Source organism: Frigoribacterium sp. UYMn621 (assembly GCF_040549525.1).
Classification (GTDB): domain Bacteria; phylum Actinomycetota; class Actinomycetes; order Actinomycetales; family Microbacteriaceae; genus Lacisediminihabitans.
Genome location: NZ_JBEPTM010000001.1, coordinates 221,770 through 330,092 on the forward strand (window position 1 = coordinate 221,770; position 108,323 = coordinate 330,092).

At 66.7% G+C, this 108,323-nt stretch carries 121 protein-coding genes and 3 tRNA genes (1 of these 124 running past the window's edge); 73 read left to right on the forward strand and 51 right to left on the reverse strand.

Features of this window, described 5'->3' with window-relative positions; translation table 11 throughout:
* The first annotated feature begins 19 nt into the window (after positions 1-19).
* The 7 genes from ABIB54_RS01145 (at position 20) to ABIB54_RS17870 (ending at position 5,619) form a co-directional block, all read left to right on the forward strand.
* Positions 20-241: a hypothetical protein gene (locus tag ABIB54_RS01145; RefSeq protein WP_354573690.1), complete on the forward strand. Its 222-nt coding sequence runs from the start codon at positions 20-22 to the stop codon at positions 239-241.
* Positions 234-863: a hypothetical protein gene (locus tag ABIB54_RS01150; protein WP_354573691.1), complete on the forward strand. Its 630-nt coding sequence runs from the start codon at positions 234-236 to the stop codon at positions 861-863. The genes ABIB54_RS01145 and ABIB54_RS01150 overlap by 8 nt, the downstream gene beginning before the upstream one ends.
* A gap of 88 nt (positions 864-951) precedes the next feature.
* Entirely contained in the window at positions 952-1,380 is a 429-nt protein-coding gene (locus ABIB54_RS01155; protein WP_354573692.1) for an excisionase family DNA-binding protein, read from the forward strand.
* Entirely contained in the window at positions 1,377-1,646 is a 270-nt protein-coding gene (locus ABIB54_RS01160) for a hypothetical protein (RefSeq protein ID WP_354573693.1), read from the forward strand. Before ABIB54_RS01155 ends, ABIB54_RS01160 begins: the two co-directional genes overlap by 4 nt.
* Positions 1,647-1,649: 3 nt before the next feature.
* Complete coding sequence (locus ABIB54_RS01165; RefSeq protein ID WP_354573694.1) at positions 1,650-2,261, forward strand: hypothetical protein; 612 nt, start codon at positions 1,650-1,652, stop codon at positions 2,259-2,261.
* Between the two features lie 60 nt (positions 2,262-2,321).
* Positions 2,322-4,976, forward strand: a complete 2,655-nt coding sequence (locus ABIB54_RS01170) for a hypothetical protein (RefSeq protein ID WP_354573695.1) — start codon at positions 2,322-2,324, stop codon at positions 4,974-4,976.
* A 247-nt stretch (positions 4,977-5,223) separates the two neighbouring features.
* Positions 5,224-5,619: a DUF7882 family protein gene (locus tag ABIB54_RS17870; RefSeq protein ID WP_502917030.1), complete on the forward strand. Its 396-nt coding sequence runs from the start codon at positions 5,224-5,226 to the stop codon at positions 5,617-5,619.
* A 510-nt stretch (positions 5,620-6,129) separates the two neighbouring features.
* On the opposite strand, the gene ABIB54_RS01175 is transcribed toward ABIB54_RS17870, so the two are convergent.
* The 7 genes from ABIB54_RS01175 to ABIB54_RS01205 form a co-directional block, all read right to left on the reverse strand.
* Positions 6,130-6,633, reverse strand: a complete 504-nt coding sequence (locus ABIB54_RS01175; RefSeq protein WP_354573696.1) for a hypothetical protein — start codon at positions 6,631-6,633, stop codon at positions 6,130-6,132.
* Positions 6,634-6,664: 31 nt separating this feature from the next.
* Positions 6,665-6,737: transfer RNA gene (locus tag ABIB54_RS01180), tRNA-Arg, on the reverse strand.
* A 62-nt stretch (positions 6,738-6,799) separates the two neighbouring features.
* A complete protein-coding gene (locus ABIB54_RS01185; protein ID WP_354573697.1) occupies positions 6,800-7,069 on the reverse strand; it encodes a hypothetical protein in 270 nt (89 codons plus the stop codon).
* A gap of 143 nt (positions 7,070-7,212) precedes the next feature.
* Positions 7,213-8,187 (reverse strand): tyrosine-type recombinase/integrase, encoded by a 975-nt coding sequence (locus ABIB54_RS01190; RefSeq protein ID WP_354573698.1) that lies wholly within the window; start codon positions 8,185-8,187, stop codon positions 7,213-7,215.
* A gap of 35 nt (positions 8,188-8,222) precedes the next feature.
* The gene (locus ABIB54_RS01195; RefSeq protein WP_354573699.1) at positions 8,223-8,657 is read right to left on the reverse strand and encodes a hypothetical protein; all 435 of its coding nucleotides are present in this window, start codon (positions 8,655-8,657) and stop codon (positions 8,223-8,225) included.
* 85 nt (positions 8,658-8,742) lie between these two features.
* Positions 8,743-9,063 carry a hypothetical protein gene (locus ABIB54_RS01200; RefSeq protein ID WP_354573700.1) on the reverse strand — a complete coding sequence of 107 codons (321 nt, stop codon included), beginning with the start codon at positions 9,061-9,063 and terminating at the stop codon, positions 8,743-8,745.
* A gap of 290 nt (positions 9,064-9,353) precedes the next feature.
* The gene (locus ABIB54_RS01205) at positions 9,354-9,890 is read right to left on the reverse strand and encodes a MarR family winged helix-turn-helix transcriptional regulator (protein WP_354573701.1); all 537 of its coding nucleotides are present in this window, start codon (positions 9,888-9,890) and stop codon (positions 9,354-9,356) included.
* Positions 9,891-10,036: 146 nt separating this feature from the next.
* Here ABIB54_RS01205 and ABIB54_RS01210 point away from each other — a divergent pair, with 146 nt between their 5' ends.
* Genes ABIB54_RS01210 through ABIB54_RS01220 form a run of 3 tightly spaced genes read left to right on the forward strand, consistent with a single transcriptional unit; the run spans position 10,037 to position 12,728 of the window.
* Complete coding sequence (locus ABIB54_RS01210; protein ID WP_354573702.1) at positions 10,037-10,807, forward strand: electron transfer flavoprotein subunit beta/FixA family protein; 771 nt, start codon at positions 10,037-10,039, stop codon at positions 10,805-10,807.
* 14 nt (positions 10,808-10,821) lie between these two features.
* Positions 10,822-11,796: an electron transfer flavoprotein subunit alpha/FixB family protein gene (locus tag ABIB54_RS01215; RefSeq protein WP_354573703.1), complete on the forward strand. Its 975-nt coding sequence runs from the start codon at positions 10,822-10,824 to the stop codon at positions 11,794-11,796.
* A complete protein-coding gene (locus ABIB54_RS01220) occupies positions 11,796-12,728 on the forward strand; it encodes a cytochrome b/b6 domain-containing protein (protein WP_354573704.1) in 933 nt (310 codons plus the stop codon). Before ABIB54_RS01215 ends, ABIB54_RS01220 begins: the two co-directional genes overlap by 1 nt.
* 13 nt (positions 12,729-12,741) lie before the next feature.
* Here ABIB54_RS01220 and ABIB54_RS01225 read toward each other — a convergent pair whose 3' ends face one another.
* Genes ABIB54_RS01225 through ABIB54_RS01235 form a run of 3 tightly spaced genes read right to left on the reverse strand, consistent with a single transcriptional unit; the run spans position 12,742 to position 14,899 of the window.
* On the reverse strand, positions 12,742-13,629 hold the full coding sequence (locus tag ABIB54_RS01225) for a 1,4-dihydroxy-2-naphthoyl-CoA synthase (RefSeq protein ID WP_354573705.1): 888 nt from the start codon (positions 13,627-13,629) through the stop codon (positions 12,742-12,744).
* A 39-nt stretch (positions 13,630-13,668) separates the two neighbouring features.
* The gene (locus ABIB54_RS01230; RefSeq protein ID WP_354573706.1) at positions 13,669-14,220 is read right to left on the reverse strand and encodes a GIY-YIG nuclease family protein; all 552 of its coding nucleotides are present in this window, start codon (positions 14,218-14,220) and stop codon (positions 13,669-13,671) included.
* A 40-nt stretch (positions 14,221-14,260) separates the two neighbouring features.
* Positions 14,261-14,899: a hypothetical protein gene (locus tag ABIB54_RS01235; protein WP_354573707.1), complete on the reverse strand. Its 639-nt coding sequence runs from the start codon at positions 14,897-14,899 to the stop codon at positions 14,261-14,263.
* A gap of 253 nt (positions 14,900-15,152) precedes the next feature.
* Between ABIB54_RS01235 and ABIB54_RS01240 the strand changes: the two genes are divergently transcribed.
* Together ABIB54_RS01240 and ABIB54_RS01245 are read left to right on the forward strand one after the other, a co-directional pair.
* Entirely contained in the window at positions 15,153-15,884 is a 732-nt protein-coding gene (locus ABIB54_RS01240; protein WP_354573708.1) for an SGNH/GDSL hydrolase family protein, read from the forward strand.
* 120 nt (positions 15,885-16,004) lie between these two features.
* Positions 16,005-17,237 carry an LCP family protein gene (locus ABIB54_RS01245; RefSeq protein ID WP_354573709.1) on the forward strand — a complete coding sequence of 411 codons (1,233 nt, stop codon included), beginning with the start codon at positions 16,005-16,007 and terminating at the stop codon, positions 17,235-17,237.
* Positions 17,238-17,241: 4 nt separating this feature from the next.
* On the opposite strand, the gene ABIB54_RS01250 is transcribed toward ABIB54_RS01245, so the two are convergent.
* The gene (locus tag ABIB54_RS01250) at positions 17,242-17,367 is read right to left on the reverse strand and encodes a hypothetical protein (RefSeq protein ID WP_354573710.1); all 126 of its coding nucleotides are present in this window, start codon (positions 17,365-17,367) and stop codon (positions 17,242-17,244) included.
* A gap of 178 nt (positions 17,368-17,545) precedes the next feature.
* Between ABIB54_RS01250 and ABIB54_RS01255 the strand changes: the two genes are divergently transcribed.
* Positions 17,546-17,634, forward strand: a tRNA-Ser gene (locus ABIB54_RS01255).
* Between the two features lie 99 nt (positions 17,635-17,733).
* Positions 17,734-18,984: a chloride channel protein gene (locus ABIB54_RS01260; RefSeq protein WP_354573711.1), complete on the forward strand. Its 1,251-nt coding sequence runs from the start codon at positions 17,734-17,736 to the stop codon at positions 18,982-18,984.
* 3 nt (positions 18,985-18,987) lie between these two features.
* Here ABIB54_RS01260 and lgt read toward each other — a convergent pair whose 3' ends face one another.
* The 3 genes from lgt to ABIB54_RS01275 all read right to left on the reverse strand — a co-directional run bounded on the left by lgt (position 18,988) and on the right by ABIB54_RS01275 (position 21,990).
* Positions 18,988-19,923 (reverse strand): prolipoprotein diacylglyceryl transferase, encoded by a 936-nt coding sequence (lgt, locus tag ABIB54_RS01265; protein ID WP_354573712.1) that lies wholly within the window; start codon positions 19,921-19,923, stop codon positions 18,988-18,990.
* 86 nt (positions 19,924-20,009) lie between these two features.
* Positions 20,010-20,309, reverse strand: coding sequence for a metal-sensitive transcriptional regulator (locus ABIB54_RS01270; RefSeq protein ID WP_354573713.1), 300 nt, complete (start codon positions 20,307-20,309; stop codon positions 20,010-20,012).
* Between the two features lie 22 nt (positions 20,310-20,331).
* Positions 20,332-21,990 carry an FAD-dependent oxidoreductase gene (locus ABIB54_RS01275; protein ID WP_354573714.1) on the reverse strand — a complete coding sequence of 553 codons (1,659 nt, stop codon included), beginning with the start codon at positions 21,988-21,990 and terminating at the stop codon, positions 20,332-20,334.
* A gap of 77 nt (positions 21,991-22,067) precedes the next feature.
* On the opposite strand from ABIB54_RS01275, the gene ABIB54_RS17875 reads away from it, so the two are divergent.
* The gene (locus ABIB54_RS17875; RefSeq protein ID WP_502917033.1) at positions 22,068-22,232 is read left to right on the forward strand and encodes a DUF8730 family Cys-rich protein; all 165 of its coding nucleotides are present in this window, start codon (positions 22,068-22,070) and stop codon (positions 22,230-22,232) included.
* 55 nt (positions 22,233-22,287) lie between these two features.
* Here the strand turns inward: ABIB54_RS17875 and ABIB54_RS01280 are convergent, their stop codons facing one another.
* Both ABIB54_RS01280 and ABIB54_RS01285 read right to left on the reverse strand, forming a co-directional pair.
* Positions 22,288-22,989: a response regulator gene (locus ABIB54_RS01280; RefSeq protein ID WP_354573715.1), complete on the reverse strand. Its 702-nt coding sequence runs from the start codon at positions 22,987-22,989 to the stop codon at positions 22,288-22,290.
* Positions 22,986-24,590, reverse strand: a complete 1,605-nt coding sequence (locus ABIB54_RS01285; protein ID WP_354573716.1) for an ATP-binding protein — start codon at positions 24,588-24,590, stop codon at positions 22,986-22,988. Before ABIB54_RS01285 ends, ABIB54_RS01280 begins: the two co-directional genes overlap by 4 nt.
* A gap of 166 nt (positions 24,591-24,756) precedes the next feature.
* Between ABIB54_RS01285 and ABIB54_RS01290 the strand changes: the two genes are divergently transcribed.
* From ABIB54_RS01290 to ABIB54_RS01345, 12 genes are all read left to right on the forward strand, one after another.
* Positions 24,757-25,617: an ABC transporter ATP-binding protein gene (locus ABIB54_RS01290; RefSeq protein WP_354573717.1), complete on the forward strand. Its 861-nt coding sequence runs from the start codon at positions 24,757-24,759 to the stop codon at positions 25,615-25,617.
* Positions 25,614-26,510 carry an ABC transporter permease gene (locus ABIB54_RS01295; protein ID WP_354573718.1) on the forward strand — a complete coding sequence of 299 codons (897 nt, stop codon included), beginning with the start codon at positions 25,614-25,616 and terminating at the stop codon, positions 26,508-26,510. Before ABIB54_RS01290 ends, ABIB54_RS01295 begins: the two co-directional genes overlap by 4 nt.
* Before the next feature lie 60 nt (positions 26,511-26,570).
* Positions 26,571-27,662, forward strand: a complete 1,092-nt coding sequence (locus ABIB54_RS01300; protein ID WP_354573719.1) for an ABC transporter substrate-binding protein — start codon at positions 26,571-26,573, stop codon at positions 27,660-27,662.
* Positions 27,663-27,770: 108 nt separating this feature from the next.
* On the forward strand, positions 27,771-28,529 hold the full coding sequence (locus ABIB54_RS01305) for an IclR family transcriptional regulator (RefSeq protein ID WP_354573720.1): 759 nt from the start codon (positions 27,771-27,773) through the stop codon (positions 28,527-28,529).
* Between the two features lie 85 nt (positions 28,530-28,614).
* The gene (locus ABIB54_RS01310; RefSeq protein ID WP_354573721.1) at positions 28,615-29,799 is read left to right on the forward strand and encodes a 4-hydroxybenzoate 3-monooxygenase; all 1,185 of its coding nucleotides are present in this window, start codon (positions 28,615-28,617) and stop codon (positions 29,797-29,799) included.
* A 2-nt stretch (positions 29,800-29,801) separates the two neighbouring features.
* Positions 29,802-30,554 carry a protocatechuate 3,4-dioxygenase subunit beta gene (gene pcaH / locus ABIB54_RS01315; protein ID WP_502917034.1) on the forward strand — a complete coding sequence of 251 codons (753 nt, stop codon included), beginning with the start codon at positions 29,802-29,804 and terminating at the stop codon, positions 30,552-30,554.
* Positions 30,551-31,105 (forward strand): protocatechuate 3,4-dioxygenase subunit alpha, encoded by a 555-nt coding sequence (pcaG, locus tag ABIB54_RS01320; protein WP_354573722.1) that lies wholly within the window; start codon positions 30,551-30,553, stop codon positions 31,103-31,105. Before pcaH ends, pcaG begins: the two co-directional genes overlap by 4 nt.
* Positions 31,092-32,420, forward strand: coding sequence for a lyase family protein (locus ABIB54_RS01325; protein WP_354573723.1), 1,329 nt, complete (start codon positions 31,092-31,094; stop codon positions 32,418-32,420). Before pcaG ends, ABIB54_RS01325 begins: the two co-directional genes overlap by 14 nt.
* On the forward strand, positions 32,417-33,598 hold the full coding sequence (gene pcaDC / locus ABIB54_RS01330; RefSeq protein WP_354573724.1) for a bifunctional 3-oxoadipate enol-lactonase/4-carboxymuconolactone decarboxylase PcaDC: 1,182 nt from the start codon (positions 32,417-32,419) through the stop codon (positions 33,596-33,598). The genes ABIB54_RS01325 and pcaDC overlap by 4 nt, the downstream gene beginning before the upstream one ends.
* Positions 33,591-34,370 (forward strand): CoA transferase subunit A, encoded by a 780-nt coding sequence (locus ABIB54_RS01335; RefSeq protein ID WP_354573725.1) that lies wholly within the window; start codon positions 33,591-33,593, stop codon positions 34,368-34,370. Before pcaDC ends, ABIB54_RS01335 begins: the two co-directional genes overlap by 8 nt.
* Positions 34,370-35,011, forward strand: coding sequence for a CoA transferase subunit B (locus ABIB54_RS01340; protein ID WP_354573726.1), 642 nt, complete (start codon positions 34,370-34,372; stop codon positions 35,009-35,011). Before ABIB54_RS01335 ends, ABIB54_RS01340 begins: the two co-directional genes overlap by 1 nt.
* Positions 35,008-36,222, forward strand: coding sequence for an acetyl-CoA C-acetyltransferase (locus ABIB54_RS01345; protein WP_354573727.1), 1,215 nt, complete (start codon positions 35,008-35,010; stop codon positions 36,220-36,222). Before ABIB54_RS01340 ends, ABIB54_RS01345 begins: the two co-directional genes overlap by 4 nt.
* Before the next feature lie 51 nt (positions 36,223-36,273).
* Here the strand turns inward: ABIB54_RS01345 and ABIB54_RS01350 are convergent, their stop codons facing one another.
* The 8 genes from ABIB54_RS01350 to ABIB54_RS01385 form a co-directional block, all read right to left on the reverse strand.
* Positions 36,274-36,582 (reverse strand): hypothetical protein, encoded by a 309-nt coding sequence (locus ABIB54_RS01350; RefSeq protein WP_354573728.1) that lies wholly within the window; start codon positions 36,580-36,582, stop codon positions 36,274-36,276.
* 7 nt (positions 36,583-36,589) lie between these two features.
* Positions 36,590-36,967 (reverse strand): ArsR/SmtB family transcription factor, encoded by a 378-nt coding sequence (locus tag ABIB54_RS01355; protein WP_354573729.1) that lies wholly within the window; start codon positions 36,965-36,967, stop codon positions 36,590-36,592.
* A gap of 62 nt (positions 36,968-37,029) precedes the next feature.
* Entirely contained in the window at positions 37,030-37,446 is a 417-nt protein-coding gene (locus ABIB54_RS01360) for a cytochrome c oxidase subunit 4 (RefSeq protein ID WP_354573730.1), read from the reverse strand.
* A gap of 177 nt (positions 37,447-37,623) precedes the next feature.
* On the reverse strand, positions 37,624-38,448 hold the full coding sequence (locus ABIB54_RS01365) for a PaaX family transcriptional regulator (RefSeq protein ID WP_354573731.1): 825 nt from the start codon (positions 38,446-38,448) through the stop codon (positions 37,624-37,626).
* Positions 38,449-38,453: 5 nt separating this feature from the next.
* Positions 38,454-39,683, reverse strand: coding sequence for a kynureninase (locus tag ABIB54_RS01370; protein WP_354573732.1), 1,230 nt, complete (start codon positions 39,681-39,683; stop codon positions 38,454-38,456).
* Positions 39,680-40,618, reverse strand: coding sequence for an amidohydrolase family protein (locus ABIB54_RS01375; RefSeq protein ID WP_354573733.1), 939 nt, complete (start codon positions 40,616-40,618; stop codon positions 39,680-39,682). Before ABIB54_RS01375 ends, ABIB54_RS01370 begins: the two co-directional genes overlap by 4 nt.
* Entirely contained in the window at positions 40,618-41,493 is an 876-nt protein-coding gene (locus ABIB54_RS01380) for a tryptophan 2,3-dioxygenase (protein ID WP_354573734.1), read from the reverse strand. Before ABIB54_RS01380 ends, ABIB54_RS01375 begins: the two co-directional genes overlap by 1 nt.
* A 62-nt stretch (positions 41,494-41,555) precedes the next feature.
* On the reverse strand, positions 41,556-42,734 hold the full coding sequence (locus ABIB54_RS01385; protein WP_354573735.1) for a low temperature requirement protein A: 1,179 nt from the start codon (positions 42,732-42,734) through the stop codon (positions 41,556-41,558).
* Positions 42,735-42,869: 135 nt separating this feature from the next.
* Between ABIB54_RS01385 and ABIB54_RS01390 the strand changes: the two genes are divergently transcribed.
* The 5 genes from ABIB54_RS01390 to ABIB54_RS01410 are packed head-to-tail and all read left to right on the forward strand — an operon-like array spanning position 42,870 to position 45,055.
* On the forward strand, positions 42,870-43,307 hold the full coding sequence (locus tag ABIB54_RS01390) for an Asp23/Gls24 family envelope stress response protein (RefSeq protein WP_354573736.1): 438 nt from the start codon (positions 42,870-42,872) through the stop codon (positions 43,305-43,307).
* Positions 43,304-43,495 carry a DUF2273 domain-containing protein gene (locus ABIB54_RS01395; RefSeq protein ID WP_354573737.1) on the forward strand — a complete coding sequence of 64 codons (192 nt, stop codon included), beginning with the start codon at positions 43,304-43,306 and terminating at the stop codon, positions 43,493-43,495. The genes ABIB54_RS01390 and ABIB54_RS01395 overlap by 4 nt, the downstream gene beginning before the upstream one ends.
* Positions 43,492-43,875: a hypothetical protein gene (locus ABIB54_RS01400; protein ID WP_354573738.1), complete on the forward strand. Its 384-nt coding sequence runs from the start codon at positions 43,492-43,494 to the stop codon at positions 43,873-43,875. Before ABIB54_RS01395 ends, ABIB54_RS01400 begins: the two co-directional genes overlap by 4 nt.
* Positions 43,872-44,453, forward strand: a complete 582-nt coding sequence (locus ABIB54_RS01405) for an Asp23/Gls24 family envelope stress response protein (protein ID WP_354573739.1) — start codon at positions 43,872-43,874, stop codon at positions 44,451-44,453. The genes ABIB54_RS01400 and ABIB54_RS01405 overlap by 4 nt, the downstream gene beginning before the upstream one ends.
* Positions 44,450-45,055 (forward strand): hypothetical protein, encoded by a 606-nt coding sequence (locus ABIB54_RS01410; RefSeq protein WP_354573740.1) that lies wholly within the window; start codon positions 44,450-44,452, stop codon positions 45,053-45,055. Before ABIB54_RS01405 ends, ABIB54_RS01410 begins: the two co-directional genes overlap by 4 nt.
* Positions 45,056-45,096: 41 nt before the next feature.
* On the opposite strand, the gene ABIB54_RS01415 is transcribed toward ABIB54_RS01410, so the two are convergent.
* Positions 45,097-45,591: a hypothetical protein gene (locus ABIB54_RS01415; RefSeq protein ID WP_354573741.1), complete on the reverse strand. Its 495-nt coding sequence runs from the start codon at positions 45,589-45,591 to the stop codon at positions 45,097-45,099.
* A gap of 171 nt (positions 45,592-45,762) precedes the next feature.
* Here ABIB54_RS01415 and ABIB54_RS01420 point away from each other — a divergent pair.
* Together ABIB54_RS01420 and ABIB54_RS01425 are read left to right on the forward strand one after the other, a co-directional pair.
* Positions 45,763-45,835, forward strand: a tRNA-Arg gene (locus ABIB54_RS01420).
* A gap of 484 nt (positions 45,836-46,319) precedes the next feature.
* Positions 46,320-46,844 (forward strand): universal stress protein, encoded by a 525-nt coding sequence (locus tag ABIB54_RS01425; protein WP_354573742.1) that lies wholly within the window; start codon positions 46,320-46,322, stop codon positions 46,842-46,844.
* Between the two features lie 269 nt (positions 46,845-47,113).
* Here the strand turns inward: ABIB54_RS01425 and ABIB54_RS01430 are convergent, their stop codons facing one another.
* From ABIB54_RS01430 to ABIB54_RS01440, 3 genes are read right to left on the reverse strand one after another with little or no spacing between them, the layout of a single operon-like run.
* A complete protein-coding gene (locus ABIB54_RS01430) occupies positions 47,114-47,761 on the reverse strand; it encodes an ABC-2 transporter permease (protein WP_354573743.1) in 648 nt (215 codons plus the stop codon).
* On the reverse strand, positions 47,758-48,630 hold the full coding sequence (locus ABIB54_RS01435; RefSeq protein ID WP_354573744.1) for an ABC transporter ATP-binding protein: 873 nt from the start codon (positions 48,628-48,630) through the stop codon (positions 47,758-47,760). The genes ABIB54_RS01430 and ABIB54_RS01435 overlap by 4 nt, the downstream gene beginning before the upstream one ends.
* The gene (locus ABIB54_RS01440) at positions 48,627-49,001 is read right to left on the reverse strand and encodes a GntR family transcriptional regulator (RefSeq protein WP_354573745.1); all 375 of its coding nucleotides are present in this window, start codon (positions 48,999-49,001) and stop codon (positions 48,627-48,629) included. The genes ABIB54_RS01435 and ABIB54_RS01440 overlap by 4 nt, the downstream gene beginning before the upstream one ends.
* Before the next feature lie 221 nt (positions 49,002-49,222).
* Between ABIB54_RS01440 and ABIB54_RS01445 the strand changes: the two genes are divergently transcribed.
* Both ABIB54_RS01445 and ABIB54_RS01450 read left to right on the forward strand, forming a co-directional pair.
* Entirely contained in the window at positions 49,223-50,737 is a 1,515-nt protein-coding gene (locus tag ABIB54_RS01445; RefSeq protein ID WP_354573746.1) for a CoA-acylating methylmalonate-semialdehyde dehydrogenase, read from the forward strand.
* 246 nt (positions 50,738-50,983) lie between these two features.
* Positions 50,984-51,460, forward strand: a complete 477-nt coding sequence (locus ABIB54_RS01450) for a hypothetical protein (RefSeq protein WP_354573747.1) — start codon at positions 50,984-50,986, stop codon at positions 51,458-51,460.
* Between the two features lie 198 nt (positions 51,461-51,658).
* Here ABIB54_RS01450 and ABIB54_RS01455 read toward each other — a convergent pair whose 3' ends face one another.
* The gene (locus ABIB54_RS01455) at positions 51,659-52,879 is read right to left on the reverse strand and encodes a polysaccharide pyruvyl transferase family protein (protein WP_354573748.1); all 1,221 of its coding nucleotides are present in this window, start codon (positions 52,877-52,879) and stop codon (positions 51,659-51,661) included.
* 160 nt (positions 52,880-53,039) lie between these two features.
* Between ABIB54_RS01455 and ABIB54_RS01460 the strand changes: the two genes are divergently transcribed.
* Both ABIB54_RS01460 and ABIB54_RS01465 read left to right on the forward strand, forming a co-directional pair.
* Entirely contained in the window at positions 53,040-55,202 is a 2,163-nt protein-coding gene (locus ABIB54_RS01460; protein ID WP_354573749.1) for a glycosyltransferase, read from the forward strand.
* 30 nt (positions 55,203-55,232) lie between these two features.
* On the forward strand, positions 55,233-56,537 hold the full coding sequence (locus ABIB54_RS01465; protein WP_354573750.1) for a glycosyltransferase: 1,305 nt from the start codon (positions 55,233-55,235) through the stop codon (positions 56,535-56,537).
* Here the strand turns inward: ABIB54_RS01465 and ABIB54_RS01470 are convergent.
* Entirely contained in the window at positions 56,480-57,175 is a 696-nt protein-coding gene (locus tag ABIB54_RS01470; RefSeq protein WP_354573751.1) for a hypothetical protein, read from the reverse strand. The genes ABIB54_RS01465 and ABIB54_RS01470 overlap by 58 nt on opposite strands.
* 151 nt (positions 57,176-57,326) lie before the next feature.
* On the opposite strand from ABIB54_RS01470, the gene ABIB54_RS01475 reads away from it, so the two are divergent.
* From ABIB54_RS01475 to ABIB54_RS01485, 3 genes are all read left to right on the forward strand, one after another.
* Entirely contained in the window at positions 57,327-57,794 is a 468-nt protein-coding gene (locus tag ABIB54_RS01475; protein ID WP_354573752.1) for an SRPBCC family protein, read from the forward strand.
* Between the two features lie 142 nt (positions 57,795-57,936).
* Complete coding sequence (locus ABIB54_RS01480) at positions 57,937-58,863, forward strand: pseudouridine-5'-phosphate glycosidase (RefSeq protein WP_354573753.1); 927 nt, start codon at positions 57,937-57,939, stop codon at positions 58,861-58,863.
* Positions 58,856-59,758, forward strand: coding sequence for a carbohydrate kinase family protein (locus ABIB54_RS01485; RefSeq protein WP_354573754.1), 903 nt, complete (start codon positions 58,856-58,858; stop codon positions 59,756-59,758). Before ABIB54_RS01480 ends, ABIB54_RS01485 begins: the two co-directional genes overlap by 8 nt.
* On the opposite strand, the gene ABIB54_RS01490 is transcribed toward ABIB54_RS01485, so the two are convergent.
* Positions 59,755-61,152 carry a cryptochrome/photolyase family protein gene (locus ABIB54_RS01490; RefSeq protein ID WP_354573755.1) on the reverse strand — a complete coding sequence of 466 codons (1,398 nt, stop codon included), beginning with the start codon at positions 61,150-61,152 and terminating at the stop codon, positions 59,755-59,757. The two genes, ABIB54_RS01485 and ABIB54_RS01490, sit on opposite strands and share 4 nt — an antisense overlap.
* Before the next feature lie 67 nt (positions 61,153-61,219).
* Between ABIB54_RS01490 and ABIB54_RS01495 the strand changes: the two genes are divergently transcribed.
* The 4 genes from ABIB54_RS01495 (at position 61,220) to ABIB54_RS01510 (ending at position 65,704) form a co-directional block, all read left to right on the forward strand.
* Positions 61,220-62,143 carry a hypothetical protein gene (locus tag ABIB54_RS01495; protein ID WP_354573756.1) on the forward strand — a complete coding sequence of 308 codons (924 nt, stop codon included), beginning with the start codon at positions 61,220-61,222 and terminating at the stop codon, positions 62,141-62,143.
* Positions 62,144-62,451: 308 nt separating this feature from the next.
* Entirely contained in the window at positions 62,452-63,771 is a 1,320-nt protein-coding gene (locus tag ABIB54_RS01500) for a four-carbon acid sugar kinase family protein (RefSeq protein ID WP_354573757.1), read from the forward strand.
* On the forward strand, positions 63,768-64,805 hold the full coding sequence (pdxA, locus tag ABIB54_RS01505; protein WP_354573758.1) for a 4-hydroxythreonine-4-phosphate dehydrogenase PdxA: 1,038 nt from the start codon (positions 63,768-63,770) through the stop codon (positions 64,803-64,805). Before ABIB54_RS01500 ends, pdxA begins: the two co-directional genes overlap by 4 nt.
* Before the next feature lie 11 nt (positions 64,806-64,816).
* Positions 64,817-65,704, forward strand: a complete 888-nt coding sequence (locus tag ABIB54_RS01510; protein ID WP_354573759.1) for a GntR family transcriptional regulator — start codon at positions 64,817-64,819, stop codon at positions 65,702-65,704.
* Here ABIB54_RS01510 and ABIB54_RS01515 read toward each other — a convergent pair.
* Positions 65,701-66,141 carry a MarR family winged helix-turn-helix transcriptional regulator gene (locus tag ABIB54_RS01515; protein WP_502917035.1) on the reverse strand — a complete coding sequence of 147 codons (441 nt, stop codon included), beginning with the start codon at positions 66,139-66,141 and terminating at the stop codon, positions 65,701-65,703. The genes ABIB54_RS01510 and ABIB54_RS01515 overlap by 4 nt on opposite strands.
* Positions 66,142-66,528: 387 nt before the next feature.
* Here ABIB54_RS01515 and ABIB54_RS01520 point away from each other — a divergent pair, with 387 nt between their 5' ends.
* Positions 66,529-67,623, forward strand: coding sequence for an S-(hydroxymethyl)mycothiol dehydrogenase (locus ABIB54_RS01520; protein ID WP_354573760.1), 1,095 nt, complete (start codon positions 66,529-66,531; stop codon positions 67,621-67,623).
* Positions 67,623-68,267, forward strand: a complete 645-nt coding sequence (locus ABIB54_RS01525; protein WP_354573761.1) for an MBL fold metallo-hydrolase — start codon at positions 67,623-67,625, stop codon at positions 68,265-68,267. Before ABIB54_RS01520 ends, ABIB54_RS01525 begins: the two co-directional genes overlap by 1 nt.
* Positions 68,268-68,284: 17 nt before the next feature.
* On the opposite strand, the gene ABIB54_RS01530 is transcribed toward ABIB54_RS01525, so the two are convergent.
* Complete coding sequence (locus ABIB54_RS01530) at positions 68,285-69,157, reverse strand: ABC transporter permease (RefSeq protein WP_354573762.1); 873 nt, start codon at positions 69,155-69,157, stop codon at positions 68,285-68,287.
* The gene (locus ABIB54_RS01535) at positions 69,157-71,883 is read right to left on the reverse strand and encodes an alpha/beta fold hydrolase (RefSeq protein WP_354573763.1); all 2,727 of its coding nucleotides are present in this window, start codon (positions 71,881-71,883) and stop codon (positions 69,157-69,159) included. The genes ABIB54_RS01530 and ABIB54_RS01535 overlap by 1 nt, the downstream gene beginning before the upstream one ends.
* Positions 71,884-71,988: 105 nt before the next feature.
* On the opposite strand from ABIB54_RS01535, the gene ABIB54_RS01540 reads away from it, so the two are divergent.
* On the forward strand, positions 71,989-72,291 hold the full coding sequence (locus tag ABIB54_RS01540) for a hypothetical protein (RefSeq protein WP_354573764.1): 303 nt from the start codon (positions 71,989-71,991) through the stop codon (positions 72,289-72,291).
* Between the two features lie 4 nt (positions 72,292-72,295).
* Here the strand turns inward: ABIB54_RS01540 and ABIB54_RS01545 are convergent, their stop codons facing one another.
* Together ABIB54_RS01545 and upp are read right to left on the reverse strand one after the other, a co-directional pair.
* Positions 72,296-73,012 (reverse strand): winged helix-turn-helix domain-containing protein, encoded by a 717-nt coding sequence (locus ABIB54_RS01545; RefSeq protein ID WP_354573765.1) that lies wholly within the window; start codon positions 73,010-73,012, stop codon positions 72,296-72,298.
* A gap of 296 nt (positions 73,013-73,308) precedes the next feature.
* On the reverse strand, positions 73,309-73,941 hold the full coding sequence (gene upp, locus ABIB54_RS01550; RefSeq protein ID WP_354573766.1) for a uracil phosphoribosyltransferase: 633 nt from the start codon (positions 73,939-73,941) through the stop codon (positions 73,309-73,311).
* A 64-nt stretch (positions 73,942-74,005) separates the two neighbouring features.
* On the opposite strand from upp, the gene ABIB54_RS01555 reads away from it, so the two are divergent.
* The gene (locus ABIB54_RS01555; protein ID WP_354574232.1) at positions 74,006-74,437 is read left to right on the forward strand and encodes a nucleoside deaminase; all 432 of its coding nucleotides are present in this window, start codon (positions 74,006-74,008) and stop codon (positions 74,435-74,437) included.
* Positions 74,438-74,462: 25 nt separating this feature from the next.
* Here the strand turns inward: ABIB54_RS01555 and ABIB54_RS01560 are convergent, their stop codons facing one another.
* Positions 74,463-75,149, reverse strand: coding sequence for a glutamine amidotransferase (locus ABIB54_RS01560; RefSeq protein ID WP_354573767.1), 687 nt, complete (start codon positions 75,147-75,149; stop codon positions 74,463-74,465).
* A gap of 2 nt (positions 75,150-75,151) precedes the next feature.
* On the reverse strand, positions 75,152-76,114 hold the full coding sequence (locus ABIB54_RS01565) for a cation diffusion facilitator family transporter (protein WP_354573768.1): 963 nt from the start codon (positions 76,112-76,114) through the stop codon (positions 75,152-75,154).
* Between the two features lie 23 nt (positions 76,115-76,137).
* On the opposite strand from ABIB54_RS01565, the gene proC reads away from it, so the two are divergent.
* On the forward strand, positions 76,138-76,971 hold the full coding sequence (gene proC, locus ABIB54_RS01570; protein ID WP_354573769.1) for a pyrroline-5-carboxylate reductase: 834 nt from the start codon (positions 76,138-76,140) through the stop codon (positions 76,969-76,971).
* Positions 76,972-77,438: 467 nt separating this feature from the next.
* Here proC and ABIB54_RS01575 read toward each other — a convergent pair whose 3' ends face one another.
* The gene (locus ABIB54_RS01575) at positions 77,439-78,110 is read right to left on the reverse strand and encodes a potassium channel family protein (RefSeq protein ID WP_354573770.1); all 672 of its coding nucleotides are present in this window, start codon (positions 78,108-78,110) and stop codon (positions 77,439-77,441) included.
* The gene (locus ABIB54_RS01580; protein WP_354573771.1) at positions 78,103-79,527 is read right to left on the reverse strand and encodes a TrkH family potassium uptake protein; all 1,425 of its coding nucleotides are present in this window, start codon (positions 79,525-79,527) and stop codon (positions 78,103-78,105) included. The genes ABIB54_RS01575 and ABIB54_RS01580 overlap by 8 nt, the downstream gene beginning before the upstream one ends.
* A 59-nt stretch (positions 79,528-79,586) precedes the next feature.
* Here ABIB54_RS01580 and ABIB54_RS01585 point away from each other — a divergent pair, with 59 nt between their 5' ends.
* The 3 genes from ABIB54_RS01585 to ABIB54_RS01595 all read left to right on the forward strand — a co-directional run bounded on the left by ABIB54_RS01585 (position 79,587) and on the right by ABIB54_RS01595 (position 80,753).
* On the forward strand, positions 79,587-80,120 hold the full coding sequence (locus ABIB54_RS01585) for an ArsR/SmtB family transcription factor (protein WP_354573772.1): 534 nt from the start codon (positions 79,587-79,589) through the stop codon (positions 80,118-80,120).
* 151 nt (positions 80,121-80,271) lie between these two features.
* Entirely contained in the window at positions 80,272-80,466 is a 195-nt protein-coding gene (locus ABIB54_RS01590) for a helix-turn-helix domain-containing protein (protein ID WP_185202256.1), read from the forward strand.
* Positions 80,467-80,654: 188 nt separating this feature from the next.
* Positions 80,655-80,753 (forward strand): 30S ribosomal protein bS22, encoded by a 99-nt coding sequence (locus tag ABIB54_RS01595; protein ID WP_003792170.1) that lies wholly within the window; start codon positions 80,655-80,657, stop codon positions 80,751-80,753.
* A gap of 52 nt (positions 80,754-80,805) precedes the next feature.
* Here ABIB54_RS01595 and ABIB54_RS01600 read toward each other — a convergent pair whose 3' ends face one another.
* A complete protein-coding gene (locus ABIB54_RS01600; RefSeq protein ID WP_354573773.1) occupies positions 80,806-81,585 on the reverse strand; it encodes an HAD family hydrolase in 780 nt (259 codons plus the stop codon).
* Positions 81,586-81,657: 72 nt separating this feature from the next.
* On the opposite strand from ABIB54_RS01600, the gene ABIB54_RS01605 reads away from it, so the two are divergent.
* Positions 81,658-81,924, forward strand: a complete 267-nt coding sequence (locus ABIB54_RS01605; RefSeq protein WP_354573774.1) for a glutaredoxin family protein — start codon at positions 81,658-81,660, stop codon at positions 81,922-81,924.
* 3 nt (positions 81,925-81,927) lie between these two features.
* Complete coding sequence (locus ABIB54_RS01610) at positions 81,928-82,227, forward strand: Dabb family protein (protein ID WP_354573775.1); 300 nt, start codon at positions 81,928-81,930, stop codon at positions 82,225-82,227.
* 11 nt (positions 82,228-82,238) lie between these two features.
* Here ABIB54_RS01610 and ABIB54_RS01615 read toward each other — a convergent pair whose 3' ends face one another.
* Both ABIB54_RS01615 and ABIB54_RS01620 read right to left on the reverse strand, forming a co-directional pair.
* Positions 82,239-82,799, reverse strand: coding sequence for a hypothetical protein (locus ABIB54_RS01615; protein ID WP_354573776.1), 561 nt, complete (start codon positions 82,797-82,799; stop codon positions 82,239-82,241).
* 85 nt (positions 82,800-82,884) lie between these two features.
* Positions 82,885-83,067, reverse strand: coding sequence for a YegP family protein (locus tag ABIB54_RS01620; RefSeq protein WP_354573777.1), 183 nt, complete (start codon positions 83,065-83,067; stop codon positions 82,885-82,887).
* 230 nt (positions 83,068-83,297) lie between these two features.
* Here ABIB54_RS01620 and ABIB54_RS01625 point away from each other — a divergent pair, with 230 nt between their 5' ends.
* From ABIB54_RS01625 to ABIB54_RS01650, 6 genes are read left to right on the forward strand one after another with little or no spacing between them, the layout of a single operon-like run.
* Positions 83,298-83,936, forward strand: a complete 639-nt coding sequence (locus tag ABIB54_RS01625) for a histidine phosphatase family protein (RefSeq protein WP_354573778.1) — start codon at positions 83,298-83,300, stop codon at positions 83,934-83,936.
* The gene (locus ABIB54_RS01630; protein WP_354573779.1) at positions 83,933-84,523 is read left to right on the forward strand and encodes a TlpA disulfide reductase family protein; all 591 of its coding nucleotides are present in this window, start codon (positions 83,933-83,935) and stop codon (positions 84,521-84,523) included. The genes ABIB54_RS01625 and ABIB54_RS01630 overlap by 4 nt, the downstream gene beginning before the upstream one ends.
* Positions 84,523-85,278: a cytochrome c biogenesis CcdA family protein gene (locus ABIB54_RS01635; protein WP_354573781.1), complete on the forward strand. Its 756-nt coding sequence runs from the start codon at positions 84,523-84,525 to the stop codon at positions 85,276-85,278. Before ABIB54_RS01630 ends, ABIB54_RS01635 begins: the two co-directional genes overlap by 1 nt.
* A complete protein-coding gene (resB, locus tag ABIB54_RS01640; RefSeq protein WP_354573782.1) occupies positions 85,262-86,947 on the forward strand; it encodes a cytochrome c biogenesis protein ResB in 1,686 nt (561 codons plus the stop codon). The genes ABIB54_RS01635 and resB overlap by 17 nt, the downstream gene beginning before the upstream one ends.
* On the forward strand, positions 86,944-87,912 hold the full coding sequence (gene ccsB / locus ABIB54_RS01645; protein WP_502917037.1) for a c-type cytochrome biogenesis protein CcsB: 969 nt from the start codon (positions 86,944-86,946) through the stop codon (positions 87,910-87,912). The genes resB and ccsB overlap by 4 nt, the downstream gene beginning before the upstream one ends.
* 30 nt (positions 87,913-87,942) lie before the next feature.
* Entirely contained in the window at positions 87,943-88,680 is a 738-nt protein-coding gene (locus tag ABIB54_RS01650) for a DUF952 domain-containing protein (RefSeq protein ID WP_354573783.1), read from the forward strand.
* A gap of 96 nt (positions 88,681-88,776) precedes the next feature.
* Here ABIB54_RS01650 and ABIB54_RS01655 read toward each other — a convergent pair whose 3' ends face one another.
* Positions 88,777-89,469 (reverse strand): GTP pyrophosphokinase, encoded by a 693-nt coding sequence (locus ABIB54_RS01655; protein WP_354574234.1) that lies wholly within the window; start codon positions 89,467-89,469, stop codon positions 88,777-88,779.
* Positions 89,470-89,704: 235 nt separating this feature from the next.
* On the opposite strand from ABIB54_RS01655, the gene ABIB54_RS01660 reads away from it, so the two are divergent.
* The gene (locus ABIB54_RS01660) at positions 89,705-91,522 is read left to right on the forward strand and encodes a DUF2207 domain-containing protein (protein WP_354573784.1); all 1,818 of its coding nucleotides are present in this window, start codon (positions 89,705-89,707) and stop codon (positions 91,520-91,522) included.
* A gap of 23 nt (positions 91,523-91,545) precedes the next feature.
* On the opposite strand, the gene ABIB54_RS01665 is transcribed toward ABIB54_RS01660, so the two are convergent.
* From ABIB54_RS01665 to ABIB54_RS01675, 3 genes are all read right to left on the reverse strand, one after another.
* A complete protein-coding gene (locus tag ABIB54_RS01665; protein ID WP_354573785.1) occupies positions 91,546-92,079 on the reverse strand; it encodes a MarR family winged helix-turn-helix transcriptional regulator in 534 nt (177 codons plus the stop codon).
* A gap of 54 nt (positions 92,080-92,133) precedes the next feature.
* Positions 92,134-93,174 (reverse strand): LLM class flavin-dependent oxidoreductase, encoded by a 1,041-nt coding sequence (locus ABIB54_RS01670; protein ID WP_354573786.1) that lies wholly within the window; start codon positions 93,172-93,174, stop codon positions 92,134-92,136.
* Between the two features lie 195 nt (positions 93,175-93,369).
* The gene (locus tag ABIB54_RS01675; RefSeq protein WP_354573787.1) at positions 93,370-94,350 is read right to left on the reverse strand and encodes an o-succinylbenzoate synthase; all 981 of its coding nucleotides are present in this window, start codon (positions 94,348-94,350) and stop codon (positions 93,370-93,372) included.
* 150 nt (positions 94,351-94,500) lie between these two features.
* Here ABIB54_RS01675 and ABIB54_RS01680 point away from each other — a divergent pair, with 150 nt between their 5' ends.
* Genes ABIB54_RS01680 through ABIB54_RS01695 form a run of 4 tightly spaced genes read left to right on the forward strand, consistent with a single transcriptional unit; the run spans position 94,501 to position 97,347 of the window.
* Positions 94,501-94,785, forward strand: coding sequence for a Fe-S cluster assembly protein HesB (locus ABIB54_RS01680; RefSeq protein WP_354573788.1), 285 nt, complete (start codon positions 94,501-94,503; stop codon positions 94,783-94,785).
* 42 nt (positions 94,786-94,827) lie between these two features.
* The gene (locus tag ABIB54_RS01685; protein ID WP_354573789.1) at positions 94,828-95,190 is read left to right on the forward strand and encodes a hypothetical protein; all 363 of its coding nucleotides are present in this window, start codon (positions 94,828-94,830) and stop codon (positions 95,188-95,190) included.
* Positions 95,187-96,326: an AMP-binding protein gene (locus ABIB54_RS01690; protein ID WP_354573790.1), complete on the forward strand. Its 1,140-nt coding sequence runs from the start codon at positions 95,187-95,189 to the stop codon at positions 96,324-96,326. Before ABIB54_RS01685 ends, ABIB54_RS01690 begins: the two co-directional genes overlap by 4 nt.
* 10 nt (positions 96,327-96,336) lie before the next feature.
* Positions 96,337-97,347: a 1,4-dihydroxy-2-naphthoate polyprenyltransferase gene (locus tag ABIB54_RS01695; protein ID WP_502917038.1), complete on the forward strand. Its 1,011-nt coding sequence runs from the start codon at positions 96,337-96,339 to the stop codon at positions 97,345-97,347.
* A 36-nt stretch (positions 97,348-97,383) separates the two neighbouring features.
* Here ABIB54_RS01695 and ABIB54_RS01700 read toward each other — a convergent pair whose 3' ends face one another.
* The gene (locus ABIB54_RS01700) at positions 97,384-97,650 is read right to left on the reverse strand and encodes a DUF4229 domain-containing protein (protein ID WP_354573791.1); all 267 of its coding nucleotides are present in this window, start codon (positions 97,648-97,650) and stop codon (positions 97,384-97,386) included.
* Between the two features lie 71 nt (positions 97,651-97,721).
* Between ABIB54_RS01700 and ABIB54_RS01705 the strand changes: the two genes are divergently transcribed.
* The 3 genes from ABIB54_RS01705 to ABIB54_RS01715 all read left to right on the forward strand — a co-directional run bounded on the left by ABIB54_RS01705 (position 97,722) and on the right by ABIB54_RS01715 (position 101,185).
* Positions 97,722-98,078 (forward strand): PLD nuclease N-terminal domain-containing protein, encoded by a 357-nt coding sequence (locus tag ABIB54_RS01705; protein WP_354573792.1) that lies wholly within the window; start codon positions 97,722-97,724, stop codon positions 98,076-98,078.
* The gene (gene menD, locus ABIB54_RS01710; RefSeq protein ID WP_354573793.1) at positions 98,075-99,748 is read left to right on the forward strand and encodes a 2-succinyl-5-enolpyruvyl-6-hydroxy-3-cyclohexene-1-carboxylic-acid synthase; all 1,674 of its coding nucleotides are present in this window, start codon (positions 98,075-98,077) and stop codon (positions 99,746-99,748) included. Before ABIB54_RS01705 ends, menD begins: the two co-directional genes overlap by 4 nt.
* A gap of 585 nt (positions 99,749-100,333) precedes the next feature.
* Complete coding sequence (locus tag ABIB54_RS01715; RefSeq protein ID WP_354573794.1) at positions 100,334-101,185, forward strand: polyphosphate kinase 2 family protein; 852 nt, start codon at positions 100,334-100,336, stop codon at positions 101,183-101,185.
* A 106-nt stretch (positions 101,186-101,291) separates the two neighbouring features.
* Here ABIB54_RS01715 and ABIB54_RS01720 read toward each other — a convergent pair whose 3' ends face one another.
* A complete protein-coding gene (locus ABIB54_RS01720; protein ID WP_354573795.1) occupies positions 101,292-102,551 on the reverse strand; it encodes an isochorismate synthase in 1,260 nt (419 codons plus the stop codon).
* A 69-nt stretch (positions 102,552-102,620) separates the two neighbouring features.
* Between ABIB54_RS01720 and ABIB54_RS01725 the strand changes: the two genes are divergently transcribed.
* From ABIB54_RS01725 to ABIB54_RS01735, 3 genes are all read left to right on the forward strand, one after another.
* On the forward strand, positions 102,621-103,433 hold the full coding sequence (locus ABIB54_RS01725; RefSeq protein WP_354573796.1) for a demethylmenaquinone methyltransferase: 813 nt from the start codon (positions 102,621-102,623) through the stop codon (positions 103,431-103,433).
* 36 nt (positions 103,434-103,469) lie between these two features.
* Positions 103,470-104,552, forward strand: coding sequence for a polyprenyl synthetase family protein (locus tag ABIB54_RS01730; protein ID WP_354573797.1), 1,083 nt, complete (start codon positions 103,470-103,472; stop codon positions 104,550-104,552).
* 61 nt (positions 104,553-104,613) lie between these two features.
* Positions 104,614-105,966 carry an FAD-dependent oxidoreductase gene (locus ABIB54_RS01735; RefSeq protein WP_354573798.1) on the forward strand — a complete coding sequence of 451 codons (1,353 nt, stop codon included), beginning with the start codon at positions 104,614-104,616 and terminating at the stop codon, positions 105,964-105,966.
* 43 nt (positions 105,967-106,009) lie between these two features.
* Here ABIB54_RS01735 and cls read toward each other — a convergent pair whose 3' ends face one another.
* Both cls and ABIB54_RS01745 read right to left on the reverse strand, forming a co-directional pair.
* A complete protein-coding gene (gene cls, locus ABIB54_RS01740; RefSeq protein WP_354573799.1) occupies positions 106,010-107,485 on the reverse strand; it encodes a cardiolipin synthase in 1,476 nt (491 codons plus the stop codon).
* 21 nt (positions 107,486-107,506) lie between these two features.
* The gene (locus tag ABIB54_RS01745) at positions 107,507-107,995 is read right to left on the reverse strand and encodes a YajQ family cyclic di-GMP-binding protein (RefSeq protein WP_354573801.1); all 489 of its coding nucleotides are present in this window, start codon (positions 107,993-107,995) and stop codon (positions 107,507-107,509) included.
* Between the two features lie 41 nt (positions 107,996-108,036).
* Between ABIB54_RS01745 and ABIB54_RS01750 the strand changes: the two genes are divergently transcribed.
* Positions 108,037-108,323 carry the beginning of a lytic transglycosylase domain-containing protein gene (locus ABIB54_RS01750; protein WP_354573802.1) on the forward strand. 487 nt of this gene lie beyond the right edge of the window, so 287 of the gene's 774 nt are visible here — the first part of the coding sequence; the start codon lies at positions 108,037-108,039; its stop codon lies beyond the right edge, outside the window.

The window sequence follows — 108,323 nt, forward strand, 5'->3', positions numbered from 1 at the left end:
ACGGTTCGCCCACCAGCTGATGAAAACCGCCCTCACCGACGGGGAAGACAGCCTCGTCGGACAGATCGAGGGGTTCACCGCGGCTACGGCGGATCCTGCCCGGGAAGCAGCTGAGATCACGGTCGAAGTGCTCGGCGCGCTGCTCAACACACTGTCCCAGCTGATACCTGCAGAACAGTTCCTCGCCTACGTCGACTGGACCCTGTTCGCCATAGACCATCGGGAGGCCGATCATGTCTGACGACCGCGCCTGGACTGCCACCGACAGGGACCGCGCCTTGCAACACCGGACCCTCGAACTGGATGAACAATTCACTGCACAGTTCCTGCAATCGATGCGTGACCTCGTCGCCTCCGAGTACGACCACAACACGTTCATCGAGAAGAAGATGGACATCATCCGCGAGTGGGACCGGCAGCGGAAACTCGCGCAGCACAACCTCGGGTACCAGTTCGACCCGAAACGACGAAAAGAACACCTCCTGCGCCGGGACATCGACCGGGAACTGCAACGGATCAAGAAGAAACTGACGGAGGCCGTCGAACGCCGATCATTGACGACCGCAGACGCCGACACTCTGCAACCGGACACCCTTACCGCAGTGACGCTGACACCCGCACGTCCCACAAAAGTAAAGCCCGCCCCTGCACCGCGTGTACCCGTCCGATCGATCGAAGGCATCCCAGCGGCCGTCATCGAGATCGTCTCAAGAGACACCGGGATCGCCGATCTCGAATCGGCCACCGACGACCAGGTGCGTGAGGCATACAGGGACAACGCCGGCTATTCCGACGAGGTCTCGCAGGAGTACCTCGACATGCTCAACGGGATCCACCCCGACTGGCTGCGAGGCAGCAGATGAACCTGACGCGCCCCGCACGCCCGGGCACCCGCTACCGAATGTTCTTCAATGTTGAACAGCGCGTTCGAGTGAACGTCACGCGCCCTGTATGCGCGCGTTGGGCCATCGACTGGGCGGTGGGGTGTTGGTGAGCCGGTTCGTGGTGGGGGAGGACGGGCAGATTGGGGCTAGTTCGGAGGTGTGGGGCTGGGTGTCGGCGCGGGTGTCGAAGTTGACTCGTCAGGATGCGCGTTTGAATGGCTCGTTTTCGCCGTTGTTGTTGGAGCTGGTGGATGCGACTGGGCGGGCTGCGCATTGTGCTGAGGGGGTGTTGGTGGTTCCGTCGCCGGAACCTGTTGGGGTCCCCGTTGCGACGATTGAGGTAACGCCTGATGAGGCGGCGAAGCGGATGGGGTGCTCGTCGGAGTACGTCCGAAGGTTGGCCAGGAATGGTCGGTTGGAGGCCCGGAGAGTGGGTCGGTCGTGGCTCATTGAGGCTTCACAAATTGATAGACCGGCTCCGAGGAGGACCACATGACCAAGTACGTGAAGAACGAAGAGGGCGGGATTCATTCCGTGACCGATGAGCACTTCGAAACGGTGCTGCACGAGACGACGGCGGCGGGGCGCAGTTTCCTGCTCCCGGGGTGGAGTGAGATCAGCGAGGCTGACGCTCGTGAGGGTCACCCGCAGCTGTTCGGCAAGGAAGATCTGCAGGTGTCGTACACCACGGATGAGTTGCACAGGGCGCTCGAGCGGAAGCGCATGCTCGATGAGCTGTACGGCCCCGGATCGGTCGCGTAACTCATGGGTAAGAGCACACTTGTCCCGGAGCCGAACACTCCGGACGCGATCATCGCCGCGGCTGATGCTGAGGTCACCGAAGCGGATGCGTTAGCGCTCGAGCTAGAAACTGCTGCTCGTGGTGGTGATGACTCGGTAACGCAGGCTCAGGTTGAGGATGCGAAGAAACGTTCCGGGTGGGCTCGTATCCGCCGGGACGCTGCGGAGTCCAAGGCTGCGGCTCGTGCGGAGGAGATGCGTCGCCAGGCGTATGCGGCTCTGCTGGACCGGTACCTGCCGGCTGCGTCGTCGGATATCAAAGCGGACGTGGAAGCTCACCTTGCTGAAGCGCGACCTCACATTGAGGCGGCTCTGGAGTTGCTCGGCGACCGTAACAAGGCGCTGTGGGCGATTGCGATGTTCACCAGCGATCCGTCGAACTACAAGGACGCGGCGGACGGGATCATGGCGGACGCTCCGGCGTTGATGCCTGGCGGTTCGTGGTTCGAGTACCGCGGTGACCGGTACGCCTACCTTCCGGCATCGATCGTTATTCGCAATTTGTTGAAGCCGTTGAAACCGCGTATCAAAACCCTGTCGGGTGGGCGCGATAGCGACTTCGTAAACGCGATCTAAGGCCTGGGCATGTCTGACTCTGGCCCCACTACCGCCGGCAGTATTGTCGCTAAATTGCGTATGGCCCGTGACCAGTGGGTTGCGGATATGGCGAAGACGAAGGAAGACGCCCGCGAGATCGGAGCGCTGGAGCCGACCGTCCGCGTTCAGGCGACCGTCGCTGAAGCTGTCGCGAAGCTGAAAGAGGTAGCCGCTCAGGCATCGTCTACGGGACGCACTCAGGCGAACGCTCAAACACAGGTCTCTGTCGCGCAACTCCGGTCCACAGCGACTGCGAACGAGCTCGCTGTCGCTACCCGCCGTCTCGCCGCCGCGCAGTCGTCGGCTGGTACGTCCGCGGAACAGTTGATGCTCGCTGAGGCTGCTGTTGACCGTGCTACCCGCAACCATGCGACGTCGACCACTCGACTGACCGCTGCGACGGCGGAACTTGCCGCGATGCAGAAGGTCGAAACGGTTGCGGAGGAGAAGTCGACCGCCGCGCGGGTGAAATCGAACCAGGCGAACCAGACTGCTGTGTCGCGTATGGGTTTGATCGGCACCGCTGTTGCAACGCTCATCCCCATGTTGGTCCCCCTGGCGGCGTTCGCCGTGGGTGGTGCTGGTGCGCTGACGATGATGGGCGTCGCGGGCGTCCTCGCCATCGTCGGCATCAAGCGGGAGATGGCTGAAGGCACCGTCTTGGGCCAGAAATACGGTGTCGGCATTCAGTCCCTCAAGGGCAACCTCGACGAGCTGTCACACACCTCCGCCGTTGGGATGCTCACCTCGTACAACAACGTGATCTCGCTGTCGAACGCGGCCATGCCGATGCTGAACCGGCAGGTGGGTGAGTTCTCCGGCATCCTCGGCCGGTCCGGAGGGAACCTCTTCCAGGGAGCTGTTCAAGGCGTGCGCGTTCTTGAGCCCCTCCTGCTCAAGGTTGGGGAGTATGTGGAGGGGCTCACTTCGAAGTTCGCACAATGGACTTCAAGCGGGGGGCTGCAACGCTTCGCGAGCTACGCCCTCGGTGTCCTCCCGTCAGTTGAACGGTTCCTCGGCTCGTTGGGTGACGCGGTTGTTCACTTGCTCGAAGCGCTCGCCCCGCTCGGATCCGTCGGGTTGACCGTCTTCACCGGACTGTTCAACATCATCTCCGCTCTGCCTGTCCAAGTCCTCACCGATCTGATCGCCGCCGTTACCTGGGGTGCAGTCGCATTCAAGGCGTGGGGATTCATCGCCCCGCTGCTCGAGGACATCGCCTGGAATATGGGCGCACTGGGTGTCGCGACGGAGATCGCGACCGGTCCGATCGGGTGGGTCATTGCTGGTGTGGGTGCCCTGATCGCTGTCCTTGCTGTATCAACGACGTCGACGAAGTCCGCGACGACGGCGATCACCGACTACACGGCGGCGGTGCAAGCCGACACCGGCGCGATCGGTGAGAACGTGAAGGCGGCCGCTGCGAAAGCACTCCTGGACGCGGGCGCATACTCTGCGGCAAAGAAGCTCGGCATCGGCGCGAAGGATCTCACCGAGGCTGTCCTCCATGAAGGGGCGGCCCGTGATCGGGTGAATCAGAAGCTCGAAGAATCGCTGCGACTGTACGAGTCGTCCACCAAAGAGAGTGTGATCACCGCTCAGGGGCAGGGCGCGCTCGCGGGTGCCGCCACGAAGGTACGCGACGCGTTGAACCAGCAGCAGGGCGATGTGCACACCGCGATCCGGAACTACAACACCCTCCAGGACGCGCTCGGCGGGACCACGATCTCTACCGAAGCCCAGCTTCGAGCGACACAGGAGCAGGCGGCTGCGGCTGGTGTGTCTGTCAGCGCCTATCTGGCGGCTCAGGCGTCGCAGAAAGGCACCGCGGACCAAACGCAGAAGACCACAGCGCTGATGTATCTCCAGAACGACGCTGCGGGCCTGCTGAAGCAGCAGTTGGACCTTCTCGATGGGAAGACGATCTCCGCCGCGCAGGCACAAAACCAGTTCGATTCGCAGATTGCGAACATGGGCGCCCACATCGACAAGACCGGCAACGCGGTCAACCGGGCCACCGCGTCTCTGACGAACAACAGCGCCGCGGCGATCGCGAACCAGGGCGAGCTGATCAGCTCCACGCAGGCTGCCCAAGCGAACGCGCAAGCATTCCGCGACAACGGTGGGTCGGTTGAAGCGACGAAGCAGAAGCTCATCGATATGAAACAAGCGATCGTCGACCACGCGGTTGCGTTGGGTGAAGATCGCGGCGAAGTTCAAGCGTTCATCGACAAGATCTACCAAATTCCTGCATCGATTCCGCCAACGAAGATCGAGGTGGACACCGCTGACGCGTTGGCGAAACTCGCTCTCCTGAACAGTTATCTGGACCGGTGGAAAGGGAACAGCGCGAACCTGACCGGAACAGGGTCGCCGAAGCTCGGCTCGGGGATCCTCACCGCCCCGGGGCATGCTGACGGTGGAACGGTGACGGGGGTTGGTGGGCCGCGCGCGGACTCGGTTCTGCGCCGCTTGTCGGTCGGTGAGGAAGTGATCCGCACCGCGTCCGCGTCGCAGGCTCGCCCGTTCCTGAAAGCGTTCAACGACAACCCGGGCAAAGCGCTCGCATCCATCGCTACACCAGCTACGCAGACTGCCCCGCCCCGCAGTGGGGACACGTTCATCATCCACCAGGCCGACATTTCCGGCGCTGTGACCGAAATTCAACGGCGTAAGCAGCAGAGGAGCGCCTGATGGCGATTCGGACCAACGTTGCGACGCCGGAAACACATGGGTGTCCGTCTAGAACGCGACAGGGCTCTCACCCAGGGCTGTCGCTCTTTCGCTTGACCGGACAGAAAAACCGTCGACGGCAATATGATGACGGGAACGGACCCCCGGACCCTGGTAGTCCGCCTAGCTTGTCGATATGAGCCATCGCTCCCCATGCGTCCATGGTTCGACAAGGCGACGGCTTTGATCTGAGGGGTGGTGAGCGTCAGTGGGTTTGTTGACCTACGGGAGCGGGAACGCTCAGATCATCTTCGACGACCGGGCACTTTTCCATCTGATGATCGTCATCACGGCGAAATTGCGGCGGCGGGAAAATTTTCTCTTCACCTGGGCGGAGCCAATAGATGTCGGGTGTGGGCGCGTTTCCGTGTGGTTGGACCCGAGCAGCGCCTTGCTGTACCACTTTCACGGGAACCGGATGCCGTCGGTCAATCGCGAGTGGATTGAGGTGCTGACGGTTTCAGCCAACGGTGGCGGGGGGTTGATGTTCATCCCTGAACCGGGACTCGGACGGTCGAGCGCCCTCCGAGACCGAGATAAGAGTTTCCTAATGAAAACCCCTCACTTGGGGGACGAACTTGCGGCCGGCGTCGAATTAGGGTGAATTCATCACATCGCCCCAAACTATTCGGGATAGCGGGGCGAACGGGCGAAAGTCCGCGTGAGTTTGGGGTGCGGTCACCTTTCGGGTAGATGACCGCACCCCTATCGTCATTCCGCGAACTCCACGTTTGTAATCCAAACAGGACGACGACCTGGCGAAAGCCGCCACGAGGCATCGGTGATGATTTCGTGGTGCCACGATTATGCTCGGAGGCGTCCAGACCGGGGAAGCGCGGGGACTGCTGCCGACCGCGCCCTTGCTCAGTTACAACGGCATCCGATACGGGTGCCGTTGTAGACCTTTCGGCTTGAAGGCGGTGACGCACTGCCGGTAAGCGCGATCCGGCAGCAGATGGGTATCTATCCAGAACACGACGGGTCTGTCGCCCAGAGCGGTCGCATCATCCCTCGAACGAACTGTGCCCCCACATTCCACAACGGGGGCGTAACTACCGCTTCGTGCGCTCTCGCGGCATATCGACCTGCGATACCTGGCGAAAGAGCGATACGGCTATGGCTTGTAGCGCTCCACTTTCCCGTTCAAGCTGCTCGCGATCGTGGTTGCGGCTGCCTTCTCCCCGCTGACATCGGCCGCGGGCGCTTTGAGATCGAACATATATTTCGCGAGCTCTTGGGTGTTATTGGTTAGCTGAAGTTGAATGAGGGAATCGTCTATCTCGAACGCTGCCCAACCCTTGCCGGAGGACCAGTACTGCTCATTCTTGTTCGCAGCAATCAGGGCATCCATATTCGCGGAATCGGCATCGATGAAAGAGTCCACGGCGATCTTCCGCCCATCTAGTGTGCACGTAGCAGCCGAAGCCAGGCCCGATTTGGTGCCGTCCCCGACGTCGGACAGGGCCACATCTTTGCAACCTTTGATGTGGTTGGCGATCGTCACTGCGCTGTCGCCGTAGGTGGTTTTGAATGGTTTGGCTGCAGGCGAACTCGGCCCGGTCGAGCAACCGGTGAGGATGAGCACCACAGCTGTTCCGATAACGAGAGCATATTTCATAGTCGAATCGTATCCGTCTGCGTGAATGGTGTCCCGGTGGGAGGATTCGAACCTCCGGCCAGACGGGTAGAAACCGTCTGCTCTGTCCGCTGAGCTACATCGGGGTGCGCACCGCCGCGTTTACTACGCGGCAGTGCGGTGGCACTTCGGTTTGACTCCTGGCGCGCTATCTCTCGTCTCGGCGGAAAGCCATCACAAGGCCGAGCGCACCCGACCCGAAGAGCAGGAACGCGATCCCGCGAGTAGCCCACGTCACCGCGTTCTGAATGCCGGTGTAAGCGTCGCCGCCATAGGCCTCATCTTTGGCGTTGACCAGGAGGACGATGCCGAGAATAAGTGCGGCGACCGCCCACAAGATGGCGATCGTGATTGCGGCTGGCGGGTAGTCTGCACCGTTCGTGTTCGTCGGCGTGGTGGTGGGCTCAGTTTCACTCATGCGCTGACAGTAACTCACCTGTGGCACTCAGGGAACGGCCCAGTTCGGGGTCTATCGGAGGAGAAGGTGACGAGACGCCCGGTCGGGGAAGTGGCAGTGGGCGGGGTCTCAACATTCCTTAGACCCCGCCCAACGGTTCCCTGTTACCCGGTAGCCATCTTGGAGTCGGTGATCGGCCGGTGTGCACGGTTCGAGTGAGTTCGTACCTCCAGCCCGGCCAGGAGGCCGACTGCGTCCGTCATTTGCCGGTCTGACACTTCCAAGTACAGCTGGGTTGTGGCGAGTGAAGCATGGCCGAGCATCTCTTGGATGACGCGGATATTCGCTCCTTTCTCGAGGAGTTGGGTGGCGTAGAAGTGCCGCAGGGAGTGGCCGGTGATTCTCGGGTCGGTGATGCCTGAGCGACGAATTGCCTTCGAGATTGCGTCCGATGCGGATGCCATCAACAGGTGGCCTTCACCAGCCGGGAACTGGCGATTCCTGTGTGGTGAAGGGAACCACCAGCCTTCGTCGGGATATCGGTCGGCGAGTACGAGGAGATCAGGATGAAGGGCGACGGTGTGCTGTATCCCTCCTTTTCGCACCGAGTACAGGGTGCCCGATTCCATGTCAACATGCTCGCCACGGATCTTCACGATCTCACCAAGACGCAGCCCTGAGAGCGCAGCGATGGTGATGATGTCCCGGGTGCGCGTGTATGCCCCAGAATCAAGAATGCCCTCGACTTGAGCCGGGCGGAACGGGCGCGCTTTTCTGCGAGGCAGCCGGACCTTGGGGAGAGTGACCGCCGGATTGTCTGGGCGGTAGCCCTCTTCACGCATCCACGCGAAGAACCCTTGGAAGTAGGAGCGCTCTGACTGCTTCGTCCCGCCGGCGAGCGGGGCGCCCGTCCGGAAATGGGCTCTGGTCATCATCTGGACGATGTCGCCCTTAGTCACCCGCAGCGGGGACTTTCCGGATCGGGCGGAGAGCATCACGATGCACTCTTCCCGGTTCGCGATCGTCTTCTCCGACATGTTCGCGGCTCGTTGATGCATCGCGAACTCGTCGAGAATTTCCCTCCAAGCGCGAGTCGTCTCCACATCGCCCGACACTTCGGTGTTGCGCACGATGGTCATTCCTCCGGTGTATTGGTATCGGTCGATGCCTCTTGTCAGTGCGCATTCTCGCCGAGACGTTGCGCGAGGTTCACGGCACTGATGATCTCCTGGACCATCACTCGGGCAGCTGCCACGTCGACGGGGCCGCGCGCGTCGGAAACGTCGATGCGCCATGAGCCCTCAGGAGTGGGATCGAGGAAGATGACGTGCTCACCGGACCAGGGAATGCGGATCTCGTCGTATCCGGCGGGAGTGCCGTCAATCAGATCTGCGGGGGCTTCTGTCCGCTCGTACGTCTTGTCGATGCCATTGCGTGTGTCGAGCGCGTCAGCGGCCTCGAAAAGCTTGAACGCGGCTTCTCGTGCCGATTCAGCTGTCTGCACGAAGAAAGCGTCTTGGCGGCCGATCCAGAAGCAGATGGCGGGGGCTCCGCCGTCTTCGCTGATCTCGAAGGAACTGGCGGGGGTTGTTACGGTTGAGTCGTTCATGATGTTGTGCCTTTCATTGGGTGTTCATCGTGGATATCGCCCTCGACCTGTTACAGCAGGTCGGGGGCTTCTTCATTTCGTCGGCTTATCTGCCGGACGTTTCGCCCAGCGGGTTCGCTGGGTCTTCGGTCGATGCGACCCACATGTCGCCGTTCCATGCGATCCGCATGCGCACTTTGAATGGCAACTTGTGGGCGACGACGAAGGCCTTCGACGTGATGGTGGCCTGGCTTTCTCCCGGGGCAACTCGAACCGCGAGCGGGCTCGTCTCGGTGGCCGGCTTGATGCCGATCCGCTTGGTGTCGTCGTCCCACAGGAGTTGCACCCATGTTGTGTCGCCGAGACGTCGGACAGCTTCGGCATTGAGCTTGAGGCGCCCTTCGCTGAGAACGTAGACGACGGGCACGCGGCCAGTCTCTACGTCAGCTTTTGCTGGGTCGAACAGTTCGAATGGGTTCACAACAAAAACCATAACAGAGTTAGAACAAAAACCATAACCAACCGAGCGAATTCGGGGTCAACCCCACCAAAACCCCACAAACCCCCACAATTGAAACCGCGCCTATGGCTCGAATCGGCCCGAAAACCCCTGTAAATTCGGCGATGTTTGGAAACCATCAACCGCAATATGGGCACTTTTGGGGGTTCGAATCCCTAGCCCTCCGCCCCACAAAGACAAGCGACTGACGGTAGCGACTACAGCGGATCCGGCGGCACCGGGGGGTCTACGAAGTCGCCCGCCTGGCGCCGGAAGCGCGCGAGGATCCGGATGAGCTCGGAGAGGTCCTGCCCCGACATCCCCGGCTGTTCGAAGACCGTGGAATTGAGGGCGGGCGTCGCTCCCGCAACGACCTCGCGCCCGGCCGGCGTGATCGTGACGATGGTCGCACGGCCATCGGTGGGGTGCGCCGACCGGGTCACCAGGCCGTCGCGCTCGAGCCTGTCGACGGTGTTCGTGACGCTGGTTGGGTGCACCTGGAGGCGGGCACCGGCGCTCGCCATCGGCAGCTGGCCGTCTTTGGTGAAGCTGAGCAGCGTGAGCATCTCGAAGCGGGCGAATGAGAGGCCCAACGGCTTCAGCGTGCCCTCTACCCGACCGAGCATCAGCTGCTGGGCGCGCATCAGGGAGGTCACGGCGGCCATGCCGTCGGCGGCTTCGGGCCAACCGTGGCTCAGCCACTGGCGCTTCGCCTCGGCGATGGGATCGCTGGAGAGGGGTGTCGAACCTGGCACCGTTGGATCCTCCCGTCCGCGCTATCCACAGGGTGTAGGGATCTAAACTACTAGGAACTAGTTGTATATGGTCGGAGGTGCAACCACATGGCACCGGGGGTATCGGCCACGTAAGATCGCTTCGTATTCGAGGAATGGGCCAATCAATGAAGATCATCGTGCTGGTGAAGCAGGTGCCCGATACGTGGGGCGAGCGCAGGCTCGACACCTCGACGGGTCAATTGGATCGCTCGGCGAGTGACGCCGTGATCGACGAGATCGACGAGCGAGCGCTCGAAGTCGCCCTCCAGTACAAGGATTCTCACGACGCCGAGGTCATCGCTCTCTCGATGGGCCCCTCGACCGTCACCGAAATCCTTCGCAAGTCATTGGCGATGGGAGCGGATGCCGCGCTCCACGTGAAGGACGAAGCCCTGTCCGGCTCCGACCTGTCCCGCACGGCCGCAGTGCTCGCCGCCGCCATCACCAAGAGCGGTTTCGACCTCGTGATCGCCGGGAACGAAGCGACGGATGGTCGCGGCGGTGTCGTCCCGGCCATGATCGCCGAGCACCTCCGGGTGCCGAGCATGACCTACCTCGACTCGGTGGAATTCGGGGCTGACGGTATCAGCGGAGTGCGGGGCGATGAGCACGGCACTGTGGCCGTGCATGCCTCGCTGCCCGCGGTGATCTCGGTCACCGAGGCCTCCGCGGAGGCGCGCTTTCCCAACTTCAAGGGCATCATGAAGGCGAAGAAGAAGCCGCTGGATGTCTGGACTCTCGCCGACCTCGGGCTCGACTCCTCCGGATTCGCGCCGAGTACCGAAGTCACCAGCACGACCGAGCGCCCGGCGCGCACCGCCGGAAAGAAGATCGTCGATGAGGGGAACGCGGGCAACGAGCTCGCAGAGTTCCTCGCCGCCGGACGCCTGATCTGAGCCGGGGAATCACCATGACACTTGCACTCGCCTTCATCGAGACCTCCGCCACCGGCGAGATCCGAAACACCGCTGCGATGCTGATCGCCGCGGCAGCCAAACTCGGCACGCCCGTCGCGGTGGTCGCCTCGGCTCCCGGCCGGGGGGATTCGCTGTCCGCGCAGCTCGGCGCGCTGGGTGCGGCCCAGGTCTACATTGCGGAGACCGATCAGGCCGGCAGCCTGCTCATCGCCCCCCACATCGCCGCGCTCGAGGCGGCGGCTGCAGCGCTTCAGCCGTCGGCGATCGTGCTCGCCCATTCCATCGACGGACGGGAGATCGCGGGACGGCTCGCCGTGCGGCTGCGCACCGGACTGCTCGTGGATGTCGTGGACGTGCGCGTCGACGGCGACGCCGTCATCGCCACCCATTCCGTGTTCGGTGGGGCCTACACCGTCGAGGCGACCGTGCCCGGGGGCGGACCAGCGATCGTCACCGTGCGCCAGGGGGCCATCGACGCCCGAGCCGCAGCCGCATCGCCCACCCTCACGACGGAGTCGATCACGGTCGACGCCGCTCCCGCCGCCGTGATCGACGCGGTGCACGCCGCCGTCGTCGCGACCGACCGTCCCGAGCTGAGAGGCGCGACCCGCGTGGTCTCCGGAGGTCGCGGGCTCGGTTCGCAGGCCAACTTCGCGCTGGTGGAGCAACTCGCGGACGCGCTCGGCGCCGCGGTCGGGGCATCCCGGGCCGCAGTCGATGCCGGCTACGTGCCGCAGACCAGCCAAGTCGGCCAGACCGGCATCACGGTCTCGCCCCAGCTCTATGTCGCGCTGGGAATCTCCGGGGCGATCCAACACCGGGCGGGGATGCAGACCGCCAAGACGATCGTGGCCATCAACAAGGATGCCGACGCGCCGATCTTCGACATCGCCGATTTCGGTATCGTCGGCGACGTGTTCACCGTCGTGCCGCAGCTCATCGACGCCCTCGGCGCACGCGCAGAGTGATGGCACTGGCAGAAACGATGTCCGGCTTTCGCGAGAGCCGGTGGTTCAAACTGGTCTGGATCGTGCCCCTGGTGCTCGTCGGGCTCTTCCTGCTGGTGCTCGCAGCCCGGGGCATCCGGGCCTCGGATGGTGGCCAGTCGTTCCTCAGGTCGTTCCCGGGGGCCTCGCAACTTCCGAGCTTCGCCCCGGTCGGATTCCCGGCCTGGCTGGCCTGGCAGCACGGGCTCAATGCCTTCTTCCTGCTCTTCATCATTCGCAGCGGCTGGCTCGTGCGCACCACCAAACGACCGGATGCGTATTGGACCCGCAACAACTCCGGCCTGATTAAGACCCCGGGACAGCCCGTGCGCATCAGCCTCAACCTGTGGATGCACATCTCCATCGACACGCTGTGGCTGCTCAACGGCGTGTTGTTCTACGTGCTCATCTTCTCCACCGGGCAGTGGACCCGCATCATCCCCACCCGCTGGGATGTCTTCCCCAACGCGATCTCCGCCGGCCTCCAGTACGCCTCCCTCGGCTGGCCGGTCGAGAACGGCTGGGCGAACTACAACGCGCTGCAGGTGCTCAGCTACTTCCTCGTCGTCTTCATCGCCGCCCCGCTCGCGCTGGTGACGGGGATCCGCATGTCACCGGGACTCGCCGTCCGCTTCAAGCCGATCGACCGCATCTTCCCGCTCCCGGTCGCCCGCGCGATCCACTTTCCCGTGATGCTGTTCTTCGTTGCCTTCATCGTGGTGCACGTGACCCTCGTGCTCGCCACCGGCGCGATCAACAACCTCAATCACATGTACGCCGTCAACAACGGCTACAGCTGGACCGGATTCTGGATCTTCGCCGCGTCGATCGTGCTGATGGTCGCCGCGTGGATCGGGGCGAAACCGATCGTGCTGCGCTCGATCGCGGGCAACTTCGGACGCGTGGGTCGCTAGAACCGCCAGCCGGTCAGAACTGCCAGGGGTACGGCGACCAGTCGGGGTCGCGCTTCTCCAGGAAGGCATCCCTGCCCTCCACCGCCTCGTCCGTGCCGTAGGCGAGCCGCGTGGCTTCGCCGACGAGCACCTGCTGGCCGGCGAGTCCGTCATCGACAGCATTGAACGAGAACTTGAGCATGCGGATGGAGGTGGGCGACTTGCCGAGGATGGTGCGCGCCCACTCCACGGCGGTGGTCTCGAGCTGGGCGTGCGGCACGACGGCATTGATGGCGCCCATGTCGTAGGCGCGCTGGGCGGAATACTCCTGGCCGAGGAAGAAGATCTCGCGGGCGAACTTCTGCCCGACCTGCCGGGCGAGGTAGGCGCTGCCGTAGCCGCCGTCGAACGAGCCGACGTCGGCATCCGTCTGCTTGAAGCGGCCGTGCTCGGCGCTCGCGATCGTGAGGTCGCAGACCACGTGGAGTGAGTGACCGCCGCCGGCAGCCCAGCCCGGCACGACCGCGATCACGACCTTGGGCATGGTGCGGATGAGGCGCTGGACTTCGAGGATGTGGAGGCGACCGGTGGACGCGGTGCCGTCCGCATACTGGTAGCCGTCCCGTCCGCGGATGCGCTGGTCGCCACCGGAACAGAATGCCCAGCCGCCGTCCTTATGGCTCGGACCATTGCCGGTGAGGAGGACGACACCGACCCCCGTGTTCTGCCGGGCGTGGTCGAGTGCGCGGTAGAGCTCGTCAACAGTCTGCGGCCGGAACGCGTTGCGAACCTCGGGGCGGTTGAACGCGATGCGCGCGATCTGGCCCTTGGGGTCGAGATGGTAGGTGATGTCGGTGAGTTCACCGAAGCCGTCGACCTCGCGCCAGACGGTGGGATCGAACAGGTCGGAGACGAAAGCCATGTCCCCACAATAACCAGAACCGCTGGGCCGGGCCCCCGGTCAGAGCAGCGCCACCCGGCGACTCACCCAGAGCGCATACTGCGCCCAGGGGTCATCCACCCCGGCGCGCAACTCGTTGATGTGTTGCAGCAGCGCGTCATGTTGCTCGAACCATTCGGTGCGGGGGATGCGGTGGCTCGCGAACTGCGCATGCCTCCGCTGTTCGACCAGGCGGTCTCCCCGCTCGAAGGCCAGCAGCTCCTCCCAGGGCAGGCTTGCGAGGCGGCTTCGCGGATTGCCCGAGGTGCCGATCTTGATGCGGCCGCGAAACAGGATGTAGTAGACGACATCCACACGCAGCGTCGATGCGTCGTGGTCGGGGATGTCGCCGACCTTCCACTCGCAGATGGCGCAGAGCCAGCCGGAGGGGTAGCGCACGCCGAGCCGTGATCCGCAGGCGAGGCAGGGTGACGGCAACCGGTCCGTCATGCCGACGCCCTGCACCACCCAGTCGTGGGCCGCGAGCAGGTGCTGGCGGCACAGGCCGAGAGGGGCGCCCGGATCCGCCTCCGCGCGGCACGGGCCGCGGTCATCCGCCACGCACTGGGTCATGTCGGCAAGGGTAGCTTCCGCCGCCGACCTCGTGCCGGGCCTACTTCCAGAGCGCTCCCACGAGATCGGAGAGCAGGTTCGGGGACGCGAAATTGGCTTCCGAGATCGAGAGATACACATCATCACGGACGAAGCTGGTGTAGCCCTCATCGACCGGGTATTGCTCGTTCGGCTTCACCAGGGTGCAGGATCGGCCGCCCAGCGAGTCGGTGCAGCCGTAGTTCTTACCGGCCAACTCGGCGAGGTAGCCGAGTGCCAGGCCGTGATCGGCGTGCGCCATGGTCACCTCGAGGTAAGTGATGTCTGCCCCGGGATCGCGCCACACGCAGTGCAGTTCGACGGCATTGGCGAGAACGGTGCCGGCCGGGGCGCCGGGAGGCGACGGCGTCGGGGTGACGGTGTCGGCGTCCGCTGCGTCGATGACCCCGGGATCGTTGAGCGGGGTGTCTCCGAATGTCGCGGTGTAGGCGGCTTTCGGGATGATCGAGGCGCATTCCCGGGGAAAGCCGATGACCACCCCGGGGGTGGTCGATGGCGATGGTTTCGCCGACGGCTCTACCGACACCGACACCGAGGCCGGGGGCGGGGGTGGCGAACCACCGGTGCAGCCACTGAGTGCCGCGACGCCCAGCAACAGCACAGTGAGAGCCGCGGCGGTTCGGGCGGGTGGAACGATCATGGTGCTCCCGGCGGTAGTCGGCGGCAGATGGGTTGCCCCAGCATAGGGGTGAGGGGTGCGAACTGTCGCGCGGATGGCACGCGGAACGGACCACAAAATAGCGTCTTGACCATCGAGTAGTTCGCCAATTGAACTAAACTGTGCTCGAGCCGGAGCACGAGTCCGGCACACCCGACGATTCACCGACGAAGCGGACCGGAGCCATGCGGTGTTTCCCTGCGTACTCTCCGCGATGGTCGCGCGCGGGAGCGTCATGAACGACCCGGTATCGCGGCGGGTACTCCGTGAATCCGTCGCTGTCGCCCTCACCAACCTCGTGGCCCTTCGCCAAGGGGGTCTGGGTTCGCTCCCCTTGCCAGAGGACGCTCCGAAGATCGTCATCGAGGGTCCGGACCCGGACCGGATCCTGCTCGCGGGGTCCGGTGTCGTCACCGGTTACGGCGTGGCAAGCCACTCACTCGGGGTCGGCGGGCATCTCGCGCGCCATCTGGGTGCGGCTACTGAGCGCGGGGTAGTGCTGGATGTCCTACCGCTCCCCTCCCTCCTCCTCAGATTCGTTCCCGCCCACTTCGCCACCATCGATCTGAACGGTTACGCGGCGGTCATCCTCGCCGTTGGAGTCAACGAATCCTTCGGATTCACGTCCCTGAGTTCCTGGAGAGAGAGCCTCATCGCGACCCTCAGGCTGCTGCAGGAGCGCATGTCGCCCGGCGGTCAGGTCTTTCTCGTGTTGATCGCGGATCCGACGTCCTCGCCCCTCTTCCGCGAACGCCCTGCGCGCCGGGCGAGTGCCCGGGCGCGAGTCTTCAATCAGGAAACAAGGCGAGTCGTGCAGAACGAACCGAACGTCACCACTCTCGAGTTCGAGATCGGGGATGTCTCGCACGAACCCCGCCTGTACGACGCGACGTCGTACCAGCGATGGGCACGCCAACTGAGTCCTCCTGTCGTCGAGGGATTGCGCCGCCGCCGATCTCTCGGCTGAGCCGCCGAGCCCGCCGCGCAAACCCGGCACAAAAGGTGCCCGTGTAAACTCCCCCAGACTCGATTCCCCTCCCCTGCCCCCTGCCCCGCGCTCAGCGCGGCCTCGCCGAAAGGATCCGCTATGAGCGACCTACGTCCTCGTTCCCGCTCGATCGACGGCATCGCCCGGCACGGCCAGCTTCGGCGCTCCCGTCCGGCAGTGACGGTGCTCAAGTTCGTGGGAGCGGCACTCGCGGTGGTCGCCGTGAGCGTGGCATCCGTCGCCGGAATCGCGGTCTCCCAGATCACGAACAACGCCAAGTACGTCGCCCTGCCCGGAGAGACTCAGGGTCCGCCGCCAGACCTCGGGTCGTTCGAGGGCGGATTCAACATGCTGATCGTCGGAAGCGACACCCGCGCGGGCCAGGGCGCGCAGTTCGGCAAGGACGACGGGGTGCTCAACGACGTCACCATGCTGGTGCACGTGGCGGCGGACCAGTCCAACGCGGTCGCCGTGAGCATTCCCCGCGACATGGTGGTGCCGATCCCCGCCTGCCCCCGCGAGGACGGCAAGGGCAACTACAACGCGATGTCCGCCCAGCCGATCAACAACACCCTCGCCTACGGCGGCCTGGCCTGCACCGTGCTCACCGTGGAGACCCTCACCGGCCTCGACATCCCGTTCGCGGCGCTGATCACGTTTCAGGGCGTCATCCAGATGTCGACGGCCGTGGGTGGTGTGCCCGTGTGCATCAACGGTCCGCTCATCGACAAGTACAGCGGCATCAGTCTGCCGAAAGCCGGCACCTACACCCTGGCCGGAGCGGATGCCCTCGCCTTCTTGCGCAGTCGCCACGGGGTCGGAGACGGCAGCGACCTCGGGCGCATCAGCTCGCAGCAGGTGTTCCTCTCCTCCCTCGTGCGCACCGTCAAGAGCAATGACACCCTCACCAATTTCACGAAGCTGTACGGCATCGCCACGGCGGCCAGCCAGAATATGACGCTGTCCAACAGCCTGAAGAACGTGAACACGATGGCGTCGCTCGCTCTCGTGTTGAAGGGCATCCCGCTCGACCGCATCACGTTCGTGCAGTATCCGAGCACGACCGGCGTCGGCGGGGTCTACTCGGGCAAGGTGGCGCCGCTGAAGGATATCGCGACGGCACTCTTCGCCAAGATCAAAGCCGATGAGCCGTTCTCCCTCGACTCCGGCACGGGTCGCGGATCCGTCACGGAACCGAGCGCCGCTCCTGGGCCTTCGGCGGCCCCGGCACCATCGGCTTCCCCGAGTGCCTCGACCCCGCCGGCGGATGCGCTGACGGGTGTGCTCGGACAAACCGCGGCGGACTACACCTGCTCCAAGGTGAACAACTAGGGCGTTACCTGTCTTCGCGGCCGAGATAGCGCAGCAGCAGAACGGCGGCGACGAGCAACACGACACCGATCGCGATGATCAGGATGCCGATGGCCGGTCCGGCCGCGGCGAGGGACGGGGAAAACATCATGGTCCCCCCTCGTCTGCTCCCGGAGCGCAGTGATGCGGACTCTGGACCTCACTCTAGGTCTGCGTCGGGCATCGCGGAGCGTGGAACGGCTCCCCAGTCCGGGGGTGGATGCTTCCCCAGTTCAGGGGGCCGAATGGGCCCTCGGTCCCAGTGCCGCTATGATTGCAGTCGACTACATGGAGCTGTCGCATAGTTCGGCCTAGTGCACCACCCTGCTAAGGTGGAGTACCCGTAAGGGTACCGTGGGTTCAAATCCCACCGGCTCCGCACTCCGAAATAGCCCCGAAATCTTCGTGATTTCGGGGCTATTTCTCTTTGGTGGCCCGGTGATCGCTGAGGCGGGATGAGGGTGGCTACGATCAGAAGGTGACCCTTGCGCGCCGTTCCTCCGTCGCCTGGGTGTTCCGCCTGATCGTTGTGACGGCGCTGGTCGGTATCGGTGCCGGAGTGAGCGGCCTGCTCGTGAGCCTTGCCCTGCGGGGAATCGAACATCTGGCCTACGGCTATTCGTCCGGCACACTCCTCGACGGCGTGAGCCAGGCGCCTCCCGGACTGCGGGTCGCAGCGCTCGCGGTCGCCGGAACGATCGGGGGTGTGGGGTGGTGGGCGCTTCGCCGCTGGGGTGCTGCGGTCGTCTCTGTCGAGCAGAGCATCGCCGGTAAACGGATGCTGGCGCTCCCGACCCTCGCGAATGCCGGTCTCCAGGTGATCATCGTCGGCCTCGGGGCTTCGATCGGGCGGGAGGTGGCACCGCGAGAACTCGGCGCCGCCATCGCGGGCTGGCTGAGCGAGAAGACGGGAGTCACCTCCCGAGAACGTCGCATCCTGATCGCCTGCGGTGCCGGAGCCGGGCTCGCGGCGGTGTACAACGTTCCGCTCGGTGGTGCGCTCTTCGCCGTGGAGATCCTGCTGGCAGAGATCAGTTTCGCCACCGCCCTGCCTGCCCTGGCGACGGCTGCCATCGCGACCATCGTCGCCCGGATCGCGGTTCCCACCGCACCGCTCTACGTGATGCCGCGGTTCGACCTGTCTCCGTCACTGTTCGTCTGGGCGCTGGTCGCCGGCCCGCTGCTCGGATTCGCCGCGGTGGGATTCGTTCGGTTGGTGCGAGTGGCGGAACGGGTGCGACCGCGATCCTGGTGGATCCTCTTGGTGATGCCGGCCGTGTTCACCATCGTCGGACTGATCGCCCTGCCCTTCCCCGAAGTGCTGGGCAACGGGCGAGCGCTCGGCCAGACGGCATTCTCTGGCCTTGCGCCATTCGGCATTCTCGGCCTGCTGGCCCTGGTCAAGCTCGTCACCACTACCGCGACCATCGGCAGCGGCGCTGCCGGTGGCACGCTGACCCCGTCACTCGCTATCGGTGCCAGCCTCGGATCCGCCCTCGGTGGACTGTGGGGGCTCTTCTGGCCGGGCGGCCCGGTGGCGGCATTCGCGTTCGTCGCGGCAGCGGCCTTCCTCGCATCCACCATGCGGGCGCCCTTCACCGCGATCGTGCTCGTGATCGAGTTCACGAACCAGGGTCCCGCCCTCCTGGTGCCGACCCTGCTGTGTGTGGCCGGCGCCGTCACGGTGAGCTACCTCTTGGCGCGGTGGAGGATCACCGGAGTCGCCTGACCGTCATCGCCGAGGGGTGGTTTCCACGGATTCTTCGGATGCGCTCGGTCCCGGTGTTTCGGCGGGCGAAGCGCCACGCATCGCGCGAGGGACCCACCCGTCGCGGATGGCCGAACGTTCGGGTTCGGGGTGGCGTCGGCTCTGGATGACGAAGAGCGCGACACCGAGGGCGACCGCGACGAAGGAGGCCCAGACATTGGCGGGGATCCCCAGGAATCCGTCGCTCGTCGGGTCGATGCGAATCGCTTCGAGCCAGCTGCGGCCGAGTCCGTACCAGATGAGATAGACAGCGAAGGCCCGGCCCCAGCGCAGGTGCAGCTTGCGCTCTACCAGCAGGATGATCCCGACACCGATCAGGTTCCAGATGATCTCGTACAGGAACAGCGGGTGGAACAGGGTGCCGGCGGCGAGCCCGGGTGGGAACTTGGCATTGGTGGACTCGATCTGAAGTCCCCACGGGAGCGTGGTCGGCAGCCCGAAGAGTTCGTGGTTGAAGTAGTTGCCGAAGCGGCCGAGGGACTGGGCGACAAGCATCGCCGGGGCGAGGGCGTCGGCGAACGACCAGAAGCGGATGCCGTGGCGCCGGCAGCCGATGTAGGCGCCGAGGGCACCGCCGAGCAGTGAACCGTAGAGGGCGTTACCGCCGTCCCAGATCGCGAAGACGTTCCACAGGTTCGCGCCGGGGAAGAAGTAATCGCCGACGTGGGTGAACACGTGATAGAAACGCGCTCCCACGATGCCGATCGGCACCGCCCAGATGATGATGTCGAGCACGACCCCCGGCTCCGCACCCCGGCTGCTCAGCCGGCGCTGGGTGATGAAGACTGCCGCGACGATGCCGGTCAGGATGCAGATCGCGTAGGTGTGAACCGTGAGCGGCCCCAGGTGGAACTGGGACCACGCGTAAGGGGGACTGGGGATACTGGTCAGTACGGTCATCGAGATGCCTTTCGAGAAGCGCTGGAATCAGTCTCCCTCACCCGGCAGACTCCATCATCCCTCATCTGTTTTTTCTGGCCCGAGACTCAGGCGAGCGTGAGGAAGAGTTTCTCGAGTTCATCGACCGTGAGCGTGTTGTCCGGATCATCCGGGGTGGCGACGCATCGGCGCATCGCTGACGACACGATGGTGAAGCCGGCTTTGTCGAGCGCGCCGGATACCGCCGCGAGTTGGGTGACGACCGTCTTGCAGTCGCCACCGTTCTCGACGGCAGCGATCACCGCGGTGAGCTGTCCCTGCGCCCTCCGCAATCGATTGAGGATCTTCTTGGTCTCGGCGGCGGACTCCGCCGACCCGGCCTCGGGAAGGGGGGCAGTGGTGTTCATTCGGTATCTCCTAGGGTGGTGTTCATACGAGCGTCGACTCGGGTTCACGGTCGAAGGTGGACATGCCTGCGACCCAGGTCTGGTAGCCGCCGTCGAGGTTTCTGACGTCATGCCCGAGCTGGGTCAATAGCCGAGTCGCGGTGTGTCCGCGCTGGCCGACCTGGCAGTGCACGACGAGCGGGCGACCCTCCAATTCGACGTGACGCAGCCGAAGCTCTTCCAGCGGGATGTTGACCGCGCCCGGGATGGAACCCGCGGCGAATTCCGCTGAGCTGCGCACATCCACGAGCACCGTGCCGTTGCCGCGCACCGCGTCCAATTCGTGCCACTGCACCGATCTCGTCATCCCGGTGCTGAGATTGTCCGCCACATAGCCGGCCATGTTCACGGCATCTTTCGCGGAGCCGTACTGCGGTGCATAGGCGAGTTCGAGGTGGGCGAGGGAGGATGCGGTGAGCCCGCCAGCGATGGCCGTCGCGATCACGTCGATCCGCTTGTCCACACCCGACCCACCCACGATCTGCGCGCCGAGGATCGAGTCGTCTTCCGGGTCGACGAGGAGCTTGAGCGCCATGGACTCGGCACCGGGATAGTAGGTGGCGTGGGAAGCGGGATGGGTGTGGATGACCCGGTGTGCCCGGCCAGCGGCGATGAGTCGCTTCTCGCTCCAGCCGACCATGGCGACGGTGAGTTCGAAGACCCCGACGATCGAGGTGCCGAGGGCCGGCCAGGCCGGCTCGGGGTGGCCCGCGATGGCATCGGCGGCGGCCCGCCCATGACGATTCGCCAGCCCAGCCATCGTGACGAGGGTGGGGGAGGCGTCGACGGCGTCGATCTTCTCGACCCCGTCGCCCACGGCGAAGATCGCCGGGTCGCTGGTGCGCTGCCGCCGGTCGACGGCGATCCCTCCGGTCGGTCCGATGGTGATGCCGGCGCTGCGGGCGACGGACACCTCGGGTCGAACGCCGCTTGCTTCGATCACGAGGTCTGCGCGCACCCGGGATCCGTCATCCAAGAGCACGAAGCCGTCGGATGCGGACACTACGGTCGTGCCCGTGCGCACGTCGACACCGTGCTGGCGGAGCACCGTGAGAACGGGCGCCGCCATCTCGCGATCGAGGGGCGACAGGACATGAGCGCCTCGCTGGATGAGAGTGACCCCCACCCCGCGCCCGATCAGGTTCTCGACGGCTTCAAGGCCGATGAATCCGCCGCCGATGACCACGGCCCGAGCCTGCCCGGCAATGGCCGCGAGGGTGGCCGTGATGTGATCGACGTCATCGACGCTCCGGAGGGTGTAACTCGGAATGGCTGAGGCCGCATCGACGACTGAGGCGGTGGCACCACCGGCGAGCACGACGAAGTCGTAGGACTGTTCCCGGGGCGTGCCATCGCGGAGATCCGTGACGTGCACGACCTTGCGGTCGGGGTCGATCGAGGTGACCTCGTGTTCCACGCGCACGTCCAGCGCGAAACGCGAAGCGAGCGATTCCGGCGTCTGGAGCAGCAACGAGTCCCGGTCGCCGATCACCCCGCCGACGTAGTACGGCAGCCCGCAATTGGCGAACGAGACGTATCGTCCGCGTTCGAAAACCACGATCTCCATGCTCTCGTCAAGCCGACGCAACCGCGTAGCCGCAGACATCCCGCCTGCCACTCCACCGACGATCACCGTTTTCATCCGAGCCTCCGAGGTTCATTTTATACCCCCGGGGGTATAGTGTCCCCAGTGGGTCATCCGCATCGAAAGGAAATGGAATGTGCAGAGCTGTCACGTGCCGAGTCTGCGGCAAGACCACCTGGGCGGGCTGTGGCCAGCATATCGACCAGGTCATGAAGAATGTGCCGAAGAGTCAGCGGTGCCAGGGTCACGAGAAGGAGCCCGCGAGCGGGGGCTTCCTGTCCAAGCTGTTTGGGCGGTAGGGCGAGCTTCGGGGCCCATTAGGTCGGCTCCCGCGGTCGGCCGCCTAGCGACGTTCTATCGCTCGGCTCTGCGGCGGATCGAATAGCGGTGCTCTGGACGGCCGGTTCGGCCGTATCGCAACTCCAGCGCGATCGCACCGCTCTGCTCGAGCTGGGTGAGGGAACGCTGGGCGGTGGCTCGGCTCATCCCCAGATTCTCAGCGACCTCGCTGGCCGACAGCGCCGTCGTGCTGGCATCGAGAGCGTCATACACACCCTTGAGAGTCGGGGCGAGTCTGCTGAGCTCCGGCCGCAAGGGGGCGGTGGTGGGCCGCATCAGGTCGAAGATGTGGTTGATGTCGCCCTGGGTCGCTTCTTCGGGCAGCTCGTCGATCTGCGCGGACGTGGCGCGAAAGGCGGCGAGCCGTTCCGCGAGCTGGGCGAAATTGAATGGCTTGACCAGGTAGTGGGTGACCCCGAGCCTCAGGGCCGAGCGCACATTGACCACGTCGTTCGCCGCCGAGATCACCATCGCGGCGGGTGGCGACGGCCACTGGAGCATCTCTTGAAGGGTGCGCAGGCCGTCCACATCGGGGAGGTAGATGTCCATGAGCACGAGATCGGGTTTCAGAGCCGCCGCGAGCTCAAGTGCCTCGGCCGAGGTGTGAGCCTTGCCCACCACCGTGAATCCCTCGACCCGCTGTACGAAGGCTTCGTGAAGGGAGGCGACACGGAAATCATCATCGACCACGAGGACCGTCATGGGACTGTTCGTCACGAGTGCACCTGCGGCGCGGGCACCGGTGTCAACGGCAGGACGACAGTGAAAGTGGCCCCCGGCCCCTCTGACACGGTGATCGACCCGTCGAACCGGCCGACCGTTTTCTCGACGAGGGACAGACCAAGGCCGATGTGCCGCACCACCGAGCCCCGTTTCGTGGTGTACCCGTTGCTGAAGATCTGGGGGATCGCACCGTCGGGCAGGCCGGGCCCGTTGTCGCTCACCGAGATCACCAGCGACTCCGGTGCCTCCACCACACGCACCCCGACGCGGCGGGGCGGCCGGCTCTCCGCGAGCGCATCGAATGCGTTGTCGATGAGATTGCCGAGAATGGTTGTGAGCGCCTGTACATGGCCCGGCGCCTCGCTCAACCGGGTTTCGGGCGAAATGGTGAAGTCGATGCCACGCTCGTGAGCTTCGGCTGCCTTGCCCAACAGGAGGCCGACGATCTGGGGTGCCCCGATGTAGCTGCGCAGGTTCTGATCGAAGTCGGCGGTGCTGCCGCGGATCTCTTCGATGTATGCGAACGCCTCCTCCGGCCGCCCGAGTTCCAGCAGACCCGCAATCGCGTGCAGGCGATTGGAGAATTCGTGTTGCTGCGCCCGAATCGACTCGGTGAAACTGCGTTCGCCATCCAACTCGCGCGTGAGCGCCTCCAGGTTCGTTCGATTCTGGAGTGTGACCACGGACCCGTGTGGTCGTCCGGCCAGGATCACGGGCATCCGATTGATCACCAGGCAGTGGTCGTCGGTGATGACGATCGCGTCGCTCACCACGGAATCACCGGCGAGAGCCTCCGAGAGCGGCCCAGTACCGAGCACCTCGTCGAGGCGACGGCCGAGGGCATCCGATCGCAGGCCGAGTAGGCGCCGGGCCTCATCATTGATGACGGTGATCCGGCCCGCAGCATCACTGGCGATCACCCCCTCCCGGATGCCGTGGAGCGTCGCCTCGCGCTCCTGGAACAGCCTCGCCACCTCATCGATCTCCAGCCCGAAGGTTCGGCGCTTCAGAAGAGTGGCAAGAGCGAATGATGCCAGCGCGCCGATGATGAGCACGGCGGCGACCCAGACGGCGTAGGAGGGCAGTTGCGCCACGAGTTCGCTTGAGACCGAGCTCTCGCGGATGCCGACCGAGACCTCACCGATCAAGGTTCGGGCCGCGGAGTACAGGGGCACACGAGCGCTGGCGTTGATGCCGGTTGCCCCCACATTCACCCCCAGGTGCACCTTTCCGTCGAGCGCGACGATGGGCTCGGAGACCGCTTTTCCGATCAGCTCGGGATCGGGGTGGCTGTGTCGCACCCGTTGCATGTCGATGAGCACGACGTACGAGGCGCCGGTGCGGCGAGCCGTTGCCGAGGCGACGCGCTGAAGCATCGGCTGGCAGGCAGGATCCTCCGTCGCCATGCAGTCCTTCACCGAGGGGTTCTCGGCGAAGGTCTGCGCGATCGCGGCCGCTCGCGACTGGTATTCATGATCCAGATTGGCGCGAGCGGCATTGGCGAACAGGGCGAAGCCCACGGCGAGCGAGACGACGAGAATCACCAACTGCGCCAGAAAAATCTGGCTCGAGAGTCGTCTGATCCGTCGTCGCATCACGCTCCATTATCGCCGCGACGGGGGCGCCAAGCGTGTGAGCAGAATGCGTGAAACTCCGGGCAATGCGCAGAACAGGCGAATGGTGCACAAGCGCGACAGGGGGAGACCGACGGCGGCAGGCTTCCTGACACACGCACCACACAGACAGAGAGGTCTTATGCGCATGGGCACACCGCCACCCCCCGCGACAGCGAGCACCAGCACGGGCGCGATGGATGATGCCGCGCGCATCGATATCGTCGGCCTGACCAAGCGCTACCTGACCCCCAAGGGCGAAACCTTCACTGCCATCGATGACGTGACGTTCGCCGTCGAACCCGGGCAATTCTGCGCGATCGTCGGCCCGACCGGCTGCGGCAAATCCACCACCCTTGCGCAGGTCTCGGGACTGGAACGCCCGAGCGAGGGTCATGTTCTGGTCGGCGGCCAGCGTGTCGATGGCATCACGAGTGGTGTGAGCTACATGTTCCAGGCGGATTCGCTCTTTCCCTGGAAGACGGTGCTCGGCAACGTGATGATGGGCCCGATCCTGCTGGGCACGTCGAAGGCTGCAGCGACGAAGATGGCGCTGGATTGGGTGCGGCGGGTGGGTCTCTCCGGCTTCGAAGACCGCTACCCCCACCAACTCTCCGGGGGTATGCGCAAGCGAGTGGCGATGGCGGCCGCACTGATCAACCAGCCTCGGATCCTGCTCATGGACGAGCCCTTCGGAGCACTCGACGTGCAGACGAAGGCAATCATGCAGGGCGAACTGCTGCAGCTCTGGGAGGAGCTGCGCCCCTCTGTGCTCTTCATCACCCATGACCTGGATGAGGCGGTGACGCTGTCGGATCGCGTGGTCATCATGACCAGCAGTCCCGGCACCGTGAAGGACATCTTCGAGATCGATCTGCCCCGCCCCCGCGGAGACGTGCAGACACTGCGCCACGAGCGGCAGTTCCAGGAGATCCAGGGTCAGATCTGGGCCTCGTTGAAGGACGAAGTCTCCCGGGCGTATGAACTGTCGTCGGCGGTGGCAGCATGAGCGTGCTCAGGCAGCAGAACGAGATACAGACGGAAGCGTCGGCGATCCCGCCGCTCCCATTGCAGTCGACACTGCAGGAGACGGCTCGTCGTGCTCGCGCACACAGGACAGGGTGGGTGTGGGCCGGCCGCGCTCTGGTCATCGTCGTCGTGATCGGCGGATGGCAGTGGTTCACCGCCGTCGGCTGGGTCGACAAATTCTTCTACGGCCGCCCGAGCGACATCTGGAACAGCCTTGTGACCCTGTTCACGGAAGGCACCGCATTCGGCACGATCTGGGCGAATCTGTGGGTGACAGTCCAGGAGGCGCTCTACGGCTTCCTGGTCGGCACGGTCGCGGGCGTCATCATCGGCATCCTGCTCGGTTCCAACCGGTACCTGTCCGATGTGCTCAACCCGTACATCAAGATCCTCAACTCGATCCCCCGGATCGTGCTCGGCTCGATCTTCATCGTGGCCTTCGGCCTGGGAATCTTTCCCAAGATCCTGCTGGCTGCCGTGCTGGTCTTCTTCGCCGTCTTCTTCAACGCCTACCAGGGCGTTCGCGAGGTCGACCAGAACCTGGTTGCCAACGTGCGAGTGCTTGGCGCGTCTCCCCTTCAGATCGCTCGGCACGTGACCATCCCCTCGGCGATGACGTGGATCATCGCCAGCCTGCACACCGCATTCGGCTTCGCGATCATCGGCGCGCTGGTGGCCGAGGTCCTCGGGGCACAGAAGGGAATCGGTCTGCTCATCAGCCAGGCCCAGGGGCATTTCGACCCGAACACGGTGTTCGCCTGCATGGTCATCATCGCCGTCGTCACTCTCGGCGCCGAGTACCTCATCACCCTCCTCGAGAAGGTCGTGCTCAAGTGGCGTCCGCCGTCGCGCTATGAGGCACAGGCGATCTGAGTTTTCGCTCCCCACCAGTCCGCCGGAATCCCTCCGGCACCATGAAAGGAATCACACAAGATGAACAAGCGCAGCATCGTCGCTGTCGTCGCAGCCACAGCAGCAGCAGTGTCGCTGGGGCTCGCCGGGTGCAGTGGCAGCCCGTCCACCGCGAGCTCGGCATCGAGCGCCACCCTCCCCGTCGTCAAAATGATGGTCGGAGGCATCGACAAGCAGATCTACCTCCCGTATCAATTGGCGGAAAGCCTCGGCTACTACAAGAAGTACGGCGTCGATATGCAACTCTCCACCGAGCAGAACGGCGGCGTCGGCGCAGAGGAGGCGATGGTCTCCGGACAGGTTGATCTGTCGGGAGCGTGGTACATCCACTCGGTGGACTTCCAGTCCAAAGGCAAGAAGGTCATCAACCTGATCCAGCTCTCGGGAGCACCGGGGGAGCGGATCATGTGCACCCCGAAGTCGAACGTGACCTCCGGCGCGGATCTCAAGGGCAAGACCGTCGGGGTGACCGACCTCGGCTCCGGCACCGATGAGCTGACGCAGTTCATCGCCTCGAAGGCTGGGGTCAAGAAGACCGACTACCAGACCATCGCCGTTCACGCCGGAGCCACCGCGATCGCGGCACTCCAGCGCGGCAGTGCCGACTGCGTGATGACCACTCAGCCGACCGTCGGCGCCCTCGAATCACAGAAGCTGGCGACATCGGCGATCGATCTCGCGAGCACGAAGGGTGCCAATGCCGCCCTCGGTGGTGCTTGGCCCGCCGCTGGCCTGCTGGCCCAGGAGTCGTGGGTCAACTCGCATAAGGCAGTCGTGCAGAAGGTCGTCACGGCCCTCACCGCGACGATGCACTGGATGAGCACCCACACCGCCCAGGATGTCGCGGACAAGCTGCCGAAGTCGTTCGTGCAGAACGCCACGATCTCCAAGGCGGACTATGTCAAGGCGCTCAAGGAGGACTACGGCCAGTTCCTCCCGGACGGCCTGATGCCCGCCGGTGGACCGAAGACGGTGTTCCAAATGGAGAACGCGATCGGCGTCGACACCTCCAGCATCACGTACAGCGACACCTTCACCAACAGTTTCGTGAATGTGGCGCTCAAGCAGCTGGGCATCACGCCGGTGACGACCCCCGCGGGCGCCAAGGGCTGATTCGTCGTCGGCAGGCGGCCCCTCGACACCACCCTTCCGGGCGGTTCGGGGGGCCGTTGCCGTGGCACATCCTTAGGCCATTGGTGAGCCGCCAGCTAGATTGTCTCCATGTCCGGCAATCGCTCCGAGGACCACCGAACGGTCGCCGAGAAGGTCTTCGCGATCGCGGATGTGTTCGGGGGCGCGTCGGAGCTGAGCCTCACCGAGATCGCCCACCGGGCCACGCTCCCCCTGTCGACCGCGCATCGACTGGTCGGGGAATGGGTGGCCTGGGGCGGCATCGTGCGCGGCGACGACGGCCTCTACCGGGTGGGCATGCGCCTGTGGAAGCTCGGGGTGCGCGCGCCGACCGCGCGCCGCCTTCGCACGGTTGCGAGTCCCTTTCTCGAGGACCTCTACGACCTCACCCGGGAGAACGTGCACCTCGCCGTGCGTGACGGTCTCGGGGTGCTCTACCTCGAACGCGTCTCGGGGCGCTCGGCTGTTCCCGTCATCTCGGATGTCGGCACCCGGCTGCCGCTGCACGCCACCGGCGTGGGACTGGTGCTCCTCGCCTGGGCGCCCCCGGAGCTGCTCGACGAGCTTGTGGCATCCGCCCCTCGCAAGTATCTGCCCAACACCATGACGACCGCGGCCGAGCTGAGACCGCGTCTTGCCGGGATCCGGGCATCCGGCGTCGCCGTGTCGATCAACGAGATGACCGCGGACTCGTTCTCCGCCGCCGCGCCGATCCGCGACCATACCGACGCGGTGATCGCGTCGGTATCGATCGTGGCGCATGCCGAGCTCAGCGCCGACCCGCAGTTCCCGCTCGCCGTGAGTGTGGCCGCGCGGGGGATATCGCGGGCGCTGGGATGGCGTTCCTGACTTCCGCTGGGCGGAAGGTTTTTCCCAGGCCGGTCGGCTACGGACCAGAGTGAGCGTACCGATCCCGCCGTTGCGAAAGGCCAGCATGAAGATCCGCACCACCGTAGCCATCGTGGGGGCCGGACCAGCCGGCCTGCTTCTCGGGCACCTGCTCGCCGCCTCCGGAATCGACTTCGTGATCATCGAGGCACGATCTCGCGAGTACATCCTGTCGCGCATCCGCGCCGGGGTGCTGGAAGAGTCATCGGTCGACGTGCTGGCCTCCCTCGGCCTCGACGGCCGGCTTCGCGAGCACGGACTCGTGCACGACGGCATCTACCTGCAGTATGAGGGCACCCGTCACCACGTCGATTTCTCCGAGCTGATCGGACGCACGGTCACGGTCTACGGCCAGCAACAGGTGGTCAACGACCTCATGCTCGCCCATGACGAGGCCGGTTCGGCCGTGTACTTCGGGTCGAGCGACGTGCTTCCGTGGGGCATCGAGACCCCCCGCCCCTCGGTGAACTTCGTCCACGGCGGCCAGAGCTACTCCGTCGACGCCGACTTCGTCATCGGAGCGGATGGATTCCACGGGGTATGCCGCTCGATCATCCCGTCCGGTGCCATCACGAGCTACCAGCGGGAGTACCCATTCGCCTGGCTCGGAATCCTCGCGGATGTCCCGCCCTCGACCGACGAGCTGATCTACGCGCTGCATCCCGAGGGCTTCGCCATGCATTCGATGCGCTCACCCTCCGTCTCGCGCCTCTACCTGCAGGTCGAACCCGATGACGATATCGCCCAGTGGAGCGACGAACGCATCTGGGAAGGACTGCACGAACGGCTCGGAGTGGAGGGCTGGACCCTGCGCGAGGGCGAGATCACCGAGAAGTCGATCACACCCATGAGGAGCTTCGTCGCCTCAACCCTCAATCACGGGGCGCTCTTCCTGGTCGGCGACGCCGGCCACATCGTGCCCCCGACGGGCGCAAAGGGGCTCAACGCCGCCATTTCCGACGTGGCGATGCTCGGCGCGGCCCTCAGCTCCTACTACGCGGGGGATGCCGGGTCGCTCGCGGGTTACAGCGGACGCGCGCTCTCGCGCCAGTGGAAGACGCAGTACTTCTCCCGCTGGATGACCGAGATGCTGCACACCACAGGCACCGGTGCCGAGGCGCAGAGCCGGTACCGTGGCCAAATCGGTCAGCTCGACTACGTCACCGGCTCGCGATTCGCTCTCCAGGGCCTCGCCGAGCAGTACACCGGCCTTCCGATCGACGGGATCTGATCGTGGAACTCCCCACCCAGTCGCAGATCTCGGCCGAGATCACGGCGGCCCAGGAGGCCGGCGACGCCTCGCGCGGCCATCCGGAACGCGGCTTCGCGCCGTATCGGAGCAGCACGCTGAGGCATCCGCTCAATGATCTCGTGCGGGCCGACCCCGAGGAGATCGAACTCGTGTCTCCCGTCTACGGCCACAGTGACGTCACCGCCCAGGAGGCCGACCTCACCATCCAGCACTCCGGTGAACCCCTCGGCGAGCGGATCATCGTCACCGGGCACGTGCTGGATGGCGAGGGCCGTCCGGTGCGCAACCAGCTGCTCGAGGTGTGGCAGGCGAACTCGGGAGGGCGGTATGTGCACAAGCGCGACCAGCATCCGGCTCCGCTCGATCCCAATTTCACCGGTACCGGCCGACTGGTGACCGGTGATGACGGCAGCTACCGTTTCGTCACGATCAAGCCGGGTCCCTACCCGTGGAAGAACCACCGCAACGCCTGGCGGCCGGCACACATCCACTTCTCGTTGTTCGGCGACCAGTTCGTGCAACGTCTCGTGACGCAGATGTACTTCCCGGGGGATCCGCTCTTCGCGCTCGACCCGATCCTCCAGTCCATCACACAGCAGTCCGCGCGCGACCGCCTCGTTGCCACCTACGACCACGAGGTGACGCAGCCGGAGTGGGCGACAGGCTACCGTTGGAACATCGTACTGACCGGATCGAAGGCGACCCGGATGGAGCAGGAGGGAGACGATCGATGACTGGCCTTCACCAGACCCCGTCCCAGACCGTCGGACCGTTCTTCGGCTACGCGCTCCCGTACGACGGGGGAGACCGACTGCTGCCTCCCCACGCCCCCGGCACGATCCGGCTGCACGGAACCGTCTTCGACGGAGCCGGCGAGGTGGTGCCCGATGCCTTCGTGGAGATCTGGCAGGCGGATGCCACGGGGTCGGTGGTCTCCGAACGCGGCAGTCTTCACCGCGACGGCTACACCTTCACCGGGTTCGGCCGCGCCGCGGTCGACGGGTGGGGCCACTTCTCCTTCACCACCGTCAAGCCCGGTCCGATGCGAGCCGGATCCTCGCCCTATGTGATGGTCACGATCTTCGCCCGGGGGCTTCTCCAGCACCTGTTCACCCGCGCCTATTTCGGAGACGATGCCCCCGACCTCGTAGTGCAGGAGCTCGGCGAGCGCGGGGCGACGCTCGTGGCCCAGCCGGACGGGGAGGCGAGCTACCGGTTCGACATCCGCCTGCAGGGGGCTGGGGAGACCGTGTTCTTCGACTACGGAGTGGATGCGGGTGCGTGATTGGGGCCTGCTCGACCCGCTGGCGACACCGGGCGTCGACGACGACGCCGTGCTCGCGGCGCTGGTGGAGGTCGAGCGGGCGCTGATGCTCGCCTGGCACGATATCGGGGAGGCGCCGCACTGGGTCGCCAATGTTTCCGTCGAGGTGTCGCACCTCGACCTCGAGCGGATCTCCCGCGGCAACCGGGAGGGGGGCAATCCCGTCATTCCCCTCGTGGCCCAGCTGCGCGACCAGGCCGAGGCGAGCCACGCGGGCGCCGGGGACTGGGTGCATCGCGGCGCGACGAGCCAGGACATCCTCGACACCGGCCTCATGCTCGTGGCGACGCGGGCCCTCGGTCTCGTCTCCGGTTCGCTCGCCGACGCGGCGGCTCGTCTCGCCGCCCTCGCCGACCAGCATCGGCACAGCCTGATGGTCGGGCGCACCCTCACCCAGCATGCCGCCCCCCTCACCTTCGGCGTGAAGGCCGCCTCCTGGCTGGACGGAGTCGAGGCGGCGCGGTCCTGCCTCGACTCACTCACCCTGCCGGTGCAGCTCGCCGGGGCCGTCGGCACCGGGACCGCGTTCGCCGATCTCGGCGGGTCGGCTGAGAGCGGTGCGCGACTCCGTGCGGCGCTCGCCGCGAGACTCGGTCTCGCCGACCCCGAGCGAAGCTGGCAGGCCGAGCGCAGCATCGTCGCCAGTCTCGCGGCGGCCCTCTCCCTCGTGATCGGCACTCTCGGCCGCGTCGCGACCGACGTGCTCGTGCTCGCGCGCTCCGAGATCGGTGAGCTGTCGGAGGGCTCCGGTGGGTCCTCGTCGGCCATGCCCCAGAAGCGGAACCCGACAGCGGCGGTGCTCGTGAGGTCGGCAGCCCTTCAGGCGCCCGGCCACCTCTCGACGGTGTTCTCGAGCCTTGCGGCGGAAGACGAGCGGCCGGCCGGCGCTTGGCACGCCGAATGGCTCGCGCTCCGATCGCTGCTGCGACTGGCGGTGGAGAGCAGCGACACGACGGCGACCTTCCTCTCGGCTCTCTCCGTGGACACGGAGCGGATGCGCGCCACCGTCGACTCCGATGGCGGGATCGCCTGGGCCGAACACGCCGTCTCCCAGCTCGTCCCCGATCTCGGTCGCGCCGCGGCGGGCACCGTCGTCGCCCGCGCGATCGAGCTGAGCACCGCCGACCTGTCGTTCGGGGCCGCGCTCGCGGCAGAGCTCGATGGCAGGGTCGTCGATCTGTCTCCCGGGTCGGTCAACGCCACGGCCGACCTCATCGTCGACGCCGCCCTCTCTCGATATCACGCGTCACGACACCACACGAGGAGCGCCCGATGACTGTCCCCCTCATCCGCTGCACGATCGATCCCGCAGAGCCCTCGAGCACCGCGAGCGAGCTTCTCGTGCTCGGCCCGTCGCTCGGCACGACCAGCTCGCTCTGGAGTCCGGCCGTCGCCGCGCTCACCGCGAGCGGTGGTCGCCGGGCGACCCGCATCCTGCGATTCGACCTGCCAGGGCACGGCGCAAGCCCGGCCGCGACGGAGCCGTTCACGATGGCGGAACTCGCTGATTCCGTGCTGCGGATCGTCGATGAGGCGGGCGGTGGCCGATTCCACTACGCGGGAGTCTCCCTCGGCGGCGCGATCGGCATCGAGCTGGCCCTGCGCCATCCGGATCGCCTGCTCAGTCTCGGCATCTTCTGTTCGGATGCGAAGATCGGCACCGAGCAGACCTGGATCGATCGTCTCGCCCAGGTGACCAGCCAGGGCACCCCCTCGCTCGTCTCCGGCACGCCGGCACGCTGGTTCGCCGCCGATTTCATTGTCCGGCAGCCTGCCGTCGCATCCACGATCCTGAAGGATCTCTCCGAGACCGATGACGCCTCCTATGCGTTCTGCTGCGGAGCGCTCGCCCACTTCGACCGCACGGCCGATGTCGGGGCGATCGCCGTGCCGACCATCGCTGTGGGCGGGAGCGAGGATCCCGTGACGACGCCAGGCGCCGTCGCGCACCTCGCCGTGCAGATACCGGGCGCCCACTACGTCGAGATCCCGAACGCATCCCACCTCGCCGCCATCGAGAGGCCCGTCGAGGCCGCCGGTATCCTCGCCGAGCTGCTCGCGTCGGGTGACGACCTGCACTCCCGTGGGGTGCGCACCCGACGCGCTGTGCTCGGTGACGCCCACGTCGACGCCGCGGACGCGAAGGTCACCGCTGAGACAGCGGGATTCCAGGAGTTCATCACCCGGTACGCCTGGGGAGACGTGTGGAGTCGCCCGGGGCTGTCCCGACGGGATCGCAGCATCGCCACCCTCGCCAGCCTCGTGACCGGCAGCCATGAGCACGAGATCGCGATGCATGTTCGGGCCGCGCTCACCAATGGCCTCACCCGCAGCGAGATCGCCGAGGTGATGCTTCACACCGCGCTCTACGCCGGGCTTCCCCCGGCCAACCGCGCGCTGGCGATCGCTCGAGACATCTTTGCCGACATCGACACGAAGGAGACCCATGGATAAGACCTACGAATCGGCGGCGGATGCCGTCGCCGACATCCCGAGCGGAGCGATGATCGCGGTCGGCGGGTTCGGGCTCGTCGGGGTGCCGATCGTGCTGATCCGCGCGCTGCTCGCACAGGGCACCGATCATCTCGAGGTCATCTCGAACAACTGCGGAGTGGATGGCTGGGGGCTCGGGGAGATCCTGTCGGCGGGGCGCATCGACCGGGTGATCGCGTCGTACATCGGCGAAAACAGGGAGTTCGCCCGCCAGTATCTCGGGGGCGAGCTCGAGGTCGAGCTGACCCCGCAGGGCACCCTCGCCGAGCGACTGCGGGCCGGCGGCGTCGGCATCCCCGGATTCTTCACCGCCACCGGGGTGGGCACGATGGTCTCCGAGGGCGGACTTCCCTGGAAGTACGCGGCGGATGGCACGGTGGCCGTGCAGTCCCCGGCGAAGGAGACCCGCGTGCTCGGCGCTCTCGGCGAGCAGCGCGAGTACGTCTTCGAGGAGGCCATCCGGGCAGACTTCGCGCTCGTGCGCGCCGCGAAGGGCGACCGCCACGGCAACCTGGTCTTCGAGAAGTCGACCCGCAACTTCAACCCGCTCGCCGCCATGTCCGGCCGCATCACGATCGCCGAGGTGGACGAGATCGTCGAGCCCGGAGAGCTCGATCCCGACCAAGTGCACCTCCCCGGGATATACGTGGACCGCATCGTGCAGCTCACCACCGAGCAGGCGACGGAGTTGCCAATCGAGAAGACGACAGTTCGACAGCGAGGCGACAACTGATGGCACTCACCCGTGACGACATGGCCGCGAGGGCCGCTCTCGAGCTGCATGACGGCAGCTATGTGAACCTCGGCATCGGACTGCCGACGCTCATCCCGAACTTCATCCCGGAGGGGGTGACCGTCGTGCTGCATTCCGAGAACGGAATCCTCGGCGTAGGGCCCTACCCGTGGGAGGGCGAGGCGGATCCCAAGCTCATCAATGCGGGCAAGGAGACGGTGACGGTGCTCCCGGGGGCGTCGTACTTCGACTCCGCAGCGAGCTTCGGAATGATCCGCGGCGGCCGCATCGCGACGGCCGTACTCGGCGCGATGCAGGTCTCGGTGGCCGGCGACATCGCGAACTGGGCGGTGCCGGGCAAGCTGATCAAGGGCATGGGTGGCGCGATGGACCTGGTCAACGGCGCCGACCGCGTGATCGTGCTCATGGAGCACGTGGCCAAAGACGGCTCGGCGAAGATCGTGGAGACGTGCAGCCTTCCGCTCACCGGCGTGCGCTGCGTCGACCGCATCATCACCGAGCTCGCGGTGATCGACGTCACCGCCGACGGGCTCGTGCTCGTCGAGCTGTCACCGGGGGTGACCGTCGACGAGGTCGTCGCGGCGACCGGCGCACCCCTCACGATCGCGCTCGAGCGATGACCGAACTGCGCGAGGTGGTGATCTGCGAGCCGCTGCGCACCCCGGTCGGGAGGTTCGGCGGGTCCCTCGCGACGGTGTCGGCACTGTCGCTGGCGACTCGCGTGCTCGAGGAGCTCGTCGCCCGCAGCGGACTGGACGGGTCATCCGTCGACGACGTGATCTTCGGGCAGGGGTATCCCTCCTCAGAGGCCCCTCCCATCGCGCGGGTGGCCGCGCTCGACGCGGGACTCCCGGTGACCGTCGGCGGCTACCAGGTCGACCGTCGATGCGGCTCCGGCCTGCAGGCCGTGCTGGATGCCGCGTTGCAGATCCAGGTGGGCGCGAGCGAACTCGTCATCGCCGGGGGCGTGGAGTCGATGAGCAACGCGCCGCTCTATACCGTGGAGGGGCGGCGGGGCGTCACGGGTGCCGGGCTCATGCTCCACGACGCGCTCACCCGGGGGCGAGTGACGGCCGGCGGCAGGTTCTATCCGACGCCGGGCGGCATGGTCGAGACCGCGGAGAACCTGCGGCGGGACTACGGGATCTCCCGCGGGGAACAGGACGAGGTCGCGTTGCGCTCCCACCAGCGTGCCGTCGCCGCGCAGCGGGCCGGGCTCTTCGACGACGAGATCGTGCCCGTCACCGTGCCCGGCCGGAAGGGCGATGTGATCGTCGATACCGACGAGCATCCGCGGGCCGACTCTTCCCTCGAAACGCTCGCCGCTCTCCGACCGGTGACGAAAGGCGATCCCGACGCCACCGTCACCGCGGGCAATTCCAGTGGACAGAACGACGCGGCGGCGGCCTGCATCGTCACGACGCCGCAGCGTGCGGCCGAGCTCGGGCTGACGCCCCTGGTAAGGCTGGTGTCCTGGGCGCGGGCCGGCGTCGACCCCACTCGTATGGGCCTCGGTCCCGTCCCCTCCACGGCCCTCGCGCTCGATCGCGCGGGACTCGAGCTGAAGGATCTCGACCTCATCGAGTTGAACGAGGCCTTTGCGGCGCAGGTGCTCGCCGTCACGCGCGAGTGGGGATTCGGGGATGCCGACTGGCAGCGCATCAACGTGAACGGCGGCGGTATCTCGCTCGGTCATCCGATCGGCGCGACGGGGGTGCGCATCCTCGCCGGCCTCGCGCGCCAGCTGCAGCGCAGCGGCGGTCGGTACGCGCTCGAGACCATGTGCATCGGCGGCGGGCAGGGGCTCGCGGCGGTCTTCGAGCGCGCCTGACTCGGCCCCCCAACTCTCGGGAGGCGCCTCGCGGTGACCGAAGTGCCGACGCTAGGGCGCGTCGGGGCCGGAGGAAGAGAACGCCCGGATCGTGTACCGCGTGACATCCCCGTTGAGGATGCGACCGTGGAACTCGATCAGGTTGCTGGTGCGGAGGTTGTCCGGTGAGGGGGCGAGCACCACGCTGTAGTTGGGCACGAGACGGGTCTGCACGACGGGACACCAGCGGTAGACCTTCTTGCCCGTCGGCCAGTCCTGCTCCGTCGCCGGAGACTTGCCGATCAGGATGCTGTAGGAGCCTGCCGGGTCGAGCTCGAGTGCCTGGTCGATCATCCGGTCTATCAGTAGCTGGAGTTGCATGGGGCTCCTAGGGTTGCCGATCGTCATCGGAGAATTCGGCCATACTCACCGTCGACGCCAGCTGCTGCTGTGTCGTCTGCAGGATCTCGACCAGCAGTGCCCGCGAGATGGAGAGCAGGTCGGCGACCTTCGGATAGGCCAGCCGATAGAAGACCTGGCTGGCACGCCGCTCCGCGACGACCAGGTTGTGGCGTCGAAGCACCGACAGGTGCTGGGACAGGTGGGATGCCTCGAGGCCGGTGTCGGCGAGCAGATCCGCCACCGACACGTCGTCGCCCCCGGCGAGGACCTCCAGCACGCGCACTCGCACCGGGTGGGCGAGACCCTTGAAGAGGTTGGCCTTCACCTCATAGAGCGGGCGATGGGCGTCGGTGTATTCAGACATGCCCTCACGATTCCATGAGTTGACAGCGTCATCAAGCCGGGCGATCGTCCCCCCATCGACAGTCATCGCGCGAAGTTGCCGCGGTAGTACTCGTAGACCCAGCCGATGATGCAGACCACGAGCAGCGGCACGGCGATCAGCACGATCCAGGCGCTGATCGCGAGTCCGAGGATTACTAGGGAGCTGGCGGCACCGAGCAGCACCGGCCACCAGCTCCACGGGCTGAAGAAGCCGACCTCGGGATCCCCGTCATCGATCTCGGCATCCTCGCGGTCTTCGGCCCAGACGTTCACCCCGGCGGACTTGACGACCTGGCCGAAGTAGAAGGCCATCAGGAGGCAGAGCACGCCGGAGAGTCCGATGGTGAGAAGTCCGATGAGTTCGAAGTTCTCGGCCCGCAGGCTCCAGAAGAGGTACACCCCGTCGACGGTGACGAAACTCGCCCCGAGGAGCCACATCAGTCGGCTGACTGTCCGCATGATTCGTCCCTTGTTTTATGAATTAATAAATTGATCATATCGCAAAGCGGACAGGTGGGCAGTCGAGGTTGCGCGCCCGTCAGACCGGCGGGGCAGAACCGGGCACGGTGTCAGCAGTGGGCCTGAGGCGCACCGGGCGCGAGCCGGCTTGCCCGTCAGCGCGAAACTACCCGCCGATCAGTGCGGGGCGACGCGAGCCAACACGTGCGCGAGCGCCGGCTCGGCCAGCCGCGCGCCGAGCCTGGCGAAGAGTTGCTCGCTGCGATCGCCCGCCCAGTGCGTCGGCAGCAGCTCGACGCCGAGTCCGGGGTCGAGATACGGGATCGGGCGCCAGCTGTCGATGCCGCGCACGTACCGGCCGAAGGCATCCGCGCCGTCGGTCGGCGACGTTGACAGCAGGCCGGATGCTTCGGCGATGAATCCCTCGTGCAGGGCGGCGATTCGTGGGAGGTCCCACCAGGTCGACACCGAATCGCGCAATGGTGCCGCCCCGCGGGCATCCGTGGCGATGAATACTTTGGAGTGCTCTCGCAGCGAGAGCTCGTCGAGGATCTCCTCGACCTCCCCAGAGAGGAATGCGGGGCAGATCCAGAGTGCGGGCGAGACGGTCCCGCAGCCGATCCAGCGCAAGCGGCGCCGCAGCTGGTGCCGCAGGGCGCGATCGTGCTCGGGGATCGAGAAGGAGAGAAGGCACCACGGGTCGCCGGCGGCCATTCGCCGGGGCGCGAAGATGCGCCGATCCCCGGCCCGCAGCATGGCGGCGGCGTCCTCACCCAGGCGATAGCCCGCAGCGCCGGAGTTGCGCTCCGAGACCAGCAGCTTCTTCTGCTTGACCCGGGCGATCGCCGTGCGACCGAGAGCCGCGGGCACCCCGAGATCCTCCAGCAGTGCGATCAGGTCGGCCGACGCGATCCACCCGTCGAGGCGCCGCAGATAGAGACCGATGACGGACCGCACGAGCGAGGTCGCGCTGCCCGGCCGCGACTCCGTATCGTCGGGCATCCGGCTCATGGCATCAGGTGCCGCAGAATGTCCCGCACGTTCTCCAGCCCGAGCTCCACCTCGGCAAAGCTCGTGCTGAGCGGCGAAAGCCCGATGCGGAGCCCGGTGGGAAAGCGGAAATCCGGGATCACATCCCGCTCCCAGAGCAGCCCGGTGACCTTCTGGAATTGCGGATGCAGCAGGGTCACGTGGCTTCCCCTCTCGGAGTCGGCACGCGGTCCGCCGACGGTCACCCCGAATTCGGCGAGATGCTCCTCTGCCCACCGGATCACGAAGTCGGTGAGGCGAAGGGACTTCGTGCGGATCGCGTCGATCCCGACCTCCTCGATCAGCTCGAGCATGTCGTGCATCGGCACCATCCCCAGCACCGGAGGGGTGCCGCTCAGGAACCGTCGCATGCCCGACGCAGGCGTGAAGCCGTCGGCCATCGCGAACACGTTGTCGGCGCCCATCCATCCCCAGATCGGCTGGCGAAGCGAGTCTTGCAGAGCCGAGGCCACGTAGGCGAAAGCGGGCGCTCCTGGCCCGCCGTTGAGGTACTTGTAGCTGCACCCCACCGCGAGATCGACGCCCCACTCGTCCAGCTTCACCGGCACGGAGCCGGCCGAGTGGCATAGATCCCAGAGAACGAGCGCGCCGGCCGAATGAATCACCTCGGTGATGGCCGGCACGTCGGCGATGTATCCCGAGCGGTAGGCGATCTGACTCAGGACCACGAGCGCGGTGCGCTCGCTGACGGCGGCTCGCACGAGCTCTGCCGTCACCCCGCCCTGTGGGTCGGCTTCGATCCAGCGGAGGCTGAGCCCGCGCTCGGCGGCGACTCCTTCGAGGATGTAGCGATCCGTCGGAAAGTTGTCGGTGTCGATGACGATCTCGGTGCGCTCCGGGTGCAGGTCCACCGCCGCCCGGATGAGCTTGTAGAGCAACACCGTGGTCGAATCGGCCACCACGGTCTGGCGCGCGGCAGCGCCGAGGGTCACTCGACCGATCCGGTCTCCGAGGCTGAAGGGGAGTTCCATCCACTGCTCGTCCCACGAGCGGATGAGTCGCGAGCCCCACGCGCCGGTGATGAATTCCGAGACCCGGTCGACGGTGACCGAGAGGGGGCGTCCGAGAGAGTTGCCATCGAGGTAGGCCACGACCTCGTCGCTCGGGATGAAGCGACGCGTGAATTCGGCCAGCGGATCCGTCTCGTCGAGTTCGCGGCCGGTGGGCAGGGCGGTGTCGGTGGTCATCTGGGGGTCTCCTCGAGGTGGCTGATGGGTACGACAATGCTCGTGCTGAGCCAGTCGATGAGGTCGGCGGGTTGGTCGTATGCCGGCCCGGGAATGAATGATGCGGTGAGGGGCGGTGACAGCGGCGGAAGGAATCCGGCGAGGGATTCGATCACCGATTCGGCGCTCGGAAGTACCGCAGCGAGAACCCCGAGCTCGCGGTGGTTGAGTCCGGTCGGCAGTGGGCCATTGCCGAGATCGGTGCCGTAGTGCACGCGTCCCCCGGCTGCGGCGAACCTCTCGAGGTTGCCAACCGCACGGTCGAAGTCGGCGCCGCGGGAGCCGTAGCCGTGGATGTCGACAGTCGAGATCCACGACATCCGATCGGCCATTCTGCGCAGCAGCTCGTCGTCGAGCTCTTCGGTCCACGGGGTGTGGGCGAGGGCGTCGACGCCCGCCGTGAGAGCCCGCGCCGCCTGGCCGGCGCCCTCCGCGTGAGCGACGACGGGCAGCCCGGATCCATGCGCGATGGACACGACCGCCTCGAGCAGGTCGTCGTTCCACACGGGGCCGGCCGCGCTGTTGAGGGCAATCTTCGCTACCCGGCCGCCGATGGCATGGACCTCGCCGATCGCGGACTCTGCCTCCAGCGCGGTGTCGATCTCCCGTGCGGCCTCAGAAGGAGCCCATCCGGCGGATCCCGGATACCCTCCCCGGGAGGTGAGGATCGCCCCGGCGATATCGACGCCGGGGCCGCCGGACTCTGCCAGCGCGGGCCAGTGGCGCGCGACATCCGGGTCCCAGCCGAGATCGATCACCCGGGCGATGCCCCCGGGCATCAGCGCCGCGGCCTCGACGAGCGCGAGGTGCACGTGGCTGTCGCAGAACCCGGGAAGGATCGTGCCGTCGATCCACCGCTCGTCGATCAGTGCGCGTCCGGCGCGCATCGGGGCCATCACGCTCCGATCTCGTTGCGCACGGCGAAGAGCTCGGGGAAGAACGTGAGGCTGAGGGCACGCTCGAGAAACTGCACCCCGCTCGAGCCGCCCGTGCCACTCTTGATGCCGATCGTGCGAGAGACGGTGCGCAGGTGGCGGAAGCGCCACAGTTGGAAGTTGTCTTCGAGGTCGACGAACTCCTCGCACGCCTCGTAGACCCGCCAGTTGTCACTGGACGACTGGTAGATCGATACGAATACCGGAACGAGTTGCGGCGTGAAGACATGGGCGAGGGTCACATCGCGCTCCAACACGGCGGGGGGAATTGCGAATCCGGCGCGGGCGAGAAAGTGTAGGAACTCGTCGTACAGCGTCGGCTCCTCCAGCAGTCGACCGAGGATCGCCTGTGCTTCCGGTTCGGCGGCGAAGACGTCGAGCATCTTCGCGTTCTTGTTGCCGAGCAGAAACTCGACGGCGCGGTACTGGTAGGACTGGAATCCGGATGACGTCGCCAGGAAGCGGCGGAACTCGACGTATTCCGAGGGCGTGAGGGTGGCGAGAACGGACCACTGTTCGGTCATCGACACCTGGATGTGCTTGACCCGCGCGATGCGCTTCAACGCGGTCCCGAGGTCGTCCCGCTGCAGTGCCGCTCGCGCCGACCTCAGCTCGTGGATCATGAGCTTCAGCCAGAGCTCGCTGGTCTGGTGCTGGATGATGAACAGCATCTCGTCGTGGTGAGCCGGCTTCGATCGCAGGTGCTGGGCGTTCAGCACGTCGTCGAGCGCAAGGTATTCGCCGTAGCTCAGCTGCTCCGAGAAGTCGGTGACGATGTTCGTCTCGAGCTCGCGGGTGTTGGCGGTGATCTCCGCCGGATCGCGTTCACTGGTCATCGCGCCACGATAGCAGTGTGCATCTCACTAACTAGACGAACGTCACGAATGTGACATGACCGTCATCGCGCGGCCTTCTCCCGAGCCTCGATCACGCTGTCGCGTGCGGCGACCCCGATCATGATGGCGGTGGCGAGGGATGCGGCGAGCAGCGTCGGCAGCCACAGCGACGCGACCCCTCCGGCCGCGAACGCGACGAGGGCGATCGGGCGAGAGGAGATCGCACGCCCCTTGGTGCGCTTCTGGAATACGGCCTGAGCCAACACATAGAGCGCCGGCCCGCCGAACAGCGTGATGCTGGCGGCCAGCGATGGCTCGCCATCCGGATGCGCGATGCTCAGTTCGTCCCCGACGGCGGCGAGCACCAGCCCGGCCAGCATGACCGCGATGGCATAGATCGCATTCCGGCCGATCTTCGCTTCGTCATCGGTCTCCTCGAGCGCGTCGAGGGCCTCTTCCTCCGAGCGCACGAAATAGCTCCACCAGATCGCTGCAGTTCCGGTTATCGCCACGAGCAGGGCGACCAGTCGGAGCGGGGTGAGCGGCTCCTGCGTGAAGACCCCCGCCGAGGTCAGAACAGTCTCTCCGAGAGCGATCAGAAAGAAGAGCCGGCACCGTTCGAGAAGGTATTCCCCGGCGAATTCGTAGTTGCGCGTCTCCGTGCGGCGGCGGATTCCGGGATGGGACAACAGGGTCGCGATGACATCCACCAACGCCGCCACCCCCCAGAGGATGAGCCGGGGCGGGCCATCCACGAGAGCTCCGATGATCCAGAACGGCGCCGTGATCACGGTCCAGCCGAGCATCCGGAAGAAATGGTCCTGCATGATCGAGTCGACGCCGGCGAACACGACGAAGATGCTCCGCGACACCTGGCAGGCGAGATAGATGGCGACGAACAGCCCGCCGCGGTCGCCGAAAGCCTCGCCGATCGTGGTGTTCATCAGCAGCCCGAGAAAGAGGGTGCCGATGACGAACGCGCGCACGGGCAGGCGCGAGGTGTCCAGCAGGCTGCCAGCCCAACTGGTGAATGCCCAGACCGCGAAGATGCCCACGAGCAGGATCGCGGTCTCGGCGGCGCCCTCCCAATTCAGGTTGGTCAGCAGGTGATGGGAGAGCTGGCCCACGGCGAAGATATAGACGAGATCGTAGAAGAGCTCGAGGGGGCTCACCGCCTGGGACTGGTCGTCGGTGCGCCCGACTCCCATCGTCGGCAGACGGGAAATCACACTCTGGTCCATCGGCTGACTCCGCTCAAAAAGTTTTGCGATTCGACGTGACGAATCGGCGTCGACGTGCGTCTCCTCTATGAATACAACGAAATGGCCCGAATGCCACGCGTGTTCCGGGCTTTCACATCTAGAGGAGACACCCCCATGGCCAACACGACCAGCCCCCAGAACGTCTCGACCCCCTCGGTCACGACCGCCGCCACGAGCACCGGCAAGACCGTCATCAACGATGCCGTCATCGCCAAGGTCGCGGGCATCGCGGCCCGCGATGTCAGCGGAGTCTACGGACTCGGTGGCGGAGCGGCCCGCGCCCTCGGCGCCATCCGCGAGGCCATGAACAACACCGACCTCACCCAGGGTGTCAAGGTCGAGGTCGGCGAGACCCAGGTCGCCGTCGACGTGAGCATCGTGGCCGAGTACCCGGTGCCGCTGCAGACCGTCGCCGCCGGTGTGCGGTCCGCCGTCATCGGCGCGATCGAGACCCTCGTGGGCATGGAGGTCACCGAGGTCAACGTGACCGTCAACGACGTGCACCTGCCCTCCGATGACGCTGACGACCAGGTCGAGGCACGAGTCCTGTGACCTCGACCAAGACCGGCATCCTGATCGGAGCGGTGCTCGCTCTCACCTGGGCGATCGTCGGCTTCTGGGCGTTCTTCTTCGTCGCCGTCGCCATGGCGATCGGCGCCGTCGTCGGGCGCGTTGTCGACGGACGGCTCGACCTCAGCAGCCTCGTCGAGGTCTTTCGAGGTAAGCGTTCCTCGTCATGACGACAGCGGAGACAGCTGATCGCGACCGTGACCGTGGCCGTGGCCGCACCAGCGTCAGCGCGCGCGCCCTCGGCCGCGTCGCCTCGGCGGTGAGCGCCTCGGCGCTGGGGGTGGATGCCGCGACCGTCGGCGTCGACCTCTCGGACGAGCGCGGCGAGCTCGTGCTGACCGTGCGCAGCGCCATCCGCTCCGTCTCCCTCGACCGGGTGACCACCGACCCCGGGGTGGTCGCACGCACCGGAGGCAGCATCCTCGAGCGCGCCTCTCGCGCCCAGGGCCAGATCCGTTCGCGGGTGAATGACCTCACCGGCTATCGCGTCGCCCGCGTGGTCGTTCGCTTGCAGAGTGCCGACATCCGGCAGGAAGACAGGGTTCGATGAGCAACCAGAGCAGTCTCTATCGCCGCATCAGCCGGCGCGAGACCCATTCGCCGCGCTCGACCCTCGCCATCGTGGTCGCCGTGATCGCGATCGTGGCCTGTGTGCTGGTCGGCACCGAGATCGTGCTCGCCCTCGCCTCGCAACCGCCACTGCTCGCCAGTCCGCGGTCCGCCGCGGACTTCCTCGTGGACGTTCCCGGCTACCCTGTGGCGACGGTGATCGGGGTGGGGGCGATCGTCGCCCTCCTCGGGCTCGCCCTCGTGATTCCGGCCCTCGCGCCGGGCCGCACCGCCCGGCACGAGCTCCTGACCGAGCGAAGTGCCGCAATCGTCGACAACGAGGTGATCGCGTCCGCGCTCGCCCGGCACGCCGCGCGCGCCGGCAACGTGGACCCCGACAGCGTGCGCGTGAGCGTCTCGCACCGGGAGGCGGTGGTGCGGGTGACTCCGACCTCCGGGCTGCCTGTGGACGGGGCATCCGTCGTCGCCGCGGTCGACGAACAGTTGCACGGGTACAGCCTGCGGCGCAGCATTCGCTCCAAGATCATCGTCGCCGAGTCCGGAAAGGTCGGAGCATGAACAACACCAATCGCGCACTCAACCGCGTGGTCATCGTGCTGGTGGGCGTGCTGCTCCTCGGCGTCGGCGGCGCGGCCATCGCGGTCGGCAGCATCCCGACCGTGAGCAGCACCTGGAAGGATCTCGCTCCCGGGGTGCGCGCGAACCTCTCGTCGTTCTTCGCCTCCGCTCCGCTCGCGGGCACGACCATCGACTGGTGGTGGATCGCCGTGCTGGCGGCCCTCGCCGTGATCGTGATCCTGTTGCTGGCCTTCATCTTCAGGCAGGGCCACGGTCATACGGGTCGCTTCGTGGACGATGCGGCGACCTCGGAGGGGTCGACGATCGTGGACTCGAAGGTCGCCGAACAGCTCGTGCAGGATGCGCTCGACGGGCATCCGGAGCTCGTCTCCTCGCATGTCTCCACCTACCGGGTGCGTCGCACGCCGGTGCTCAAGGTGTCGGCCACCGCCCGTCGAGGGGTGTCACCGAGAGACATCGTGGACACCGTGGAGACAGCACTGGATTCGCTCGAGACGCTGCTCGGCCATCCCGTGCTCGCTTCGGTGCAGGTGAGCGGGGGCTTCCGCGCTCGTCTCAGTTCGACCACGCGCCTCCAATAGAGTGCCGCACCGCCCGCACTGACCCCAGGCCAGCGCTGACCTCATGCCAGCGGTGCCGCAGCTCCGGCTTCTCTGCGCTGCCAGGGCCCCCTGACCAGCAGCGACAGAACGCCGACAAGCAGCACCACCGCCAGGAAGATGGAGGCGAGGTGCAGGCGGAGGGGACTGCCGAGATACATCGTGAGGCCCACTGCGACCAGGGCCAGCGTCATCACCGCCAGCGCAATCCAGTGCTGGCGTCGAAGGCCGATAAGCACCAGCGCGGCGGGCACGACATAGAGCGCGATGCTGGCGACACCCATGCCGTTCACCGCGTCGACGAGGGGACGCACGGCAGGGATGCCGCCGAAGAGCTGGCGGAAGAACATCGCGGTGCAGTGAAACGTGAGGCCGAGGACGCCCACGCCGAGGAGGGCCACCTCTGCGCCGCTGATTCGCACGCCGGCTCGGGCGAGCGGCAGCTGGGGGAGCACGAACCGGGCCACCACTATGAGCGCGCAGACCACCGCGAGACTGATCGAGAATCCCGCGGTCATGGTCGGCACGCCCCGCGCTGACGCGCCTTGACGAACGCTGGCTCGATCTCCATGGCAGAAGTCTCCCGCACCGGACTGGGGGAATGCTTGCGAACTCGAATCCCCGGGCGGGAATCCTGCCGGTCGAATCGGCTGGTATAGTCGTCAGGTTGGGTTTTGCGCCCAGCGAATGCGCCCGTAGCTCAGCGGATAGAGCAATTGACTACGGATCAATAGGTCGGGGGTTCAAATCCCTCCGGGCGCACTTGGAACAACGGGCCTGACCTGCATTTCTTGTGGAATGTGGTCTGGTCCGTTTCTGTTTCTGCGCACATTCTGCCCACACTTGGAAGAGTATGGAGCCAGGTCTTGGCCAAAAATCGATCTGATCGACTCTTTCGACCCCAGTGTTTGTGTGGGTTTTGGCTCAGCCAACTACGTTGACCAATCGACCTTCCATCAAGAGGCCGGACCACACGGTAGCGATGACTCGACCGTGGATCCCCTTGCTCGATCGGCTTCCTGTGCACAAGCCAGGCAAGCGCTGCGCTGACCTCGGCGGGCACGTAGCCCTACGGCGAATCGTTGGATCCCGAGGCCAGGCCTTCCCTTTGGGAACGACACGTGCAATTGTTTAAGAAGAAGCGCGAAAGCGCTCCGGCGGTGGGGCTCACCGGAACCAACCTCGGCGAATTGCCGACAACAGTCCCTATCTCAGCACTTCTGTGCGCTTAGAGATAGGAGCCCCCGTGACCGCCGCACGCGAAGCCTCGCCCACCTTCGGACCTCTGGTCGTGGGGGTTGCAACCGGGCAGTCCGATGTCGTCGTCGAGCAGGCACGGGCCTTGGCTACTCGACTGGGCACCCAGCTCATCTGCGCCTGGGTTGACGCCGGTCGGTACGTGATCGACGAACTGCGCGACGGGAACGTTCGTTCGATGCCGATCGACCCGGATATGGGCGACGAAAGACACTCCGGTGTCCCGGCCAATCTTCTGGCGCAACTCTCAAGGCTGCTCGGCCCGGAGCATGACAGCTGGAGCACCCGAGAGCTCGCCGGCGATCCCGCACGGGCTCTCGGACGCCTCGCCGAGGTGGTCGATGCGTCGATGATCGTGGTCGGCACCCGCCGCGCCGGCATGACCGGATCGGTTCAGGAGATGTTCAACGGCTCCGTCGCCGTTCATCTGGCGCACCGACAACATCGGCCCGTCGTCGTCATTCCGCTGGATCCCATTCCGTTCGAACGCCCATTGCCGTGGGAAGACACATGAGCAGGGAGGAAGGATGCGGGGGAAGTAGGGGCGCTTTGCTGCTCGTTCGTCGCGGCCAGAGTGCGGCGAACGCGGCTGGAGCTTTCCACTGATCATGCGGCAGTCCCGTGACGAGGGTGACTGATTCGTAACCCCAGACCGCTCGCAGTCCACACGAAGGGTCCACGTCCTTCGAACTGCGAGCTAGAGGGGGAAACACCCACCGAGACGGGTGTTTCCCCCTCGTTTCAGCCACATCTCGCGCGTGTCCCCCACCTGCCACGGATGCCTCACAGGGCTCGACGACGGTACCGCATCGCGGAGATCACCACGGAGGCCGCGAGGGCGGCGGCGCAGAGGAGGGACGCGGTCGGCCACAGGATATCCAGGTTGTGCGAGATCAGCCGAGTGAGCTGTGCTCCATGGATCAGTCCCAGCTGTGACGCGAGCGCGGCGCCCCCGACAAGGAGGGTGGCGGGGATGAAGGTCATGAGCCGAGCACGCGTGAACCCGAGGCTGAAAAAGAACGGCAACTGCACAGCGAGGCCAACGGCGAAGATCAGCAGTGACGCGACATTCACCACGCCGAGCAACCAGAAGTCGACAGCATCACCGCTCGCGATCTGCACGAAGAGGGTGGACGCAGTTGCGAGCACCGCAACGACGAGGTACATCACGACGAGGGCGAGATACCGCCCGACGACGATGTTCTGCCTGCTCATCGGCAGCGTCGCGTAGAGGGTGTCGAGTCGTCCACGCTCGTCGGTGGCGAATGGATTCGACGCGAGCAGGCTCATCACGATCGCCGCCGAGCCGATGCCGACGGCGGGCCACGGTGCGACCGCCGGAGCCACCAGCACCAGGAACAGGGCCGGGGCGACCCGCTTCACGGGGGTCACGAAGTTGAGCATGTCGAAAAGGACGAACTTGGCGATCATGAGTGGACCTCCTGAGGGGTGGAGCCGTTTCGGGCGATGTGAACAATGACGTCGTCAGTGCTGGCAGCGTCGATGACTGTGGTCGGGCCGAAGAGCGGTGTGGCTTCGGCGCGGATGAGTCCGTCGAATCGGCTCCCGGTGCGCCGAAGGCCCAGAACGCTGGCGCGTGCCTCGGGCGTGAGCTTCTCGGTCCCATGCACCATCGCGAATTCCTCGTGGAGCGCATCGACAGCGCCCGAAAACGCGATCCGGCCATTGTCGATCACGAGGATCAGGTCGGCCAGGCTGTCGAGATCCGAGGTGATGTGTGTTGAGAACAGGATGCTGTGAGAGGGATCGATCATGAATTCCCGCAGAATGTCCACGAGATCGGCGCGCGAGACGGGGTCGAGCCCGCTGGTTGGTTCGTCCAGAATGAGCAGGTCTGGGTGATGGGCCAGAGCCATCGCCAGGGACAGCTTGACGCCTTCGCCTCGCGACAGGGTGCCCACCCGAGCGGACGGACTGATGCGAAAACGCTCCAGGTAATCACCGAAGGCGGCACGATCCCAGCTCGCGAAGAAGGCGCCGACCCGATACGTCAGGCTGCCGACCTTCCAGTCGGGTGAGACGAACAATTGGTCGAGCACCACACCCACGCGCTCTGTCGTGGAGGCGGCTCCGGGCGCTTCTCCGCCGAAGAGCTCCACGCTCCCCGAGTCGGGGTGGAACATCCCGAGCAGCGCTTTGATCGTTGTGGTCTTGCCCGACCCGTTGGGACCGACGAAACCCATGACGAGTCCGGTGGGGAGATCGAAGTCGACGGAGTCGAGGCGGAATGTCCCCTGGGAGTGCGTCAGGCCGGTCACCTTCACGACTGATGCTGTCATCGGTTGCTCCATTTCTCATCCAGAAGGATGTCCAGTTCGGCGCGCGTGACGCGGGCGCCGCGTGCTGCTGCAGCGAGTTCGATCAGGGCGGCGTCGAGTCGGCTGCTCAGGGCCGCTCGGGCACTGTCGACGTCGACCGCAACAACGAGGAAACCCCGGCCGTGCTCGTTGATGACGACGCGCTCGGCGACGAGGTCGTTATAGGCCCGCGTGACTGTCATCAGGCTCACCCGCAGGTCGGCCGCCAACTGACGCAACGAGGGAAGCTGTTCCCCCACTAGAAGCTCGCCGCCGTAGATTGCCGAACGAATCTGGGACTTGATCTGTTCATACATCGGCACGCCAGAACTCGACGACAAGACGATTTCCACGAGCCCTCCACTGTACAGGTACACAAGTACAGTAGCTCTGTTGTGTGAACACCGCAACTGGCTCGGGCAGGTTCGACCCCGCCCCCGCCCGGTCGGCGAGTGGCACAATAGCGCGGGCCGACACGCTGGGGCGCGCTTCTTGCGCTGGCTTGCACCCCGCGCCGGGCCTACATTGGGAGAGCCCCGCGCGCAGAAGACCCCAGAGGAATGAGAACCACGGCATGTCGATTGCTGCCCCGACCGAGACCCTCCCCACCGTGCCGCACTGGATCGACGGTGCCGAGTTCCCGTCGAGTTCGGGACGCACGGCCCCCGTGTTCGATCCCGCTCGCGGTGTCGCGACCAAGAATGTCTCGCTCGCCGACACCGCCGACATCGAGGCCGCGATCTCCTCCGCCAAGGCCGCATTCCCTGAGTGGCGCGACCTGTCGCTTGCGCGACGCCAGGCGGTGCTCTTCAGATTCCGGGAACTGCTGGAGGCGAAGAAGGGGGAGCTGGCCGAGATCATCACCTCCGAGCACGGCAAGGTACTCTCTGACGCGCTCGGTGAGATCAGCCGCGGCCAGGAGGTCGTCGAGTTCGCAACCGGACTCGCGCACCACCTCAAGGGCGAGTATTCGGAGCAGGTGTCGACCGGGATCGACGTCTATTCCACGAAGCAACCTCTCGGCGTGGTCGGAGTCATCTCGCCGTTCAACTTTCCGGCCATGGTGCCCATGTGGTTCTTCCCCATCGCGATCGCGGCAGGCAACGCCGTCATCCTCAAGCCCTCGGAGAAAGACCCCAGCGCGGCGATCTGGCTGGCCAAGCTCTGGAAGGAAGCCGGACTGCCCGACGGCGTCTTCACCGTGCTGAACGGCGACAAGGAGGCCGTCGACGGACTTCTGCTGAGTCCGGATGTCGCGGCGATCTCCTTCGTCGGATCGACGCCGATCGCGCGCTACGTCTACGAGACCGGCACCGCGAACGGCAAAAGGGTGCAGGCTCTCGGCGGGGCGAAGAATCACATGCTCGTTCTTCCGGATGCCGATCTCGATCTCACTGCCGACGCGGCCATCAACGCGGGGTTCGGTTCGGCGGGTGAGCGGTGTATGGCGATCTCGGTCGTCGTCGCCGTGGAGCCGGTCGCCGACGAGCTGATCGAGAAGATCACCCAGCGGATGCGCACCCTGGTCACCGGGGATGGGCGTCGCAACTGCGACATGGGTCCCCTGGTGACGGAGGTGCACCGCGACAAGGTGGCCTCATACATCGAGGTCGCCGAGCAGGACGGCGCGACGATCGTGGTGGATGGTCGGGGCGTGCAGCCCGACGGCGACCCGAACGGCTTCTGGCTCGGCCCGACTCTCGTCGACCGCGTGCCCACCACCAGCCGGGTCTACACCGAGGAGATCTTCGGCCCGGTGCTCTCGGTGGTGCGCGTCTCTAGTTACCAGGAGGGCGTGGCGTTGATCAATGCCGGGGCTTTCGGCAACGGCACCGCGATCTTCACCAACGATGGAGGAGCGGCGCGTCGCTTCCAGAACGAGGTGCAGGTGGGAATGATCGGCATCAACGTGCCGATCCCGGTGCCCGCGGCCACCTTCTCGTTCGGCGGCTGGAAAGCCTCCCTGTTCGGCGACACGAAGGCACACGGTGCCGAGGGCGTGCGCTTCTACACACAGCAGAAGGCGATCACGAGTCGATGGCTCGACCCCTCGCACGGAGGAATCAATTTGGGGTTCCCGCAGAACTGAGGGCGGGCAGGTCAGCATGCCCGCGAGCCGCCGGGCTTCCGGTCTGGCTGATGACGGGCATCGGTCGACGGTAGTCCGAGGCATCGGGTTGCGACCAGCGGGATCGAGTGTCCGATCGATCGTCCACGTTAAGAACCCTCTCATCCGAGCCTCCCTTGCGTCTCATCCGCGGCTCTCAGACTCAACCTGTGGCCGATAAGCCACACAGCCCCACCGCCTGAAGCGGTGATTCTGAGAGGCCAGACCATGTTCACCACCAAGAAGACAGTCACCATCGTGGCGCTCGCCCTCGCCGGCGCCCTGTCGATCGGCGCGGTCGCGTCGGCGCAGGCCCAGAGCGGCCCGGCGGGTCGTGCCGAGGACCGCACCCCAGCCACCTCCGTTTCCCCCGCCCCGGTGACCGATGACAACGGCCTTCGCGGAAATGGCACGGCCGACGACTCGCAGATCCCCGCGACGCCGGGCACCACCCCGGGACCGGTGCCGTCGTCCGGATTGCCGACGGATGCCGATCACCCCCAGGGTGATGACAGCATCGGTCGGGTCGACGACGCCGACGAGGCCGGCGAGGGCGTGGGTGACGACGTCGGCGAGGACAGCCACTCCGGTGCCGCGGACGACGGCGCCGGGCACGACATCGGCGACGACCATGGCGCTGCCTCTGGTCACGACTCGGGCCACGATGCGAGTCACGACGCGACCCACACCGGATCCCGCCACTAACCGCACAATCACCGCCAGCAGCGCAACACCGCAGCGCCACGCCACACAGCAGCGCCACCGCAACGGGCTATCGACTCTCCGGAGCCGGTAGCCCGTTGTGTCGATCCCGGAGACTGACTCCGCCAGTACTGCGTTGCATGGCAGCGAAGATCGCGTGCGCCCCCATCACCGAGGCGATCGGCGCGACGCTGCGCGAGCTCAGGACCTGGGGCTGAGCACCGTCGCCACCCGGTCCCACCAGGCGGCGCTCGCCGCACGCTGGGTGTCGGCGATGGTGCGGCCGGCCGTCGTCATCTCGACCCGATCGGCCCAGACCCGGGCCAGCAGCTCCGGGCCGTCCCCGGCGAGCAGCGCCGCGACGGGCAGGATGCCGCGCTGCCCGAAGTTCTCGAGTGCGCCGGTGAGCTTCACCCGGGTGTACTCGTCCACCGGGATTCCGATGGTCGGGACCCCGGCCGGCACAGCGAAGACCGCAGGGTGGTAACGGCTGGTGACCACGAGGGAAGCCGAGCGGGCGATCCGGGCGGCACCCGGCGCATCCGGAGGCACGACCGCCAGCACGCGCTGCGAGATCATCTGCGCCATCACCCGCTGGTGAACCACCGAGTCGCCGCGCACCCGGGCCTCATCGAGCGAACCGAAGTGGGCGAGGAAGACGATGTCGAGGTCCGTGGTCTCGACGATCTCGTCCAGGAGGTCGGCGATGGCTGCGGTCACGGCGTCGCGATCCGCATCCCCCACATGGTTGGCGAGCGTGACAACACAGATCGGCAGCGCAGGAAGCGTCTCATCGAACAGAAAGCTGGCGTCATCCGCGCCGAGTCGCAGCCGATCGGCGGGCACGTCGAGGCTCTGCGCCACCGCGAGCGAGGCGGACTCCCGCACGCTCACCAGCTGAGCGAGCCCGAGCAGGCGTGCGACGAGGGCAGAGTCCTCATCGCTGAGCTGCGGCCCGAGGGTCTGGCCGCTCACGACGAAGGGCTTGCCGAGGGCCTTCGCGATGCCGGCGATCGCCAGGCGTTCGAAGATGTGGGAGGGCCAGGTGGAGGCGAGGTTGCCGCCGCCGGTGACCGCGACACCATCGCTGCCCCGGATGGCGTCGATCACGGCGAGCGCGGAGTCGTCGTCGGCGAGCAGGCCGGTCTCGCCTGCGGCGGTGCGCAGCACGCGGTCGAGGCGGTCTTGCTGAGCGGCGCGGCCACCCGCGGAGGGCGCGAATCCGATGCCACGGACGGCTTCGATCCCGAATCCGTCGGCGCCGTAACGCGCGATCGTCTCTGACGGGTTCGCGGAGACGGCCACGAGGGAATCGAGCCCGCGTGCGCGCATCGCGTCGACGAAGGCCTCGAACATCGCTTCATCGCCAATGTGGATCATCTCGTCGATCACGCCGACGTCTCCGATTGCTACTACGCGCACCTGTGTCTCCGAATGTCTTGAGGGGCGTCGCACCGCGCGAGCCGTCACCACGCTAGCCGAAAGGATGCCGGTTGCCGCGCGGCGGCCTCGGCTACCACGCGTCGAATACCCAGCACAAGCCCATCGTTCTATCAGCCGGATCACGCTTATCATCGGGGTTGTGGGCATCCAGACATCTCTAGACGCAGTGCTGCGGGCGGACCGGGTCGTCGACTCGATGCGTCTCGCCGACGACCTCGCGTTCGAGGCCAGTCGTGACGGTGGTGCCCGCACGGTTCGAGTGCTCACAAACGCGCTGAACAGCGAGGACCAGCTCGCCGCCATCGCCGCGACCCACGCTCTCGCGCAGATCTTCGACGAGCAGGCGGATATCGCCCTGTCGCGACTGCTGTCGAGCAGCCGAGGATTCATGCGTGAGCACGCCGCTTGGGCTCTGAGCCTGCGACTTCCGCGCTTCGACACCGTCGGTCGGCTCATCGGACTCGTGTCCGCCGGTGGATTCGGTGGGATGCTCGCGCAGCGCACCCTCGAACAGTGGGGATCCCCGGTCGCGGAGCATGTGGCCATCGGGCTGGAGTCCGCGTTGCTCGGAGTCGACGAGCCCGGCGCACGCTACCGGCTCGTTGAGACTCTCGGTCTGGTGCGCAAGTCCGTCGCCACCCCGGCACTCCTGCGCATCGCCACCGACATCTTCGAAGAGGAATCGGTGCGCGTCGCAGCGGTCTCCGCCCTCGGCCAGCGAAACGGGGATCGCGAGATCCTCGCGGTGCTCGACGAGCTGGCGCGGTCAGAGGGGTATCTCGGCGATGTCGCGCGCCTCTCCCTCGTCGACCTCTCCGCGGAATCCGCCCCTATGGACACCGAACGTCGCGGCCTCACGATCGCCCAGCTCTTCCTGCACGCCGACCTCGACGCCGGTCTGACCCAGGCCGGCAGCGGGGACAACGGCGGCATCGCCACCCTGCTCGTGCGCCTCGGGGATGCCCTGGTCGCGAGCGAGGATGATTCCCCCCGGGTCGAGCGTGTCATCACCCTGTCACGCGGATCGGTCGACGAAGCGCTGAAGAGCGTCGTCGACATGGGTACCGGCGCGTGGGGTCACGATTACGGGCGGGTGCCACTGTTGAGCGAACCGGTGCAGTCCGCCAGCGCCTGGCCGCTGCGTGTGGCCGCGCGCCGAGGCATCCGCCGCATGCTGCGCGCCGCGGGCGGAGTGGACCTGCTGCATCTGCGGATGGCGGACGTCGGCAGCCTCGCCGCCGCCGATGTCGCCCGCGAGCTCGACATCCCCGTCGTCTTCACTGTCGCGCCAGACCCGCACGCGGTCATCCACTCCCTCGACCTCTCCGGTCGTCTCACCCGGCAGAATTTCGGGGAGGTGGACGAGGTCGAACACTTCTGGTTCCGTACGCACCTAGTGCAGCAGCTCGCCGCGAACGCCGCACACACCGTGCTGTTTCCGCGGCCATCGCTCGAGCTCGACATGCGCGAGCTCGTGGGGATCGACATCACGGCGCACCCGGAACGCCACACGATCGTGCCGGAGGGCATCGACCTCGAGGTCGTGGACCAGGCCGTGGTCGAGAGTGCCGGCCATGCGGCCGGGCAGCCCGCGAGCCCTGCCATTCGGGAGCTGCGCGAACTACTCGCCGACCTGCCCAAGCATCGGCGCGACCTCCCGCTTCTCGTCAGTGTCGGTCGCTTCCACCGGGTGAAGGGCATGGCCACGATCGTGGATGCCTGGGCCGACGGTGCCCTCGCCGATCGGGCGAACCTGCTGTTGATCGGCGGAAACCTGGTGGATCCGTCTGCCGACGAACGTGAACAGCTCGAGCTGATGGACGCCATCATCGCGCCGGAGAACCGGTCTGCCGCCGGGCTGGTGCTTTCGGGCCATCGCCGCAACGACACCGTCGCCCGGTGGGTCGCCGCCGCCCGTTTCGGGCTGCCCGGCCTCGCCGCCCCGCGGGGGATCTACGTCTGCGGAAGCCTCAAGGAGGAGTTCGGCATCGCGCTTCTCGAGGCGATGGGTTCCGGACTGCTCGTCGTGGCCCCGGACGGCGGCGGCCCGGCCACCTACGTCGAGCGCGGTGTCACCGGCTTCTTGACTCCGACGTGGGATGTCGCGCTGCTTCGCTCGGCGATGGTCGAGGCCCTCGATGCCTCCATCGCCGAGGAGACCGTCGACCGCGCCACCGCCTCCCGCGACACGGTGGAGCGCAGCTTCACGATCCAGGCGATGGCGCGTGCACTGTCGAATGTCTACCAGGGAGTGCACGACGAGGAGAGTGAATCGCGGGGCTGGTCGTTCGCGGCACTGTGAATGGAACGGCGCTGTGAACGGGACGACGCTGTGACCCTCCTCATCATCAGTCCCGACTACGCCTCTCACCTCCTGCCCCTCGCCACCCTCGGCACCGCCTGGCGTGATGCCGGCGAACGGGTGGTGGTGGCCACCGGTCCCGCCACCGCAGACATCGTCGAATCCTTCGGTTTCGAACGCGTCAACCTGCAGCTCGGCAAGGGCTCGAACCCCGGAGTGATCCGGGCCGAACAGCAACCCACCGGGGAGGACGACGCCTTGCGTGGATTCTTCGACGCGACCCGGCGCGGCATGGTGGAGACACTGGCCTTCCAGGCCGAGGCGCGACTCAGCGATCTGATGTGGGAGCCGGTGCGCGTGGCCCGGGAGGTGCAGGCCGTTGTCGCACAGATCCAGCCCGACGCGATCATCGTGGACCACCTGGCCTTCAGCGCGCGGCTGGCTCTGGTCGCCGCGGGTGTCGCCTACGCGGACGTCGTGCTCGGGCATCCGTCCGCCCTTCCCGTCGGTGATGAGGTCTACGGCTTCCCACCGGCCTGGCCCGCGGCGTTCGACCCGACGGCCGAGGAATTGCGGATGCTGCGCGGCCTCTGCGACCGGGTGAGCGAGTCCTTCACCGCCGAATGGAACGCCGCCCTTGCCGAGTTGGCACCGAAGGCGCCACCTTCGGAAAGCGCCTTCGGTGAACACGGGGAGCTTCTGCTGCTCAACTACCCGGCCGAGCTCTCTCCGCCCGCCCGCACAGCGATCCTTCCGCCACACCGCTTCCTCGGCTCCGCGGTGCGCGAGGAAGCGCGAGATCCCGAGGTCGAGGCCTGGCTCGCGGTGAGCGATGACCCCTTCGTCTACGTGAGCTTCGGCAGTTTCCTGTCGGTGCGGGCGGATGTGCTCGCCTGCGTGTGCGAGGCACTCCAGCGGGTGGGGGTCCGTGGTGCGATCGCCATCGGGTCCGCCGACCGCTCCGAACTCGGCGAATTGCCGGCGGAATGGCTCGTGCGCGAGTTCCTTCCCCAGGTGACCCTGCTCGACCGAGCCGCCGCCGCCGTGACCCATGGCGGCAACAACAGCGTCACCGAGTCGATGACGGCGGGGGTGCCGCTGGTGGTGCTGCCGTTCTCGACCGACCAGTTCGCCGGGGCGGCAGCCCTCGAGGATGCGGGATTCGGGATCGCGCTCGCTCCGAACACCGCGACGGTGGACGAGCTGGAGGCAGCCGTGCGCGACGCACTGGAGCTCCCGGCTCGTGCGGCGCTCGCGTCGCTTTCTGCCGGGCTGCGTCAGGAGGCGGGAAGCCGCCGGGCCTTCTCCGCGGTCGCGTCGGTTCCCACGAGCTGACGCATCGCGGCCCGGCTGGACCGGGCCTCGCGGTATTGCTCCATCAGCGCGGCGTTCGCGTCGTACTGGTCACCCTCGCGTGCCTGTGCCGCGTGGTGCAACGCGTAGACGACTCCCTCATGGCGACGAGGCGCCTCGTCGAGAAGGGTCTCGTGCGCCACATACCAGGCCGCATCTTCGAAGCCCCACCCGCGGAATCTCTCGTCCTGGCCGCCGTGGCTCCACCAGCTCTGCGGTGTCGTGATGTAGACCCCGGAGCACGCGCCGTTCACGAGCTCGAATTCACACTCGTCCAGGGGGATGCCCTCGGTGAACTGTGCGGTGCCAGCAGTTCCGAGCCAGTGATAGCGGGTATAGGGCAGGTGCACCAGGCCGGAAGTGGATGCCGCGGCGATCGCCTCGAGCAGGGGTTCGAGCTGGGGAATCGTGTCGGCGTCGTTGATCACGACGACCTCGCCAGCATCCTCGATCGAGTTCATTCCCAGGTTGCGGCAACGCGCCAGATTGAAGATCTCGTCGTCGGAATCGATGGTGCGGATGTCGACATCACCGAGGTTGCGCACGTACCAGTCCACTACCGCGTCGATGGCCGCGAGCCGCGAGGGCTGGGGACGCCAGGGGATCAGAACAGTGAGCACAATCAAGCATAAGTGTGCCGCGATCCTTGTGTGTGCAGCCGGCCCCCTAGTCCGGTGAGGGGTGGCAATCAAGGGTGCTTCGAGAACCCATCCCCACCCTTCTTTTCCTCCATCATGGAAGTCCTACGCACATGAGTGAAAGAGGCGCCGGATGTCGGTCAACGTTCGCGAGCTGGCGTGCAGCCCGGAGGATGTCTTCGCGGTGCTCGACGACGGGTGGGTCTTCACGACCTGGGTGGTGGGTGCCTCCCGCATGCGGGACGTCGACGAGAACTGGCCCGCCGTCGGCTCTGCTCTCCAGCATTCCTTCGGAGTCTGGCCGGCGCTCATCAATGACGAGACAACGGTGCTCGAATACGACTCTCCCCGCCACCTGGTGATGCAGCCGAAGGGGTGGCCGCTGGGGGAGGCGCGGGTGGTGATCGATGTGAAGCCCCGCGGGCGTGGCTGCGTCGTGCGCATCGAGGAGTACGCCGTCGCGGGCCCGGCCTCGTGGGTGCCGCGCCCCCTGCTCGACGTGGCGCTGTATCGGCGGAACGCCGAGACTCTGCAGCGTCTGGCGTTCATCGCAGAGGGCAGGTCCGACAGCCGGGCTTCCTCCACCGGAGAAGTCGGATGAGCGCGAACGCGGCACCTGTCATCGGCGGCCGTGGCGACTGAGTTCTATCTGCCAAGGATCGAGCCGAGGTCGACGCTCTGGGGGCAATCGCTGTGAGCGTCGACGAGTCGGTCATGAGGGGGCGCCGATAGTCTGGAGCCCTATGACAACCGCATCCGCCAGCCCCGCGTTCACCGTCTCCGCCGAAGTCGCCGAGGCCCTGGAGAATGGGCGCCCCGTTGTGGCTCTCGAGTCCACGATCATCTCCCACGGACTTCCGCGACCCCGCAATCACGAAGCAGCCCAGGAGTTCGAGCAGATCCTTCGCGATGCCGGAGTGACGCCGGCGACCATCGCGGTGCTCGACGGGGTGCCACAGATCGGGCTGGATACCGAGGGCGTGCGCCGCATCGCCGAAGAGGATCTCACCAAAGCGAGTGTGCGGGACCTTCCCGTGCTCGCCGCCGCGGGAGCATCCGGGGCGACCACCGTCGCCGCCACCGCGCACCTCGCCGCTCTCGCGGGAGTGCGGGTCTTCGCCACCGGTGGTCTCGGCGGGGTGCACCGCGGAGCCAGTGCGACCTTCGACGAATCGGCCGACCTCTCCACGCTCGCCGTCACCCCGGTCACGGTGGTGAGTGCCGGCGTGAAGTCGGTGCTCGACATCGCCGCGACCCTCGAGCGGCTCGAGACCCTCAGCGTGCCGGTGGTGGGTTACCGCACCACCATCTTCCCGAGCTTCTGGCTCACCGAGTCGGCGTACACGATCGACTGGTCTGTCGAGTCCGCCGCCCAGGTCGCCGCGATCATGCGCAGCCAGGATGCCCTCGGCCATGGCCAGGGGATCGTGGTCGCCAACCCGATCCCGCGCGAGCAACAGTGGGATCCCACCGAGCACGACCGGGTGCTGATCGAGGCGCTCGCCGCCGCCGATGAAGCCGGAATGCACGGCAAGGCCGTGACCCCCTTCCTGCTCGGGTATATCGTCGACGCCTCGGAGGGCCGCAGTCTCGAGGTCAACCTCGATCTCGCCCGCAACAACGTGCGATTGGCCGCTGAGATCGCGATCGAATGGTCAGCGCTTGTCTGATCTCCTCGCCAACTCTCGCCGAATCGTCGTCTTCGGCGATGTGGTGGACGACGTGGTGGTGGTGCCGGATGGCGCCATTCGCGACGACACGGACACGCCGGCATCCATCCGCAACCGGGCGGGGGGATCCGCAGCGAACGCGGCCGCGTGGATGGGCTCGCTCGGGGCATCCGTCGACTTCATCGGCCTGGTCGGAGCGGATGATGTCGCACGGCACAGCGCGCTGCTCGCCGACAGCGGCGTCACCCCGCACCTCTCGGGGCACGACGAGCTGCCGACGGGGGCCATCATCGTGATCGTCGCGGGGGAGCGTCGCACCATGCTCACCGAGAAGGGTGCCAACGCGGAGCTGTCCCCGGACTCCGTGCCCAACCGCTTGCTCGCCGGCGCCGCTGTGCTGCACTTCACCGGCTACAGCGTGTTCTCCCAGACCGAGCAGGCCGCGCTGCGCGGCCTGCTGCAGCGGGCGAGCGCTCTGGGCGTGCGGGTCTCGGTCGACCCGGCCTCCGCGGGGTTCATCACCGACTTCGGGGTCGACCGGTTCCTCGACACCATCGACGGTGCCCACCTGTTCTTCCCCAACCTCGAAGAGGGCAGGGTGCTCACGGGCCTCGACGATCCGATCGAGATCGCCGAGCGGCTCGGCGAGCGCTTCGAGATCGTGGCCCTCACCCTCGACACTGCCGGTGTCGTGGTCGCCGAACGTGGCATGCCGACGACGATGGTCGCTGCCATCCCGGTGACCGTCGTCGATCCGATCGGGGCCGGGGATGCCTTCGCGGCCGGATTCCTCGCGGCCTGGGTGTCCGGAGCCGGGGCGATGGCCGCGGCGGCGGCCGGCGCGCGTGCCGGGGCCATCGCCGTCGCGACGATCGGCGGGCGTCCGAGGAGCTAGCCGGACTGCCCCGCCCGTTTCACCACCTCGTACGCCGCCAGTGCGAGGTCCCGCGACTTCTTCAGGTCGACGATCGGCTGCGGGTAGTCGTCGGTTCCGAGCTCCGGCAGGTACCGGCGCTGGTAGGTCCCGTCGCGATCGAACTTCTCCGCCTGAAGCAGGGGATTGAAGATGCGGAAGTAGGGTGCGGCATCCGCCCCCGATCCGGCGACCCACTGCCAGTTGCCCGGATTGCTGGCCTCGTCGGCGTCGACCAAAGTGTCCCAGAACCACTGTTCGCCGATGCGCCAGTCCACGAGCAGGTTCTTGATGAGGAAGGATGCCACGACCATGCGCACCCGGTTGTGCATGTAGCCGGTCTGCCAGAGTTCGCGCATCCCGGCGTCGACGAAGGGGATTCCCGTGCGGCCCTGCTGCCAGGCCTCGAGATCGCGCGGGTCGGGAGCCTGCCACGGGAAGGCGTCGAAGTCGGTACGGAAGTTCTTCTCGTGCAGGTCCGGCGCATGGAAGAGGATGTTCCAGTTGAACTCGCGCCAGCCGATCTCGCTGAGGAATTTGGGCGCGTTGCGACGGGCTGCGGCGTCGAGCTCGCCCCGCTGCGTGCGCTGCCAGACCTGGAACGGGCTGATCTCGCCGAACCGCAGGTACGGCGAGAGGCGGGAGGTCGCCTCTCCCCCCGGGGCATCCCGAGCGGTGTCGTAGTGGGCGAGGTCGTGGGCGGCGAAGTGCTCGAGCTGTGCGAGGGCGCCACGTTCGCCGGGAGTCCAGGCCTCCCGGATGCCGCCGGCCCAGTCTGGGCGGGTGGGCAGCAGGGCCCAGTCGCCCACGGAATCGCCGTCGACGCCTTCCACCCCGTCGAGGGAGGTGGGTGCGGGCAACGGCTCTCGCGGAGGGGCGGCGGCGAGGCAGGACTTCCAGAACGGGGTGAACACCCGAAACGGGGTACCGGATCCGGTGGTCACGGTCCATGGTTCGTGCAACAGGTTCGCCTGGAAGCTCTGCACGATGAGACCGAGCTCGCGAAGGCTCGACTTGAGCGCGGCATCCACCTCACGCTGCGGGCCACCGTAGCGGCGGTTCCAGAAGACCGCTCCCGCAGCGATGTCCGAGACCAGGCGGGGCAGCTCGACGGCGGCAGCGCCCCGCCGCAGCACGAAGGTCGCTCCGATCTCGCTCACGGAGGCCCTGAGAGCCTCGAGGCTGTGATGCAGCCACCATCGGCTCGCCGAACCGAGGGGACGGATGCCGCGGCTCTGCTCATCCAGCAGGTAGAGCACCACGACCGGCGCCCCCCGCTCGGCCGCCGCCGTGAGCGCGGGATTGTCGGCGACCCGGAGGTCGTCCCGCAGCCAGACGATCGTCGGTGAGGTGTCGGGATCTCGCGGCGGCGTCATGCTCTCCACAGTACGAGATACCGGGCCGGGGTCCGGTATTCCACTACGGTGTGCAGGAGGGGGTGTCATGACGACGATGCCGACACCGGGCGAACCCGACGCGTCGACGAGCGCGTCGGATCAGGCGCGCCTCCGCCGCGACAAGGTGCGCGTCGCAGTGCTCGTCTGGCAGCTCTGCGAGCAGCACGGCATCCGGGCTCTCGCCGCCGGCGGCACCATCTTCGCCCAGCTCGGCCTCGTCTCTCCCCGGGTTTCGCCGACCGCGACCGTGATCGTGGAGCCGATTCACCAGCTCCACCTCATCCTCGCTCTCGAGGGGGTCGGCTGGTCGCGGAGCTTCCCCGGTTATACCAAGGGCTTTCTTCCCCCGGTCTTCCTGCGACTCGTCCATCCCACGGTGGTCTGCCCGGTTGACGTGTACGACATCTTTCCGGGCTTCTATGTGCCACCGGCGGAAGCCTTCGAGCAGCTCTGGACCAGAAGAGTCGAGCTTCCCATGGGAGGTATCGGTGTGCCATCCCTCGACCGGGTGAGCACGATGCTCGTCGCCGGTCACGACCAGCTCGGCCCCCTCGCGCGCGATCGCCGTGCCGTGACGTACATCGACTACTTCGTCTCGATGTTCCGCAACAGCCTCACCCCGGAGGAACAGGATGAGGTCGTCGCGCTCGTGGACGCGGTGCAGGGCCATGAGCCCCTCCGACCCTTCCTCGTCGCGATCGGCCGGGCGCACAGGGAGATCACCCTGCCCTCCGAGATCTACTGCCAGGCGCGTCTCGTCGTGGACCGGGTGAGCGACCCGATCATCTTCGCGGTCGCCCTGTTCGAGTCTCCGCCCGGCCACCGGGGAGGGCCCTTCTGGAGCATCACGAGACGGCATCCCGCGAGAGTCATCCGGGCGCTGCTCGCGGCTCCGCGGTCGATCGCCATCATCCTCGGGTCGAGGGCTCGACAGCGGCGTCAGCTGGAGGCGCGACCCGCGCAGGAATAGGTCTCCACACTCCGGCGGGACAATCGTCAGCGCAGCTGATGGTCCCGCTCGCGCCACGGTGAAGAGCCGTGAAGAGACTCTCTCCGTGCTTCTTGAAGACGGGGAGGGGCCGCCGATGACGGGCTCGCTCGACATCTGCCAAGGGGTCCACACTTCCGCCCCAGGTTTGACCCCCCGACTGCTGACTGCCTAATGTAAGTACATCGTGTACGTATAAACTGCGGCTCAAGACGTGAGGAGATTCGCCATGGCAGCTGAATCTCAGTTCAGATCGCACCTCCCCTTGGTCGCGGAAACGGATTCTCCTGATGCGTGTGCCTTCCGTCGCGACGCTGCCGCAGAATGAGGCCGTGACCTTGCTTTCTGCCGGAATCGTTGCCGACGACCTCACCGGCGCTGGCGACTCCGCGGTGCAGTTCGCCTCCCTCGGCTGGCAAACGCGGCTCACCCTCGGCGAACCAGTCGCGATCACGGCGACACCCGGATCGGTGCTCGCGGTGGTCACGGACTCCCGTTCCCTGCCGACGGATGCGGCGCGAATCCGCACGACGGACGCCGTGATGGCTCTGATGGGTGCGGGCATCGACCGTCTCTTCGTCAAGATCGACTCGACCATGCGCGGTTCGGTCGACAGCCAGGTGCGTGGCGCCCTCGATGCCTGGACACATCGGCATCCAGACTCCATCGCCGTCGTCTGTCCCGCCTACCCGGGGATGGGGCGAACAGTGGAGGGCGGTCTCCTCCTGGTGGACGGCGCAGGAGTCGAGACGACCTCCGTCGGCCGCGACCCGGTGACCCCCGTGACCACGAGTGCGCTCGCCGACCTTCTCCCCGGCGCGGTAGCCATCCAACTCGCGCAGGGGGGAGCCTCGCAGCTCGCCCTCGTCATCGCTGCCGCCGAAGCGCGCGTGGTCACCGTCGACGCGTCGACCGATGCTGACCTCGCACTGGTCGCCGCGGCCGTCGAGATGCTGGGAGCACGGGCTGTACCGGTCGGCTCGGCCGGCCTCGCGACCCAGATGGCGAAGGTCTGGAGAAGGGGGGCGGTGGAGGCGGGCCGCGGGGCGGCGTCACCGTCGCGGACTTCCGCCGGTCCGGCCGTGGTCGTCATCAGCTCGCTGCACGATGTCTCACGCGCCCAGCACGCGCACTTGCTCGAAACCTCAACCGGCGTGCTCTCCCTCGCCCCGGGACTCGAGGAAATACTCAGCCCCGACGGCGACGACGGGATGACGGAGTGGATTCGCGCGAACGTCACGCGCGGAACATCCGCTGGGGTCGTCGTCATCCTCAGCCCCTCCGCGCAGACGGCACCGTCAGAACTCGCTCCCGTGCGCATCGCGGCGGCACTCGCCGCGATCACCGACGCCGTCGTGACCCGCTTCGGCGTTGGATCGCTGGTGCTGATGGGGGGCGAGGGCGCCCGCGCGGTGCTCGACCGGTTCGATGCCGAGTCGTTGGTCGTCTCCCGCTCGATCGGGGAGGGAACCCCGATCTCCGTCATCGACGGAGGGCGCCTGCACGGCCTCACCGTCGTGACCAAGGCCGGCGGCTTCGGCTCGACATCCGCTCTTACAGACCTTCTTCCCGAACTGCTCAAACAACCCACGCTAGGAGCATCGTCATGACCATTCCCCGCCTCGCCCTCACTCTCGGTGACGTCGCCGGAATCGGCCCCGAGATCACCGCGAAGACCCTTCTCGGCCACGATGACCTGCGCTCCCGGTGCATCCCAATCGTGATCGGCGACGAAGCTGCCATGCGACGAGGCGTCGTCAACGTGGGCGGCGACCCCGAGAAGGTCATCGTCATCACAGCGGTCTCGGAGGCGCTCAACCTCCCGGGCACTATCGAACTCATCCAGACCGGGCCTTCTCTCGCAGATGTCCCGCTCGGCGAACTCAGCCCGGTCGCCGGTGACGGCTCCTACCGCTTCGTCGTCGAGGCCTGCCGCCTCGCCCGCGAAGGACAGGTCGACGGCATCGTCACAGCGCCCCTCAACAAGGCGGCGATGCACGCCGGCGGGCACAATTGGCCCGGGCACACGGAACTGCTCGCCCACGAGTTCGGCGTGCAGAACTTCTCGCTCGTGCTCTCCGCCGGCGAGCTGTACTTCTTCCACCTCACCACCCACGTGTCGATGCGCACCGCGATCGAGAACATCACGGTAGAACGGACGCTCAACGTGCTCGAGCTCGCCGGCGCATTCGCCAAGTCGATGGGATCCCCGGACGAGCTCATCGGCGTCGCAGGGTTAAACCCACATGCCGGTGAGAATCGGCTTTTCGGTGACGAGGATGCCGACATCCTGGCGCCCGCCGTCGCGACCGCTCGTGAACGCGGACTCAACGTCGTTGGCCCCCTGCCCGGTGACGCGCTGATCCCCGCAGCCGTCCGAGGCGCATACAAGCTCGTCGTCGTCTGCTACCACGACCAGGGGCATGCGCCCTTCAAGGCCGTCTACGGGGATGACGGGGTCAACATCACCGTTGGACTCCCGGTGGTACGCGTCTCGGTCGACCACGGAACGGCATTCGATATCGCGGGCAAGGGAATCGCCCGGGAGACCAGTCTTGTACTGTCGTTGGAGCGAGCGGCTCAGCTGGCACCCGGGTGGGACCACGTCTGGCGCACCGCGCAGAAGATGGACGTTCCCGCCTAAGGAGTTAGTGCATGTGGCTTGACGAGCTCGCCGATGACGCGGTCGACCCCGCTCGAAAGGTACCGCTGCACGCGCAGCTGAGCGCTGTGGTGCGATCTCGGATCACCGATGGATCGCTGCCCGCGGGCTCGATGCTGCCGACCGAGGCTGAGCTCACGGAGAAGTTCGGGATCTCCCGCTCTGTCGTTCGTCAAGCGCTGCTCGCCCTCACCGGCGAGGGCCTGGTGCTGCGCGGCCGCGGCCGCGGCAGTGTGGTCGCTCCGCCCGGGGAGCACCATCGCTTGGTACAGCGGATGTCTGGCCTCTCGACGCAACTCGACGAAGTCACCACCGAGGTGCTCTCCCTCTCCCCTGAGCGGGACGCTCTTGCAGAATCCACGCTCGGCGTCCGCGATGTCGTCGCTCTCCATCGTCTACGCTCGGCCGCCGGCTCACCTATCGCCCTCATCCACACCTGGCTGCCCTCCGCCCTTGCGCTATCACCGGAGGAACTCACCAACGCATCGCTGCATTCACTTCTGCGACGCAAGCACGGCATCTCCATCGTGACGGGCCGACGGCAGGTGCGCGCGGTCGCGGCATCCCCGTCCCAGGCTGAAAGCCTTCGGGTGGCGGCCGGGTCGCCGTTGCTGCTTCTTGAAGGCACCAGCTTCGATGCGGCGGGCCTCCCGGTCGAGATGTTTCGCACGTGGCATCGGGCGGACAGGGTCGTGTTCGACCTCGATGTGGTGAAAGGCGATACCGCGGAGTCTTCGACGACGACCGGTTCTCCCCAGCCCCATTCGGGCACGACGTCGAATCTGGGCGTCGCCGACCGTGCCCGCGCGCTTGCGCGTGACCTCCAGGCTCTCGCCGACGACCTGGGTTCGCACGCCCCCGTGGTGGGCCCCGGCGACTAGTTCGGACCCGAGAGCCGCAGCCGGTCGCACAGCTCGGTGAGCGTCTCGAGCTCGGTCACGCTGAGGCTGCCTCCCACCCGCTCGGCGATGGATTCGATGTGGCTTCGCGCCACCCGCCGGAAGAGTTCGAAACCGGCCGGGGTGAGGGCCACGTTGACCCCGCGCGCGTCGTCCCGGTCGTGGGACTTCGCCAGCAGTCCGCGCGCGGCCAGCCGGTCCACGAGTCGGCTCACGCTCGGTTGGGTGAGCAGCAGGTGTCGGTTGAGATCCTTCATGCGCAGCTGCTGTCCGGGCTGGCGGGACAGGTTGAACAACACGTCGTACTCGTTGAGCGAGAGTTCCCCGCTGGGGAACTCCGCGTTCAGGTAGCGCATCACCGACACCTGGGCGCGGAACAGGGCTTCCCAGGCGGTGACCGCCGTCGTCTTGTCGCTCACGGGTCTCCTCTCAACCCGAGTGCAACTCTACGGAAAGGGAGCGCTCATGACGGGGAGGTGGAGGTGCGAATCGGGCCTTAAACAGGATTGAGGGTCGGTTTCAGAGGCGAGAAACCGACCCTCTCCCTTGCACCAAGAGTGTCCTGCAATCACATTCCGCAGAAGCTGCCACAGCAAACAACTTCTGCTCTTGAACTGTATAACAGCACGGTAACGAAGCGCTAGTTATCGAACCGTTATTTTTCTGGGAGATTGCCAAGTCGCTCCGCTGCCTGGCTGCCGTCGAACGGGCGCCGGCATCTTTCGGCGCCGCGCGAACTCGAAACCTCCGGCGGGTAGGGTGAAAATGATCGCCGCACCGCCCGCGGCCGCCGAAGGAGTGCTCTCGTGCCCACAACTGTCACCGGAGTCATTGCCCGTTCCCCGGGTGCGCCCGTCGAACTCGTCAGCATCATCGTCCCCGATCCCGGGCCCGGCGAAGCCGTCGTCGACATCGAGACCTGCGGGGTCTGCCACACCGATTACCACTACCGCGAGGGCGGAATCAGCGACGACTTCCCGTTCCTTCTCGGCCACGAGGCCGCCGGACGGGTCAGCGCGATCGGTGAGGGTGTCACGAACGTGAGGGTGGGCGATTTCGTCGTTCTCAACTGGCGGGCGGTCTGCGGCGAGTGCCGCGCGTGCGTGCGTGCCGAACCCTGGTACTGCTTCAACACCTTCAACGCGAGCCAGAAGATGACCCTCGAGGATGGCACCGAGCTCAGCCCGGCTCTGGGGATCGGTGCCTTCGCCGAGAAAACCCTCGTGCATGCGAAACAGTGCACGAAGGTCAACCCGGATGCCGATGCCGCCGCGGTCGGCCTGCTCGGCTGCGGGATCATGGCCGGTCTTGGCGCCGCGATGAACACCGGCAATGTCGGTCGCGGGGACTCGGTTGCGGTGATCGGGTGCGGCGGTGTCGGCAGCGCCGCGATCGTCGGTGCGCGGTTGGCCGGAGCGAGCACCATCATCGGAATCGACCGCGACCCGAAGAAGCTGGTCACGGCGCAGAGACTCGGTGCCACCCAGGTGATCGACTCGAGCGGTCTCGACGAGCGCGGCGTCGTCGCCGCCGTGCAGGCGCTCACCGACACCTTCGGTGCCGATGTCGTGATCGACGCGGTCGGGCGCCCGGAGACGTGGCGTCAGGCCTTCTATTCCCGTGATCTGGCCGGCACCCTCGTGCTCGTCGGCGTGCCCACCCCCGACATGATGCTCGAGATTCCCCTGCTCGACGTGTTCGGTCGCGGTGGCTCCCTCAAGTCCAGCTGGTACGGAGACTGCCTGCCCGAACGCGATTTCCCCATGCTCACCGATCTCTTCCTGCAGGGGCGCCTGCCCCTGGACGAATTCGTGACCGAGCGCATCGGCATCCGGGACATCGAGCGGGCCTTCGCCACGATGGCCGGCGGCGATGTGCTGCGCTCCGTGGTGGTGATGTAGTGGCCGCTCACATCGAGAACGCTCACATCGAGAACCTGGTCACCAGTGGCACGTTCAGCCTCGACGGGGACACCTGGGAGGTCGACAACAACGTCTGGATCGTCGGAGACGACAGCGAGTGCATCGTCATCGACGCCGCTCATGATGCCGACGCGATTCTCTCGGCCGTCGGCCAGCGCTCGCTCAGGGCCATCCTGCTGACCCATGCCCACGACGACCACATCGACGCGGTGGCCGCGCTGCGGTCCGCCACCGGTGCCCCGGTTCTGCTCAACGACGGTGACCGGATGCTCTGGGATGTGGTGTACCCCGACACCGCTCCAAGCGGAGGCCTGGTCGACGGCCAGGTCGTCACGATCGCCGGCGTCGACCTCGAGGTCTTGCAGACCCCGGGGCACTCGCCCGGCGCGGTCTGCTTCTTCGCCCCGCACCTCGGCACCGTCTTCACCGGCGACACCCTCTTCCAGGGCGGTCCGGGGGCGACCGGCCGCTCCTATAGCGACTTCGGCACGATCATCGAGTCGATCACCACGAAACTGCTCAGCCTCCCGCCCGAAACCCTCGTGCTCACCGGGCATGGTGAATCGACCACTATCGGCGCGGAGGCGCCCCACCTGGAGGAGTGGATCGCTCGCGGCCACTGAGCTCGGTCCTCGCGGGCTCAGCTCGAGATGTTCTTGCGTCGGAACCACCAGACCGCGACCGCGGTGAAGATCAGTGCGTAGATGAGCGCGGAGAGCACCGAGTCGACGACCGGTCCGTAGTCGATGCGCGCCGCGAAGAATTCGCGAAAGGCGTCGGTGTTCCAGGTCGGCAGGTAGTTGCGCACGATGCCGAGATCGGGGATGCGTTCGAGGATGCTCGACAGGATCGACGTGATCACCACCCCACCCGCCGCCGCGAGCGGCGCCTCCGCCAGCACCGTGAACATCGTGCCGAGCGCGGCAGCCCACGACAGGTGGAGCCAGATGACCGCAACGGCGGCAAGGATTCGCAGAAGCGACTCCGCCATGCCCAGCTGAGGCCCGACGGGAATCTGGATGCCTCCGCTGCCGTAGGAGATCGTGCCGACCAGCAAAGACATCCCGGTGAGGATCAGGATGCCCACCACGAGCACCGTCCATGCCACCAGCACCTTGACGAACAGCAGGCGGGTTCGACCGACCGGGATGGTCAGGAGGTACTTCAGGGTGGATCGGGATGCCTCGCCCGCGATCATGTCACCGAACAGCAGCGCCACGACGAGCGTCAGCAGGAACCCCGCGGTGATCACGAGGATGAAGGCCGTGAAGGTCGTGCCACTGGCCTGCGCGAACGCCGCGAGATCCGTCCGCCCGGCCGCAGGCCCGCCCGCTCCGCCGATGAGGAAGGCGAGCCGCACGACGATAGGCAGCACGCCGAAGATGATGAGCACCACCCGCACGCGCCATTGGCTGATCTGCCGGGCGAACTCGACCCGGATCGGCAGCGTGCGCCGCACTGTCTCGGCGCTCTCCCGAATGGGTCCGGGAGTCCAGGGTGCGGTCGTGGACATCAGACGATCCCTTCCGAGCCGACCATAGCGAGGAATGTCTCCTCGAGGTGCCGGCCGCGTGTGACGGAGCGGATGCCGACACCGGCAGCGGCGATCGCGGCGACGACAGACTCGGCGCTGTTCTGCGAGGGAAACACGCGGAGGGTCCCCTCGGTGAGGATCGAGGCTTCCACCCCGTCGAGCCCCAGCAGCGCCGTTGCGGCGGCGTCGACATCCGTCACCTCGAGGGTGAGCTCGTTGTTGTCGCCGGCCAGCTCGGCGACGGGACCGGCCGCGATGAGGCGCCCGCGCGCCATCACCACGACGTCGGAGCAGGTCTGTTCGACCTCGCCGAGAAGGTGCGACGACACGATCACCGTGCGGCCGGTCTCCGCGTAGCGCCGGAGCACGCCGCGCAGGGCGAAGATCTGGGGCGGGTCGAGTCCGTTGGTCGGCTCATCGAGGATGAGGAGTTCGGGCATCCCGAGCATCGCCTGCGCGATGGCGAGCCGCTGTTTCATGCCCTGGCTGTAGCCGCCGACGCGACGATTGACCGCGGTGCCGAGGTCCGCGATCGCGAGCGCCTCATCGAGACGAGCCTCGGAGCGGGGGCGCCCCGATGCCGCCCAGAACAGCTGGAGATTGCGGCGGCCGGAGAGGTGGGAGAGAAAGCCGGGTCCCTCGATGGAACAGCCGACCCTGGTGAGCACGCGGGAGCCCGGCGACACCCTCTCGCCGAAGATCTCGATCTCCCCGGCATCCGGCCGGAGCAGTCCAGTGACCATGCGAAGAGCGGTCGTCTTGCCCGCACCGTTCGGCCCGAGCAGCCCGAGCACCTGGCCACGCTCGACGGTGAACGTGAGGTCGTCGACCGCGCGGAATCCCGCGCGATAGTCCTTGGTGAGCCCGCGGATGACGAGCGGCGGTGCGTCATCCGGTCGCACTCCCGCTCGCGAGGGCGCGGGTGCGGGCACGACCCGGTCGCGACGCCGATCGGCTAGTGCCGCGATCACGGCGAGGATCAGCCCGAGCAGCACCACGATCGGGATGCCGATGAGTGCAGCCGTCGATGGAGCTCCGCCGCCGACGGCCGGCGCGGTCGCGACGACGGTGGGCAGCGAGAGCGTGCCCTCGGTGTTCACCACGAACGCAGAGGAAGTGGGGGAGCCCTGGTAGCCCGCATCCGTCGTGCGCAGCGAGAGGGCGATCGTGTCGCCCTTCTCGAATTGCCAGGTCGTCGCGGGAAGGCGCACCTGCACTCGGGTCGCCGAACCATCCGCCGGGAGGGAAACGCGGATCGGTGCGACCCCTCCGCCGACGGCCACGTCGGAGCCCCCCGCCGAGACCCTCAGCTGGGCGAAGAGCAGCACCTCGACCGGGGCGGTGGAGGTCGCGGGAGCGCGGTCCCGGAAGCGGGGCAATCGCACATCCACGGTCACGGTGGGAGAGCCGGCGAGCACGAAGGGCGCGCTGATCGCCCCGGTGGCGAATTTGGCCTGTTGTGCCGGCTGCACCGCCGTGCCGGCGATCCCGCTGCCGATGCCGCCGATGACCGAGTCGACAGACCCGATGCCGGGGAGCGACGAGATCGTCGCGGGCAGGCCTCCGGGCGGATTGATGACGATGCCGAAGCGACCCTTCAGCGGCAGCGTCTTCGCGCCGGTGCCGTCGAGCCCCGGGTAGCGTGCGGCGACGCGGGTCTCGGCGAACCCGCGGGCCGAGGCGGGCACCGTGAACGAGAAGGGCTCCGAAGCGGAGCGCGGGGATGACCCGCCCTTCAGGTGGGCGGAAAGCCACTCGTCGACCTCTGCGGTGGTGCCGGCGATCTGCCCCCCATCGTGCCCTCCCGCGAACCAGGAGACCTGGACCTCCGCGCCGGCCGCCGCGATCTGGCGCGCATTCGCATCCGCCTGGTCGAAGCCGAAGAGCGTGTCCTGTCTGCCCTGCAGCAGCAGGGTGGGTGCGGTCATTTTGCCGAGAACCGAGGCGGGGGAGGATGCCTCGAGCAGCGTGCGATCGGCGGCATCGAGCTGCCCGCCGCCCACGAGTTTGGTGTACAGGGTGCAGAGCGCCGCGGTGAACCGTCCACAGGCTCCCTCGAATGGCGATGCGGCGGCACCGAAGAGCTGGGTGGCCCACGCCTGCTTGAACACTCCGGGCATCGCGCTGTCCGCCTGCGGAACGAGAGCCTGCGCAAGGTCGTTCCAGGTGATGGCCGCGACCACCGTGTCGATGCGGGGATCCGTGGCACCGAGCATGAGGGCGAGGGCGCCCCCGTAAGACGCGCCGACCACACCGACGACCGGATCGCCGTTGCGCTTCTCGACCTCGGGGCGGCTGGCGAGCACATCGACAAGTCGCTTCGCATCGGAGACCTCGAAGTCGAGCGCGTCGAGCGAGATCCGGCCCCCGGAGCGGCCGAATCCCCGGGCCGAGTAGGCCATCACGACATAGCCCTCGCGGCGCAGGCGCTCGGCGTCCTTGGCGAGTGAGCGTTTGGACCCACCGAAACCGTGAGCCAGGAGCACCGCCGGGGCGGGCCGGGATGCCGAGGGCAGGTACAGGTCGACGTCGATGCCGACGGTCGCCGTCGATCCCGGAGCCGAGGGCACTGCGACCTTGAAGCTCTCCGACGCACCCTCCGGCTGCGCCGCCGCTGCGACCGGCACGGCCCCGCCGATCGAGAGGACGAAAAGCAGCACCGCCCCGATCGCCGTTCGCCACCCGCGGGAGTGGGATCGGCTCATGGATTCGTCCTTCGGACATCGGGTGGCGACGAGGAATTGAGCATACGTGATGACGCTAAAAATTGACCGTGCGGTCTGTTTACCTTCATGCGCGACAATGAGGCCATGTCCAAGAAAATCGATGCATCGCTGAAGGCCCTCATCAAGGCCTTGCGCAAGCACGCTGAGGCCGTTGGCGGCAGCCGTGTCTCCCTCAAGAAGTCACAGCGGGCCGCGGCGAAACTGCAGTCCACCGCCTCGGCCTACGCGGCGGCGGTGTATGCCAAGACGGGGCTGGACAGCCCGTTCAACGACGTCACGAGCCCCGGACTCGAGAATGTCACCCTCAATTCCCTGCTCGCCGAGCGCGACGCCCTGGCGAGCCACTCCAAGAAGACCGAGCCGGACGCGGCGTCCACCGCGCTCTGAACCCCTAGAACAGATCCGGGCTCGGGGTGCTGGTGTGGCGGATGGCCACATCCGCGTGTCGATCGAAACGGTAGCCGACACCGCGAACGGTGCGCACGATGTCTTCGTACGATCCGAGCTTCGAGCGCAGTCGGCGCACGTGAACGTCGATAGTGCGCTCGTTGGGGGCATCGTCATCGCCCGCTGACCACAGTGATGCGATCAGTTCGGCGCGATCTATCGTGCGTCCCTCGCGGAGCACGAGGTACTGCAGCAGCTCGAACTCCTTGTAGGTGAGGGCGGCGGTCTCGTCATCCAGAACGACACGCTTGCGGGACAGGTCGACCACGACTCCTCCGCGCGGCTTCTCCTCCTCGGGCTGCTGGCGGTGCTTCGCCAGGGCCGAAGGGTCTTGCAGCGCGAGCCGGACGACCTCGACGTCACGCCCGCCGGCGCCCTGCGGCGCGAGGGCGACTGCGGCGTAGGTCTCGGACGCGGGCACGAGTTGCTTGGTGAGGGCACGCAGCGCCTCGACTATCGATCCGAGGTCGGTTCCGGCGGCGGCGGCCTTCAGCTCGTCGACGCCGACGTACAGCACGAAGCCGCGTGCTTCGGTGCCGCCGGGAACGGCGCGGATGTGCGCGGGTGCCTCGGTGGGCGGCGTGTTTTCGGGTGCCGGCTCGACCGGCGCGAGGCGACGGGCGGTGGAGGGGCGAACGCGGTCGATGGTTGCGAGAGACATGTGTCGAGAGTCCTTGAGAGGGGTGAAGGGCCTCTAATGATGAGGGTGTGATCCTTCGGGATACTTCAGGTGGTGCGATGCGGGATGCCGCTCGTTATGAGGGGCGGACACCCGGGGATTCTCGACTCGTCACGAGCGGAATCCGACTCAGGAGTGGACCGTTAGGCACACATTCGACACACCACGCTCTGCATTCCGGATGCCGCGGGGGCGATCGGAGCAGGCGCGGAAACAGTCATTCCACAACTATCTTGCAGCGGCTGGCACAAAGTCAAGCCAGCGCGCAGGATCCGTGCCTAGACCAGCCCGTAGAGGCGATCTCCTGCGTCTCCGAGCCCCGGCACGATGTAGCCCACCTCGTTGAGCTTCTCGTCGACGGCGCCGAGCACGATCGTCACGTCTCGGCCCTCCATCGCCGCCTCGACTGCGGCGAGGCCTTCGGGAGCCGCGATGAGGCAGACGGCCGTGACATCCACCGCACCGCGGGCGAGCAGGAAGTCGATGGCCGCGATGAGCGAACCCCCGGTGGCCAGCATCGGGTCGAGCACGAAGCACTGGCGGTTGGAGAGATCGTCGGGCAGGCGCTCGGCGTAAGTGGTGGGCTGCAGTGTCTCCTCGTCGCGCACCATTCCGAGGAAGCCGACCTCGGCCGTGGGGATGAGCTTGACCATGCCTTCGAGCATGCCGAGTCCGGCGCGGAGGATCGGAACGACGAGGGGTCGCGGCTGGCTGATGGCGAGGCCGGTGGCGCTGGCCACGGGAGTCTGCACGGTCACGGTCTCCACTCGCACATTGCGGGTCGCCTCATAGGCCAGGAGTGTCATGAGCTCTTCCGCCAGGGCACGGAAGGTCGGCGACGGCGTGTTCTTGTCCCGCAGCACGGTGAGCTTGTGGGTGATGAGCGGGTGGTCGGCTACGTGGACTCGCATAGGCTCAATCTAGCCGAGAGGAGGGGGCGCGTTGACAGTCGTACCGCCGCTCTACACCCAGCGGATGCTCGAGGCCATCGCGAGCGCGAAGCTGGCCTTGGAGCACGCTGACGTTCCCGTGGCCGCCCTCGTGCTCGATGCATCCGGTGCCGTCATCGGGGCAGGGCGAAACGAGCGCGAGCTTCGCCAGGACCCGACCGCTCACGCCGAGATCCTCGCGCTGCGGGCCGCTGCGGCAGCCAACGGCGACTGGCACCTCACCGACACGACCCTCATCGTGACCCTCGAGCCCTGCGCGATGTGTGCCGGGGCGATTCTGTCCGCGAGGGTGCCCGTGGTTGTCTTCGGCGCCTGGGACCCCAAGGCCGGTGCGGCCGGTTCGGTCTACGACCTGCTGCGCGACCGGCGGATGCCGCACCGCGTGGAGGTCTACGCGGGTGTCGAAGAGGCGAAGTGCGCCGAGCTGCTGCTCGACTTCTTCGTGAGCAAGCGCTGACAGCGCCCCCGCCACCCGGAGGGAGTTAGAGCGCCCCGAGCCACTCGCTGAACATCGCGACGGACGCGGCCTGCATCGGGGGAGCCTTGGTGAGGGCCTCCCGCCGCAGATCCTCCGGTTCGATCTCGAGGGAGGCGAGTTCGGGGGCGCCGTCCAGGACCCACCGCTCGTGCATATCGGCGGTGAGCTCCGGGTGGAATTGCACGGCGAGCACGTAATCCCCGAGGGCGAAAGCCTCATTGCTATATGCGCTCGAGCTCGCCAGCCGCACCGCTCCACTCGGCAACCCGAAGGTGTCACCGTGCCACTGCATCATCGGCACGCCGGCCACGTGCTTCAGGGGTGAGTCGAGACCCGCTTCGGTCGGTGTCACGTCGCGAAAACCGATCTCCACGGTCTTGCCCTTGCGCACGGTCTCGCCGAGTGCCTCGGCGATCAGCTGCGCGCCAAGGCAGATGCCGAGGGTGGGGCGTTCCCGAGCGAGGCGTTCGCGCAGGAAGTCGAGCTCGTCGACGAGATAGGGATGCGCCTCCTTCTCGTAGGCGCCCATGTCACCACCGAGCACCACGACGAGCTCGGGATCCGGCTGGTCGTGCGGGGATTCCGCCGCGACATCCAGGTAACGGATCTCGTAGCCGTGATCGCGCAGAACCGGTTCGAGATTGCCCAGGTGGGCGATCTCGGCGTGCCGGAGAACCAGGGCGACCGGCATCGTCAGTCCGCCGCTCGAATGATGATGGCCTCGGTGGAGGGGTTGCCCTCGCCGGGCGCCACGTACACGTCTGGCTCGATGTAGATGACCCGGGCGATGGGCACCTCGGTGCGGACGCGCACCTCGAGGTTGTTGATCGCCGCGGCGACCTCGGCCAGCTTCATCTTGGTGGGGAACGCGACCTTCGCCGCGACCAGAAGCTCATCCGGTCCGAGATAGAGGGTCTTCATGTGGATGAGGGATTCGACGTCCGAGTCGGCGTTGATCGCATCACGGATCCGCACGGTGTCGTCGGCAGATGCGCCCTCGCCCACCAGCAGGCTCTTGGTCTCGATGCCGAGCACGATGGCCACGAGCACGAGCAGCACCCCGATGAAGATGGTGCCGATGGCATCCCACATCCCGTCGCCGGTGATGATCGTGAGCACCACGCCGACGAAGGCGAACAAGAGGCCGGTGAGGGCGGCGACATCCTCGAGGAGCACGACCGGCAGTTCCGGTGCCTTGGCGTGGCGGATGAATGCGAACCAGCTGTCCGTGCCTCGAATGTGATTGGACTCCCGCACGGCGGTGCGAAGCGAGAAGCCTTCGAGCACCATGGCGATGAGCAGCACAGCGATGGGGATCCACGCGTTCTCGAGGGGATGCGGATGCTGGATCTTGTTGATCCCCTCGTACAGAGAGAAGACCCCACCGACGCTGAACAGGATGATCGAGACCACGAACGCGTAGACGTAGCGCTCGCGTCCGAAGCCGAAGGGATGCTCGGCATCCGCCTGCTTCTTCGCGACGGATCCACCGCGCAGCAGCAGCACCTGGTTGCCGGTGTCGGCGAGGGAATGCACGCCCTCGCCGAGCATCGAGCTTGACCCGGAAACCCCCCACGCGATGAACTTGGCCACGGCGATGCCGAGGTTCGCGGACATCGCCGCGATGATCGCGCGTTTGCTGCCTTCGGTGCTCATGCGGTCAATCCTAGGATGAGGTGATGAGCACCCTTCCGACCATCGCCATTCTCGGAGCCGGTTCGATGGGGGGAGCGATCCTCAGCGGACTGCTCGCTCCGTCGGTCACCGTCGAGGGTGGCATCCGCGTCACCAATCGCACGGAGGCCAAGGCCGCTGCCCTGCGGTCGGAGGTCGTCACCTCCTCCGCTCTCGAAACCGATCCGGCCGCGAATGTGACAGCGGTGACCGGAGCCCGCATCGTGCTGGTCGGGGTAAAACCGGCCATGGTGCCCGACCTGCTTCGCGAGATCGCCCCCGCGCTCGCCGAGGACGCCATCGTCGTGAGCGTGGCCGCGGGAGTGACGACGGCCACCATGGAGGCTCTGGTGTCACAGGTGGTGCTGCGGGCGATGCCCAACACGCCCGCGCTCGTCGGCAGGGGAGTGACCGGCGTCAGCGCCGGTTCGCGGGCGACGCCGGAGGATGTCGCGCTCGCGCTCACGCTGTTCGACACGGTCGGGCAGGTGCTCGAGATCCCCGAGTCGAAGATCGACGCGCTCAGCACGATCTCGGGATCGGGCCCCGCCTACGTCTTCTACCTGATCGAGCAGCTCACCAAGACCGCCGTGGCGCTCGGATTCACCTGGCAGGAGGCCGCGACGATGGTGAACGGCACCTTCCTCGGCGCAGCGGAGCTTCTCGAGGCCTCCGGCGAGGACCCCTCGGAGCTGCGTCGCCGGGTCACCAGCCCCAAGGGCACCACCGAACGAGCGATCTGGGAGCTGGAGAAGGCCGACCTCTCGTCGGTGTTCGACCGGGCGACCGCCGCGGCACTCGCCCGCGCGCGCGAGCTGGCGGCCCCGCTGGTCGAGTAGGCCGCCCGCGGCCGTGTCGAGACCCGGGGCCGTGGTCTCGACACGCTCGCTGGCGCTCGCTACTCGACCGGCAGTGGGTGTGCCGGTCGAGTAGGCCGCCCGCGGCCGTGTCGAGACCCGCGATCCCGGGGCCGTGGTCTCGACACGCTCGCTCGCGCTCGCTACTCGACCGGCGGTGGGTGTGCTGGTCGAGTAGGCCGCCCGCGGCCGTGTCGAGACCCGCGATCCGTGGTCTCGACACGCTCGCTGGCGCTCGCTACTCGACCGGCAGTGGGTGTGCTGGTCGAGTAGGGCGCTCCGCGCCCGTGTCGAGACCCGCGATCCGGGGTCTCGACACGCTCGCTGGCGCTCGCTACTCGACCGGCAGTGGGTGTGCTGGTCGAGTAGGCCGCCCGCGGCCGTGTCGAGACCCGCGATCCGGGGCCGTGGTCTCGACACGCTCGCTGGCGCTCGCTACTCGACCGGCTCTACTTCTCCAGGTTCGCGAATCTCTCGATGTCCGCGGAGTTGCCGCTCACGATGATCAGGTCCTGGTCGGAGACCACCGTCTCTGCCGTGGCATAAGTGAAGTCCTCGCCAGGGGTCTTCACCCCGACGACGGTGATCCGGAACTTCCGCCGCACAGCCGACTCAGACAGCGGCACGCCGCGAATCGGCTTCGGCGCATGCATCTTCACCATCACGAAGTCGTCATCGAACTCGATGAAGTCGAGCATCCGTCCGGAGACCAGGTGGGCGGCACGCTCCCCAGCCTCGAGCTCGGGAAAGATCACGTGATTCGCGCCGATGCGCTCCAGGATCGTGCCGTGGGACTTGCTGATCGCCTTCGCCCAGATCTGGGGCACGCCGAGGTCCACGAGGTTCGCGGTGATCAGCACGCTGGCTTCGATGGATGATCCCACCGCGACGACCGCGATCGAGAAGTCCTGCGCCCCGATCTGCCGCAGGGCGTCGATGTTGCGGGCATCCGCCTGCACGGCGTGCGTCACGACCTCCGACCAGGTCTGCACGAGCTGGGGGTCGGTGTCGATCACGAGCACATCGCGGTCGAGTCGGATCAGCTCGCCGGCGGCGGCAGTGCCGAACCGACCGAGTCCGATCACGAGCACGGCAGCATTGGCCGGAATGGGATCAACCAACGATGGGCCTCTCTTCCGCTCGGTGGAACAGCTGTCGCCGCGTACTCGCCGCGAGGGCCGCGGCGAGTGTCACTGTACCAACGCGTCCGAGGAACATCGTTGCCGCGAGCACGTACTTCGCGGAGTCCGGAAGGTTCTCGGTGAGGCCGGCGGAGAGCCCGCAGGTCGCGAATGCCGAGATCACATCGAAGAGCACGAAGTCGAGACGTTCGCCCGTGAGTTGGAGAACGACGATCGTCGACACGGCGACTGTGGTGGCGCCCCACAGCCCAACGCTCACGGCGATGCGTACGACATCGGTGGGGATGCGGCGTTCGAATGCTTCGACCTCGCTCTTGCCGCGGGCTTCGGCGAACGCAGCGAGGAACAGAACCGCGAGGGTGGTCACTTTGATGCCGCCGGCGGTGGAGGCCGAGCCTCCGCCGATGAACATGAGCATGTCGGTGACGAGCAGGCTCGATCCGTTGAGCTGGCTGATGTCGATGGTCGCGAAGCCGCCCGAACGGGTCATGACCGACAGGAAGAACGACTGCAGCACTCGCTGCCCGCCGTCGAGGCCACCGAAGGTGTGGGGATTGGCGAACTCGAGCCCGAAATAGGCGACGGCCCCGATCAGGAGGAGGATTCCGCTCGTGACGAGGGTGAGCTTTGCATGGAGGGACCAGCGCCGCGGCTTTCGAAGGGTGCGGGAGAGCACGTAGATCACCGGAAAGCCGATGCTGCCGAGCAGCACTCCGAGCATGAGCACCCCGAGAAACCAGAGATCGTGGGCATACGGGGCGAGCCCGGTGGTGATGGGCACGAAGCCGGTGTTGGTGAAGGCCATCGCCGCGAAGTAGATCGACTGCCAGATCGCGTCGGGAAGGCCGACTCCTCCGAGAAGGATTCGGGGCAGGAGCGCAACGGCGATCACCGCTTCGATCACCAGAGTGCTGATGGCGACGGTCGCGAGCAGCCCGCCGATCTCCCCCAGCCGTACCGCCTGGCCCTCCGCGATGGGCCCCCGCTGGATCCGCAGCGGGTTGCTGTCGCTCGCGACCATCAGTTTCGCCCTCAGGCCGAGCTTGCGTGAGATGACGAGCCCCAGGATCGACGCGAGGGTCAGTGCCCCGACCCCGCCGATCTCCACACCGACGAGGATGACGCCATTGCCGAACGCGCTCCAGTTCGTCGCCATGTCCACGGTCGTGAGCCCGGTGACGCAGACCACCGAGACCGCGGTGAAGAGGGCGTCGGCGAAGCTGGTTCCGGATGGCGCTGCCGACGCGGCCGGCACCGAGAGCAGTGCGGTGAAGACGACGATCAGGGCGATGAACACGCCGACGGCGAACCGCGCCGGTGATGCCGAGGCGAGATCTGTGAACGAATCCCGTGCTCGACCAAGGATCCCGGCGCGCACAAACGGTGTGGTGGCCATTAGTCCCCTCGCGACAGGTTGTCATGGTACCCCCGTGTCGTGCCCGGTAGCCTGTCGGAATGGCTGACATCTTTGACGTGGTTGCCGATGCGACCCGACGCGACCTCCTGCGGGTGCTGCTCGACCGGTACACGGCGTCCGACACCGCGCACGGTCGAGCGAGTGCGGGTGAGATCAGCGTCGGTGAGATCGTCGAGAAGCTCGGGCTGAGCCAGCCGACCGTGTCGAAGCATCTGAAGGTGCTGCGGGACCACGATCTGGTGACCGTGCGGGAAGAGGGTCAGCACCGCTATTACAGTCTCGACACGAGCCCGCTCGAAGACCTCGAGGACTGGCTCATCCCCTTCTTGAGTGCGGACTTCGATGGGGGCATCGACGAGGGCTCGACGGTGTTCGCGGCGTGGTCGGGCGTTCAGGTGCCCGAGCCGTTCCGGCGGGCGGCCGAGACGCTGCAGCATCCGACGGATGCGGGCACTGCGATTGGCCGCAGGGCGGCCGAGGCGAGCATCCGGCTGCAGGATGCCCAGCACGATCTCGAACGCCGGGTGATCGAACCGATCAAGAAGAAGCTCGGCCGGCAGGGCGATCGTTAGTCCGTTCTGCCGCGCAGTGCGTCTCGCCCGAACTGGGCTGTTGCCAGCGAGTCACACTAGCCCCTACAGTTACCGATTAGCACTCCAGTAACACAGGCGATCGAGTGTGTCTGTTCCCAATATCGCTGGAACCTGACAAGGGGCACCCGACATGGCACGCGATCTCTCCGAGGTGCGCTTTCTCACGGTGGCGGAAGTCGCCGACATGATGCGGGTGTCGAAGATGACGGTCTACCGTCTCGTTCACGCCGGCGAGCTGCCCGCGATCCGCTTCGGCCGCTCGTTCCGGGTGCCGGAGTCCGCGGTCGTCGCGGCCATCGACACGCCGATCTCCGACGTCGGTTAGCCCGGCCGCTACTGCCCCCGGGGCTCGCCCTCACGCGTGCGCGGATGGCTCTCGCCGAAAAACCGGGAGCATCCGCCCCGATACCCCCGGTTAGCAGGTCGACAGCGGGACGGCTAAGATAGCCCGAGGCAATTTTTCCGTGGTTCTGATCGAATCCGGTCGTCTTCCGAACAACAGTTGAGGTCTTTATGGGTTCCGTAATCAAGAAGCGTCGCAAGCGCATGGCGAAGAAGAAGCACCGCAAGCTGCTTCGCAAGACTCGTCACCAGCGTCGCAACAAGAAGTAGCGTCGTGTGAGGGACCGCGCCCCGTGCGCGGCCCGACTACCGAGCGCCAGGCCTATCCGGCTTGGCGCTTTGTGTTTTCCGCGCGCACGGCACGGCCCTCGCGGCGAACCCGTCGCACTGCCGCCCGGATACTCGCGGGGTCGAGCCGCATGATCGGCCAGTCGTGCGTTCGCGCGTGCGCGGCGAGCGCGGCATCCGGGTTCACGACTATGCGGTTGCCCACCAGCTCGAGCAGGGGGATGTCGTTGCGGGAATCCGAATAGGCCCAGCAGTCCGCGAGATCCGCTCCGAGAGACGTCGCGAGCTCCTCGGCCGCTATCGCCTTGCGCGCACCGTGGAGCACGGGACCGTCGAATTCGCCGGTGAGTTTGCCGTCCCGAGCGCGCAGCATCGTGCCGAGGGCGCCGGTGAGGCCGAGCCGACGGGCGATCACCGCAGCGATGTCAACGGGCGCGGCCGTGATCAGCCAGACCTCGTGGCCCTTGCGCAGGTGCTCGCGCGCGAGTTCGACGGTCTCCGGCCAGAGCCGCGACTCGATCTCGCGCTCGTACACATCATCGGCGAGCGTGGTGAGTTCGTCGGCGGGAAGCCCCTTCGCGAGTCCCAGGGCACGTTCCTGCGCGCTGGCGAAGTGCTTGACGTTCTCCCCGACCGTCACGAATCGCAGCTGGTGCCATCCGAAACTGAGCAGGTCGCGCACCCCGACATGACCGCGCTTCCAGGCGGCACGGCTCACGTGGTACGCGCTGGCGCCGTGCAGCAGGGTGTTGTCGACGTCGAAGAACGCCACGATCGGGCGAGCGGACGCCGAGTCGGGCTGTGAGGCTGGCATGTCGCACCATGCTACGCGGGAGTTCTGGGCCATTCGCCGCACGGCCCCGCGCAACGCCGATACTGTTGTTTCGTGTCCACGGCAGCCATCACCCTCATCGGCAAACCGGGGTGTCACCTGTGCGATGCCGCTCGCGAGACGATCGGCACCGTCATCGAGCAACTGGGGTCTGACGCCTCCGCTCCCGTCATCACGATGGAGGAGTTGTCGATCTTCGATGACGAGGCCCTGCTCGATCGCTATGCGGACGAGATCCCGGTCGTGCTGATCAACGGGCGCGTGCACAATATCTGGCGCGTGGATCCCGAGCGGTTGCGCGCCGCCCTATTGGAGGTCTAGAAGATGCTCAAACATGTCGTGTCCTGGAAGGTCGCGGATGCCGCGAGCCCGGAGGGCCAGGAGAAGATCGCCTCGATCGTCTCGGGCCTCGAATCGCTCGTTGGCGTCGTGCCGTCGATCCGGGCGCTGAGCGTGGGGCCGACGGTGGTGACCGGACCCAACCACTGGGATCTCGCTCTCATCGTGGACTTCGACGACGAGGTGGGCCTGGAGGCCTACCAGGTGCACCCGGAGCACCAGAAGGTCGGAGCCTTCATTCGCTCCCAGGTCACGGCGCAGGCCTCGGTCGACTTCCTGGTCTGAGAACCCAGGGTCTAGCGGTTCTTGGCGGCGGCTTCCGCTTCGGCGCGAGAGTCGTAGACGGGTTCGTCGAGCACGTACACGAGGTCTTCGTTGGGAGCCACGAGCAGCAGGTCGGTCTCTTCGTCGGCGGCCTGGAAGTCGGCGGAGACCAGTAGCTCATTGTTGAGATGCACCGTGAGGATGCCGCTGCCGGTCTCGAGCGAGGCCACCTCGAGCGCGTTCACCGGCTTGCCGCCGGCCCGTTCGAGCAGCGCGGAGACCGCGGCGCCCACTCCCGTGCCCGCCGCGAGGAACGCCTTCTCGTCGATGACGGTGTAGTCGTAGCGGGTGCGCACGGTGAAGGTGAGCTCCTCCGCCTCATCGTCCTCTTCTTCGTCCTCGTCGTCGTAGAGATCGTCGAGCGCCTCGCCATAGGCACCGACCGCCTCCCACAGCTCGCGGTCGACCTCGACCGCGGCGTCGTCCTGGTCCGTTCCGGAGGCCAGGAGGGCGATGTGCGCCTCGAGGATCGTCTGCAGGTCGCGGCCCGCCTCGATGGCGGCCTGGCGGGGGTCGGGGGCGTCGTTGTTCATGCAGGTCACGGTAGCAGGCACGCCCCTACAAGACGGATGCCCACGGCCATAGCCGCGGGCATCCGTCCTGAATCGGGGTGGGGATTTACTCGATCTCGACGACCGGGGCGTCTGCCGCGTTCTTCTTGATCGACTCGATGCCGTTCTTCGCGCCGGCCTTGGAGGAGTAGCCCTCCGAAGACAGCGCGATGACCTCGCCGTTGCCGGCCTTGAGGCGGAAACGGTATTCGCCGCCCTTGTCGGTGTAGAGCTCGAACTTTCCAGCCATCGGGATGCCTGCTTTCTCGTCGGAACGGGCGACCTTGCCCGTTTCACGGACAACTCTAGGGACCGGGCCGATCCCGGTCTAGAGTGTCGTCGTCGTCGGCGCCCGGGCCAGCGCGGTCATTCCGGGTCGGCGTGCAGGCCCGGGTTGTCCGCGACCACCCGCAAGCAGCGGCCGGGCGCCCGGCACCGTTCACGGGATTCCCGCAGCAGCGCAAAACGTAGACTGGGCGCGTGGCTGCATCCCTGATCCACCTCGTCCGGCACGGAGAGGTCTATAACCCGGAGGGCATCCTCTATGGGCGGCTGCCGGGATACCACCTTTCGGAGCTCGGACAGCGGATGGCGACGGCCGCGGCTGGCCAGTTGGCCGGGCATCCCATCACCGCGTTGTATGCCAGCCCCATCCAGCGTGCGCAGGAATCCGCCGCCCCGTGGAGCGCGAAGTTCGGCCTCGAGATCGTCACCGATGAGCGACTGATCGAGCCGACCAACAGGTTCGAGGGAAAGAAGTTCGAGTTCGGCCCTGCGGTGCTCACCAAGCCCGGCATGTGGCGTTGGGTGATCAACCCCTGGAAGCCGAGCTGGGGTGAGCCCTATGTGAGCGTCATCGACCGCATGATGTCCGCGATCGGCGATGCCTGGGACAGGGAGGACGGCGGCGAGGTCGTGATGGTGAGCCATCAGATGCCCATCGTGATGGTGCAGCGATTCGTCGCCCGAAAGCGACCGTTCCACGACCCGCGCGAACGACGCTGCCACCTGTCGAGCATCACGACCCTGCGCAAAGACGGCGACTCCTTCGTCGAGGTCGGCTATCAGGACCCCGCTGCCGAGCTGTTGGCCGGATCGATCGACACGGGTGCGGTGTGAGAGCGCGCCTCACGGTGGCAGCGGTACTCGTGGTCGGAGCCCTCGCTCTCAGCGGCTGCAGTTCCGACTCGCTCGCTAAGGACTATGGCAATGGCGGCACCAACTACACGGATGACTCCGGGCTGCCCGTGCAGATCCCCGCGGCCAAACGCACCGCACCGATCGACTTCACCGGCACCACCGTCGACGGCAAGACGCTCACCGTCTCCAACGACCGCGCCCGGGTGACCGTCGTCAACTTCTGGTACGCGAACTGCGCCCCCTGTCGGGCGGAGGCGCCCTTCCTGCAGGGGCTGTACGAGAAGTACCAGTCCGACGGGGTCAAGTTCATCGGCGTCAACATCTTCGACCAGTCGCCCGGTGCCCTCTCCTTCGAGAAGACCTACAAGATCACCTATCCCTCGGTGATGGATGTCGACAGCGGCGCCGCGAGGATCGCCTTCGCCGGGGCCGTGGCCCCGACCGCCACCCCCACGACCTTCGTGCTGGATGCCAAGGGCCGCACCGCCGCGCGCATCGTCGGCCAGCTCGAGTCGCAGTCCATCCTGAATACCCTCATCTCCGACACGCTCGCCGAGAGCAAGTAGTGGACATCAGGAATCTGATCCTGGAGGGCAACCTCGGATTGGCGCTGCCCATCGCGCTGCTGGCCGGTCTCGTCGCTTTCGCTTCACCGTGTGTGCTCCCGCTTCTGCCGGGCTACCTCGCCTATATCGGGGGATTCGCCGGCAGCGCGGAGAAGAACGTCCAGGGCGCGCGTCAGCGCGGGCGCCTCCTGCTCGGTGTGGCGCTCTTCGTGCTCGGATTCAGTGTCGTCTTCATCACGCTGAACCTGCTCGCGGCTGCAGCCGGCGCCCTGCTGATCCCCTGGCTCGGAGTCATCACCCGCATCTCCGGCGTCATCCTCATTCTGATGGGGCTCGTCTTCGTGGGGCAGTTCACCTTCCTCCAGCGCGAGTTCAAGCCCCGGTGGCGCACCACCACCGGGCTTGCCGGCGCGCCCCTGCTCGGCATCGTCTTCGGCCTCGGCTGGGTTCCGTGCATCGGGCCGACCCTGGCAGCGGTCCTCTCGTTCAGCATGGGGAGCGGCAATGCCTGGCGCGGGGTGCTCCTCGGCGTGGTCTACTGCCTCGGCCTCGGCATCCCCTTCCTGCTCGTGGCACTCGGCCTCAACTGGGTCACCGGCTCGGTCGCCTGGCTCAAGCGCCACATCCGCGTGATCAACATCGTCGGCGGATCGCTGCTCATCCTGATCGGGCTCCTCATGGTCTCCGGTCTGTGGCAGATCATCGTCAACCAGCTGCAGGGGGTGATCGTCGGAAACTATGAGTCGCCCCTCTGATCACATCGATTCCCCCACACCCGCACCCCGCGACGGCATAACGCAGCCGAAGCTCGGGCCGATCGGCTATGTCCGCTTCTTCTGGCGGCAGCTCACCAGCATGCGCACCGCGCTATTCCTGCTGTTGCTGCTCGCGATCGCCGCGGTGCCCGGATCCGTCTTCCCCCAGCGCAGCTCCGACCCCAACGGGGTGACGCAGTACTTCTCGAACAACCCCTCGGCAGCGCCGGTGCTCGACAAACTGCAGCTCTTCGACGTCTACACCTCGGCGTGGTTCTCGGCGATCTACCTTCTGCTGTTCATCTCGCTGATCGGATGCGTCATCCCGCGCACGATCCACCACGCCAAGGCCCTCGCCTCTCCGCCGCCGAAGACCCCCGCGCGACTCGAGCGCCTCGGCGCCTTCAGCGCATTCGAGATCGAACCGGATGCCACGGGCCCCTCTCTCACGGCGGCCTCCGCCGTCGATTCCGGCCGCGCCGTGCTGCGCAAGGCGGGGTATCGCGTCAAGCTGTTCGACGGTCGCGGACCCGACGGCCCCGAGTTCTCCGCCTCGGCCGAGCGCGGTTACCTGCGGGAGACCGGCAATCTGGTCTTCCACATCTCCCTCATCGGCATCCTCCTCGCCGTGGGAGTCGGCGGCGGTGTCGGCTACACCGGCCAGAAGGTGCTGGTCGTCGGGCAGGCCTTCGCCAACGTGCGCCTCACCTTCGACTCCTTCACCAGGGGGCGCTTCTTCTCGGACAGTGACCTGCAGCCCTACCGGCTGCGCCTCGACAAGTTCGCCGTGAAGTACGAGGAGAAGAACGACAACGCCCTCGGCCAGCCGATCGACTACACCGCGGATGTCACGACCTTCGACTCCACGGGCAAGGCCACGAAGGCCGTGGTCAAGGTGAACGACCCGCTGCGCCTCGGCGGCAACGACATCTACCTGCTGGGCAACGGCTACGCCCCCTGGGTCACCGTGAAGAATCCGGCGGGCAAGGTCGTCTATTCCGAGCCCGTGCCGTTCCTCGCGCAAGACGCCAACCTCACCTCGCTCGGCATCATCAAGGTGCCGGACGGACTCGCCTCCCAGCTCGGCATGCGGGCGTTCTTCTACCCGACGGCCGCCGAGAGCTCGGATGGGGTGCTTGGCTCGGTCTATCCCGACCTGCGCAACCCCGTGCTCTCGCTCGTCGTGTTCAAGGGCGACCTTGGCATCAACAAGGGCGTTCCCAAGTCGGTGTTCGTGCTCGACACCGACAAGATGACCCCGCTCGCGGGACCGGGCACCGCCGATGGAACCTCGGCGCTTCGGCTGAAGCCGGGGGAGACCGCGCAGATCCCCGGCGGCCTCGGATCCATCACCTTCGAAAACAAGGCGCCCGCCTCAGACAAGGCCGACCTGTCGAAGAGTGTGCAGCGCTTCGTCTCGTTCGACGTGCACCGCGACCCCACCCAGGGCTGGGTGCTGTTCTTCGCCATCTGCGTGCTCGCCGGCCTGCTGACCTCGCTGTTCATCCCGCGTCGCCGTCTGTGGATCAAGGTGATCGAGCTCTCGGGTGGCCGCATGAGGATCGAATACGCCGGCCTTGCGCGCGGTGAGGATCCGACGCTGGAGGCAGCGGTCACAGCCATCGCCCAGCGTCACTCCCAGCAACTCGGGCTTAGGCTGGATCCGTGACTTCTGCTGCCCTCGCGTCGTACTCCCTCACCGCGGTCTACTCCGCAATGGGCGTGTACCTCTTCGCCTTCATCGCCTTCACTCTCGACCTGGCGAAGCGTTCCGCCGAGTCCCCGGTGGCCGTCGTCGCGTCACCGGTGCGCGTGGGCCAGATGTCGCGCGTGGGGGGCACGGCGGTCCTCGATCGCGCCCCGGTTGTGACGGCTCCCGCTCGCCGGTCGAACCGGTTCGAGCGGGCCGCTTTCGCGCTGACCATCCTGGCGTGGGTCCTGCACGTGGTCGGGACCGTGCTGCGCGGCGTCGCCGCCCACCGGGTGCCCTGGGCCAACATGTTCGAGTTCAGCCTCACGGCCTCCGCGATCATCGTCGGTGTGTTCATCGCCGTACAGGCCTGGCAGAACCTGCGCTTCCTCGGGGCGTACATCACCGGCTTCTCGCTCATCGTGCTGGGCTTCGGCACCGTCGGTTTCTACGTGAATGTCGTGCCGCTTCCGCCCGCACTTCAGTCGTACTGGCTGGTGATCCACGTCTTCGTCGCGACCCTCGGCACCGCGTTCTTCGCCATCGGCGCTGGCCTCTCACTGGTGCAGCTGATCCAGACCCGGCGGGAGGCGAACCAGTTCGCCAACCTCAAGTTCCTTGACACCATGCCGACCGCGGAGAAGCTGGAGACCCTCGCGTACCGCGTGATCGTGGTCGGCTTCGTCTTCTGGACCTTCACCCTCATGGCCGGCGCGATCTGGGCAGAGCACGCCTGGGGCCGCTACTGGGGATGGGACACCAAGGAGGTCTGGACCTTCATCATCTGGACCATCTTCGCCGGTTACATCCACGCCCGCGCGACCCGCGGCTGGCGCGGCTCCCGATCCGCGTACCTCGCGATCGTCGGCTTCGCTGCGGTGATGTTCAACTTCACCATCGTGAACCTGTTCTTCAAGGGCCTGCACACCTACAGCGGCCTGTAACAGCGACCTGAAACCACGGACGGGCCGTCGATGTCACTGCTGCACATCGCACACGTCGCGGACTGGAGTGCCGCGGCCGTCACGGGCGAGTACCGCGTGTCCACTCGCGGTGCCTCGCTCGAACAGGTCGGCTTCATCCACGCCTCCTCTTCTGCTCAGGTGGCCGGGGTAGCGGGCTTCGCCTACCGGGACGACCCGGAGGAGCTCGTCGTGTTGGTGATCGACGAGGAGGAGCTTCGTCGGGCCGGCATCCCCGTGCGCTACCAGGACGGCGGGAACGGCTCCCTCTTTCCCCACATCTTCGGGGCCCTCAGGCCCGAATTTGTGACAGGGGTGCGACCGGCGGGCTTCGTCGACGGTGTGTTCCTCTGGCTGCGGGAGGGACGCGCCGAGGGCTTCGAGGGCACGATCGCCGAAACGGATGTCGCGGCCGCCGTCGCAGCGGAATACCGGCTGCTCGACCCGGCGGTGCGTCGCGATCGCGCCGCCGTTGCCAGCCTGCTCTCCCCGGAGTTCACCGAGATCGGAGCGTCGGGGCGACTATGGGGGCGCACGGAGCTCCTCGCCGCGATCGGGGAGTTCGAGTCATCCGCGGGCCTTCTCGTGACTGAGCTCGAGGCGCGTGTTCCCGCACCGGGGCTGGTGCTGCTCGGCTACGTGTCGACCGCCGGCGATTCGCGTGCCCGCCGATCGTCGTTGTGGCGGAACACGGCGCACGGGTGGCGCGTGGAATTCCACCAGGGCACCCCGCTCGCCGCTTCCGACTAGGACTGGTGCCCCGGAGCCTCTGCGGAGAGTGTCGTCTCGGCTCGAGGAGGCATCCCATACGAAGGCATCGACCGGCTTCAGGGGGTGGAGAGGAAATCAGTGACGGTCCGGAAGCGACCGTGGAGGGCCAAAGCTCTCGCGGAACTTCTGGAACTGCTGGAGTACCGCTTCGTCCGGGGTGACGCTCTCCGGTGGGGGTGTCGTGGTTCTCGCCCCGAGCCCGCGCACCTCCTCGTGCAGCCGCTCCATATCCGCATCCAGCCGACTGGCGGTGTCCGCCGCTTCCTTGAGCCCGGCGATCAATTCAGCCGGCACCTCGTCGTCGTACTTGTAGTAGATCTTGTGCTCGAGACTGGCCCAGAAGTCCATGGCGATGGTGCGGATCTGGATCTCGACCCGCACCGGCACCACCCCGTGGGAGAGGAAGACCGGCACCTCGACGATCGCGTGAAGACTCTTGTAGCCGTTCGCCTTCGGCGCGGCGATGTAGTCCTTCACCGTGATCACTCGGATATCGTGCTGGCCGGCGAGCAGCTCGAACACCCGATAGGTGTCGGAGACGAAACTGCAGGTGATGCGGATGCCCGCGATGTCGGTGATCGCCTCACGAATCGAGTCGAACGATGGGTCGAGCTGCTTGCGCTGGATCTTCGCGATGATGCTGTCCGGCGACTTGAGCCGGGAGGAGACGTGCTCGATGGGGTTGTAGTCGTGAAGCTGGCCGAATTCCTCGCGCAGGATCGTGATCTTGGTCATGACCTCGTCGATGCCGAACTTGTACTGCATCATGAAGCGCGTGAAGTCGTCCCGGAGTTGCCTGAGGTCGCCGAAGGCGGGGCCCGAAGCAAGGACATCGTCGCTTGTGCTCACCCCACCAGCCTAGGAGGCGCACCTGCCAGGAGCCCTCGGAGCCGCAGAATCGACTCCCTGTGGAGTAGCGGCGCTCCCCGCAGCGGAACCGCTCCGGCGGATCTGATGCCGCTGGCCGGTCGAAGGGCCATCGCCCTCCCCTACGCTGGGGCACATGAGGCGTCTCCTTCTCGTGACCGCGGTATCGGCAGCAATCGCGCTTGGGCCGATCGCAGCGGTCAGCCACGGGCCCGCATTGCCCGCAACGGACGGGGCCCCCGTCGGCGTCAGTTCGGGAGTCGACGATTTCGCGTTCGACAGTTTCACCGGCGACTACACGCTCGCTCGGGACTCTGCCGGCCGCTCCACCCTGACGACCGTCGAGACACTGGTCGCCCGTTTCCCGGCGTCCGATCAGAACCACGGGATCCGCCGCGAGCTCATCGATCGTTTCGACGGGCATCCCACCGATCTCAAGGTCACATCGGTGACCGACGAGCAGGGCAGAGCACGCGCGTACAAGACCTCCTCGAACGACGGCGTGCTGTCGCTCACCGTGGCGGACCCGGGCTACGTGCACGGTGTGCAGACCTACGTCATCAGCTACACCTCGCACAACGTGACCCGGTATTTCGCGGACACGAAGGCCGACGAGTTCTACTGGGACACCAACGGCACCGGATGGAAGCAGCCCTTCGCGAAGGTCTCGGCCGAGGTTCATCTGCCGGCGGACCTCCAGACACGGTTCTCGGGGCGAGCGGATGCGGCATCCGGGCTCGAGGGCGCGAGCGGCCCGGCGACCATGACGAGGACCGAGGACGGCTTCGCGGCATCGGCGACCGACCTCGGGCCGGGGGAGAACCTCAGCTTTGCGATCGGCTTCGACCCCGGCACCTTCACCCCGCGAGACGACTCGTTTCTGTCGGCTCCGTGGCCGAGCCTGTCGCTTCTCGGCATGCTCGTCGCACTGCTCGTTGCGGCACGGGCTCTGTTTATCCGCCGGAGCCGGCTGAGGGATGCTCCGGGTCGCGGCATCATCGTGCCCGAATACCTGCCGCCGAAGGGCGCGAGCCTGCTCCTGTCTTCGCTGATCACGGCAACGACGGGGAAGTCCACGCCGGCGCAGATTCTCGCGCTCGCCGTGTCGGGCAACCTGCGAATCGTCGCGGTCGAAGGATCCGGGTTCAGCCGCAAGCCGGGCTACGAGTTGGAGTTCTCGACGGCAGAGGGGGCGAATGCCGACGCCACGGAATTCCTGCACGCCATCTTCGGGGACACTCTGACAGAGGGCGAGCAGCGCGACCTCAAAAAGAACGATCAGAAGGCGGTCAAGCGGCTCGCGGTCCTCATGAAGCGGGTCACGGCGGATGCCACGACCAACGGATACCGCCGGCCTCGGCCCGCCGGCGTCATCGGGCTGCTGGTGCTCGCGTCAGTGCTCGCGTCGAGCGCGGGAATCGCATTCGCCATCGCCTCCCTAGCCTCGGTGCACGGCAACCCGGTCTTGTTGGCTGTCTTCGTCGGCGTCTCGGTTGTGGCCTTCGCCACCACCGTCGTGCTGGTCTCGCACGTGCCCTTGGATGCCAAAGGCGTCGAGCTGCGGGAGTATCTTGCGGGGCTGCGGGAGTACATCTCACTCGCGGAGGCGGACCGTCTGCGTTTTCTGCAGTCGCCGACCGGCGCCGAGCGCGCTCCCGTCCGCACTGACGATCGACGCCAGGTGGTCACGATCAACGAGAGGCTGCTGCCGTACGCGGTGCTCTTCGGGATCGAGAAGGCCTGGGCGGCCGAACTCGGTCGATATTACGAAGAGACGGGCCAGAATCCGTCGTGGTACGTCGGCACGGGCACCTTCAATGCGGCCGCCTTCGCCAGCAGCATCGGTTCGGTGTCTCTCAGCGCGTCGTCCGCCTACAGCAGCACCAGCGGTGGCTCCGGTGGTGGGGCGGTGTCCGGTGGCGGCGGCGGGGGCGGTGGAGGCGGTGGCGTGTAGTCGCCGCACGGCCGCCCGGCGGCTCAGTCGGCCGGCGTGAGCACCGCGGCGCACGCCGCGAGATCGGCGCGGAAACGGGCTCGACGCTTCTCGGGCACGGCGGCGAGCATCTGCTTCTCCACCGATCGAGCGACCGTATTCGCCGCATTGAGGCGTTGGCGGCCCTCTGCGGTGAGGGTCGTTGGCAGCGCCCTGCCCTGGGGTGCGGTGTCGGGCCTGGTGACCAGGCCGCGATCCTGGAGGCCGCGGAGCACGAGGTTCATCGACTGCCGGCTCACGAAGGCGCCCCGGGCGAGATCGGAGCTCGACATGCCGGGGCTGCGCCCGAGCAACTCGAGGCAGCTGTGCTGCGCCGCGGAGAGGTGGAGGGGGCGAAGCGCCTCGGCCATCGTGCCGCGCAACGCCGCCGCGGCATGCCGAAGCACATAGGTGAGCGCTTCGTCGAGCACACCGGTCAGCGTGGCATCCGCCTCGACCTTCTTGTGCGCGGCCTTCTTCTGCGCGGGGGCTGACTTGCCGGTCGGCTCGGACTTGGACTTCTTGCCGTGTTTCGCCATGTCAATAGTGTGACACCACGGCCCGCTGACGGCTAGAGGTCGGCGGACTCCCGGTCAGGCCCCTTCGGCGAGGAGCTCGCGCACCCGCGGTGCCACCACTGTGCCGAAGAGCTGGATGCTCGACATCAGCTTCTCGTGGGCCAGGGTGCCATTGGAGTACTTGAGGTCGAAACGGTCGAGACCGAGCACGCGGGCAGTCGACGCGATCTTCTGCGCGACGGTCTCCGGCGATCCGACATAAAGCGAGCCGGTATCGGCCTCGTTTTCGAAGGACTCCCGACTCATCGGGCCCCAGCCTCGCTCCTTGCCGATGCGGCTCATCATCTCCGAGTGGTGTGGCCAGAGTTCCTCGCGGGCCTGCTCGTCAGTCTCCGCGATGTGCCCGGGCGAATGCACCCCGATCTTCGGTGTCGGCAGTTCGAACTGGGCGAGGGCGCGGTGGAACAGGTCGACATAGGGGGCGAAGCGGGCCGGTTCCCCGCCGATGATCGCGAGCATGAGATTGAAGCCGTAGCGTGCCGTGCGCACGACGGATTCCGGGCTGCCTCCCACGCCGATCCAGGCGGGGAGCAAGCCGTTCTCGACCACGGGATACACGCGCTTGTCGACCACCGGAGCGCGGGTCGTTCCGGTCCAATTCACCGGGTTCTGCTGGCGAACGGCGGCGAAGAGCTCGAGCTTCTCCTCGAACAGGCGCTCGTAGTCGGCGAGATCCAGACCGAACAGCGGAAAGGATTCGGTGAACGAGCCGCGCCCCAGGATGACCTCGGCGCGCCCGTTCGAGATGCCGTCGAGGGTGGCGAAGCGCTGGAAGACCCGGATGGGGTCATCCGATGACAGTACGGTGACGGCGGTGCCGACATGGATGCGTTCGGTCTGCGCCGCGATCGCCGCCAACACGACCTCCGGGGCGGAGACCGCGAAGTCCTTGCGGTGATGTTCGCCGACGCCGATGTAGTCCAGTCCGACCCGATCGGCGAGCACGCCCTGGGCGACCAGGTTTCGCAGCACCTGGGCGTACGGCACGGGTGTGCCATCCGCCTCGTTGGTGACGTCACCGAAGGTGTCGAGTCCCAGTTCCAGTTGCGTTGCCATCAGTGTCTCTTCCCGTCAATGTGTATGCGTGTGCATAGATCGACAACGATGGAATGGCCGTCGATATTCCGAAGCTGCCCAATCTGGCACGATGACAGGGTATTCGCGCAGGGCGGTGCGTAACGGCCCGTTTCGCGACGAGCCCGGATGGATCCCGATGCTCCGATGGCAGACGGCCCCTCAGCAGACCGCCGGTCAGGAGGGGAGCAGCGCCAGACACCGTTCGAGACGGGCGTTCCACCACTCCACCCGGTCCGCATCCGCGGCGTACCGGTCGAGCAGGTCCGCATCCGGCGTCACGCGGTGCACATTCACCAGTCCCCGCTCCGCGACGAGCGAGTCGGCGGTGATGTCAGAGGCGAGCAGGCTCACGGTCGCGAGCCCGCAGTCGTAGGCGAGCTCGGGAATCGCGGCGGCGAGGTGCGCTCCCATCGAGATGCCGACGGAGGTCTCCAGCGCGCTCGAGACGACGACGGGAAGCCCGGCGGCATCCACGATCCGCAGGGCGGCGCGAATCCCTCCGAGCGGCTGCGCCTTGATGACGAGCAGATCGGCGGCCCCGGCCTTCGCGACCTCCAGCGGATCCTCCGCCTTGCGGACGCTCTCATCGGCGGCGATCGGAAGGCCCATGTACTTGACCCTCGTGCGGATGTCGGCCAGCTCGTCGACTGTCGCGCAGGGCTGTTCCACATACTCGAGATCGCTCGGCGCGAGGGCGTGGATGGCGTGCTCCGCCTCATCGACATTCCAGCCGCCATTGGCATCCAGGCGGATGCGGCCCTCCGGCCCGAGATAGTCGCGAACGGCGACGACCCGCGCCACATCGTCGGCGAGCTGCTGGCCGGGCTCCGCGACCTTGACCTTCACGGTTCGGCAGCCGGGGAACCTGTCGAGAATCTCCCGCACGGCATCCGGCGCAACGGCGGGGAGCGTGGCGTTCACCCGGATCTGGCTGCGGAAGAGCGCGGGGGCCTGCAGCCAGCCGAAATCTATGGCCGCGGCCAGCCACGCTGATGCTTCGTGGTCGCCGTACTCGAGGAAGGGCGAGAACTCGGTCCACCCCGCGGGCCCCTCGAACAGCATCACCTCTCGACAGTCGATGCCCCGGAATCGCTGGCGAAGCGGCAGCGCCACGACGCGTGCGGAAGAGAGCATGTCAGGCAGCGATGGCAACATGACACCAGTCTGGCGCACCGCGGCTGAATGAGGCGGCTGTGTTGTGCCCGGAGGTGGGAGAACCCTCCGTGTCTGCTGTCAGGACTTGCGCTGGCCGCCCGAGTGCGGAAGCGTGGCCACCTTCCATTCGCCCCATCGAAAGGACCAATCATGCTCACTCTCACCGATTCAGCCTCCACCGTCGTGAAGACGATCATCGAACGCACCCCCGATGTCGCGGATGCCGCGCTGCGCATCAGCGCCTCAGAGGCCGGTGCCACAGACCTCTCGCTCGCCGTCGCCACACAGGCCGAGCCGAATGACACCGTGATCGTCAGCTCCGGTGCGAAGGTATTCGTCGAGCAGAACGCCGCGCTCGTGCTCGACGACAAGGTGCTCGACGCCCAGATCGATGACGAGGGCGGAGTCCGCTTCTCCATCGACGTTCAGAAGTAAATACCGCGCTCCCGTCCCAGCGGGCTCGATTACCCTGAACTCATGTCTTTCGACCCGGTTCAGGTCTCCGCTTCGGATCGCGCGGAGCCGGGCCCGCTGGCGGCACCGTCCCGGGCCGTGAGCCGACGCATCCCTCGGCTCGGCGTCGTAGCCCTCGCTCTGTCGGTGCTTGCGGCGGCCCTGGAATGGGTCGCGATCGCCACCGGAAGCGGGGGTGCCTGGGGCGCGGCCACTGTGCTCGCGTGGTTCGTCATCGGCCTCTTCGCCCTGGCGTCGGTCCTCGGGATGGTGGCAGTGCTCGCTCGCCAGGGCAGGTCTCTCGGGCTCGCAGCGATCATCCTGAGCCTCCTCGCCAACCCGCTCACGCTGGTCGGTATATTCAGCGTGCTGGGATCGAGAGCATGACCCGGCCACTGCGCGCCACCGCCGCAGACGATCCCGCTGCGGTGTTCGTCGCCTTGCGTGACGCGCTGGCCGGAGGGGACGCGATCCTGCCGGGGACTCCCCGCACCAGGATGCCCGACACCGTGGACCAGCGGGTGGCGGTCGTCATCGAGACGAGCGGGTCCACCGGCGTGCCGAAGCGTGTCGCGCTCAGTGCCGACGCCCTGTTGGCGGGCGCAGCGGCATCCGAATCCTCCCTCGGCGGTCCCGGCCAGTGGATGCTCGCGCTGCCGACCCGCTACATCGCCGGCATCAATGTGCTCGTGCGCTCGCTGGCCAGCGGGTTCGCACCGGTGTATTTCGGCAGTGGGCATTTCGACGCCGCTGAGTTCGCCGCGGCCTCCCGCGCGCTGGAGGCGGAGCTGCGCTTCACCTCGCTCGTGCCGGCCCAGCTCGCCCGACTGGTGGATGCGGCGGACGACCTCGACCTCCTCGCGGTCGTACGTCGATTCGACCGCATTCTCGTGGGCGGCCAGGCCACGCCTCCCGCACTGCTCGCGCGGGCCATCGAACTCGGTCTCAACGTCACGAGGACCTACGGATCGAGCGAGACCTCCGGAGGCTGCGTCTATGACGGCATCCCGATCGGCGCGGTCGAGGCGCGCATTGTCGACGGCCAGGTCGAGCTCGCCGGCCCCGTACTCGCCGAAGGCTACCTCGGCGACCCCGCCGCCACGGATGCCGCCTTCGTCAGCCGTGCCGGGGCGCGCTGGTATCGCACGGGCGACACCGGCGAGATCGTCGACGGAGTACTCCGGGTGACCGGGCGACTCGACAGCGTGATCATCTCGGGAGGCGAGAAGGTGTCGCTTGACGCGATCGAGCGGGTGGTGCACGCGATGCCCGGGCTCGCGGATGCCGTTGCCGTGAGATCCCCGAGTGCCGAGTGGGGCGAAGTGCCCGTGATCTTCACCTCCGCGACGGCGACGCTCGCCGAGGTGAAGGCGGCGGTGATCGCCGCCCTCGGGCGGGCATCCGCGCCGGTCGCCCTGGTGAGGGTGGAGCGCGTGCCCCAGCTGCCGAACGGTAAGCCGGATCGCCGGTCCCTCACCGCTTTCGCGGCGTCGCGGGGCGGTCGCCCCGGCCCCGGTCGGTAGAATTCGACCCGTGGCTAACGCAGGCAGACCCGTCCAGAAGCGCATCGATCCCCGCAGCGTCAATTCGAGCTCCGCGGGCTCTCGCAACAGCGTGGGCAAGAAGGGCGGCCGGCCGGGCGGGAAGGCTCCCCGGGTGGTCATCCGCAAGGCCACGGCCGGCGACTGGATCGGCGGAGCGCGACTTCGCACTCTCCCTCTCGCGATCGCCCCGGTGGCGCTCGGCACTGGCGCGGCTCACCTGCTCTCCGACGGCGGCTGGCACTGGGTGCGCGCGCTGCTCGCCCTGGCGGTGGCCGTCTTCCTGCAGGTCGGCGTCAATTTCGCCAACGACTACTCCGATGGCGTGCGCGGCACGGATAAGAACCGTGTCGGGCCGTCGAGGCTCACCGGTTCCGGTGCGGCACAGCCGAGAACGGTGCTCACCGTCGCGCTCGTGTTCTTCGGGCTCGGCGGCCTTGCCGGGCTCGCTCTCACCATCACGAGCGGTTATTACTGGCTGCTCGCGATCGGAGCCCTCAGTATTGTTGCCGCGTATTTCTACACCGGCGGCAAGCGGCCCTACGGCTACAACGGCCTGGGTGAACTCTTCGTCTTCGTCTTCTTCGGACTCGTCGCCACTGTCGGAACGACCTTCACCCAGGTCGGCACGGTGAACATCGAGAGTTGGCTCGGTGGCGTCGCGGCGGGACTCTTCGCCTGCGCGGTGCTCATGGTCAACAACATCCGCGATATCGCCCAGGACACGCTGTCGGGCAAACGCACGCTCGCGGTGCTCGTCGGCACGCGGGCCGCGCGCATCCTGTTCGCGATCTTCGTTGCCGTGCCGTACCTGATCCTGATCTTCTTCTCGATCTTCTACGTGAAGGCGCCGCTGGTGTACTTCTCGCTGCTGTCGGGGCTGCCCGCCGTCGTGATCACGCTCACCGGCAAGACGGCTCCGGAGTTCATCCTCGCCCTCAAGCTGACGAGTTTCACGGCCCTGGTGTTCGGCGTCGCGCTTGCCGCCGCGATCGCCTTCTGACCGGGGCCAGGGCGGTTGGGACCAGTGCGGATGCGATCAGCGCGGCTCTTCGAACCGATCGAGCGCCTCGTTCTCGAGTTCGTTGTCGCGATCCCGATCCTTGTTGTCACGCAGGTGACCGATGCTGGAAGACACGGCCTCGCGCTGCTTGCGCAGGAAGATGTAGGACACGCAGAATCCGATGATCGCCGCGCCGATGGCGGCAACGAAGACGTTGATGCCCACCAGAAGAAGGATCGCGAGGGCCGCGGCGAAAGTGCCAACCCTGATGAGAGAGAAGACGATCCACTGGCGCGAGTACACGCCAAACAGTCTAGGCACGTGCGCCTGAGAGCTCGTGCTCTCTGTGCAGGATCCCGGCCTAGAATCTGCACATGGCTCGGCTCTCAGTGATACTCGCAGTGCTTTTCGTGGCATTCACGATCTTCTCGTTCATCGACTGCATTCGCACGGAGGAGTCGCGTGTTCGAGCGCTGCCGAAGACACTCTGGGCCGTTCTCATCGTGATCCTCACCCCATTCGGCGGCATCCTCTGGTTTGCACTCGGCAAGGAGCGCTCGGGTGGCGCGGGCGTTGCGGCCACCGGTGGGGGAGGCTCGAAGGCTCCGGATGACGATCCGGAATTCCTGCGGCGGCTCGGCGCCGACAAGCAGCGCGACGAGCGGATCCGTGAGCTCGAAGCGCGGCTCGCCGAGCTCGACGACGACCAGAACAACACGTCCGAGAAGTGAGCACCCCGGTAACGGGTCCGGTGGCGGTAGGCAGCCCGGCGACGGCGTTCTCCGTTGCGCTGATCGGTGAGCTCATCGGCCGTGGGGTGCGTGACATCGTGCTGTGCCCTGGTTCACGGTCGCAGGCCCTCGCCCTCGCCGCCGCGGCGTGGGAGCGGGATGGCACGTTGCGCCTCCGGGTGCGCATCGATGAACGGGTTGCCGGCTTCCTCGCCCTCGGCATCGCGGTGGAGACCGGCCGCCCGGTCGCGATCATCACGACCTCTGGCACGGCCGTGGCCAATCTCCACCCGGCTGTGCTCGAGGCTCACCATTCCGGCATTCCCCTCATCCTCCTGACCGCCGATCGCCCGGCGGAGCTCCGCGGCATCGGGGGCAACCAGACCACCGACCAGGTCGGCATCTTCGGCAGCGCCGTCGCCTGGGTGCGGGATGTCGCGCCCCCCTCCGACGACTCGCAGGCTGCAGCCCTGGCCGGCGAGGCCTACGCCGCAGCGACGAGGACGCCGGGACCGGTGCAGCTCAACCTCTCGTTCCGGGAGCCGCTGTCCGGGCCTGTCCAGGAACTGCCGGACGTCCGCGAACACGGATTCGCCGAGGAGCCGCCGCAAGAGCCGCGCCGGATCCCGGATGCCGCCCACACCGTGGTCATCGCCGGGCACGGCGCCGGGCCCGCTGCCGAGGCCTTCGCGAGGTCCCTCGGGGTGCCATTGCTCGCAGAGGTGTCGAGCGGGGCGCACTTCGGGCCGAACCTCGTCGTCGCCTACCGGGGCCTGCTCGACGACCCAGAGTTCGGCGGCCGCGTCGAACGTGCCGTCGTCTTCGGGCATCCCACCCTCAGCCGCCAGGTTCCGACGCTCCTCAACCGCCCGGACGTTCTCGTCCACATCGTTCGCGGCGTCACCGCTGATGCCTACAACCCGGGCCATCGCGCGGCCACGATCGACACGACCGTCACTCACGATGGACCGCCGGATGAGACAACGGAGGGACGGAACTGGCTGGGCAGCTGGGTTCATGCCGGTCGGAGCATACTGGCCGTCGATCCCTCCCCCGCTCCGGCGTCGGACGAGCGCGCGGGCGAATTCGCGCGGGAGCAGCTGGCGGTCTTCCGACAGCCGGTGACCCGCCGGATGCTCGTGGAGTCGGTGTGGCGCGTCACCTGGCCGCACGACCGGCTCGTGCTCGGGGCATCCCGGCTCATCCGCGAAGCAGACATGGTCGTTGCGGGCAAGCGCATTCCCGTGCATGCCAACCGGGGGCTCGCCGGCATCGACGGCACGATCGCCACGGGTATCGGCATCGCACTCTCGAGCCAGGACTCCGACGGCGGCAGCGCATCCGGAATCACCCGCGTGCTCGTGGGCGACCTGACCGCGCTCTACGACGTCGGCGCGCTCCTGTTCGGCGGCGGAGAAGTGCGACCCCGCATCCAGGTGATTGTCGGCAATGACGGCGGCGGCACCATCTTCGACGGGCTGGAGGTGGCCGCGACGGCTCCCGCCGATGCCTTCGACCGGGTGCAGTACACGCCGCAGGCGGTAGACCTCCGCGCCCTCGCGACCGCGTACGGGTGGGACTACCGGGTGGCGCGAAACCGAGGCGAATTGGATGAGGCGCTCGCGGCATCCGAGACGCCGACTCTCGTCGAGGTGCCGCTTCCGCGCTGATCGGAGCCGTTCCGCGCGGAATGGGTGGTCGTGCTGCGCGCTGCCGCCGGCGGCCGCTGCTGCTGGCTGCTGCCGCCGCTGCCGGCGCTGGCTGCCGCCGCTGCTGCCGCCGCCGGCTGCTGCCGTCTCCGTCGGGGGTTCGAGTCGGGGGTAGTTGCGGCTTGTGGAGTGTCCTGGTCGCATGTAGTCCCGACTCGATGGGGTGGTGTCTCCGTCGGGGGTTCGACTCGGGGGTAAATGCGACTTGTGGAGTGTCCTGGTCGCATGTAGTCCCGACTCGATGGGGTGGTGTCTCTGCCGGGGATTCGAGTCGGGGGTAGATGCGACTTCGGGAGTGTTTTGGCCGCGTGTTGTCCCGACTCGATCTGGCGCGGGGCGGGGGTCGGCGCGGGGATGGACGGAGAAGGAGGCGTCGGCGCGCGGATGGAGGGAGTCGGCGCGCGGATGGAGGGAGGGGCGGGCGTCGGTGCGCGGATGGACGGAGAAGGGGGCGGCACGCGCGGCGAGAGCGCGACGCCGACGTGTCGACGCCCCGGGTCGTGACCCCCGGTGGCGATATCCCCTGCCGCGAGTACCATCTGGCCTATGGCCAAAACTGTATGGACCGAAGACCCCGGCGCGGTGCTCAAAGTGGGTGCGGGATTCTCCCTTGCCGAGGTCGATCCATCGTCGACTCCCGGGATGGAGGGCGGCAAGTCCGCTGGCAAGGCGCTGCTCGAAAAAGGCCGTGCTGAGCTCGGCGATCTGCAGGAGAGGCTGTGGGCGGAGAGCCGCTTCGGCGGCACCCGCTCTGTTCTCCTGATTCTTCAGGCGATGGATACCGCGGGCAAGGGCGGAATCGTGGAGCACGTCGTCGGCGGGGTCGACCCCCAGGGCGTGACGATCTACGGGTTCAAGAAGCCGACCAAGGCTGAGCTCTCGCACGACTTCCTCTGGCGCGTGCGCAAGCAGTTGCCCACGGCGGGACACCTCGGCGTTTTCGATCGCTGTCACTACGAAGACGTGCTCATCGCGCGGGTTCGAAACCTCGCAGAGCCCGCGGTGATCGAAGAGCGCTACAGCGCGATCAACGAGTTCGAGAAGCAGGTGGTCGACAGCGGCACCACCATCGTGAAGGTCATGCTGCACATCAGCGCTGACGAGCAGAAGGAGCGACTAGGGGCGCGCCTCGACGACCCGGAGAAGAACTGGAAGTTCAACCCCGGCGACCTCGACGAGCGAGCGCTGTGGCCCCAGTATCAGGAGGCCTACCAGATCGCCGTCGAGAAGACTTCGACGGTGGATGTCCCGTGGTTCGTGGTCCCCGCCGACCACAAGTGGTACGCGAGGGTGGCGGTGCAGCACCTGCTGCTCGACGCGCTTCGGGGACTGCACCTCACCTGGCCGGTCGCCGAGTACGACGTGGCCGAACAGAAGGGGCGACTGGCCGACGCCTAACCGGCGGTCCGGCCCTCACGCCGCCGACGGTCGAGTAGCCAACGAATCGCGCCCGCCTCGGCCATCGCCTCGGTCCAGCCTCAGTCCAGAGCCGCAGGCCTTCGCCTCAGTCCAGCGCCTCCACGATGGGCCGGAACTTCATGCGCGTCTCGAGAAGCTCCCGCTCCGGCACCGACTCGGCGACGATGCCCGCACCGGCGTAGGCCGTGACCCTGCCGTCCCGATCGAACTGCGCGCTGCGCAACGCGACCGCCCACTCGCCGTCTCCATCCGCTCCCACCCAACCGACGGGGCCGGCGTACCGGCCGCGGTCGAAGGGCTCGAGCTCCCCGATGATCCGCAGGGCATCCGCCGTCGGTGTCCCCGCCACGGCGGCAGTCGGATGCAGCGAACCGATGAGGTCGAGCGAGGTCGACCCGTCGGTGAGATCCCCTTCGATGTCACTTGCGAGGTGCCAGACGTTCGGCAGTTTCAGGGTGAAGGGCATGTCGCTCGCCATCACATTCGGACTGTGTGACCGAAGCGACGCGAGCACGTTCTGCACCGCGTACCGGTGCTCATCCTGGTCTTTGGTCGAGGTGGCGAGCGCGGTCGCCGCTTGCTCATCGGACGCGGCATCCAGCCCGCGCGCGGCGCTGCCGGCAAGGACCCTCGCGGTCACCGAGCCGGCATCGACGGTGACGAGTGTCTCCGGGCTCGACCCGATGAAGCCGTCGACGGCGAACGTCCAGCAGTCGGGATAGCCCGCGGCGAGCACATCGATCATGCGACGGATGTCCGCGCCATCCGGCAGCTGGCCCACCAGTTCGCGGGCGAGCACCACCTTGCTCACCTCGTGGGAGCGGATGCGCCGCACGGCGGTCGCCACCGCGTCCCGATAGTCCGCGCCGGGCACCGTGCCAGGGTGGAAGTCGACGTGGAATCGTTGGCCGTAGGGTTCGAGCGGCGGCACGACGAGGGGTTCGAGGTCACCGATCGCGATTCGGGTGATCCAGCTCTGGCCCTTGTCCCGCCCGATGATCATCGACGGCACGAGGAGAACACTCGTCGTGGCCGAGCTGTCGGAAAACGCGAAACTCCCGAAGGCGAGCAGCCCGGTTCCCGTCCGCGCCAAGGGATCGGTGACGGTCGCGGCAGCGGAGATCCGTTGCCAGGCGACCGCGGCGTCACGCACGCGATCGGGGCCGCAGAACTCGAGCCGAAGCGCTTCACCGTGCCCGACGAGACCGAAACCGCGTCGCATCCAGAGCAGCGGATGCCGCGCCTCGAGCAGCGGCACGAGCGGGCCGAGATCCGCCGTCGGGGTGGTCTCGACCGTGAGGGACGGCACCGCGGCACCGTCGTCGAAGGGCGCGGATGCGGTCACCCGGCCAACACTAGCCGGGGCATGCTGTGAGCCACGGATGCACAGGAAGCCTGAACTACACTTGTGTGCGTGGCAAAGGCAGATCTGACCAAGCAACCCAAAGAGGTTGCCGAGATGTTCGACGGTGTAGCTAAGCACTACGACCGCACGAACGACGTCCTGTCCATGGGCAACTCGTTTATCTGGCGTATCGCCACCACGCGGGCCGTCGCGCCCGTCGCGGGCGAACGCATCCTCGACATCGCGGCCGGCACCGGAACCAGTTCCGTCGCGCTCGCAAAGAGTGGTGCCGACGTCGTCGCCGCCGATTTCTCGGCCGGCATGATCGAGGTCGGCCGGCAGAAGCATCCGTCCATCACCTTCGTCGAAGCGGATGCGACCGACCTGCCGTTCGCTGACGGTGAGTTCGACGCGGTCACCGCCTCGTTCGGGCTGCGCAACGTCGAAGACCCGAAGAAGGCCCTCGCCGAGATGTACCGGGTGCTCAAGCCCGGTGGTCGACTCGTGATCTGCGAGTTCAGCACCCCGTCTCGGGCGATCTTCCGTGCCGGCTATGGCGCCTACATGCGTTACCTGATGCCCTCGATCGTCGGGGCGGCGAGCTCCAACCCCGAGGCGTACACGTACCTCGCCGATTCGATCCGCGACTGGCCGGACCAGGTCACCCTCAGCCAGTGGATCCGCGGCGCCGGCTTCACTCGCGTGGCCTACCGCAACCTCACCGCCGGTGTCGTGGCGTTGCACCGCGGGCACAAGCCCGCCCGCGTTGTCACCCGTCGGGCAACCCGCAAGACCGCGGCGCCGAAGAAGCCCGTGATCGAAACCGTCGTCGACAATGATGTCGCCACCAACCCGGACAGCCCGGCGGCTCCGAAGCCCTAGGGCTTCGTTTCCGCCCTCGACGGTTAGGCCGACCTCGTGACTCCCAGCGCGCCCCTCGCCCGCCGCCGCAATTCGCTCAATTCCGCACTCGGACTCGGTGAGAAGCTCTTCTCCTCCGCGAGTGAACGCAGGTTCGCCGCGGCGATCGAAGACGGTCTCGAACAGGTAGAGACCGGCCTCCTCGGCCAGGTCTCCTTCGCCGACGACATCGCGGACGCCACCACCCGCTACCTTCTCGACGCCGGGGGAAAGCGGGTGCGTCCCACCCTTGCGCTCCTCACGGCCCAGCTCGGAACCGGCAACACCCCTGAGGTGGTGATCGCGGCAGAGGCCCTCGAGATCACCCATCTCGCATCGCTGTATCACGATGATGTGATGGATGAGGCAGGCATGCGCCGCGGGGTACCCAGTGCCCAGAGCGTATGGGGCAATTCGGTGGCCATCCTCACCGGTGATCTGCTGTTTGCGCGGGCATCCAAACTCATGTCGGGTCTGGGGGAACGCGCCATCATGCTGCAGGCCAACACCTTCGAGCGACTCTGTCTCGGCCAGTTGCACGAGACCATCGGGCCTCGTGACGACGAAGATCCGATCGACCACTACATCCAGGTGCTCGCCGACAAGACCGGCTCTCTCATCGCCGCCGCGGCGGAGATGGGAGTGATCTTCGGCAATGCGCCGGAGGAGTACCGCACCCCGGTGAAGGTCTTCGGCGAGAAGATCGGTGTCGCCTTCCAGCTCATCGACGACGTGATCGACCTGGCGGCCGGTGAAGAGGAGACGGGCAAGACCCCCGGAACCGACCTGCGCTCGGGTGTGGCCACCCTGCCGCTGCTGTATTTGCGCGACCTCGCGAAGACCGACGTGGATGCCGCGGACCTCCTCACTCGCATCGAACGCGACGTGAACGCGGCCCACTACTCTGCGGAACAGCCGGATGAGGCGGAGCTCGCTCTCGCGATCGCGGAATTGCGCGCCCACAGCGTGACCCAGAAGACCCTCGACGAAGCACACCGCTGGGCGCGGGAGGCCGTCGAGGCGCTCGGGCCGCTTCCCGACGGTCCGGTGAAGAAGGCGCTCACCCGCTTCGCCGAGAGTGTCGTCGAACGCTCCAACTGACCGAACCGATGCTGCCGGCCGGCGAGCCCGTCGAGAGCCGCCGCAAACCAACAAGGAACCCATGACGAAACTGAGACTCGCCATTGTCGGCGCCGGTCCCGCCGGAATCTACGCGGCGGACATCCTGCTCAAGGCGGAGAAGAACTTCGACGTGTCGATCGACCTCTTCGAGCAGCTTCCGGCACCGTACGGGCTGGTGCGCTATGGCGTGGCTCCGGACCACCCACGCATCAAGGGCATCATCACCGCGCTGCGGGAGGTGCTCGACACCGGTCGCATCCGGCTGTTCGGAAACGTCCTCTACGGCCGCGACATCACGCTCGATGACCTGAAGAAGCACTACAACGCGGTGATCTTCTCGACCGGCGCGGTGCGGGATGCCGACCTCGACATCCCCGGGATCGATCTCGAGGGAAGCTACGGTGCGGCCGAATTCGTGAGCTGGTACGACGGTCATCCTGATGTTCCGCGCGCGTGGCCGCTGACGGCGAAGGAGGTCGCGGTGATCGGCAACGGCAACGTCGCTCTCGACGTTGCCCGGATCCTCGCCAAACACGCGGACGACCTGCTTCCCACCGAGATCCCGTCGAACGTCTACGACGCCCTTCTCGCGTCACCGGTCACCGACGTTCATGTCTTCGGCCGTCGCGGTCCGATGCAGGTGAAGTTCACGCCGCTCGAACTGCGCGAGCTCGGCGAGTTGCGCGACGTGGACATGATCGTGCACGACGAGGACTTCGACTACGACGAGGCCTCGAAGACGGCCATCGCGACCAACAAGCAGGTGTTGGTCATCGACAAGGTCTTCACGCAGTGGCGCGCTCGCGATGCCGGCACCGCATCCCGTCGGCTGCACTTGCACTTCCACGCGAAGCCGGTGGAAGTCACCGGAGACGGCCGGGTCGCGGGATTCCGCTTCGAACGTACGGCACCCGATGGTCAGGGCGGCGTGATCGGCACCGGGGAGATCCGGGAGCTGCCGGTGCAGGCTGTCTATCGAGCGGTCGGCTACTTCGGGTCGCCGCTCGCAGAGATCCCCTTCGATGAGAAGCGCGGGGTGATCCCCAATCGTGAGGGCCAGGTTCTGGATGACTCTGACCACCCCCTGCCGGGCGTCTACGCCACCGGGTGGATAAAGCGCGGACCGGTCGGCCTCATCGGTCACACCAAGAGCGACGCGATGGAGACCATCAAGCACGTCGTGAACGACCAGGCGAACTGGTGGGCGCCGACGCACCCCGATGAGCAGTCCGTCGTCGACCTGCTCCAGGAACGCGGGGTCGAATTCACCGATCTCGGTGGCTGGCACCGGCTGGACGAGCACGAGAAGGCCCTCGGCGAGCCGACCGGACGCGCCAGGATCAAGGTCGTGCCCCGTGACGAGATGGTGACCGTCTCTCGCGCCTCGGACTGATTCGCATTCGGGAACGGGAGACCGGACTCCCGACGGATCCGAGCTACTGCACGGCCGCCGTCAGTCGCGCGGTATTGTCGAGCACCTTCGAACGCAGGGGGCGGGTGAGCCAGTCATCGAGCAGGAGTTCGGTGCACTGCTCGCGATAGGACTCCTCCACCTCGCGAAGCTGCGAGACGATATGACGCCCGTGGAGCATGACGGAGATCTCGTAGTTGAGGCTGAAGGAGCGCATGTCCATGTTGCTCGAGCCGATCACGGCGACCTCATCGTCGATCGTGAAGTGCTTGGCGTGCAGCACCGTCGGCGACTTGTAGAGCCAGATGCGCACGCCGGCTCGCAGCAGGGCCTCGTAATAGCTCCGCTGCGCGTGGAACACCACGGGCTGGTCGGCGACCGCTGAGCAGAAGAGCTGCACATCCAGCCCGCGATACGCCGCATTGGTGATGGCGTAGAGCATCGAGTCATCCGGAACGAAATACGGGCTCGTGATGATCACCCGGCGCTGCGCGCTGTACACGAGCGAGTCGAACAGTCGCAGGTTGTTCTCCAGATCGAATCCGGGGCCACTCGGAACGACCTGGGCGTCGATCGCGTCCCTGATCTTCTCGTCCGGAATGCGGTCGGTCTCTCGCATGAGCAACTCGTCGGTCTCGCTGTACCAGTCGGTGACGAAGAGGGCGTTGATACCCGCGACGATCGGTCCCTCGAACCGCACCATCAGGTCTTTCCACCTGAGGCCGCGGCGAATGTTTCCCCGCTTGTTGTAGCTGCGGTCGATCATGTTCTGCGAGCCGGTGAAGGCGAGGGTGCGATCGATCACGAGCAGCTTGCGGTGGTTGCGCAGGTCGGGTCGTTGCCAGCGACCACGCCAGGGCTGGATCGGCAGCATCAGGTGCCAGTTCGCGCCGATGTGCTTCAGGCGGCGGATGGTCCGCAGGTAGCCGGGGGAGCGGATGGATGCCACGTGGTCGAGCAGCACGCGAACGGTCACCCCTCGCGCCACCGCCGCTTCGAGAGCGTCGAAGAACGGCTTCGTCGTCGAGTCGTACGACAGGATGTAGAACTCCGCGTGCACGAAGCGTTTGGCCGTTTCGACGGCCTCCGTCATGGCGGCGAGGGACTCCGAATACTCGGTGTAGAGCTTCGCCGTGTTGCCTCCGACGAGAGGCATCGAGCCGAGGGTGCGATTCTGCTCCACGATCGGCTCAAGCCAACCGGGGAAGTCGACTTCCTTTTCGACCCGATCCATCCCCTCGGTGGTCTCGAGGATGAAGGAATTGATCTCCACCTGCTTCTCGCGTCGTCGTTGCGGGAGTTTTCTGCTGCCGAACAGCAGGAAGAGCACGATGCCGATGTACGGGATCAGGAAGATCGCGAGGAGCCAGGCCATCGCGGTCTGCGGCTTGCGATTCTGGGGAACGATGATCACCGCGAGGACGCGGATCACGATGTCGACCACCAGCGCGATCGTCGCAAAGACCGAGCTCGCAAAGAAGTTGACGATGAAGGAGACCACTGGTTCGGGTGCGCGGAGGGCTCAGCGGAAGTTGACGAACTGAAGGTCGATATCGAGATCCGCGCCCTTGAGAAGCGCCATCGTCGATTGCAGGTCGTCGCGGCTCTTCGACGTGACGCGCAACTCATCGCCCTGGATCTGCGCCTTCACGCTCTTGGGGCCCTCGTCGCGGATGAGCTTCGAGACCTTCTTCGCGTCCTCACTGGAGATGCCGTTCTTGAGCGAGACGTCGATGCGGTATTCCTTACCGGAGGCGTAGGGATCCCCGGTGTCGAGACTGCGCAGGGAGATGCCGCGCTTGATGAACTTGGCCTCGAGCACCTCGAGCACCGCCTTCACGCGATCTTCGGAGGAGGCCTTGAGCAACAGCTTCTCGCCGCTCCAGTCCACCTCTGCCCCCACGTTCTTGAAGTCGTACCGCTGGGCGATCTCTTTCTGTGCCTGATGGAGTGCGTTATCGGCCTCCATTTTGTCGACCTTGCTCACGATGTCAAAAGTTGGGTCAGCCATGCCAGCAGTTTAACGGGCGGGTCGGGCGAAGATAGGAGCCGATGTCGATTCTGCGCGTGATCCTGATCTCCGTGGCTGGCCTGGTGGTCACCGTGGCCGTGATCGGCGCCATCGTGGTGTTCGCGCTGCCGGGAGGAATTGCGCTTCATCGGCTTCCGGATGCCGCTGGCCGGTCGACCCCGCTCGCGCGGTTCGCGACGGCCGCGCCCGTTACCGCAGCGGCGGTCCCCGCCGGCCCCGCCCTTTCGGCGCTCGCCGATCCGGCCTGGGTCGCAACCACCGCCAAGAAGACCGGGATTCCGTCGAGGGCGCTCGCCGCCTATGCCGG

Bases quoted from the DNA above. Each gene is read 5' to 3' on its own strand.
- ABIB54_RS01490 (WP_354573755.1), bottom strand. From the start codon at position 61,152: ATGACGCCGCCGCGAGATCCCGACACCTCACCGACGATCGTCTGGCTG.
- ABIB54_RS01430 (WP_354573743.1), bottom strand. From the start codon at position 47,761: ATGATCGCCAAGTTCGTCCTTTTCGACATGCTCAACTTCGTGACCCCC.
- ABIB54_RS01300 (WP_354573719.1), top strand. From the start codon at position 26,571: ATGAACAAGCGCAGCATCGTCGCTGTCGTCGCAGCCACAGCAGCAGCA.
- ABIB54_RS01245 (WP_354573709.1), top strand. From the start codon at position 16,005: ATGAGCGACCTACGTCCTCGTTCCCGCTCGATCGACGGCATCGCCCGG.
- upp (WP_354573766.1), bottom strand. From the start codon at position 73,941: ATGCGAGTCCACGTAGCCGACCACCCGCTCATCACCCACAAGCTCACC.
- ABIB54_RS01335 (WP_354573725.1), top strand. From the start codon at position 33,591: ATGGATAAGACCTACGAATCGGCGGCGGATGCCGTCGCCGACATCCCG.
- ABIB54_RS01355 (WP_354573729.1), bottom strand. From the start codon at position 36,967: ATGTCTGAATACACCGACGCCCATCGCCCGCTCTATGAGGTGAAGGCC.
- ABIB54_RS01595 (WP_003792170.1), top strand. From the start codon at position 80,655: ATGGGTTCCGTAATCAAGAAGCGTCGCAAGCGCATGGCGAAGAAGAAG.
- ABIB54_RS01510 (WP_354573759.1), top strand. From the start codon at position 64,817: ATGTGGCTTGACGAGCTCGCCGATGACGCGGTCGACCCCGCTCGAAAG.
- ABIB54_RS01195 (WP_354573699.1), bottom strand. From the start codon at position 8,657: ATGAACGACTCAACCGTAACAACCCCCGCCAGTTCCTTCGAGATCAGC.
- ABIB54_RS01295 (WP_354573718.1), top strand. From the start codon at position 25,614: ATGAGCGTGCTCAGGCAGCAGAACGAGATACAGACGGAAGCGTCGGCG.
- ABIB54_RS01670 (WP_354573786.1), bottom strand. From the start codon at position 93,174: ATGGCAACGCAACTGGAACTGGGACTCGACACCTTCGGTGACGTCACC.
- ABIB54_RS01150 (WP_354573691.1), top strand. From the start codon at position 234: ATGTCTGACGACCGCGCCTGGACTGCCACCGACAGGGACCGCGCCTTG.
- ABIB54_RS01390 (WP_354573736.1), top strand. From the start codon at position 42,870: ATGGCCAACACGACCAGCCCCCAGAACGTCTCGACCCCCTCGGTCACG.
- ABIB54_RS01235 (WP_354573707.1), bottom strand. From the start codon at position 14,899: ATGATCGTTCCACCCGCCCGAACCGCCGCGGCTCTCACTGTGCTGTTG.
- ABIB54_RS01360 (WP_354573730.1), bottom strand. From the start codon at position 37,446: ATGCGGACAGTCAGCCGACTGATGTGGCTCCTCGGGGCGAGTTTCGTC.
- ABIB54_RS01250 (WP_354573710.1), bottom strand. From the start codon at position 17,367: ATGATGTTTTCCCCGTCCCTCGCCGCGGCCGGACCGGCCATCGGCATC.
- ABIB54_RS01185 (WP_354573697.1), bottom strand. From the start codon at position 7,069: ATGAGTGAAACTGAGCCCACCACCACGCCGACGAACACGAACGGTGCA.
- ABIB54_RS01705 (WP_354573792.1), top strand. From the start codon at position 97,722: ATGGCTCGGCTCTCAGTGATACTCGCAGTGCTTTTCGTGGCATTCACG.
- ABIB54_RS01220 (WP_354573704.1), top strand. From the start codon at position 11,796: ATGGCACTGGCAGAAACGATGTCCGGCTTTCGCGAGAGCCGGTGGTTC.
- ABIB54_RS01500 (WP_354573757.1), top strand. From the start codon at position 62,452: ATGCGTGTGCCTTCCGTCGCGACGCTGCCGCAGAATGAGGCCGTGACC.
- ABIB54_RS01375 (WP_354573733.1), bottom strand. From the start codon at position 40,618: ATGGCCCCGATGCGCGCCGGACGCGCACTGATCGACGAGCGGTGGATC.
- ABIB54_RS01565 (WP_354573768.1), bottom strand. From the start codon at position 76,114: ATGAGCACCGAAGGCAGCAAACGCGCGATCATCGCGGCGATGTCCGCG.
- ABIB54_RS01145 (WP_354573690.1), top strand. From the start codon at position 20: ATGAAAACCGCCCTCACCGACGGGGAAGACAGCCTCGTCGGACAGATC.
- ABIB54_RS01270 (WP_354573713.1), bottom strand. From the start codon at position 20,309: ATGAACACCACTGCCCCCCTTCCCGAGGCCGGGTCGGCGGAGTCCGCC.
- ABIB54_RS01225 (WP_354573705.1), bottom strand. From the start codon at position 13,629: ATGGCTTTCGTCTCCGACCTGTTCGATCCCACCGTCTGGCGCGAGGTC.
- ABIB54_RS01340 (WP_354573726.1), top strand. From the start codon at position 34,370: ATGGCACTCACCCGTGACGACATGGCCGCGAGGGCCGCTCTCGAGCTG.
- ABIB54_RS01620 (WP_354573777.1), bottom strand. From the start codon at position 83,067: ATGGCTGGAAAGTTCGAGCTCTACACCGACAAGGGCGGCGAATACCGT.
- ABIB54_RS01615 (WP_354573776.1), bottom strand. From the start codon at position 82,799: ATGAACAACGACGCCCCCGACCCCCGCCAGGCCGCCATCGAGGCGGGC.
- ABIB54_RS01655 (WP_354574234.1), bottom strand. From the start codon at position 89,469: ATGATGCAGTACAAGTTCGGCATCGACGAGGTCATGACCAAGATCACG.
- ABIB54_RS01600 (WP_354573773.1), bottom strand. From the start codon at position 81,585: ATGCCAGCCTCACAGCCCGACTCGGCGTCCGCTCGCCCGATCGTGGCG.
- ABIB54_RS01660 (WP_354573784.1), top strand. From the start codon at position 89,705: ATGAGGCGTCTCCTTCTCGTGACCGCGGTATCGGCAGCAATCGCGCTT.
- ABIB54_RS01480 (WP_354573753.1), top strand. From the start codon at position 57,937: ATGACAACCGCATCCGCCAGCCCCGCGTTCACCGTCTCCGCCGAAGTC.
- ABIB54_RS01305 (WP_354573720.1), top strand. From the start codon at position 27,771: ATGTCCGGCAATCGCTCCGAGGACCACCGAACGGTCGCCGAGAAGGTC.
- ABIB54_RS01170 (WP_354573695.1), top strand. From the start codon at position 2,322: ATGGCCCGTGACCAGTGGGTTGCGGATATGGCGAAGACGAAGGAAGAC.
- ABIB54_RS01675 (WP_354573787.1), bottom strand. From the start codon at position 94,350: ATGTTGCCATCGCTGCCTGACATGCTCTCTTCCGCACGCGTCGTGGCG.
- ABIB54_RS01310 (WP_354573721.1), top strand. From the start codon at position 28,615: ATGAAGATCCGCACCACCGTAGCCATCGTGGGGGCCGGACCAGCCGGC.
- ABIB54_RS01230 (WP_354573706.1), bottom strand. From the start codon at position 14,220: ATGACCCAGTGCGTGGCGGATGACCGCGGCCCGTGCCGCGCGGAGGCG.
- ABIB54_RS01400 (WP_354573738.1), top strand. From the start codon at position 43,492: ATGACGACAGCGGAGACAGCTGATCGCGACCGTGACCGTGGCCGTGGC.
- ABIB54_RS01410 (WP_354573740.1), top strand. From the start codon at position 44,450: ATGAACAACACCAATCGCGCACTCAACCGCGTGGTCATCGTGCTGGTG.
- ABIB54_RS01650 (WP_354573783.1), top strand. From the start codon at position 87,943: ATGTCACTGCTGCACATCGCACACGTCGCGGACTGGAGTGCCGCGGCC.
- ABIB54_RS01580 (WP_354573771.1), bottom strand. From the start codon at position 79,527: ATGGCCACCACACCGTTTGTGCGCGCCGGGATCCTTGGTCGAGCACGG.
- ABIB54_RS01380 (WP_354573734.1), bottom strand. From the start codon at position 41,493: ATGACCAGTGAACGCGATCCGGCGGAGATCACCGCCAACACCCGCGAG.
- ABIB54_RS01685 (WP_354573789.1), top strand. From the start codon at position 94,828: ATGTCTTTCGACCCGGTTCAGGTCTCCGCTTCGGATCGCGCGGAGCCG.
- resB (WP_354573782.1), top strand. From the start codon at position 85,262: ATGAGTCGCCCCTCTGATCACATCGATTCCCCCACACCCGCACCCCGC.
- ABIB54_RS01745 (WP_354573801.1), bottom strand. From the start codon at position 107,995: ATGGCTGACCCAACTTTTGACATCGTGAGCAAGGTCGACAAAATGGAG.
- ABIB54_RS01415 (WP_354573741.1), bottom strand. From the start codon at position 45,591: ATGACCGCGGGATTCTCGATCAGTCTCGCGGTGGTCTGCGCGCTCATA.
- ABIB54_RS01555 (WP_354574232.1), top strand. From the start codon at position 74,006: ATGCTCGAGGCCATCGCGAGCGCGAAGCTGGCCTTGGAGCACGCTGAC.
- ABIB54_RS01665 (WP_354573785.1), bottom strand. From the start codon at position 92,079: ATGGCGAAACACGGCAAGAAGTCCAAGTCCGAGCCGACCGGCAAGTCA.
- ABIB54_RS01275 (WP_354573714.1), bottom strand. From the start codon at position 21,990: ATGAAAACGGTGATCGTCGGTGGAGTGGCAGGCGGGATGTCTGCGGCT.
- ABIB54_RS01285 (WP_354573716.1), bottom strand. From the start codon at position 24,590: ATGCGACGACGGATCAGACGACTCTCGAGCCAGATTTTTCTGGCGCAG.
- ABIB54_RS01475 (WP_354573752.1), top strand. From the start codon at position 57,327: ATGTCGGTCAACGTTCGCGAGCTGGCGTGCAGCCCGGAGGATGTCTTC.
- ABIB54_RS01350 (WP_354573728.1), bottom strand. From the start codon at position 36,582: ATGCAACTCCAGCTACTGATAGACCGGATGATCGACCAGGCACTCGAG.
- ABIB54_RS01560 (WP_354573767.1), bottom strand. From the start codon at position 75,149: ATGCCGGTCGCCCTGGTTCTCCGGCACGCCGAGATCGCCCACCTGGGC.
- ABIB54_RS01450 (WP_354573747.1), top strand. From the start codon at position 50,984: ATGTTCACCACCAAGAAGACAGTCACCATCGTGGCGCTCGCCCTCGCC.
- ABIB54_RS01190 (WP_354573698.1), bottom strand. From the start codon at position 8,187: ATGACCATCGTGCGCAACACCGAAGTGTCGGGCGATGTGGAGACGACT.
- ABIB54_RS01385 (WP_354573735.1), bottom strand. From the start codon at position 42,734: ATGGACCAGAGTGTGATTTCCCGTCTGCCGACGATGGGAGTCGGGCGC.
- ABIB54_RS01160 (WP_354573693.1), top strand. From the start codon at position 1,377: ATGACCAAGTACGTGAAGAACGAAGAGGGCGGGATTCATTCCGTGACC.
- ABIB54_RS01345 (WP_354573727.1), top strand. From the start codon at position 35,008: ATGACCGAACTGCGCGAGGTGGTGATCTGCGAGCCGCTGCGCACCCCG.
- ABIB54_RS01445 (WP_354573746.1), top strand. From the start codon at position 49,223: ATGTCGATTGCTGCCCCGACCGAGACCCTCCCCACCGTGCCGCACTGG.
- ABIB54_RS01405 (WP_354573739.1), top strand. From the start codon at position 43,872: ATGAGCAACCAGAGCAGTCTCTATCGCCGCATCAGCCGGCGCGAGACC.
- ABIB54_RS01530 (WP_354573762.1), bottom strand. From the start codon at position 69,157: ATGTCCACGACCGCACCCTGGACTCCCGGACCCATTCGGGAGAGCGCC.
- ABIB54_RS17875 (WP_502917033.1), top strand. From the start codon at position 22,068: ATGTGCAGAGCTGTCACGTGCCGAGTCTGCGGCAAGACCACCTGGGCG.
- ABIB54_RS01155 (WP_354573692.1), top strand. From the start codon at position 952: ATGCGCGCGTTGGGCCATCGACTGGGCGGTGGGGTGTTGGTGAGCCGG.
- ABIB54_RS01590 (WP_185202256.1), top strand. From the start codon at position 80,272: ATGGCACGCGATCTCTCCGAGGTGCGCTTTCTCACGGTGGCGGAAGTC.
- ABIB54_RS01435 (WP_354573744.1), bottom strand. From the start codon at position 48,630: ATGACAGCATCAGTCGTGAAGGTGACCGGCCTGACGCACTCCCAGGGG.
- ABIB54_RS01240 (WP_354573708.1), top strand. From the start codon at position 15,153: ATGAACGACCCGGTATCGCGGCGGGTACTCCGTGAATCCGTCGCTGTC.
- ABIB54_RS01370 (WP_354573732.1), bottom strand. From the start codon at position 39,683: ATGACCACCGACACCGCCCTGCCCACCGGCCGCGAACTCGACGAGACG.
- pcaG (WP_354573722.1), top strand. From the start codon at position 30,551: ATGACTGGCCTTCACCAGACCCCGTCCCAGACCGTCGGACCGTTCTTC.
- pcaDC (WP_354573724.1), top strand. From the start codon at position 32,417: ATGACTGTCCCCCTCATCCGCTGCACGATCGATCCCGCAGAGCCCTCG.
- proC (WP_354573769.1), top strand. From the start codon at position 76,138: ATGAGCACCCTTCCGACCATCGCCATTCTCGGAGCCGGTTCGATGGGG.
- ABIB54_RS01290 (WP_354573717.1), top strand. From the start codon at position 24,757: ATGGGCACACCGCCACCCCCCGCGACAGCGAGCACCAGCACGGGCGCG.
- lgt (WP_354573712.1), bottom strand. From the start codon at position 19,923: ATGACCGTACTGACCAGTATCCCCAGTCCCCCTTACGCGTGGTCCCAG.
- ABIB54_RS01535 (WP_354573763.1), bottom strand. From the start codon at position 71,883: ATGAGCCGATCCCACTCCCGCGGGTGGCGAACGGCGATCGGGGCGGTG.
- pdxA (WP_354573758.1), top strand. From the start codon at position 63,768: ATGACCATTCCCCGCCTCGCCCTCACTCTCGGTGACGTCGCCGGAATC.
- ABIB54_RS01325 (WP_354573723.1), top strand. From the start codon at position 31,092: ATGCGGGTGCGTGATTGGGGCCTGCTCGACCCGCTGGCGACACCGGGC.
- ABIB54_RS01215 (WP_354573703.1), top strand. From the start codon at position 10,822: ATGACACTTGCACTCGCCTTCATCGAGACCTCCGCCACCGGCGAGATC.
- ABIB54_RS01175 (WP_354573696.1), bottom strand. From the start codon at position 6,633: ATGAAATATGCTCTCGTTATCGGAACAGCTGTGGTGCTCATCCTCACC.
- ABIB54_RS01610 (WP_354573775.1), top strand. From the start codon at position 81,928: ATGCTCAAACATGTCGTGTCCTGGAAGGTCGCGGATGCCGCGAGCCCG.
- ABIB54_RS01680 (WP_354573788.1), top strand. From the start codon at position 94,501: ATGCTCACTCTCACCGATTCAGCCTCCACCGTCGTGAAGACGATCATC.
- ABIB54_RS01165 (WP_354573694.1), top strand. From the start codon at position 1,650: ATGGGTAAGAGCACACTTGTCCCGGAGCCGAACACTCCGGACGCGATC.
- ABIB54_RS01735 (WP_354573798.1), top strand. From the start codon at position 104,614: ATGACGAAACTGAGACTCGCCATTGTCGGCGCCGGTCCCGCCGGAATC.
- ABIB54_RS01715 (WP_354573794.1), top strand. From the start codon at position 100,334: ATGGCCAAAACTGTATGGACCGAAGACCCCGGCGCGGTGCTCAAAGTG.
- ABIB54_RS01545 (WP_354573765.1), bottom strand. From the start codon at position 73,012: ATGTCTCTCGCAACCATCGACCGCGTTCGCCCCTCCACCGCCCGTCGC.
- ABIB54_RS01585 (WP_354573772.1), top strand. From the start codon at position 79,587: ATGGCTGACATCTTTGACGTGGTTGCCGATGCGACCCGACGCGACCTC.
- ABIB54_RS01690 (WP_354573790.1), top strand. From the start codon at position 95,187: ATGACCCGGCCACTGCGCGCCACCGCCGCAGACGATCCCGCTGCGGTG.
- ABIB54_RS01540 (WP_354573764.1), top strand. From the start codon at position 71,989: ATGTCCAAGAAAATCGATGCATCGCTGAAGGCCCTCATCAAGGCCTTG.
- ABIB54_RS01365 (WP_354573731.1), bottom strand. From the start codon at position 38,448: ATGCCCGACGATACGGAGTCGCGGCCGGGCAGCGCGACCTCGCTCGTG.
- ABIB54_RS01210 (WP_354573702.1), top strand. From the start codon at position 10,037: ATGAAGATCATCGTGCTGGTGAAGCAGGTGCCCGATACGTGGGGCGAG.
- ABIB54_RS01495 (WP_354573756.1), top strand. From the start codon at position 61,220: ATGACGACGATGCCGACACCGGGCGAACCCGACGCGTCGACGAGCGCG.